The organism is Pseudomonas sp. GW823-FHT03E05 (assembly GCF_058796855.1).
Genome location: NZ_JBXAJB010000009.1, coordinates 140,704 through 256,046, shown reverse-complemented (window position 1 = coordinate 256,046; position 115,343 = coordinate 140,704). Strand labels below are relative to the sequence as shown.

Annotated in this window: 82 protein-coding genes, 1 tRNA gene and 4 pseudogenes (2 of these 87 only partly in view); 50 read left to right on the top strand and 37 right to left on the bottom strand. The window is 65.5% G+C overall.

Translation table 11 applies throughout. The annotated features are described in order from the left end of the window. A protein-coding gene (rbsD, locus tag AC1RCO_RS29335) for a D-ribose pyranase (protein WP_445496287.1) crosses the window boundary here: on the top strand, positions 1–275 show its 3' portion. 130 nt of this gene lie to the left of the window's left edge; 275 of the gene's 405 nt are visible here — the last part of the coding sequence; the start codon falls outside the window, past its left edge; the stop codon is at positions 273–275. 41 nt (positions 276–316) lie between these two features. Then, positions 317–1,345 (top strand): nucleoside hydrolase, encoded by a 1,029-nt coding sequence (locus AC1RCO_RS29330; RefSeq protein ID WP_011060412.1) that lies wholly within the window; start codon positions 317–319, stop codon positions 1,343–1,345. Between the two features lie 33 nt (positions 1,346–1,378). On the opposite strand, the gene AC1RCO_RS29325 is transcribed toward AC1RCO_RS29330, so the two are convergent. Further along, positions 1,379–1,591 (bottom strand): hypothetical protein, encoded by a 213-nt coding sequence (locus AC1RCO_RS29325; RefSeq protein ID WP_011060413.1) that lies wholly within the window; start codon positions 1,589–1,591, stop codon positions 1,379–1,381. Positions 1,592–1,756: 165 nt separating this feature from the next. Between AC1RCO_RS29325 and AC1RCO_RS29320 the strand changes: the two genes are divergently transcribed. Further along, on the top strand, positions 1,757–2,062 hold the full coding sequence (locus tag AC1RCO_RS29320; RefSeq protein WP_011060414.1) for a hypothetical protein: 306 nt from the start codon (positions 1,757–1,759) through the stop codon (positions 2,060–2,062). A 161-nt stretch (positions 2,063–2,223) separates the two neighbouring features. After that, a complete protein-coding gene (locus AC1RCO_RS29315) occupies positions 2,224–2,535 on the top strand; it encodes an I78 family peptidase inhibitor (RefSeq protein WP_015634923.1) in 312 nt (103 codons plus the stop codon). A gap of 71 nt (positions 2,536–2,606) precedes the next feature. Here AC1RCO_RS29315 and AC1RCO_RS29310 read toward each other — a convergent pair whose 3' ends face one another. Together AC1RCO_RS29310 and AC1RCO_RS29305 are read right to left on the bottom strand one after the other, a co-directional pair. Beyond that, complete coding sequence (locus AC1RCO_RS29310; RefSeq protein WP_003179963.1) at positions 2,607–2,819, bottom strand: cold-shock protein; 213 nt, start codon at positions 2,817–2,819, stop codon at positions 2,607–2,609. A 292-nt stretch (positions 2,820–3,111) separates the two neighbouring features. Then, positions 3,112–3,411 (bottom strand): hypothetical protein, encoded by a 300-nt coding sequence (locus AC1RCO_RS29305; RefSeq protein WP_011060416.1) that lies wholly within the window; start codon positions 3,409–3,411, stop codon positions 3,112–3,114. 384 nt (positions 3,412–3,795) lie between these two features. On the opposite strand from AC1RCO_RS29305, the gene thrS reads away from it, so the two are divergent. The 9 genes from thrS to AC1RCO_RS29260 all read left to right on the top strand — a co-directional run bounded on the left by thrS (position 3,796) and on the right by AC1RCO_RS29260 (position 11,260). Next, positions 3,796–5,718, top strand: a complete 1,923-nt coding sequence (gene thrS, locus AC1RCO_RS29300; protein WP_011060417.1) for a threonine--tRNA ligase — start codon at positions 3,796–3,798, stop codon at positions 5,716–5,718. After that, the gene (gene infC / locus AC1RCO_RS29295; protein WP_169893379.1) at positions 5,718–6,269 is read left to right on the top strand and encodes a translation initiation factor IF-3; all 552 of its coding nucleotides are present in this window, start codon (positions 5,718–5,720) and stop codon (positions 6,267–6,269) included. Before thrS ends, infC begins: the two co-directional genes overlap by 1 nt. A 60-nt stretch (positions 6,270–6,329) precedes the next feature. Then, positions 6,330–6,524, top strand: coding sequence for a 50S ribosomal protein L35 (gene rpmI / locus AC1RCO_RS29290; protein ID WP_002553160.1), 195 nt, complete (start codon positions 6,330–6,332; stop codon positions 6,522–6,524). A gap of 30 nt (positions 6,525–6,554) precedes the next feature. Continuing rightward, positions 6,555–6,911 (top strand): 50S ribosomal protein L20, encoded by a 357-nt coding sequence (gene rplT, locus AC1RCO_RS29285; RefSeq protein WP_011060418.1) that lies wholly within the window; start codon positions 6,555–6,557, stop codon positions 6,909–6,911. 110 nt (positions 6,912–7,021) lie between these two features. Next, positions 7,022–8,038: a phenylalanine--tRNA ligase subunit alpha gene (gene pheS / locus AC1RCO_RS29280; protein ID WP_011060419.1), complete on the top strand. Its 1,017-nt coding sequence runs from the start codon at positions 7,022–7,024 to the stop codon at positions 8,036–8,038. A 35-nt stretch (positions 8,039–8,073) separates the two neighbouring features. Next, entirely contained in the window at positions 8,074–10,452 is a 2,379-nt protein-coding gene (pheT, locus tag AC1RCO_RS29275) for a phenylalanine--tRNA ligase subunit beta (RefSeq protein ID WP_015634924.1), read from the top strand. A gap of 3 nt (positions 10,453–10,455) precedes the next feature. Then, entirely contained in the window at positions 10,456–10,758 is a 303-nt protein-coding gene (ihfA, locus tag AC1RCO_RS29270; RefSeq protein WP_002553164.1) for an integration host factor subunit alpha, read from the top strand. Then, positions 10,739–11,095, top strand: coding sequence for a MerR family transcriptional regulator (locus AC1RCO_RS29265; RefSeq protein WP_492618318.1), 357 nt, complete (start codon positions 10,739–10,741; stop codon positions 11,093–11,095). Before ihfA ends, AC1RCO_RS29265 begins: the two co-directional genes overlap by 20 nt. Positions 11,096–11,183: 88 nt before the next feature. Further along, positions 11,184–11,260: transfer RNA gene (locus AC1RCO_RS29260), tRNA-Pro, on the top strand. 89 nt (positions 11,261–11,349) lie between these two features. Here AC1RCO_RS29260 and AC1RCO_RS29255 read toward each other — a convergent pair. Beyond that, positions 11,350–11,631 (bottom strand): annotated as a pseudogene (locus AC1RCO_RS29255) (site-specific integrase); the annotation flags it as partial. Positions 11,632–11,949: 318 nt separating this feature from the next. Here AC1RCO_RS29255 and AC1RCO_RS29250 point away from each other — a divergent pair. Beyond that, complete coding sequence (locus AC1RCO_RS29250) at positions 11,950–12,282, top strand: hypothetical protein (protein ID WP_141679899.1); 333 nt, start codon at positions 11,950–11,952, stop codon at positions 12,280–12,282. Between the two features lie 418 nt (positions 12,283–12,700). Continuing rightward, positions 12,701–13,009 (top strand): DUF2513 domain-containing protein, encoded by a 309-nt coding sequence (locus tag AC1RCO_RS29245; RefSeq protein WP_065363492.1) that lies wholly within the window; start codon positions 12,701–12,703, stop codon positions 13,007–13,009. 114 nt (positions 13,010–13,123) lie between these two features. Here AC1RCO_RS29245 and AC1RCO_RS29240 read toward each other — a convergent pair. The 3 genes and pseudogenes from AC1RCO_RS29240 to AC1RCO_RS29230 form a co-directional block, all read right to left on the bottom strand. Beyond that, positions 13,124–13,887: pseudogene (locus AC1RCO_RS29240) on the bottom strand (IS3 family transposase). A 132-nt stretch (positions 13,888–14,019) separates the two neighbouring features. Further along, positions 14,020–14,580 carry an acyltransferase gene (locus tag AC1RCO_RS29235; RefSeq protein WP_174395071.1) on the bottom strand — a complete coding sequence of 187 codons (561 nt, stop codon included), beginning with the start codon at positions 14,578–14,580 and terminating at the stop codon, positions 14,020–14,022. 1,013 nt (positions 14,581–15,593) lie between these two features. Further along, positions 15,594–16,145 carry a GNAT family N-acetyltransferase gene (locus AC1RCO_RS29230; RefSeq protein WP_492618317.1) on the bottom strand — a complete coding sequence of 184 codons (552 nt, stop codon included), beginning with the start codon at positions 16,143–16,145 and terminating at the stop codon, positions 15,594–15,596. 254 nt (positions 16,146–16,399) lie between these two features. Here AC1RCO_RS29230 and AC1RCO_RS29225 point away from each other — a divergent pair, with 254 nt between their 5' ends. Beyond that, positions 16,400–17,320 (top strand): hypothetical protein, encoded by a 921-nt coding sequence (locus AC1RCO_RS29225; RefSeq protein WP_401019216.1) that lies wholly within the window; start codon positions 16,400–16,402, stop codon positions 17,318–17,320. Positions 17,321–17,420: 100 nt separating this feature from the next. Beyond that, positions 17,421–18,119 carry a pentapeptide repeat-containing protein gene (locus tag AC1RCO_RS29220; protein ID WP_072444810.1) on the top strand — a complete coding sequence of 233 codons (699 nt, stop codon included), beginning with the start codon at positions 17,421–17,423 and terminating at the stop codon, positions 18,117–18,119. On the opposite strand, the gene AC1RCO_RS29215 is transcribed toward AC1RCO_RS29220, so the two are convergent. Beyond that, positions 18,120–19,037: a LysR family transcriptional regulator gene (locus tag AC1RCO_RS29215; RefSeq protein ID WP_011060434.1), complete on the bottom strand. Its 918-nt coding sequence runs from the start codon at positions 19,035–19,037 to the stop codon at positions 18,120–18,122. It abuts the gene before it with no gap. 95 nt (positions 19,038–19,132) lie between these two features. Here AC1RCO_RS29215 and AC1RCO_RS29210 point away from each other — a divergent pair, with 95 nt between their 5' ends. The 3 genes from AC1RCO_RS29210 (at position 19,133) to AC1RCO_RS29200 (ending at position 22,524) form a co-directional block, all read left to right on the top strand. Beyond that, positions 19,133–20,359, top strand: coding sequence for an MFS transporter (locus AC1RCO_RS29210; RefSeq protein WP_011060435.1), 1,227 nt, complete (start codon positions 19,133–19,135; stop codon positions 20,357–20,359). 2 nt (positions 20,360–20,361) lie between these two features. Further along, the gene (locus tag AC1RCO_RS29205; RefSeq protein ID WP_011060436.1) at positions 20,362–21,186 is read left to right on the top strand and encodes a hypothetical protein; all 825 of its coding nucleotides are present in this window, start codon (positions 20,362–20,364) and stop codon (positions 21,184–21,186) included. Positions 21,187–21,288: 102 nt separating this feature from the next. Beyond that, positions 21,289–22,524, top strand: a complete 1,236-nt coding sequence (locus AC1RCO_RS29200; protein ID WP_011060437.1) for an MFS transporter — start codon at positions 21,289–21,291, stop codon at positions 22,522–22,524. Between the two features lie 71 nt (positions 22,525–22,595). Here AC1RCO_RS29200 and AC1RCO_RS29195 read toward each other — a convergent pair whose 3' ends face one another. Then, positions 22,596–23,531: a LysR substrate-binding domain-containing protein gene (locus AC1RCO_RS29195; protein WP_065363497.1), complete on the bottom strand. Its 936-nt coding sequence runs from the start codon at positions 23,529–23,531 to the stop codon at positions 22,596–22,598. Positions 23,532–23,697: 166 nt separating this feature from the next. Here AC1RCO_RS29195 and AC1RCO_RS29190 point away from each other — a divergent pair, with 166 nt between their 5' ends. The 4 genes from AC1RCO_RS29190 to aepX all read left to right on the top strand — a co-directional run bounded on the left by AC1RCO_RS29190 (position 23,698) and on the right by aepX (position 28,278). Then, positions 23,698–24,927 (top strand): pyridoxal phosphate-dependent aminotransferase, encoded by a 1,230-nt coding sequence (locus tag AC1RCO_RS29190; RefSeq protein ID WP_019094691.1) that lies wholly within the window; start codon positions 23,698–23,700, stop codon positions 24,925–24,927. A 120-nt stretch (positions 24,928–25,047) separates the two neighbouring features. After that, positions 25,048–25,878 carry a hypothetical protein gene (locus AC1RCO_RS29185; protein WP_015634930.1) on the top strand — a complete coding sequence of 277 codons (831 nt, stop codon included), beginning with the start codon at positions 25,048–25,050 and terminating at the stop codon, positions 25,876–25,878. A gap of 81 nt (positions 25,879–25,959) precedes the next feature. Then, on the top strand, positions 25,960–27,345 hold the full coding sequence (gene fumC, locus AC1RCO_RS29180) for a class II fumarate hydratase (protein WP_492618316.1): 1,386 nt from the start codon (positions 25,960–25,962) through the stop codon (positions 27,343–27,345). A 42-nt stretch (positions 27,346–27,387) separates the two neighbouring features. Continuing rightward, the gene (gene aepX / locus AC1RCO_RS29175; RefSeq protein WP_011060442.1) at positions 27,388–28,278 is read left to right on the top strand and encodes a phosphoenolpyruvate mutase; all 891 of its coding nucleotides are present in this window, start codon (positions 27,388–27,390) and stop codon (positions 28,276–28,278) included. A gap of 352 nt (positions 28,279–28,630) precedes the next feature. Here the strand turns inward: aepX and AC1RCO_RS29170 are convergent, their stop codons facing one another. Together AC1RCO_RS29170 and AC1RCO_RS29165 are read right to left on the bottom strand one after the other, a co-directional pair. Continuing rightward, positions 28,631–30,061 carry an efflux transporter outer membrane subunit gene (locus AC1RCO_RS29170; protein WP_015634931.1) on the bottom strand — a complete coding sequence of 477 codons (1,431 nt, stop codon included), beginning with the start codon at positions 30,059–30,061 and terminating at the stop codon, positions 28,631–28,633. A gap of 59 nt (positions 30,062–30,120) precedes the next feature. Next, positions 30,121–30,921 (bottom strand): helix-turn-helix transcriptional regulator, encoded by an 801-nt coding sequence (locus tag AC1RCO_RS29165; RefSeq protein WP_011060444.1) that lies wholly within the window; start codon positions 30,919–30,921, stop codon positions 30,121–30,123. Between the two features lie 594 nt (positions 30,922–31,515). Here AC1RCO_RS29165 and ofaA point away from each other — a divergent pair. From ofaA to AC1RCO_RS29140, 5 genes are all read left to right on the top strand, one after another. Next, on the top strand, positions 31,516–37,881 hold the full coding sequence (gene ofaA, locus AC1RCO_RS29160) for an orfamide A non-ribosomal peptide synthetase OfaA (protein ID WP_492618315.1): 6,366 nt from the start codon (positions 31,516–31,518) through the stop codon (positions 37,879–37,881). Between the two features lie 317 nt (positions 37,882–38,198). Further along, the gene (gene ofaB, locus AC1RCO_RS29155; protein ID WP_492618314.1) at positions 38,199–51,302 is read left to right on the top strand and encodes an orfamide A non-ribosomal peptide synthetase OfaB; all 13,104 of its coding nucleotides are present in this window, start codon (positions 38,199–38,201) and stop codon (positions 51,300–51,302) included. Next, positions 51,299–66,004, top strand: a complete 14,706-nt coding sequence (gene ofaC, locus AC1RCO_RS29150) for an orfamide A non-ribosomal peptide synthetase OfaC (RefSeq protein WP_492618313.1) — start codon at positions 51,299–51,301, stop codon at positions 66,002–66,004. Before ofaB ends, ofaC begins: the two co-directional genes overlap by 4 nt. 150 nt (positions 66,005–66,154) lie before the next feature. Further along, a complete protein-coding gene (macA, locus tag AC1RCO_RS29145) occupies positions 66,155–67,306 on the top strand; it encodes a macrolide transporter subunit MacA (protein ID WP_011060449.1) in 1,152 nt (383 codons plus the stop codon). Positions 67,307–67,308: 2 nt separating this feature from the next. Next, on the top strand, positions 67,309–69,267 hold the full coding sequence (locus tag AC1RCO_RS29140) for a MacB family efflux pump subunit (protein ID WP_492618312.1): 1,959 nt from the start codon (positions 67,309–67,311) through the stop codon (positions 69,265–69,267). 60 nt (positions 69,268–69,327) lie between these two features. Here the strand turns inward: AC1RCO_RS29140 and AC1RCO_RS29135 are convergent, their stop codons facing one another. The 7 genes from AC1RCO_RS29135 to AC1RCO_RS29105 form a co-directional block, all read right to left on the bottom strand. Next, on the bottom strand, positions 69,328–70,116 hold the full coding sequence (locus tag AC1RCO_RS29135) for a helix-turn-helix transcriptional regulator (RefSeq protein WP_041752100.1): 789 nt from the start codon (positions 70,114–70,116) through the stop codon (positions 69,328–69,330). A 227-nt stretch (positions 70,117–70,343) separates the two neighbouring features. Continuing rightward, positions 70,344–70,757, bottom strand: coding sequence for a VOC family protein (locus AC1RCO_RS29130; RefSeq protein ID WP_011060452.1), 414 nt, complete (start codon positions 70,755–70,757; stop codon positions 70,344–70,346). 175 nt (positions 70,758–70,932) lie between these two features. Then, positions 70,933–72,399: a GDL motif peptide-associated radical SAM/SPASM maturase gene (locus tag AC1RCO_RS29125; RefSeq protein WP_026020220.1), complete on the bottom strand. Its 1,467-nt coding sequence runs from the start codon at positions 72,397–72,399 to the stop codon at positions 70,933–70,935. A 132-nt stretch (positions 72,400–72,531) separates the two neighbouring features. Beyond that, on the bottom strand, positions 72,532–73,140 hold the full coding sequence (locus AC1RCO_RS29120; protein ID WP_011060454.1) for a DUF1842 domain-containing protein: 609 nt from the start codon (positions 73,138–73,140) through the stop codon (positions 72,532–72,534). Between the two features lie 51 nt (positions 73,141–73,191). Further along, positions 73,192–73,827 (bottom strand): DUF1842 domain-containing protein, encoded by a 636-nt coding sequence (locus AC1RCO_RS29115; protein ID WP_011060455.1) that lies wholly within the window; start codon positions 73,825–73,827, stop codon positions 73,192–73,194. A gap of 36 nt (positions 73,828–73,863) precedes the next feature. Beyond that, positions 73,864–74,052 carry a DUF1843 domain-containing protein gene (locus AC1RCO_RS29110; RefSeq protein ID WP_015634943.1) on the bottom strand — a complete coding sequence of 63 codons (189 nt, stop codon included), beginning with the start codon at positions 74,050–74,052 and terminating at the stop codon, positions 73,864–73,866. Between the two features lie 317 nt (positions 74,053–74,369). Beyond that, complete coding sequence (locus AC1RCO_RS29105; RefSeq protein WP_125062899.1) at positions 74,370–74,999, bottom strand: HAD family hydrolase; 630 nt, start codon at positions 74,997–74,999, stop codon at positions 74,370–74,372. A gap of 163 nt (positions 75,000–75,162) precedes the next feature. Between AC1RCO_RS29105 and AC1RCO_RS29100 the strand changes: the two genes are divergently transcribed. Both AC1RCO_RS29100 and AC1RCO_RS29095 read left to right on the top strand, forming a co-directional pair. Beyond that, positions 75,163–75,369, top strand: coding sequence for a DUF6021 family protein (locus AC1RCO_RS29100; protein WP_015634945.1), 207 nt, complete (start codon positions 75,163–75,165; stop codon positions 75,367–75,369). A gap of 95 nt (positions 75,370–75,464) precedes the next feature. Next, positions 75,465–75,650, top strand: coding sequence for a DUF2188 domain-containing protein (locus AC1RCO_RS29095; protein WP_011060459.1), 186 nt, complete (start codon positions 75,465–75,467; stop codon positions 75,648–75,650). A 94-nt stretch (positions 75,651–75,744) separates the two neighbouring features. Here the strand turns inward: AC1RCO_RS29095 and AC1RCO_RS29090 are convergent, their stop codons facing one another. The 5 genes from AC1RCO_RS29090 to AC1RCO_RS29070 all read right to left on the bottom strand — a co-directional run bounded on the left by AC1RCO_RS29090 (position 75,745) and on the right by AC1RCO_RS29070 (position 81,097). Beyond that, positions 75,745–76,269, bottom strand: coding sequence for a hypothetical protein (locus AC1RCO_RS29090; RefSeq protein ID WP_019095111.1), 525 nt, complete (start codon positions 76,267–76,269; stop codon positions 75,745–75,747). Between the two features lie 50 nt (positions 76,270–76,319). Next, a complete protein-coding gene (locus AC1RCO_RS29085; protein ID WP_125062900.1) occupies positions 76,320–76,922 on the bottom strand; it encodes a hypothetical protein in 603 nt (200 codons plus the stop codon). Between the two features lie 50 nt (positions 76,923–76,972). Then, positions 76,973–77,386, bottom strand: a complete 414-nt coding sequence (locus tag AC1RCO_RS29080; RefSeq protein WP_492618311.1) for an LIC_13387 family protein — start codon at positions 77,384–77,386, stop codon at positions 76,973–76,975. A gap of 120 nt (positions 77,387–77,506) precedes the next feature. Beyond that, positions 77,507–79,279, bottom strand: a complete 1,773-nt coding sequence (locus tag AC1RCO_RS29075; RefSeq protein WP_342403948.1) for an acyl-CoA dehydrogenase C-terminal domain-containing protein — start codon at positions 79,277–79,279, stop codon at positions 77,507–77,509. 195 nt (positions 79,280–79,474) lie between these two features. Next, entirely contained in the window at positions 79,475–81,097 is a 1,623-nt protein-coding gene (locus AC1RCO_RS29070) for an acyl-CoA synthetase (RefSeq protein WP_015634950.1), read from the bottom strand. Positions 81,098–81,455: 358 nt separating this feature from the next. Between AC1RCO_RS29070 and AC1RCO_RS29065 the strand changes: the two genes are divergently transcribed. Next, complete coding sequence (locus tag AC1RCO_RS29065) at positions 81,456–83,357, top strand: PAS domain-containing sensor histidine kinase (RefSeq protein WP_220224080.1); 1,902 nt, start codon at positions 81,456–81,458, stop codon at positions 83,355–83,357. Further along, the gene (locus tag AC1RCO_RS29060; RefSeq protein WP_123397592.1) at positions 83,354–83,989 is read left to right on the top strand and encodes a response regulator transcription factor; all 636 of its coding nucleotides are present in this window, start codon (positions 83,354–83,356) and stop codon (positions 83,987–83,989) included. The genes AC1RCO_RS29065 and AC1RCO_RS29060 overlap by 4 nt, the downstream gene beginning before the upstream one ends. A 3-nt stretch (positions 83,990–83,992) precedes the next feature. Here the strand turns inward: AC1RCO_RS29060 and AC1RCO_RS29055 are convergent, their stop codons facing one another. Together AC1RCO_RS29055 and AC1RCO_RS29050 are read right to left on the bottom strand one after the other, a co-directional pair. Continuing rightward, on the bottom strand, positions 83,993–84,589 hold the full coding sequence (locus AC1RCO_RS29055) for a TetR/AcrR family transcriptional regulator (RefSeq protein ID WP_011060465.1): 597 nt from the start codon (positions 84,587–84,589) through the stop codon (positions 83,993–83,995). Beyond that, on the bottom strand, positions 84,582–85,433 hold the full coding sequence (locus tag AC1RCO_RS29050) for a 3-hydroxybutyryl-CoA dehydrogenase (RefSeq protein WP_015634954.1): 852 nt from the start codon (positions 85,431–85,433) through the stop codon (positions 84,582–84,584). The genes AC1RCO_RS29055 and AC1RCO_RS29050 overlap by 8 nt, the downstream gene beginning before the upstream one ends. 171 nt (positions 85,434–85,604) lie before the next feature. Here AC1RCO_RS29050 and AC1RCO_RS29045 point away from each other — a divergent pair, with 171 nt between their 5' ends. Beyond that, positions 85,605–86,621, top strand: a complete 1,017-nt coding sequence (locus tag AC1RCO_RS29045; protein WP_077933758.1) for an AraC family transcriptional regulator — start codon at positions 85,605–85,607, stop codon at positions 86,619–86,621. A 253-nt stretch (positions 86,622–86,874) separates the two neighbouring features. Here the strand turns inward: AC1RCO_RS29045 and AC1RCO_RS29040 are convergent, their stop codons facing one another. Further along, positions 86,875–88,743, bottom strand: a complete 1,869-nt coding sequence (locus tag AC1RCO_RS29040; RefSeq protein ID WP_019094734.1) for a sigma-54-dependent Fis family transcriptional regulator — start codon at positions 88,741–88,743, stop codon at positions 86,875–86,877. Positions 88,744–89,098: 355 nt separating this feature from the next. Between AC1RCO_RS29040 and AC1RCO_RS29035 the strand changes: the two are divergent. The 6 genes and pseudogenes from AC1RCO_RS29035 (at position 89,099) to AC1RCO_RS29010 (ending at position 95,340) form a co-directional block, all read left to right on the top strand. Then, positions 89,099–90,174 (top strand): annotated as a pseudogene (locus tag AC1RCO_RS29035) (ATP-NAD kinase family protein). Between the two features lie 2 nt (positions 90,175–90,176). Next, entirely contained in the window at positions 90,177–91,154 is a 978-nt protein-coding gene (locus AC1RCO_RS29030) for a thiamine pyrophosphate-dependent dehydrogenase E1 component subunit alpha (RefSeq protein ID WP_019094732.1), read from the top strand. 30 nt (positions 91,155–91,184) lie between these two features. After that, a complete protein-coding gene (locus tag AC1RCO_RS29025; protein ID WP_011060471.1) occupies positions 91,185–92,198 on the top strand; it encodes an alpha-ketoacid dehydrogenase subunit beta in 1,014 nt (337 codons plus the stop codon). Then, positions 92,198–93,310: an acetoin dehydrogenase dihydrolipoyllysine-residue acetyltransferase subunit gene (locus tag AC1RCO_RS29020; protein ID WP_492618310.1), complete on the top strand. Its 1,113-nt coding sequence runs from the start codon at positions 92,198–92,200 to the stop codon at positions 93,308–93,310. Before AC1RCO_RS29025 ends, AC1RCO_RS29020 begins: the two co-directional genes overlap by 1 nt. A gap of 88 nt (positions 93,311–93,398) precedes the next feature. Beyond that, positions 93,399–94,472, top strand: coding sequence for a 2,3-butanediol dehydrogenase (locus AC1RCO_RS29015; protein ID WP_228102375.1), 1,074 nt, complete (start codon positions 93,399–93,401; stop codon positions 94,470–94,472). 142 nt (positions 94,473–94,614) lie between these two features. Further along, a complete protein-coding gene (locus tag AC1RCO_RS29010; RefSeq protein WP_026020167.1) occupies positions 94,615–95,340 on the top strand; it encodes a hypothetical protein in 726 nt (241 codons plus the stop codon). A gap of 114 nt (positions 95,341–95,454) precedes the next feature. Here the strand turns inward: AC1RCO_RS29010 and AC1RCO_RS29005 are convergent, their stop codons facing one another. After that, positions 95,455–96,741 (bottom strand): MFS transporter, encoded by a 1,287-nt coding sequence (locus tag AC1RCO_RS29005; RefSeq protein ID WP_492618309.1) that lies wholly within the window; start codon positions 96,739–96,741, stop codon positions 95,455–95,457. 74 nt (positions 96,742–96,815) lie between these two features. Then, positions 96,816–98,195 (bottom strand): M20 family metallopeptidase, encoded by a 1,380-nt coding sequence (locus tag AC1RCO_RS29000; RefSeq protein ID WP_492618308.1) that lies wholly within the window; start codon positions 98,193–98,195, stop codon positions 96,816–96,818. A 117-nt stretch (positions 98,196–98,312) separates the two neighbouring features. On the opposite strand from AC1RCO_RS29000, the gene AC1RCO_RS28995 reads away from it, so the two are divergent. Continuing rightward, positions 98,313–99,197: a LysR family transcriptional regulator gene (locus AC1RCO_RS28995; RefSeq protein WP_011060477.1), complete on the top strand. Its 885-nt coding sequence runs from the start codon at positions 98,313–98,315 to the stop codon at positions 99,195–99,197. A gap of 6 nt (positions 99,198–99,203) precedes the next feature. Then, entirely contained in the window at positions 99,204–99,389 is a 186-nt protein-coding gene (locus tag AC1RCO_RS28990; RefSeq protein WP_492618324.1) for an Imm32 family immunity protein, read from the top strand. Positions 99,390–99,412: 23 nt separating this feature from the next. Here AC1RCO_RS28990 and AC1RCO_RS28985 read toward each other — a convergent pair whose 3' ends face one another. Both AC1RCO_RS28985 and AC1RCO_RS28980 read right to left on the bottom strand, forming a co-directional pair. Further along, positions 99,413–99,769 (bottom strand): DUF6572 domain-containing protein, encoded by a 357-nt coding sequence (locus AC1RCO_RS28985; protein ID WP_026020166.1) that lies wholly within the window; start codon positions 99,767–99,769, stop codon positions 99,413–99,415. Positions 99,770–99,875: 106 nt separating this feature from the next. Beyond that, a complete protein-coding gene (locus AC1RCO_RS28980) occupies positions 99,876–100,787 on the bottom strand; it encodes a LysR family transcriptional regulator (RefSeq protein ID WP_072451480.1) in 912 nt (303 codons plus the stop codon). A gap of 194 nt (positions 100,788–100,981) precedes the next feature. On the opposite strand from AC1RCO_RS28980, the gene AC1RCO_RS28975 reads away from it, so the two are divergent. The 5 genes from AC1RCO_RS28975 (at position 100,982) to AC1RCO_RS28955 (ending at position 108,001) form a co-directional block, all read left to right on the top strand. Continuing rightward, positions 100,982–101,284: a peptidoglycan-binding domain-containing protein gene (locus AC1RCO_RS28975; protein WP_041117152.1), complete on the top strand. Its 303-nt coding sequence runs from the start codon at positions 100,982–100,984 to the stop codon at positions 101,282–101,284. Positions 101,285–101,438: 154 nt separating this feature from the next. Continuing rightward, entirely contained in the window at positions 101,439–103,064 is a 1,626-nt protein-coding gene (locus tag AC1RCO_RS28970; protein WP_275656355.1) for a peptidoglycan D,D-transpeptidase FtsI family protein, read from the top strand. Positions 103,065–103,087: 23 nt separating this feature from the next. Next, a complete protein-coding gene (mrdA, locus tag AC1RCO_RS28965; RefSeq protein WP_072444777.1) occupies positions 103,088–104,998 on the top strand; it encodes a penicillin-binding protein 2 in 1,911 nt (636 codons plus the stop codon). 73 nt (positions 104,999–105,071) lie between these two features. After that, on the top strand, positions 105,072–107,420 hold the full coding sequence (locus AC1RCO_RS28960) for a penicillin-binding protein 1A (RefSeq protein WP_404672825.1): 2,349 nt from the start codon (positions 105,072–105,074) through the stop codon (positions 107,418–107,420). A gap of 149 nt (positions 107,421–107,569) precedes the next feature. Continuing rightward, the gene (locus AC1RCO_RS28955; protein ID WP_072444774.1) at positions 107,570–108,001 is read left to right on the top strand and encodes a hypothetical protein; all 432 of its coding nucleotides are present in this window, start codon (positions 107,570–107,572) and stop codon (positions 107,999–108,001) included. A gap of 220 nt (positions 108,002–108,221) precedes the next feature. On the opposite strand, the gene AC1RCO_RS28950 is transcribed toward AC1RCO_RS28955, so the two are convergent. Beyond that, a complete protein-coding gene (locus AC1RCO_RS28950; protein WP_026020165.1) occupies positions 108,222–108,578 on the bottom strand; it encodes a DUF6572 domain-containing protein in 357 nt (118 codons plus the stop codon). Between the two features lie 518 nt (positions 108,579–109,096). On the opposite strand from AC1RCO_RS28950, the pseudogene AC1RCO_RS28945 reads away from it, so the two are divergent. Both AC1RCO_RS28945 and AC1RCO_RS28940 read left to right on the top strand, forming a co-directional pair. Beyond that, positions 109,097–109,867 (top strand): annotated as a pseudogene (locus AC1RCO_RS28945) (MCP four helix bundle domain-containing protein); the annotation flags it as partial. Continuing rightward, the gene (locus tag AC1RCO_RS28940; protein WP_370508343.1) at positions 109,859–110,722 is read left to right on the top strand and encodes a methyl-accepting chemotaxis protein; all 864 of its coding nucleotides are present in this window, start codon (positions 109,859–109,861) and stop codon (positions 110,720–110,722) included. The pseudogene AC1RCO_RS28945 and the gene AC1RCO_RS28940, both read left to right, overlap by 9 nt. A 211-nt stretch (positions 110,723–110,933) precedes the next feature. Here the strand turns inward: AC1RCO_RS28940 and arsH are convergent, their stop codons facing one another. From arsH to AC1RCO_RS28920, 4 genes are read right to left on the bottom strand one after another with little or no spacing between them, the layout of a single operon-like run. After that, on the bottom strand, positions 110,934–111,632 hold the full coding sequence (gene arsH, locus AC1RCO_RS28935; RefSeq protein ID WP_047336258.1) for an arsenical resistance protein ArsH: 699 nt from the start codon (positions 111,630–111,632) through the stop codon (positions 110,934–110,936). 9 nt (positions 111,633–111,641) lie between these two features. Beyond that, the gene (locus tag AC1RCO_RS28930; protein WP_011060484.1) at positions 111,642–112,112 is read right to left on the bottom strand and encodes an arsenate reductase ArsC; all 471 of its coding nucleotides are present in this window, start codon (positions 112,110–112,112) and stop codon (positions 111,642–111,644) included. Between the two features lie 28 nt (positions 112,113–112,140). After that, entirely contained in the window at positions 112,141–113,424 is a 1,284-nt protein-coding gene (locus AC1RCO_RS28925; protein ID WP_492618307.1) for an arsenic transporter, read from the bottom strand. A gap of 20 nt (positions 113,425–113,444) precedes the next feature. After that, entirely contained in the window at positions 113,445–113,792 is a 348-nt protein-coding gene (locus AC1RCO_RS28920) for a metalloregulator ArsR/SmtB family transcription factor (RefSeq protein WP_011060486.1), read from the bottom strand. A gap of 230 nt (positions 113,793–114,022) precedes the next feature. On the opposite strand from AC1RCO_RS28920, the gene AC1RCO_RS28915 reads away from it, so the two are divergent. After that, positions 114,023–114,577 carry a hypothetical protein gene (locus tag AC1RCO_RS28915; protein WP_492618306.1) on the top strand — a complete coding sequence of 185 codons (555 nt, stop codon included), beginning with the start codon at positions 114,023–114,025 and terminating at the stop codon, positions 114,575–114,577. Positions 114,578–114,821: 244 nt separating this feature from the next. On the opposite strand, the gene AC1RCO_RS28910 is transcribed toward AC1RCO_RS28915, so the two are convergent. Together AC1RCO_RS28910 and AC1RCO_RS28905 are read right to left on the bottom strand one after the other, a co-directional pair. Further along, positions 114,822–115,253, bottom strand: coding sequence for a carboxymuconolactone decarboxylase family protein (locus tag AC1RCO_RS28910; protein ID WP_011060488.1), 432 nt, complete (start codon positions 115,251–115,253; stop codon positions 114,822–114,824). A gap of 28 nt (positions 115,254–115,281) precedes the next feature. Continuing rightward, positions 115,282–115,343, bottom strand: the final stretch of a protein-coding gene (locus AC1RCO_RS28905) for an FMN-dependent NADH-azoreductase (protein ID WP_492618305.1). Its footprint extends 559 nt past the window's final position; the window shows 62 of its 621 coding nt (coding positions 560–621); its start codon lies beyond the right edge, outside the window; its stop codon occupies positions 115,282–115,284.

Genomic DNA, 115,343 nt, shown 5'->3' with positions numbered 1-115,343 from the left:
TGACCCACGGCGTTCCCGACTTTCTCACTACCTTGAAGATGTTGCTCAGCGAGATGCAGGTGGAGCGTCATGTGCTGGCCGAAGAAATTCTGCTCAAGCAGCCCCCGCCGCTGGCGGCGCTTGAAGGCATGACCGCCGGTGGTGAGCTGGGGCAGCGGCAGCTCATGAACCACGAGGATTTCAAGGTGCTCAGCCGCCAGGCCCGTGCGGTGATCCGCACCGGGGAGTGCCAGCCGTATTGCAATATCGCCCTGATTGCCGGGGTGACCTTCTAGGCCGCTGTCGGGCCTTTTCCATCTTGCACAAGGAGTGCGCCATGCGCCGCTATGCTCAGTTGTTTCACCACTGGTTCCGGAGTCTGCTGCTTTTGTCTCTGCTCACTGCTACCGGCGCTCAGGCGGCGGAAAAAATCGATCTGATCATCGACACCGATCCGGGGGCCGACGATGTGGTAGCCCTGCTGTTCGCCCTGGCTTCCCCCGAGGAGCTGCAGATCCGCGCCCTGACCACGGTGGCGGGCAACGTGCGGTTGGACAAGACCTCGCGCAATGCGCGTCTGGCCCGTGAGTGGGCGGGGCGCGAGGAGGTGCCGGTATACGCCGGAGCGCCCAAGCCGCTGCTGCGTACCCCCATCTATGCCGAGAATATCCATGGCAAGGAAGGCATTTCCGGGGTGACGGTGCACGAGCCCAAGGCGCCTCTGGCAAAGGGCAATGCGATCAACTACCTGATCGATACGCTGCGGGCGGCCAAGCCCCACAGCATCACCATCGCCATGCTCGGCCCGCAGACCAACCTGGCGCTGGCGCTGATCCAGGCACCGGACATCACCCAGGGCATCAAGGAAGTGGTGGTCATGGGCGGTGCGCACTTCAACGGTGGCAACATTACGCCGGTGGCCGAGTTCAACCTGTTCGCCGACCCCCAGGCGGCCGAAGTGGTGCTCAAGAGCGGCGTCAAACTGACCTATCTGCCGCTGGACGTGACCCACAAGGTGCTGACCAGCGATGCGCGGCTGCAGAAGATCGCGGCGTTAAACAACAACGCCAGCAAGGTGGTGGGGGACATTCTCAACGAGTACGTCAAGGGCGACATGGAGCACTACGGTATTCCCGGCGGCCCGGTGCATGACGCTACAGTGATTGCCTACCTGCTCAAGCCCGAGCTGTTCACCGGCCGTCAAGCCAATATGGTCATCGACAGCCGCGAGGGGCCGACCTTCGGCCAGACCATCGTCGATTGGTACGACGGCCTGAAGCAGGAAAAGAACGTGTTCTGGGTTGAGAACGGCGATGCCCAGGGCTTCTTCGACTTGCTCACCGAGCGCCTGGCGCGTCTCAAGTAAACCTTGCCCCCGCAGGTACCTGCCTGCGGGGTTCTATTCCCGTTCCGGGTCCTGTACGCCCAGGTGGTCGGCCGGGTATTTCTCGAAGACTTGTTCAATGAAGGCTCGGGCGGACTGGGTGCCCAGTTCCTTGACCAGCAGGTCTATGCCAATGATCGCCAGCTCCTCCGGGCTCCCCGGGCTGTAGGAGCATTGGCCCTGGGGCCATTTGGCTTTGATGTCGGCGTCGATACTCACGGTGGCCATGAAAGTCTCACGAATTCGGATAAGGCGGGTGCCAGGGCAGGGCTCTGGGCGGGTATTTGCTGCGTTGCAGAGTTAACCATGTTGCCGGGCGTTTGGCACTCCGACTTAGGCATCAGGCGAGTGCTGTGCGACACTGCGGCTTTTCCTGTGCTCAAGGAAGCCTCCGTGCAAATCGATTTGAACCAGCCTGATGCCCTGACCCTGGAGGCGGTGCGTCAGCTGCTGGCGTCTGCCAGCGACAACGTGCATACCCAGTTGCGCGTGAGCAAAACCGGAATTGCCTATATCTCTTCGGGGGTGGTGGGCGGTGCCGAGATAGAAGGTTTGCTGTTTCGCCTGGAAACCTGGGCGGCCGGCTCCGGGTATGTCGGCAAGGTGGCTGCCGCCGACGAGGTCTGGGTGATGCAGATCTTCAATGCGCTCAAACAGAACTGGCCCAAGCCGGCGTTCGACTACATCGACATCTATTGAGCGTCGTTCATATCCGGTGACGATTGTCCCGTGAAAGAGTGGCACCGGCTGAGGCAGACTTGCCCGCTGTTCACCTGATACGGCAAATGGCCATTTGTTTTGAAACCAAAAGCCAAATCGGCTGTCGCACGATCTCTGCTTAATTTTGAAAAGGAGGCTTCATGCCTTGGAAGCTCGCTTCATTCGGAACCTTGTTGGCCGCTGTCGTCCTTGGTGGGTGCAGCACTGGCGGGGCGACAAAGGAGCCTGTGGCCGCTGAGTCCGGGCACACTCGTTGTGAAGCATCAGCCGCCGAATTCGCCGTCGGCAAGAAGGCTTCTCCCGAGTTGCTCGAGCAGGCCCGTACACGCGCAGGCGCGCAGTACGCACGGTTCCTCAAGCCCAACGACATGATCACCCTGGAGTACCGCTCGGATCGCCTGAACCTGAACACTGATGCCGGCCTGGTGGTGACCCGGGTCAACTGTGGTTGAGGGCTGAGGCCTTTGGATCACGCATAAAAAACCCCGTCACATGGACGGGGTTTTTTTAGCTCGCTGAGAAATTACTCAGGGCGAACTTGTGCAGCTTGCATACCCTTTTGGCCTTTCTCAGCCACGAAGGAAACGGTCTGGCCTTCTTTCAGGCTTTTGAAACCGTCGCTTTCAATAGCTTTGAAGTGTACGAACAGGTCGTCACCGCCACCTTGAGGAGTGATGAAGCCGAAGCCTTTTTCATCGTTGAACCATTTTACGGTGCCGGTTTGGCGATTAGACATGGTGTATCTCCAAGAAACATATATTTTCAGTAGTGCTGTGCTGCTCAGGCCAACTGGGCACACCGAGCTATCATAGTCGAAATGTTCGGCTTGGGAGCCCCCCAGAGGCGCTCTTTGCCCGATGTACCTGTGTATTTTGCCATCTGAGTTGGCTGCAGGCCCCGGTTTAAGGGGCTTTGGCGTAAAACAGAGGGTAATAAAAAAACCCGTAAAAGCTGCGTAAATTGTGAAAAAGACCGCGTTTCAGGCTCTGTGGCGAGCACTGGCGCAGCCTGTTCCGGGCATCAGCAGCTTATTTGACCACCCGGCAAGCAGCGATGGCGTCCAGTGCTCGGGTTCGCAGATCTGCGCTGGGTTGCTTGGTTTTGCTCATCAGCTCCTTGATCTCCTCGGTGGTGAATTTTTCATTTAGCTTGTCGGCGCCGCAGGCACAGTGCTTTTCGGCGCTCTTGGCGTCGATGTTCTGGCTGGCCGCCGCGGTGCAGTCCTTCATGTAGTCGGCGCGTGCTCCGGCAGGCCACGCCGCCTGTGCACTCAAAGGCAGTAGCAGGGTGAGCGGTGCGGCAAGGGCGAGCAGTTTGATAAGGCGCATGAGTCGGGTTCTCCTGAAGTCGGTAGCAAGGACGACGATTCTCCGGTTATTTGAGGCTCGACGTACATCTCAAGTTCACTTTCAACAATAAAAGACTGTAAACCAGGCTCGCGATAATTTGCTGCACGGCGATTGCGATGTATCTGTGCTAGCATGCCCGGCTTCGGTGTTTTCAAGCTTTGGGCCTTTTCTAGCCCTTGCCGTCTATGCCTCATTAATCTTGATGTGAACCCCAGTCACTCTGGTTCGGTTTTTCGGTTGGCCGCAAGGCTCTTGCCACTGTGAGGCAGGCGTTCGTAGCAGAACGGCCGGACTGAATCGCGTACTGGCTCATCCCAACCCACGTGACCTTTGGTAGGGGTCACCACTAGGAGAGGAGGCGCCATGCCCACTATTACTCTTCCCGACGGCAGTCAACGTTCATTCGATCACGCAGTATCCGTAGCCGAGGTCGCCGCTTCCATTGGCGCGGGCCTGGCCAAGGCCACATTGGCTGGCAAGGTCAACGGCAAGCTGGTCGACGCCTGCGACGTGATCGACGGCGATGCAACCCTGCAAATCATCACGCCAAAGGACGAAGAGGGGCTGGAGATCATTCGCCACTCTTGCGCTCACTTGGTGGGGCATGCGGTCAAGCAGTTGTATCCGACCGCGAAAATGGTCATCGGTCCGGTCATCGATGAAGGCTTCTATTACGACATCGCCTATGAGCGTCCTTTCACACCTGAGGATATGGCCGCCATCGAGCAGCGCATGCAGCAGCTGATCGAGAAGGACTACGACGTGATCAAGAAGGTCACGCCGCGCGCCGAAGTGATCGAGGTGTTCAAGGCCCGCGGCGAGGACTACAAGCTGCGTTTGGTCGAAGACATGCCGAACGAGCAGGCGATGGGCCTGTACTACCACGAAGAATATGTCGACATGTGCCGCGGTCCGCACGTGCCGAACACGCGTTTCCTGAAGTCCTTCAAGCTGACCAAGTTGTCCGGTGCCTACTGGCGCGGTGATGCCAAGAACGAGCAGTTGCAGCGGATCTACGGTACTGCCTGGGCGGACAAGAAGCAGCTCGCTGCCTACATCCAGCGTATCGAAGAGGCCGAGAAGCGCGATCATCGCAAGATCGGCAAGCGCCTGGGCCTGTTCCATACCCAGGAAGAAGCGCCGGGCATGGTGTTCTGGCACCCTAATGGCTGGACCCTGTACCAGGTGCTCGAGCAGTACATGCGCAAGGTGCAGCGTGACAACGGTTACCTGGAGATCAAGACTCCGCAGGTGGTTGACCGCAGCCTCTGGGAAAAATCCGGGCACTGGGCCAACTACGCCGAGAATATGTTCACCACCGAGTCGGAAAGCCGCGACTACGCAATCAAGCCGATGAACTGCCCTTGCCACGTGCAGGTGTTCAATCAGGGCCTGAAGAGCTACCGCGAGCTGCCGATGCGCCTGGCCGAGTTCGGTGCCTGCCACCGTAATGAACCCTCGGGCGCTCTGCACGGCATCATGCGTGTGCGTGGCTTCACTCAGGATGATGCTCACATCTTCTGTACTGAAGACCAGATGCAGGCCGAGTCTGCGGCGTTCATCAAGCTGACCATGGATGTCTATGCCGACTTCGGCTTCAAGGACATCGAGATGAAGCTGTCCACTCGCCCTGAAAAGCGCGTGGGCTCCGATGATCTGTGGGACCGTGCGGAAAGCGCACTGGCAGCTGCGCTGGATAGCGCCGGCCTGCCATACGACCTGCAGCCGGGCGAGGGCGCATTCTACGGTCCGAAGATCGAGTTCTCGCTGAAGGACTGCCTGGGTCGTGTCTGGCAGTGCGGTACCTTGCAGTTGGACTTCAACCTGCCGATCCGTCTGGGCGCTGAGTACGTTTCCGAAGACAACAGCCGTAAGCATCCGGTGATGTTGCACCGTGCGATCCTCGGTTCCTTCGAGCGTTTTGTCGGGATTCTGATCGAGCATTACGAGGGCGCATTCCCTGCGTGGCTGGCTCCGACTCAGGCCGTGGTGATGAATATCACTGATAAACAGGCAGATTTTGCCCTCGAAGTGGAAAAAACACTCAATCAAAGCGGATTTCGTGCCAAGTCCGACTTGAGAAATGAAAAGATCGGCTTTAAAATCCGCGAGCATACTTTGCTCAAGGTTCCCTATCTCTTGGTTATTGGAGATCGGGAGGTCGAGATGCAGACTGTCGCTGTGCGTACCCGTGAAGGTGAAGACCTGGGCTCGATGCCTGTCGCCCAATTCTCGGCGTTCCTCGCACAAGCGGTTTCCCGGCGTGGTCGCCAAGATTCGGAGTAATTATTATTAAGCGTGATATGAGACAAGATAAACGAGCTGCACCGAAAGCCCCGATCAACGAGAATATCTCGGCACGCGAGGTTCGGTTAATTGGCGCTGACGGCGAGCAGATTGGCATCGTCTCGATTGATGAAGCGCTTCGTATAGCTGAAGAAGCCAAGCTGGATCTGGTGGAAATTTCCGCCGACGCAGTCCCACCTGTTTGCCGGGTGATGGATTACGGCAAGTCGATCTTCGAAAAGAAGAAGCAGATTGCTGCTGCGAAGAAGAACCAGAAGCAGATTCAGGTTAAAGAAATCAAGTTTCGTCCAGGGACGGAGGAAGGGGATTACCAGGTAAAACTGCGCAACCTGGTACGTTTCCTGAGTGACGGGGACAGGGCCAAGGTATCCTTGCGATTCCGCGGCCGTGAGATGGCCCACCAGGAGCTGGGGATGGAACTCCTCAAGCGGGTTGAAGCTGACCTGCAAGAGTACGGTTCGGTCGAACAGCATCCTAAGATGGAAGGACGCCAGCTGATCATGGTCATCGCCCCGAAAAAGAAGAAGTAATCAACAGGGCACGGCAGGCCTTCTGATTATGTTTATCAACTGAATGCGGAGTATCCGAACATGCCAAAGATGAAAACCAAAAGTGGTGCTGCTAAGCGGTTTCTGAAAACTGCTAACGGTATCAAGCACAAGCACGCTTTCAAGAGCCACATCCTGACCAAAATGTCGACCAAGCGTAAGCGTCAACTGCGCGGTAGCAGCTTGCTGCATCCGTCTGACGTGGCAAAAGTCGAGCGCATGCTGCGCCTTCGTTAATTTTTGGATCAAGAATAGAGGAAGTAACTCATGGCTCGTGTAAAGCGTGGCGTCATTGCCCGTAAACGTCACAAAAAAATTCTGAAACTTGCTAAAGGCTACTACGGCGCTCGCTCGCGCGTATTCCGTGTTGCCAAGCAAGCGGTAATCAAGGCAGGCCAATACGCCTACCGTGACCGTCGTCAGAAAAAACGTCAGTTCCGCGCTCTGTGGATTGCTCGTATCAACGCTGGTGCTCGTAATAACGGCCTGTCGTACAGCCGTCTGATCGCTGGCCTGAAAAAGGCGTCCATCGAGATCGACCGTAAGGTTCTGGCTGATCTGGCAGTGAACGAAAAAGCGGCGTTTGCTGCGATTGTCGAGAAAGCTAAAGCCACCTTGGCTTAAGTACCCCCGACAGTCATCCGGGCTCACCTTTCGTGAGCCCAGATGTTAAACGTCATAAATAGGGGAAGAGCCTTCAAGCTCTTCCCCTATTTTGTATCTGGAGTCTGTACATGGAAAACCTGGATGCGCTGGTTTCTCAAGCACTTGAGGCCGTGCAACACGCTGAAGACATCAATGCCCTGGAACAGATCCGGGTTCACTTCCTTGGCAAGAAGGGCGAGCTGACTCAGGTGATGAAGACCCTGGGCAACCTGCCTGCCGAAGAGCGTCCGCAAGTCGGTGCGCTGATCAACGTTGCCAAGGAGCGTGTAACAGAGGTTCTCAATGCTCGCAAAGCGGCTTTCGAGGAGGCGGAACTCAGCGCCAAGCTCGCCGCCGAGTGCATTGACGTCACTCTGCCGGGCCGTGGCCAGACCTCGGGCGGTCTGCACCCGATTACGCGGACCCTGGAGCGTATCGAACAGTTCTTCACTCATATTGGCTACGGCATCGCCGAAGGCCCTGAGGTTGAAGACGACTATCACAACTTTGAAGCGCTCAACATCCCAGGCCACCACCCGGCCCGGTCGATGCACGACACCTTCTATTTCAACGCGAACATGTTGTTGCGCACCCATACCTCACCGGTACAGGTCCGCACCATGGAGTCGCAGCAGCCGCCGATTCGTATTGTCTGCCCAGGCCGTGTGTACCGTAGCGACTCCGATATCACTCACTCGCCGATGTTTCACCAGGTCGAAGGCCTGCTGGTCGATCGTGACATCAATTTCGCCGACCTGAAGGGCACGATCGAAGAGTTCCTGCGGGTGTTCTTCGAGAAGGAACTGGCGGTGCGTTTCCGTCCTTCGTACTTCCCGTTCACCGAGCCTTCCGCCGAAGTCGATATGGAATGCGTGATGTGCAGCGGTAAAGGCTGCCGGGTCTGCAAGCAGACTGGCTGGCTGGAAGTCATGGGATGCGGCATGGTTCATCCGAACGTGCTGCGTATGTCCGGGATCGATCCGGAAGAGTTCCAGGGCTTTGCCTTCGGCATGGGCGCCGAGCGTCTGGCCATGCTGCGTTACGGTGTCAATGACTTGCGCCTGTTCTTCGACAACGACTTGCGGTTCCTTGCGCAATTTCGCTAGTCGCGCGTCCGTAACGAATCTATTAGGAGAGCAGGATGAAATTCAGTGAACAATGGCTGCGCGGCTGGGTTAGCCCGCAGGTAAGTCGTGACGAGCTGGTAGCCCGTCTATCGATGGCCGGTCTTGAGGTCGACAGCGTAACGCCGGCCGCCGGTGATTTCAGTGGCGTGGTAGTGGGCGAGGTGTTGAGCACCGAGCAGCACCCGGATGCCGACAAGCTGCGCGTTTGCCAGGTCAGCAATGGTTCGGAGACCTTCCAGGTTGTCTGCGGCGCGCCGAACGTGCGCCCGGGCCTGAAGGTCCCGTTCGCCATGATCGGTGCCCAGTTGCCGGGCGACTTCAAGATCAAGAAGGCCAAGCTGCGTGGTGTGGAATCCAACGGCATGCTGTGCTCTCAGGCTGAGCTGCAAATCGGTGAGGGCAATGACGGCCTCATGGAGTTGCCGGTCGATGCGCCGGTGGGTGAGGACGTTCGCACCTACCTGAGTCTGGACGATGCCAGCATCGAGGTCGACCTGACCCCTAACCGCGGGGACTGCCTGTCCCTGGCCGGCATGGCCCGTGAAGTGGGTGCCTTGTACGCGGCCAAGGTGCAGCGTCCGGAAGTACCGGCGATTCCTGCGGCGCATGACGAAGTGCGTCCAGTGGAAGTGCTGGCTCCGGCTGCCTGCCCACGTTACCTGGGGCGTGTCGTCCGCAATGTCGACCTGTCCAAGCCTACTCCGCTGTGGATGGTCGAGCGCCTGCGTCGCGCCGATGTGCGCAGTATCGATGCTGCAGTGGACATCACCAACTACGTGATGCTCGAACTGGGCCAGCCGCTGCATGCCTTCGATCTCGCCGAGATCAATGGCGGCATCCGTGTACGAATGGCTGAAGAGGGCGAGAAGCTGGTATTGCTCGACGGTCAGGAAGTGACCCTGCGCAGCGATACCCTGGTGATTGCCGACCATACCCGAGCCCTGGCGATTGCCGGCGTGATGGGGGGTGAGCACAGTGGCGTCACCGCCAATACCCGTGACGTATTCCTGGAAAGTGCCTTCTTCGACCAGATCGCGGTTGCTGGCAAGGCACGCTCCTATGGCCTGCATACCGATGCTTCCCATCGCTATGAGCGTGGTGTGGACTGGCAGCTTGCTCGCGAAGCCATGGAGCGGGCTACTGGCTTGCTGCTGGAAATCACGGGCGGCGATGCGGGGCCGATCATTGAAACGCTCAGCGAGCAGCATCTGCCATCCGTTGCGCCTGTCACCTTGCGCGCTGAACGCATCACTCAGATGCTGGGCATGGAAATCGACGGCCTCGAGGTAGAGCGTTTGCTCACCGCCCTGGGCCTGACTGTAACTGCCGATGGGGCAGGGCAGTGGCGTGTTGAGGTGCCGAGCCATCGCTTCGATATCAGTCTTGAGGTTGACCTGATCGAAGAGCTGGCACGTCTTTATGGTTACAACCGTCTTCCGGTTCGCTATCCGCAGGCTCGTCTGGCGCCTCAGGCCAAGGCCGAGGCCGAGGGTGACCTGCCTGCTCTGCGTCGTTTGCTGGTTGCTCGTGGCTATCAGGAAGCGATCACCTACAGCTTCATCGATCCGAAGCTGTTTGAACTGTTCAACCCAGGCGTCGAACCGCTGTTGCTGGCCAATCCGATTTCGGCCGACATGGCAGCCATGCGTTCCTCTCTGTGGCCGGGCCTGGTCAAGGCGCTTCAGCACAACCTGAACCGTCAGCAGGATCGTGTCCGCATGTTTGAAAGCGGCCTGCGTTTTGTTGGTCAGCTGGAAGGTTTGAAGCAGCAGCCGATGCTGGCAGGTGTTGTATGTGGCAGCCGCCTGCCTGAAGGCTGGGCGCAAGGTCGCGATGGCGTGGACTTCTTCGACGTCAAGGCGGATGTCGAAGCGGTACTGGGTTTTGCCGGTGCTCTTGATGCATTCACCTTTGTGCCGGGCAAGCATCCAGCGCTTCATCCTGGTCAGACGGCTCGCATCGAGCGTGATGGTCGTGAAGTCGGTTTCCTGGGGGCCATTCACCCAGAGTTGGCGAAGAATCTCGGCCTGGACCGCCCTGTCTATGTGTTTGAACTGGTCCTGAGTGAAGTGGCTCAAGGGCGTTTGCCGAAATTCCATGAGCTGTCGCGCTTCCCGGAAGTGCGTCGCGACCTGGCATTGCTGGCGGATCGTGACGTGGCGGCCAGCGCCGTTCTGGACGTAATCCGTGAAAATGCAGGTGAGTGGCTGACAGACCTCAGGCTGTTTGACGTCTATCAGGGTAAAGGTATTGATCCGCATAGAAAAAGCCTTGCCGTCGGCTTGACCTGGCAGCATCCATCGCGCACTCTTAACGACGATGAGGTGAACTCTACGACGCAAAATATCCTCACCTCGCTCGAACAAAGGTTGAACGCCACGTTAAGGAAGTGACGTATGGGGGCTCTGACGAAAGCTGAAATGGCCGAACGTCTCTACGAAGAGCTAGGCCTGAATAAACGCGAGGCCAAGGAATTGGTCGAGCTATTCTTTGAAGAAATCAGGCACGCTCTCGAAGATAACGAACAGGTCAAATTGTCCGGTTTCGGTAACTTCGACCTTCGGGATAAACGCCAGCGTCCTGGCCGCAACCCGAAAACGGGTGAAGAAATCCCGATCACGGCGCGCCGTGTGGTCACCTTTCGTCCAGGGCAGAAGTTGAAGGCCCGAGTTGAGGCTTATGCTGGAACCAAGTCATAACGACGAGCTCCCGGTCATTCCGGGCAAGCGCTACTTCACCATTGGTGAGGTCAGTGAGCTCTGTGCGGTCAAACCGCATGTGCTGCGTTATTGGGAGCAGGAGTTTCCTCAACTCAACCCCGTCAAGCGCCGCGGAAATCGCCGGTATTATCAGCGCCAGGATGTGCTGATGATCCGGCAGATCCGCGCGTTGCTTTATGACCAGGGGTTCACCATCGGCGGGGCGCGCCTGCGTCTTTCCGGCGATGAGGCCAAAGACGATATCACCCAGTACAAGCAACTGATCCGTCAGATGATCTCTGAGCTGGAAGATGTGCTTGTGGTGCTAAAAAAGTAATTCTCTGTTTTAAATACTTCCACTTTTCAAAAGCTTGCGGTATATTCCTCAACGTTTCCTGAGAAGTGAAACAGGTTTCACGCCTAGTCGGGGCGTAGCGCAGTCCGGTAGCGCACTAGCATGGGGTGCTAGGGGTCGAGTGTTCGAATCACTCCGTCCCGACCATATTTTCTGATTTAAATCAGTCACTTAAGCCGATCATCTAGATCGGCTTTTTTGTGCCTGCGCAAAACCCGCGCAATAATCGCGCAAAACTATTCGGTAATTTCGCTGATATTTAGGTTTGGAATTGCTTCTGACCAAACAATTTCGGCGTGGTCTTCCTGGTAGTTTTGGGTCATCGTCTCGCTGGAGTGGCCGGCGATCTTCTGACCATCTTTTCCGGCTTTCTGATACAGGTGCACCGACAGCGCCCGCACTTCATGGAAGCCCGGCATTTCCTCCTCTTTCCATCCCTTGTAGCAACCCGCCGCTTCCCGGGCCTCTTTGAAGGCCCGCGTCAAATATCGTTCTTCGACCTGCGTCCAGTGTTCCTTCAACGTCGTCAGCCCGTGCACTCTGACCTCACATGCTTGTGGAGAGGTGCGATCGATGCGATAGGGCGTCGGCGCCGAGAACGTTATCGGTAGAGTGAGATTTGTAGGGATGGGAATAGCATGCGAAATACTGGTTGCATGTACAGTATTTTGTTGAGATAGTGATCCTATTCCTCGTGTTCCAAAGTAGTGAAAGCCAGCTTGCTGCTGGTACTGAGCTCTTGGATCGAGTGAAAGCCCTGAGCTTCGAGCCATCGCCTTTGAGCGACATGAATGCGGAATTTCCCGCAACCAATCATTCCATTCAAAGGTAACAAAATGAACGCAGTAACTATGGGTAAGCACTTCACTACACTGCTCCCGAACGGGATTGTGGAGATTGTATCGGCAGCACAAAACACTGGTGGTCTGATCATCCAGACCGGTCTGATCGCCCCCTCGAGCGGTACCGTTGATCTATATGTAGGGCCGACCGGTTCTTCCCTTGCCGATTCAGCAATCATCTTCTCCGGCAACGGTTCTCATATCACGAATAGCAACTCGGAGGTTGTTATGCCATACCCGATTCGCATCCCTGCGGGCAAAGCGCTGTGGACATACTCGTCTACTCCGGGTGGCGCAATCGCATTGACATGGGATTTGCTGGCTTAACGGTGCCACCTGATCCATAAGCCTGGATGAAATAGAAAAGCCCGGACCTGTACCGGGCTTTTTTGTGCCTCTGAGGAAAGCCGCTACCGAAGTGGACGTTTTCCCGGATGTCTTTCGGATTCCCTGCGGCGAGCGCAGCCTCACGGAAGGCCTGGCTACTGATAAGCCGGCAAGTGCAGTACAACGGAAAAACACCGGCAGCCCGCGCACCCTACCTCACCATGCTGTCGGGGTGGCGCGAGACTGGTCCTGGCGAGGTCGATGCAACGGGGCGTCGGCGCTGAGAAGGTCTTTGGCCGACAGCGCAGGAAGACGCGCGCACCTATTCAGGCCCTGGCATCCGCCGGGGCGTTTTCGTTTATGCGCAAGTGCGATAACCTCGGCGTGGCCATTTGGCATTATCTGCAGAGGGATATGAATGCGCAGGAATAAAGATATCGCGTTGCAGTTGCTGAACATCTTGGCTGAAGAACCTGGCGGGTTCGCCATCCAGCGCTACGAACTGCGCCAGGAGTTTGTCAACAGCGCTTTGAGTTCAGGCCTCGGCATTTCAGACCTGCGGAGAGTGGCCGACTATCATCTTCACATTCTCGAAACGGCAGGCTTCGTAAAATTAACCAAAGATGAAGAGATAAAAGGGTGGTCCCAATCCGATTACTTTCAAATGACTTGGGCAGGACATGACTATCTAGAGTGCAACTCTCCTGGGTACATCCCCGAAAAGTGACCATCTGTTGAAGTTTTCAAGTTTGCCCTCCGACATTGCGCGGCGCTTTATGTTTTGTGAAGTGAACACAGCTAGGGTGGGCCTGGACGCGGTATTTGAATCGCCCCGGATTCTCTAGACACCTTGCAAGCTCATTGCGTAACGCTTTTCAAACTCTACTGGTGACAGCTGATTGTTGAAACCATGGTGGCGTTTTGCGTTGTAGAACATCTCGATGTAATCGAACACATCACTACGAGCATCTTCCCGTGTGGTGTAGATTTTCCGCTTGATCCGTTCCCGTTTCAGAAGCTGGAAAAAGCTCTCCGCCACGGCGTTGTCATGACATTTGCCTCGGCGGCTCATACGGGCAACTAAATTGTTCTCCTTAAAAAACTGCGCCAATCGGAGCTGCTGTACTGGCTGCCCTGATCGGAGTGAGCCATCACCTCTTGCGTCGGTTTACGCCTCCAAACCGCCATCAATAACGCATCGATGGCCAAATCACTGGTCATCTGCGACTTCATTGACCAGCCAACGACCTGACGAGAAAACAGATCCAGCACCCCCGCCAAATATAGCCAGCCTTCATACGTACGAATGTAGGTGATAAAGGCGTACCTCAGCCGCACTCCTTGGCAAAGTACGCGGCAGCCTTTTTTAATATGTCTCGCTCTTCAGTGACATGCTTGAGTTCCGCTCGCAGACGACGTAGTTCAGCGTGCTGATCATCGTCCTGCTGCCGTTCTTCTAGAGGTTTGTTGTAGCGCTTTCCAGGCATAGAGGCTATGCGTCGACACACCGGGACGAGCCGCTACATTTGCGACAGGCAGGTTCTTTTCGGTCACTTGATTGACCGCTTGGATTTTGAGTTCTTCCGTATACCGCGGGTTGCTCATGGCACCTCCTGATTGGCCGCATTCTAAGGCAAAGAGATGTCTACAAAACCCGGGGCGATTCATCGTGAGCGCGCGGTGCTTGAACTCTAGGTGACTAATTAGGTAAGCGCCGGTGTGCCCGGCGCGGCATCGTTACTGCTCCGAGGCCAGATAGGCCGCTTCAAGCTCCAGTAGTTTCTGACTTCTGTTCTTGATGCGTTTGGCAGGGATACCAAAGTAGATGCCCCATTGCTCTGTTGATTTGGTGACCATGGACATAGCACCCACAGCGCAGCCTTCGGCCAAGTCTACGCCCGGTAGCACCAGCGAAGAGGTGCCGACGATGACGTGGCGCCCGATGTTGATTGCAGCTTTAGCCTCATTCTTATAAGCGGCCGGTACGGTCGGATTGGTAAGTGTCTTGCCAGTGTAGTCGTCGGACTGGGCGAAAATCTGACAGCCATATGCCAGTCCGGAGAAGTCCTCCATCGTTACACCTGGTTCGCCACCGGCGACGTTGCAGAAGATAGCAATGTGTACGTTTCGGCCCAGGGTCACCGTGCCGGAGATGACGCAGAAGTCGTCGATCCGTGTGTTGTCCCCAATCGAAATTCTGTCGCAGTTGTAGATTGCCGCCTTGTCGCTGATCTTCACGTTTTTGCCGAGCTTCTTGAAGCCCATGTCAAGCAATTGTGTTTCAGTTAGGAATGCCATTCGCATTTATCCTTGTGATTAAGGTGTTTACGTCTTCCGCTGCGTAGCTGATTTTACAATCTAATGAATAGTGTGGGAGGGATAGCGCAGCGGTTTTACCCGCCGTCCTGCAGCATGGAAAAAAGACGGAACTTAGAAAGGGGCGATACGTTCTGGAGAGGGTCGAGCAATTGCTGGGATTTTCCCGGTAAATTGGGTCCCTGTCTTGGCCGCAAAATAGAGGGGCCCCTGGGGCATGTCTTGCTTTCTGCTGTTTTGATATACAGCAATCGTGCCGCGGAAGGTAGACAGGCGTGAGGCCACGAGCAGCGATTTCTGATCCTCTTCCCCTAATTATCAGACGTCCAGCGGCAGCTTGAAGATCTGACAACGATCAAACCCAAGCAAGGTTAGGGAGCTGGGCAGGAAGCTACCGCCCAAAAATACGCCCAAGAAGGATGTCTATTTGCTATCGCATGAATACAACACCGATCGGTATGCGTTCAGATCCGGAACCTATGAAAAACATGGAAGCGAGTTATGAGTCATTGGCTGGTCTCAGGGGGGATTTACCGTAGTTGCATCATTCGGGCTTCAGGGATGTTTGAGCGTTGTAGAAGGATTCGCAATATGCAGTTGCTGCAACTAGCGCACCCGCTGGTGCCTCTTTTGAAGTAAGAAACAAGAAGGGGTTGGTTGTCACTCTGGCATCACTCCAGGTACGGTGACTCTGAGTTCCGGTAATGGTTATTTCTCCGGGCAGGCTTATCTTTTGAAATTCAAGAAAGACGGCTATCCCGACACGCTGGTCAAGTTGGATACAAGCCTCAGTGGCTGGTACTGAGGCAATATATTGATCGGCAGGATGCAGGACATGTTGATATTCGATCCGCTATAGGGCACACCCATCGCCGATTAAGGCCCTGCCGTTTTGAATATCACATCGATCAACTCCTTGAGTGATATGCAACGTCAGAAATTGATCCACATCGGGCTCTTGGACATGGCAAGACCCGACTCGGCACTGGAAAGAGCTATGACAGGGTAGGTGACAGCCGATCTTCAAAGGTTGCTCGCCCAACCTTGAAAAACAGATTCTCCTGAGTACCTCCATTCACCTGCTTCAGAACGGTGTGCGACAACTGCCCGCCGATTTTCTCCATGGCTCGCTGTGAGCGGATATTCGAACCCGCAACATGGAACCAGACGGTGTCGACCCACTGAAAGGCGTGCCCGAGCATCAGGTACTTGAGTTCCTTGTTGGCACTGCCTCCCCATTTTTCGCGCGCCAGAAAGGTGTAGCCGATGGCAACTTCACGCTGGTCCTCGTTGAACTCGTAGTAGCGGGAGCTGCCTGCAACCTTGCCGCTGTCGCGGTCGATCACGATCAGGGTGCTCCTGGCCGCCAGTGCGTCGTCGAACCATTGGCGAAATACCGGCTCCTGATAGCGGGTCGAGCTTTGGTGCTGAGCCCAGATCAAGGGATCGCAGGCGACGCCATACAGCGCCGTGAAGTCCACGGCCTCAAGTGGGCGCAGTTCAAGTGATTCACCAACGAGCAGGGGCGAGAGGGGCAGCGATTGCATCAGTGGTCTCCAAAGGACGAATGCATCTGTTTCGTTGCGCGAGGCTTGCTGGATGAGCAATATGCTCCGGTTGCATCACGGCTACGCGGGAGCCGGAACCTTAACAAGGCTCTGGCAGGCCTGAATAGCGCGGCACGGCTGCTGTTGGCCGCGAGTATCCCTGATCGGTCTGTGGCGCATCACCTGGTCAACCCCGCGCAATACTCAACAAGCGCGCAAGCGCTCTGAGCACATCAATGGATGGCAACGCGACGATGAAATACCCCATTGGCCTGTTGGCATGCACGCTCTTACTGGCCTCGCCCGCGTGGGCGCAGGGCAAGCGGGTGATTCCGGGTAGCGAGCAGGTCGAGGCGGGTTATCTCTCGTCGCAATTGTTGCTGAAGCCCTGTACGGACGTGACGACGCTGGGCTTCAGCGCGGACGACAGCGCCCTGCACGATGCCGCCGCCGCGCGCCAGGCCTTGCCTGCGGGAACCTGCAACGACGCAGCGCTGGTGGAGAAACTGTTCAAGGCGCGCTTTGTGCAGTACGGCTCGATCACGCAGGTGTTCACCCCGTGGCAATTGGCACGGCAGGTCGACAGGCAGAACCGCGCCATCAGCCGTTGCCCGGATACCCAATGCCTGGGCCGCGAGCTGGATGCAGTGATTGCCGCGCTGGCGCCGGTGTATCTCGGCGCCCGCCGGGCCTGGCCCAGGGGCAAGGGGCTGTGCGCCAGCGAGCCGGTGGACAGCCCGGCGAACCAGGCCCTGGCGGTTCTGGGCGCCGACACCCGTCAGCAGATCAATGCTCAATGCGCGCAGGAGGGGGTGATTGCCACAACCTGCCACGGCCCCCATGGCCAATTGCTGTTCTTGAGCTGTGGCATGAGCGGCAATCAGGTCAATTCAAGCCAATGGCTTTATCGTGCCGGCAAGGCACACGCCGAGCCGCTGTTCGCCGTCGAGGATGGCCCCCTGGGCGTACTGGCGACTTCCTGCAACGGCATGCCCGACCTGATGACCAGTGCACGGGTCAGTGCCGGGGAGCACAACGACACCTTCTACCGGTACGACGGCAAGGCCTATCAGCAGGTGTATTCCTACATCAGCACCTTTGTCGGTATCGATGCCAACGGCAATGACCTGGCCATCGCCCAGGCCGGCGCACTGGCCAAGGTCGCGTGCCGCTAGGGGGCGCGCATTGCTCACAGCGCGCGGCAAAGATCAAGATTGACCTCCCTGGCCGACGCCCAGAAGATGCGGCCCTTCGTATCCAGTCTCGGGAGAGGGCATGCAGGCTCATGACGCTTACTTCACTATCGACGCCGAGGCGCTGCAGGACCGCTCCCTGGCCGAGCTGGCCGCCGGGCAGCCGCTGCCGCTGCGCTGCGCAGGGCTGGACCTGAGCGGCCAGGACCTGTCCCGCATCAGCCTGCCCGGGGCCTGGTTCGAACGCTGCCTGCTGACCGGCGCCGATCTCACCGCGGCCAACCTGATCAATACCCGCTGGACCAGCTGTCGCGGCGGCCAGGCCAACCTGCGTTCTGCAGTGCTTACCGATGCCCGTTTCGAACGCTGTGACCTGAACAACACGCAATGGCAGCGCAGCAAGGTGGCCCATGCAAGCTTCGATGGCTGCAAGCTCACCGGCGCCCACTTCGGCGACGTGTCGGCCCTGGGCCTGAGCTTTTCCGACTGCCTGCTCAACAGCGCCATGCTCTCGGGTATCTCGTTCTACAAGTCGCAGTTGCACAACATCGATTTCAGCGAAGCCGACCTGACCTACTGCGACTTTCGCAAGGCGGTGTTTGTCGACGGCGGCAGCCTGTCCATGGCCCGGGTCAACAATGCCCGCTTCGATGACGCCGACCTGCGCGAAGCCAGCCTGCATGGGCTGCGCCTGGTGGATGCCAAGCTGTTCAAGGGGGCGATCATTTCCCGCAGCCAGGCCGGCATGCTCCTGGCCGGGCTGGGCCTGACCGTGCTCTGACTAGAGCCCGGCCGCTGCGGGTTGGGCTTGCAGCAATTCGTCGAGCACCCCCATGAAGGCTTCCACCAACTGGCTGCGGCCCTGCTTGCGGGTCAGTACCAGCAACTGGGCGGTGGCGCTGGGGTCGGCGAGGGGGCGGTAAGTCACGCCTTTTTTCGCCAGGGTCTGGGTGCAGCGGGGCACCAGGGCAATGCCCTGGCCGGCGGCGACCAGGGCGATGATCGAGGTGATCTGCCGGCCGCTGGGGCCCGGGCGCAATGGCAGGCCGTTGCGTCGGTAGAGTTGTTCGATGGCTTCGTTGAGCCCCGAGCCGTAGTCGGCGGGAAACAGGATCAGCGGATGCTCGCTAAGCTCGGCCAGAGTCACTTGTGCCTGCGCGGCCAGGGGGCTGTCGCTGGAGATCGCCGCCACCAGCGGTTCGTCCCCCAGGGACAGGGACTGGATATCGCTCTGCTCGCTCGGCGGTTGCATGCGGCTCATGCCGATGTCGATGCGCCCGTCGACAATCTGCGACCACTGGCTGACCGAAGCACCTTCCACCAGGGTCAATTGCACGTCCGGGAAGCGCTGGGCGAAGGCCTGGATCGCCTGGCTGAACAGGTCCGAGAGGGCGATGGAACTGGCGTAGCCCAGGGCCAGTTGCCCGGCGCAACCTGCAGCCAGCTTGCCGGCCATGACCTGGGCCAGGTCCACCTGTTCCAGCACGGCCCGGGCGTACGGCAGGAAATGCCGGCCCTGGGCAGTGAGGGTCACGGTGCGGCTGGTGCGGTCGAACAGGCGAAACCCCAGTTCGGTTTCCAGGGCCGAAATCTGCCGGGTCAGCGGCGGTTGCGCCAGGTGCAGGCGCAGGGCGGCGCGACCAAAATGCAGCTCTTCGGCGACCGTCAGAAAATAACGCAACTTGCGTAGATCGAGCATCCTGTTCCCTGGGTATTGATCGGTCGGAATTCGGTATTGGTCTTGGCTTAGCGACGTATTTTATAAAGGCCTTTGGTCATAAAACGAGAGGTTTCATGAATTCGCGTCAGCATTGTGCGCGCATCGCCCTGTTTCTGTGTGGTTGTGCGGCATTTCTCAACCTGTATGCGACCCAGGGCATTCTCCAGGAATTTGCCCAGAGCTTTCAGGTGAGCATCCGGGAAGCCGGCTGGAGCATCACCGTCACCACCCTGGCGGTGGCCCTCACTGCGCCCTTTGTCAGCCGCTTTACCGGGCGTTTCGATCAGCGCCGGGTGATTGTGGTGGCCGCGCTGTTGCTGGCGGTGCCGGCGGGGCTGGCGGCCTATGCCGGCAGTTTTACCCAGCTGCTGGTCTGGCGCCTGGTGGAGGGCATGCTGATCCCGGTGGTGTTCGCCACCAGCGTGGCCTACATCGGCGACCGCTGGAGCGGCGGCACCGTGACCGAAGTCACCAGCCTGTATGTCGCCGGCACCGTGCTGGGCGGCTTTGCAGGGCGTTTTGTCACCGGTTTCATGACCGAATACGTGGGCTGGCGCGAAGCCTTTGCCTTGCTCGCGGGCCTGAGCCTGCTGATCGGGGTGGCCATTCATTTGCTGCTGCCGGCCAACCCGCCCCTGACCGCGCCCCGGGCATCCGGCGGCCTCAGTGCCCTGCGCGAGCTGTGCCGGCGGCCCTTGCTGGCAGCCTACGGCGTGGGCTTCTGCGTGCTGTTCTCGCAAGTGGCCACCTTTACCTACGCCGGGCTCTACCTGAGCCAGGCGCCGTTCGACCTGGGGGCCGCAGCCCTGGGCGCGATCTACAGCGTGTTCCTGCTGGCCCTGGTGGTGATCCCCATCGCCGGGCGCCTGAGCAAGTCGCGGCCCCAGGCCGAGCTGCTGGTGGCTGCGGCGTTGCTCGGGGTCTGCGGTTCGGCCCTGACCCTGCTGCCGTCGCTGTGGCTGATCGTGCTGGGCCTGGCCCTGAGTTCCACCGGAGTGTTCCTGGCCCAGGCCGCCGCCAACTCCTTTACCACCGCCACCGCCCGCCACAACAAGGCCGGCGCCGTGGGCCTGTACCTGACCTGCTACTACCTGGGCGGCAGTTTTGGCGCCGTGGTCCCGGCCCTGCTCTGGAGCCACTGGGGCTGGCAGGGCTGCGTGGCGCTGATCGTGCTGTTCCAACTGCTGTCGCTGCTGATTGCCTGGGGCGGCTGGAAGCCCCTCGAACCCCAAACCCCGGTCGCGGCTCGCGAACCGTCCAACCCGATAGATTCATCATCCAACAAGGAATACGTGAGGTGACCATGAATAACGTACTGACCCGGCAGAGCCAGTTGCTGAAGATTGTCGAACCTGTGTTGAACGACATGCCGGCCAGTGTCTTGAAGCATGCGCTGTTCGAGGCGTTCTGGAGCGAAGAGGGCGCCCTGGTGGACATCGAGCATGCCTTCGAGAAGCTCACCTCCCGTCGCCACGAGCCGGCGGTGCTGCGCAAGTTCTTCGCCAGCTGGTCGAAGACCAACAACTCCGCCACCAGTGTGTCCGGGCTGGCCAACCGCATCACCTTGCTGGCCCGCTCCGGGCAGGGCTCGGAAGCCGCCGACGGCCTGTACCGGGCCTGCGGCAGCCTGCAGCGGATCACCGATGAAGACCTGGGCGCCCTGGGCAATACCCTGCATTCGGACCTGTTCTACAACATGGCCACGCCGATCTGCGGCGATGACCAGTGGCTGCTCAAGGAAAACTGCCTGCCCTCGGCCCAGGGCTTCAAGGACTGGACGGATTTTCGCCGCCTGCGTGACCGCGACCTGCTGCAGGGGCTGCTGACCACCCTGATCCACGAGGTCTACACCCACGGTGAAGTGGAGTTCATCCACCCGCTGTACAAGCAGTGGTTCGTCCGCGACATGGGGGTGCCGGCAGAGAAGGCGCGCACCACCGTGGCCTGGGTCACGGTGCACACCGGCGGCACCGAGAGCAATCACTTCGCCCATGCGGTGGCGGCGGTCAACGAGTTCGTCGATGCCATGCAGGTGCGGGTCGACCCGCAGGCCGCGCGGGAAATCTTCGCCGAATACCTGCAGCGCAAGGCTCGGGTAATGCGCGACTGTGCCCAGCTGTTGCGTTGATGGCTCCGGCCCGGCCCCGGCAACGGGGCTTGTGGCTGACCCAGGCTCGCCTATCCTGTTGCTGATTGACCCTTCCTTTTCATTTTGCAGCCTGCCTCGACAATGAATGACCTGAAACATCACGCCTCCCCGGAGGCATTGCCGGCGTCCGATGTGTCGGTGCGCCGCCGTTCCCTGGTGGCCGGTTGCGGCGCCCACGCGGTGCATGACGGCCTGACTGACGTGATCTATGTACTGCTGCCGATCTGGCAGGCGCAGTTCGCCATGAGCTACGCCCAGATCGGCCTGCTGCGCGGCGCCTATTCCGGGATGATGGCCGGCTTCCAGTTGCTGGCCAGCCGTGGAGCCAAGCGCTGGGGACGCGAGCGCCTGCTGGTGGGGGGCACTGCCCTGGCCGGGCTGGCCTACCTGCTGGCGGGGCAGGCCGGGGGGCTGGGGGTGCTGCTCCTGGCGCTGCTGCTGGGCGGCCTGGGGGCCAGTACCCAGCACCCGCTGGCGTCCTCGATCATCACCGACACCCACGAGGCTGGCGGCGGGGTCAAGGAAGCGCTGTCCCAGTACAACTTCGCCGGGGACATCGGCAAGACCCTGATTCCCGGGTTGGTGGGGCTGCTGCTGACCGTGATCAGCTGGCGTGCCAGCGTGACCCTGATCGGCCTCCTGGGGCTGGCCGCTGCGCTGGCGCTGTGGTGGCTGATCCCGTCCCGGGCGGCGACCCTGGCCATGCAGGAAAAGGCGCCGAAGACGGTCAAGGGCCAGGGCTCGGTCGGCGGCCTGCGGGCACTGATCCTCACCGGCACCCTGGACAGTGCGGTACGCATGGGTTTCCTGACCTTCCTGCCGTTCCTGCTCAAGGCCAAGGGCGCCGGCACCGCCGGTATCGGCCTGGCCCTGACCCTGCTGTTCGTCGGTGGCGCTTTCGGCAAGCTGCTGTGCGGTTACCTCGGGGCGCGCATCGGCATGATGAAGACCGTGTGGATCACCGAGTTCACCACCGCCAGCCTGATCGTGCTGGCGGTGTTCCTGCCCTATGTGGGGTTGATGGTGATGCTACCGCTGCTGGGGCTGGCGCTGAACGGCACCTCGTCGGTGCTCTATGGCGCGGTGCCGGACCTGGCGGGGGCGGGCAAGCGCGAGCAGGCGTTCTCGCTGTTCTACACCGGCACCATCGGCGGCGGGGCACTGGCGCCGGTGCTGTTCGGCAGCCTCGGCGACGTCACCGGGATTCCCCTGGCGGTGATGGCCCTGGCCGCGACCCTGCTGCTGACCCTGCCGCTGTCCTGGTACGTGCAGCGTGGCCTGGACGCCGATGCCCGGTCCTTGCCCAGCCCCGGCTGAGGTCCCGCCAATGCATTGAAAGCGCAGGCCCGGAGCGGGATTGTCCGGGCCTGCTGCTTGCTGGTGGAGCGCTAGCCGCGCAGGCGCCATTCGGGCCCCGCGGCAGGGGCCGGCAGCGGCGCTGCCAGGGTCCTGGCCAGTTCGACGAAGCGCTCCAGGCAGCGCGACCCCAGGGGCGTGCGCCAACTGACCGTCTGTTCCAGCACATAGGGCTCGGCCAGCGGCACATAGACCACCCCGGGACGCTGCAGGGTCGCGGTGTAGTCGGGCACCACGGCCACCCCGCGCTCCGCCGCCACCAGGGACACCAGGGTGGTCATCTGTGACGCCGTGGGCCCCAGGCGCGGGATGATCCCGCTGTGGGCGCAGAGGTCCTCCAGGGCGGTGTTCAGGGCCGATCCGTAGGCGCTCGGAAAGGTCACGAAGGATTCCTCCGCCAGTTCGCAAAACCCCAGGCTGCTCCTGCCGGCGAAGGCGCTGCGCGACGGCACCGCCACCACCAGGGAATCGCGCGAACTCACCAGCGACTGCAAACCGTGGGCCGGCAAGTTGGGCGCCCCCCAGCCAAAGCCGATATCCAGGCTGCCATCGATCAACTGCTGGCGCTGGCTGGCGGTGGACACCTCGCGAAACGCCAGCTCCACCTCCGGCAGGCTGCGGCTGGTGTTGCGGATCATCTCGGAGAAAGCGTTGGACAGGGGAATCGAGCTGGCATAGCCGATGACGATACGGCCGATGGCGCCATGGGCGATCTTGCGCGCGGTGGCCTCGGCCTCGCCGACGGCACTGATCACCCCCCGGGCCTGCTGCAGGAACAGTTCGCCCTCCGGGGTCAGGCACACGGTGCGGGTCGAGCGTTCGAACAGGCGGATGCCCAGGCGCGCCTCCAGGGCGGCGATATGCCGGGTCAGCGGCGGTTGGGCGATCCGCAGGCGCAGGGCGGCGCGGCCGAAGTGCAATTCATCGGCAACGGTGACGAAATAACGCAGACGACGGAGCTCTAGCATTTCTTGTTTTTCCAGTATCAATCACGACGCAAACAGTATTGGCCGCTATTTGCGACTGTCATCAGAATGTAAGACGACCAGCCTAGACCAGCTTTCCAGGTTGCCGGGGGCACATGGGTACAGGCTCGGTTCACTCTGTTTTCCGATTGTTTTCGCAGGTACAAAAATGACAAGCAGCGAAGCCACGGCCGTCCGTTTTTCCTTGTCCCAGCGTGCGCTGGGCCTCAGTGCTCCAGGCACCTCGAGCATGCGCAGCAAAGCCAACGCCCTGAAGGAAAGCGGGATCAAGGTGATCAATTTCGCCGCCGGCGAATTGTCCTTCGATGCCTGCGAGGACATGCGCGCCGGGGCCATCGAAGCCATCGCCAATGCGCGCAACCGCTACACCCCGCCCATCGGCCTGCCGGCCCTGCGCGAGAAGCTCGCGCAACGGGTCAGCCAGCGCACCGGGGTGGAGTTCGCCGCCAATGAAGTGGCGGTCACCGCCGGGGCCAAGCAGGCGCTCTACAACGCCTGCATGGTGCTGCTCAACCCCGGGGACGAGGTGATAGTGCCCACCCCGTACTGGGAAACCTTTCCCACCCAGATCCGCCTGGCCGGCGCCACCCCGGTGTGCGTCCAGACCCGCGCCGACCACTACCGGCTGACGGTGGACGCGGTGCGTGGCGCGCTCACCGAGCGCACCCGGATGATCGTCATCAACACCCCCAACAACCCCACCGGCACCGTCTATGAACGCGAGCAACTGCTGGCCATCGCCCAGTTGGCCCAGGAGCGGCAACTGTGGGTGATGTTCGACGAGTGCTATCGCGGCCTGGTGCGCGAAGGCCACGAGCACCACAACATCCTGGCGCTGTGCCCGGCATTGAAAGGGCAGACGGTGCTGATCGATTCCTTCTCCAAGAGCCAGGCGGTGACCGGCTGGCGGGTCGGCTACGCCTGCGCCCCGGCGCCGGTGATCGCGGCCATGCACAACCTGCAGGGGCACACCACCTCAAACCCCAGCAGCCTGTCCCAGTACGCCGCGCTCAATACCCTGAACGCCGATTCGTCGCACTTTGCCGACCTGGTCAACCCGTTCCTGCAACGCCAGCTGCACGCCGCACGCACCTACCTCGACCGCCTGGAAGGGGTGAGCTATGCGCCGCCGGAAGGCGCCTTCTACCTGTATATCGATGTCTCTTCCCGGCTCGGCGGCTACTACCACGGCGAAGCGGTGCGCGATGTGGATCACCTGGCCGACCTGCTGCTGACCGAGGCGCACATCGCGGTGGTGCCCGGCTCCGGTTGTGGCGACCCCCACTGCATCCGCATTTCCTACGCCGTGGAATATGAGGAACTGATCGAGGGCCTGGGCCGTTTCGCCCAGTTCATCTCGGCGATCGTCATCGACTGAAGCGGCTCCCGGCAGCCCAGCCCCCAGCGGGATCAAGCCCGTTCCCGAGCCCGCCGTGGCCCGGGCCGGCGTCGTTCATCTTGTTGTCCGTGAAGTGAAGAACAATTACAGGAGAAAAACATGGAGAGTTCCCGCAAGGAGTTCATCGGCTACGTGCACCAGGCCCTGGTGGATGTCGAGGACCGCAACCTGGTGGAGGCCCTGCTGACGGGCTTTGAAAACCACCCCGACAAGCTGGACGGCTACTGCCTGACCTACCAGCGCATGACCTCGCGCAAGTGGTCCGAGGACTCGCTGTGCACCTTTTTCTGCGGCTGGCGCAGCCCGGATGGCGCGGCCCATGCGGTGTCCAGCATCATCGTGCGGCTGCTGCAGGAGTCCGAGGACCTGCCCGGTGATGACAACAAGCTCAAGCTGCTGGAGGCGGCCCGGCACTGCGGCGAGATCATCGTCGAGGACGTCGGCCTGGGCGAGATGCACGGCCATCCCCACCATTCCAAGCTCTACCACCGCATGGCCTCGGCCATCTGCGGCTCGGACAACTGGCGCCTGCAGGACAAGTACCTGAACCCCATCACCAAGGAGTTCTCCACCTGGGTCGGCGAGAAGCGCCCGCTGGCTCCGAACCTGGTGGAAGCCCTGGAGATGATGGCCCTGACCGAGCTGTTCAACACCGGCGAGTACAACCTGATGACACCGCTGTGGAAGAACTGGCTGCGCGAATCCTGCGGTTACCCCGCCGGGGAAGCCAACCGCATCGCCGGCTTCCTCAGCGTTCACTGCGGCGCCGTCGAGGCCCGGCATTTCCGCCACGCCACCGACGCCCTGAAGCTCTACACCCAGGCCACCGGCCAGCAGGTCAACTACCGGCGCATCGCAGCGCTGTCCGATGAGTACGTGCTGCGCGCCTGCCAGCACCTGGAGAAGATGGCCTCCGTACTCAAGGAATAAGCGCCTGCCAACCAGGCCGGGCAGGGCGCCTGCCCGGCACCGCAGGCCGGACCCTCATTCATTTATTGGAGAACTACCCACATGCGTCTTGAATCCGACTCGATGGGTTCCATTTCGGTACCGTCCAACAAGTACTGGGGAGCCCAGACCGAACGCTCCATCCACAACTTCCCCATCGGCCGTGCACGTTTCCAGTGGGGGGCGCCGATGATCCGCAGCATGGGCATCCTGAAGAAGGCCGCGGCCCTGGCCAACCTCAAGCTCGGCGAGCTGCCGGAAGCCATTGCGCTGCCCATCGTCAAGGCGGCGGATGAGGTGATCAGCGGGCAACTGGACGAGCATTTCCCGCTGGTGGTGTTCCAGACCGGTTCCGGCACCCAGTCCAACATGAACGCCAACGAAGTGATCGCCAACCGGGCCATCGAGATGCTCGGCGGCGAGCTGGGCAGCAAGAAGCCGATCCACCCCAACGACCACGTCAACCGTGGCCAGTCGTCCAACGACACCTTCCCCACGGCGATGTACATGGTGGTGGTGACGGAGATCTTCGAAACCCTGCTGCCGGGCGTCTCGGTGCTGCGCGACACGCTGTTCGAGAAGGCCGAGCAGTACCGCGATGTGGTCAAGGTCGGACGCACCCACTTGCAGGACGCCACCCCCATCACCCTGGGCCAGGAGATCGGTGGCTGGGTCGAGCAGATCGACTACGCCCTGGCGGCCATCCAGCACAACCTCACCGGCCTCTACGACCTGGCCATCGGCGGCACGGCGGTGGGCACCGGGCTCAACTCCCACCCGCAGTTCGGCGACGAGTGCGCACGAATCATCGCCGATCTCACCGGCTACCCGTTCAAGTCCTGCGCCAACAAGTTCTTCGCCCTGTCGGCCCACGATGCCCTGGTCAACACCTCGGCGGCGATCCGCACCCTGGCCATGGCCCTGATGAAGATCGCCAACGACGTGCGCTGGCTGGCCAGCGGGCCGCGCTGCGGCATCGGCGAGATCGACATTCCAGAGAACGAGCCGGGCTCCTCGATCATGCCGGGCAAGGTCAACCCGACCCAGTGCGAGGCGCTGACCATGGTCTGTACCCAGGTCTTCGGCAACGACGCCACCGTGGCCTTCGCTGGCAGCCAGGGCAATTTCCAGCTCAACGTCTACAAGCCGGTGATGGTGCACAACGTGCTGGAAAGCATCACCTTGCTGGCCGAGTCCTGCCGGGCCTTCAACGACCACTGCGCGGTGGGCATCGAGCCGAACCGGGCGCGCATCGAGGCCAATATCGAGAAGAACCTGATGCTGGTGACCGCCCTCAACCGCCACATCGGCTATGACAAGGCCGCGATCATCGCCAAGACCGCCCACCACGAGGGCAAGTCGCTGCGGGAAGTGGCCCAGCAGCTGGGCTATGTCTCGGCGGCGGATTTCGACCGCTACGTGGTGGCCCTGGACATGACCCACCCCTGAGCGAACCCGGTGTTCCCCAACCACAAGAGGCGTGTGAATCCCATGCAGGAAGCTGATATTCGCCGAACCAACCTGAGCCAGTTGCTGCGCCGCAAGCGCTGCCTTCGCGTGCTCGAAGCCCACAGCCCGATCTCCGCCCTGCTGGCGGAGCAATCCAGGCTGGAGCGGGGCAGCGGACCGAGCCTGGTCTACGACGCCATCTGGTCCAGCTCCCTTACCGACTCGACCCACAAGGGCCTGCCGGACATCGAGATCCTCTCGCCGAGCAACCGCTTGCACGGCATCCGCGAGATCTTCGATGTGTGTTCGTTGCCGATGATTTTCGACGGTGATACCGGGGGCAAGGCCGAGCACTTCGCCATCCACGTGAAGATGCTGGACCGGGCCGGGGTCTCGGCGGTGGTGATCGAGGACAAGTGCGGGCTGAAGAAGAACTCGCTGTTCGGCAACGCGGTGAGCCAGCTCCAGGACTCCATCGAGGAGTTCTGCGAAAAGATCCGCGTGGGCTGCGCCAACCGCAGCCACGAGGATCTGCTGATCATCGCCCGTTGTGAAAGCCTGATCCTCGACAAGGGCATGGACGATGCCATCGAGCGCTGCCTGGCCTATGTCGCGGCCGGCGCCGACGGGATCATGATCCACAGCCGCAAGAAGGACGGCCTGGAGATCCTCGAGTTCGCCCGGTTGTTCCGCCGCCACTGCCCGCGGGTGCCGCTGATCTGTGTGCCCACCAGCTACGCTCACTTGAGTTTCGACGAGCTGGAGGGGGCCGGCTTCAACGCGGTGATCTACGCCAACCACATGCTGCGCAGTGCCTACATGGCCATGCGTGATGTGGCGGTGGGGATTCTCGAGCATGGCCGGACCCTGGAGGTGGAGCCGCGGTGCCTGGGCATCGACGAGATCCTCGACCTGGTGCCGGGCACCCGTTAGGCACTCGCGGCCAACCCCCTTCGCAGGGCCGTGGAACGGGCGTGCTTTATCCGATTCCACTCCAAGATTCGGAACGTTCTGAATTCAGAATTTTCCTACAGACGCTGTGGGGGGCGCTGTCTAGACTCGCTCCCCGTTCGCCCGGCCAGCTACCACAGGCAACACGCTGAATGGCGGTGGTTGGTCAGGGCGGGCTGCAACACGGCTGTACCTGCCTGCCCGGTCCATGTTTCGCCTACTGCCCAGGCTGACCGGGTTGGTTCTACAGCGTGGGGCACTCATGGCCCCGGTCCCCGCATCCCCTCAACCTCTCATCGCTCCAGCCCCCTGATACCCGGCCATCGCCAGTGGCTCAGGGCAAGGTCTGGGCGCGGGCCAGGCTCGGTGCCTGCGCGCCATCCTCCCAGGCACCACCCAGGGCCCGGAACAGATTTACCTCGGCCAGCAACTGCGCCAGGCGGTCGTTGATCAGCCCTTGCTGGGCGCTGAACAGCGAGCGCTGGGCATCGAGGAACACCAGGTTGCTGTCGACGCCGATGCGGTAGCGGTGCTCGGCCAGGTTGTAGTAGTCCTGGCTGGCCTGCACCAGGCTGTGCTGGGCACTCAGTTGCTGCTGGAAGGTCTGGCGCGCGGCCAGGCCGTCGGCGACCTCCTGGAAGGCGGTCTGGATGGCCTTTTCATACTGGGCGACGCTGATGTCTTTCTGTAGCCGGGCGTAATCCAGGCTGGCCCGCAGGCTGCCGGCATTGAAGATCGGCAGGTTGATCTGCGGCTGGAAGGTCCAGGCCCCGGCACCGCCCTTGAACAGCCCGGACAGCTCCTTGCTGGCGCTGCCGGCGTTGGCGGTCAGGCTGACGCTGGGGAAGAACGCTGCACGGGCCGCGCCTATATTGGCGTTGGCGGCCTGCAACTGGTACTCGGCCTGGAGAATGTCCGGGCGCCGCTGCAGCAGGTCCGAGGGCAGGCCTGCGGGCACCTGGGCCAGCATGCCCTCGGCCAGCCCGCGCCGGGGCAGGGCGTCGGGCAGCGGCGCCCCCACCAGCAGCGTCAGGTTGTTCAGGTCCTGGGCCACCTGGCGCTGGTAGCGGGCCAGGCTGGCGCGGGCACTGTCGACGCTGGTGCGGGCCTGGGCCACATCCAGGGCCGAGATCTTGCCGGCGCTGCCATTGCGGGCGGTCAGGCGCAGGCTCTGTTCGTCCGCGGCCAGGGTCTTGCGGGTCAGCTCCAGCAACTCCTGGTCGGCACACCAGCTCAGGTAGGCCGTGGCGACATTGGCCACCAGGCTCAACTGCGCGCTGCGCCGTGCCTCTTCGCTGGACAGGTAGGTCATCAGCGCCTGCTGGCTGAGGCTGCGGATGCGCCCGAAGAAGTCCAGCTCATAGGCACTGATGCCCAGGTTGGCGGAGTAGCTGGAGCTGATCAGTGCCTTGCTGCCGGTCATCTGTTCCGGCAGGCGCTGGCGCTTGCCCGAGGCGCCGGCGCTCACCGCCGGGAACAGGTCGGCACGCTGGATGCGGTACTGGGCCTGGTAGGCCGCGACATTCAGCGCCGCCACCCGCAGGTCGCGGTTGTTCTGCAGGGCGCTGTGAATCAGTTGCTGCAGCAACGGGTCCTGGAACAGTCCCTGCCAGTCGGCCCCCGGGTTGCCGGCAGCGGGGGCGAAGGCTGCGCCCTGTGGGTACTGGGGCGCCACGGGAGCGGTCGGGCGCTGGTAGTCCGGGGCCAGGGAGCAGCCGCCGAGGGCCAGGGCCAGGGCCGCCAGGGTCAGTGGGGAGTTACGCATTGATCAGCCTCGTGACAAGGACATCCTGATGGCGGACAGCCAGGGGCGTGCGGGCGGTTTCAGGCGCCGACCATCCACTTGGCCAGCCCGTGACGGCCGCTGACCCCGAGCTTGGCGGCGGCGCGCTTGAGGTAGGTTTCCACCGAGCTGTTCTTGACGCTCAGGCGCTGGGCCATTTCCGGCACGGTGCCGCCGGTCAGCAACCCCAGGCAGACTTCCTTTTCCCGCGCCGAGAGGGTGATGTCGCCCAGGGACAGGCGCTCATCGAACTCCCGTTGCAGCGGTGTCTGCTGCAAGGCATCGGCGGGCTTGGCACTCCAGCTGCGCAAGTTCTTCAGGGCCTGTTGCCGGTGCAGTTGGGCGTGGCGTTCCAGCAACGGCAGCAGGGTCTGCGACAGGCTCTTGAGAAACGACAGTTCGGACAGGGAAAAGCCGCCCTGGTCGGGAGCCCGGTAGAGGGCGATGACACAGCGGCGATTGGCTTTGCGCGAGACCAGGTGGCATTGGTGCGCGGTGGTGCGGGAAGGGCCGCTGCGGGCCTGGGCATTCATTTGAATCAGCAGCGAGTCGTCCATTTCCAGCATCTGCTGCAGCAGCGGGTCATGGCGTCGCGGCGGCTCCGGCAGTGGCAGGTCCTTGTGCAGCCCGGCGCGCCCCAGCAGGGTAATGGCCAGGGGGCTGGCCTGGCGTTCGTCCAGGGTCCATTCGCTGAGCACCAGTTGGGTCAGAGGCACCAGCTTGTCCACCAGTTGCAGCATTTCGCTGGCGAACTGCGGGTGGCCGGAGCTGGAAATCAACTGCCCCAGTTCGAAGTAGAAGTGCGGGGTTTCCAGGTTCGCAATACTGCTGGTCAGACTCATATCCTTATCATCCTTGATCGAGACAAATCGCTGATCGACGCGCGCTTGCCGCGGCATGCCGTGGCAGATTCCCGATGAACCTGATCCAGTTCCCGGGCGTTGATTTAAGCCTATGGCTTTGCCTGGCGTCTGTAGGGGGAAACCGGGACATCATGGCCCTGCCAGGGCCTCGCCAAGGCTCTGGGTCAAGCCCTTGCGACGGCCCCGTCGCGCCCGCCGGCGGGGTGTTTCCCGGCGTCAAGGTTGCCCGAGGGGCAAGCCTGCGGTGGAACGCAAAAGCCCTCCGCAGGCCATGAGCGTCGTTCACGCGTAGCCAATTTCCTACAGCCGATTCAGCTGATCAGCAGAGCTGCTGCAACAGCCCGGCGCGGTGCTGCCCGAGGTGGCCGACCGGGGCCGGAACTGTCCGGGTTTCGGGTGACATACAGGCCCTGGGGCCGATGCTTAAATCCGCGGACGCCGGTGCCCGGGCCCATCACATGAGAAGGATCTTATGACGCATTTTTCCGCCGCAGCCGTGGGCGCTTTCGTCGCGCCAGTCACCCCAGCCAGCCACTGCCCGCCATGGGCCGGGCACCCCGCCCGGGGGCGCGCATGAACGCCGGTCCGGTACAGGCCCGGGGCCTGCCGCTGACCGCCGGGCAGCGCGATATCTGGCTCGACCAACTGAGCCGGGGCGACTCGCCGCTGTACAACATCGGCGGCTATGCCGTGCTCAAGGGGCCGTTCCGGCCCGAGCTGATGCAGCGCACCGTGGAGCTGCTGGTGGACAAGCACGACGTGCTGCGCACGGTGCTGTCCCTGGAGGGCAGCGTCGACGGTCTGCCCTTGCAGCACTTCGACCGGCAGTGGCCGGTGGAGCTGGTGTTCCATGACCTGTCCGCGGCGGCCGATCCGCTGGCGGCGGCCCAGGCGCAGATCCGCCGGCAGATGCAGCAGGCGTTCAAGCTCGACGGCGAACGGCTGTGCCGCTTCTCGCTGTTCCGAGTGGGCCCCGAGCATCACCTGATGGAAGTCGAGGCCCATCACCTGATCCTCGACGGCTGGGGGTTCGCCCAGCTGTCCCAGTCCCTGGGCGGGCTCTACAGCGCCCTGGCCAGCGGCGAGGAGCCCCAGGCCACGGCGCCGTCCTTTGTCGACTTCATCGAGGACGACGCCCGCTACCACCAGTCCAGCCGCTATGCCCGGGACCGCGACTACTGGCTGGACAAGTACCAGAGCCTGCCGGAGCCGGTGCTGCGCCCGCGCCACCGGCCCGCCGCCGACGCCGCGACCCCGGGGGCGACCCTGGTCCAGGCGTTCCCCGCGGCCTTGCACGAACGCATGAAGGCCCTGGGCAAGAGCACCGGGGCCTCGGCCTTTCATGTGCTGCTGGCGGCGCTGCATGTGTACTTCACCCGCACCCTGCAACGGGACGAATGGGTCCTGGGCATGCCGGTGCTGAACCGCCCCAATGCGGCCTTCAAGGTGACCCTGGGTTCCTTCACCCAGGTCAGCGCGGTGCGCATGGACTTCGGCCGCGAACTGAGCTTCGAGGCCCTGGTGGGGGCGGTGCGCGATGTACTGAAACAGGACTTCCGCCACCAGCGCTTTCCCCTGAGCGAACTCAACCGCGCCCTCGGCCTGCTGCGCGAAGACCGCGCGCAGCTGTTCGAGCTGTCGCTGTCCTACGAACTGGAAGACCTGGACTACCGCTACGGCGAGGCGGCGGCCTCGTCGGTGAAAGTCTCCAACCGCCACGAGCCCACGCCCCTGGCCATCCACCTGCGCAGCAACAGCTTCGATGACAGCGCCTGGATGCACTACGTCTACGACTCGGCGTATTTCCAGCCCGAGGAAATCGAGGCCCTGGCCGCGCGCCTGCTGCATGTGCTGGAGCAGGGGCTGGACAATGTGCAACTGCCGGTGGCCCGCTTCTCCCTGTTGCCTGCCGCCGAGCTGCGCCGCTTGCAGGCCTGGAACGCCAACGAACAGCCAGCCGCCGCCGAACAGCGGATTCACGCCCGGGTCGCAGCCTGGGCCCGGCGCACGCCCCAGGCCATTGCCCTGGTCGCCCAGGGCCAGGCCCTCAGCTATGAACAGCTCGACCGCCGGGCCAACGCCCTGGCCCTGCACCTGCGCGAGCTGGGAGTGGGGCCGGATGCGCGGGTGGCCATTGTCGCCCGGCGCAGCCCGGAAACCCTGGTGGGGCTGCTGGCGATTCTCAAGGCCGGCGCGGGCTATGTGCCCCTGGACCCGGCCCATCCGGCTGAGCGCCTGGCCTTCCTGCTGCACGACAGCGCACCGCGGGCGGTGTTGACCCAGGGCGCCCTGCGCCAGTGCCTGCCGACGCTGAACGTGCCGCTGATCGACCTCGACAACGGCCAGTGGCTGGATGGCCCGGGCGAGATTGCCGAGGCCGCCGGGCTGACCGCCGAGCACCTGGCCTACGTGATCTACACCTCCGGCTCCACCGGCCAGCCCAAGGGCGTGATGGTGGAGCACCAGAGCCTGTCGAACCTGGTGGACTGGCATGGCCGGGCTTTCGACCTCCAGGCTGGCAGTCACACCTCATGCCTTGCCGGTTTCGGCTTCGATGCCATGGCCTGGGAAGTCTGGCCGGCCCTGTGCACCGGGGCGACCCTGCACCTGGCGCCGGTCAGCGACGGCCCCGAGGAGCTGGACCGCCTGCTGGCCTGGTGGCGCGCCCAGCCGCTGGAGGTGAGCTTTCTGCCGACCCCGGTGGCCGAGTACGCCCTCAGCCAGCAACTGGGCCACCCGACCCTGCGCACCTTGCTGATCGGCGGCGACCGCCTGCGCCAGTTGCCTGCTGACCCCGGGTTTGCCGTGATCAACAACTACGGCCCCACCGAGGCCACGGTGGTCGCCACTTCCGGTGCCATCGAGGCCGGGCAGGCCCTGCATATCGGCCGGCCCATCGCCAATACCCGGATCTACCTGCTGGATGAACAGCAGCAACTGCTGCCCATCGGCGTGCCCGGCGAGCTCTATGTGGGCGGTGGCGGGGTGGCCCGGGGTTACCTCAACCGCGATGGGATGAATGCCGGACGCTTCCTTGCGGACCCCTTCAGCGACCGTCCCGGCGCGCGCATGTACCGCAGCGGCGACCTGGCTCGCTGGCGGGAGGACGGCAGCCTGGAATACCTGGGGCGCAACGACGATCAGGTGAAGATCCGCGGCCTGCGCATCGAGCTGGGGGAAATCGAGACCCGCCTGGGGGATCACCCGGCAGTGCGCGAGGCGCTGGTCCAGGCCCGGGACGGCCAGTTGCTGGCCTGGTTCATTCCGCGCCAGGCGGTCACGGCCCTGCAACTGCGGGAATTTCTGCGCCAGCAGTTGCCGGAGTACATGTTGCCCATGGCCTACGTACCACTCGACGCCTGGCCGCTGACCGGCAACGGCAAGCTGGACCGCCGGGCGCTGCCGGCGCCGGGGCCCGAGGACCTGATCAGCCGCGCCTACGAGGCGCCCCGGGGCCCGCTGGAAATCACCCTGGCCGGGCTCTGGAGCGAGCTGCTGCAGGTGGAGCAGGTGGGCCGCCACGATCACTTCTTCGAACTGGGCGGGCATTCGCTGCTGGCCCTGCAACTGATCCAGCGCATGGCCCAGGCCGGCCTGCAGGCCGATGTGCGGGTGCTGTTCGGCCAGCCGACCCTGGCCAGCCTCGCTGCGGCGGTGAGCACCGGGCAGGTCGTCGAGGTCCCGGCCAACCGCGTTCCGCCCGACTGCCAGCGCATCACCCCGGCGATGCTGCCCTTGGTGGAGCTGGACCAGGACAGCATCGACCGCGTGGTGGCCTGCATCCCCGGCGGCGCTGCCAATGTGCAGGACATCTACCCCCTGGCGCCGTTGCAGGAGGGCCTGCTCTATCACCACATGACCGCCGCCCGCGATCCCTACCAGCAGCACGCGCTGTTCGCCTTCGCCCGGCGCGAGGACCTGGACGCCTTCGCCCTGGCGCTGCAGGCAGTGATCGAGCGCCACGACATCCTGCGCACCAGCCTGGTCTGGGACGTGCTGGAGCAGCCGCTGCAGGTGGTCTGGCGCCAGGCCCGGCTGACGGTGCAAGAGTGGCAGGCCGGGCCCGGCGGCCATGTAGCGGAGCGACTGCGCGAGCACTTCGACCCGCAGCACAACCCGCTGGATATCCGCCAGGCGCCGATGCTGGCCCTGGCCTGGGCCGAGGACCGGGCCAATGGGCGCTGGATCGGCCTGCTGCGCTTCCATCACCTGGTCAACGACGCCACCAGTACCGCGGTGCTGCTGGCGGAAATCGCCGCCCATGTGCAAGGCCGGCAAGCCAGCCTGGCGCCGGCCTATGCCTACCGTGACTACGTGGCCCGCACGCGCCTGGGGCAGGCCGCCCACAAGGCGTTCTTCGAGGCCGGCCTGGGCACGGTGGACGAGCCGACCCTGGCCTTCGAACTGCAGGAACGGCCCGGGGAACAACTGGACCTGCAGCACGCCAGCGGCCTGCTGGAAGCCGAGCTTGGCCAGCGCCTGCGAACCCAGGTGCGCCAGCTCGGGGTCAGCGCCGCCAGCCTGTTTCACCTGGCCTGGGCCCTGGTACTGGGGCGTACCAGCGGCCGTGAGGACGTGCTCTTCGGCAGCGTATTGCTGGGCCGCCTGCAAGCCGGGGCGGGGGCCGACCGGGCCCTGGGCATGTTCATCAACACCTTGCCACTGCGCCTGGAGCTGGCGGGGCTGACGGTGGCCGAGGGGCTGGGCCAGGCCCAGCAGCGCCTCAGTGCCTTGCTCGCCCACGAGCAGGCGCCGCTGTCCCTGGCCCAGCGCTGCAGCGCGGTGGCGGCGCCGACCCCGCTGTTCAATGCCTTGCTCAACTATCGCCACAACCTCGGCGGCGACCTGTTGCAGGGTTTGCCTGGGGTCGAGTTGCTGAGCAGCGAAGAGGTGCTCAGCTACCCGCTGATGCTGGCGGTGGACGACCTGGAACCGGGGTTCCGCCTGGGCTGCCGGGCCCCGCGGCGGATCGGCGCGCAACGCCTGCTGGGCTACCTGAGCACCGCTCTCGAAGCGCTGGTGCTGGCCCTGGAACAGGCGCCGCAGACGCCGTTGCACAGCCTGTCGATCCTGCCGCCGGTGGAGTCGCGCTACCTGCTGCAAACGCTCAATGCCACCCGTTCGCAATACCCGCGGGAGCTGACCCTGCATGCCCTGTTCGAAGCCCAGGTGCGGCGCACGCCCGAGGCCATTGCACTGCAGGCCGGCGCGCGGCAACTGAGCTACCGGCAGCTCAACCAGCGCGCCAACCAGCTGGCCCATTACCTGCGCGAGCAGGGTGTGGGGCCGGATGTGCGAGTCGGGCTCTGCGTGCAGCGCAGCCCGGAACTGCTGATCGGCCTGTTGGGCATCCTCAAGGCCGGCGGTGCCTATGTGCCCCTGGACCCGGACTACCCGCTGGAGCGCCTGCGCTACCTGGTGCAGGACAGCCAGCCACTGGCGGTGCTGGTGCACCAGCCGACCCGCGAGCTGCTGGGTCCGCTGCCCCTGTCGCTGATCGACTTCGACCGCAGTACCTGGGAGCAGGCGCCGCAGCATGATCCCGTGGTGGCAGGGCTGACGGTTTCGCACCTGGCCTACGTGATCTACACCTCGGGTTCCACCGGTACACCCAAGGGGGTGATGGTGGAGCACCGCGGCCTGGGCAACCTGATGCACTGGAGTTCGCAGCTGTGTGGCGAGCGGGCCCGGGGCACCCTGCTGCAAAAGGCGCCGTTCAGCTTCGACGGCTCGGTCTGGGAGCTGTTCTGGCCCCTGGTCACCGGCATGCGCCTGTTGCTGGCGCGGCCCGACGGCCAGCGCGATCCGCTGTATCTGGCGCAATTGGTGCGCGAGGAGCAGGTGAGCATGATCAAGTTCGTGCCGGCCATGCTCCTGCAATTTCTGCAGCTGGAAGAGGCCGGCCAGTGCCACAGCCTGACCGATGTGTTCTGCGGCGGCGGCGAACTGACCGAGGCGATTGCCCGGCTGTTCCGCCAGCGCCTGCCCGGAGCCCGTTTGCACAACGTCTACGGCCCCACCGAGGCCACCGTGGACAGCAGCGCCTGGACCCTGGAGCCCGGGGCAGCGGTGCCGCCGGTGCAACTGCCCATCGGCAAGGCCATCACCAACACCCGGCTGTATGTGCTGGATGCCCATGACCAGCCGGTGCCCCAGGGCGTCAGCGGCCAGCTGCACATTGGCGGGGTCGGGGTTGCCCGGGGTTACCTGGGCTTGCCGCAGTTGCAGGCCGAGCGCTTTATCGACAGCCCCTTCGTCGCCGGCGACCGGCTGTACCGCAGCGGTGACCGGGTGCGCTACAACGCTGACGGCGACCTGGAGTTCCTCGGGCGCAACGACTTCCAGGTCAAGCTGCGGGGCCTGCGCCTGGAGCTGGGGGAAATCGAGGCGCGGCTGGCCAGCCACCCGGCCCTGCGCGAGGTGGCGGTGCTGATGCGTGGCGAGCGCCTGGTGGCCTATTTCAGCCTGCACCCCGGGGTGGCGGCGCCGGGGATCGAGGCGCTGCGGGCCCATGTCCTGGAGCGTCTGCCGGAGTACATGGTGCCGGCAGCCTATGTGCAACTGGCGGCGCTGCCCCTGAGCGCCAACGGCAAGCTGGCGCGCGATGCACTGCCGGAGCCGGGCCTGGAAGCGGTGCTGAGCCGCGATTTCGAGCCGCCCCAGGGGCCGCTTGAAACCACCCTGGCGCGGCTCTGGGCCGAGGTGCTGCAAGTGGAGCGGGTAGGGCGCCACGACCACTTCTTCGAACTGGGCGGGCATTCCCTGCTGGCGGTCAGCCTGGTGGCGCGGATGCGCCAGGAAGGCCTGCACGCCGATGCCCGCCTGTTGTTCAGCCAGCCGACCCTGGCGGCGCTGGCGGCCCATACCCTGGGCCAGTTGCAGCGCCTGGAGATTCCCGCCACCACCATCCCCCAGCTCAAGCGCCAGCGGCGTCTCTGAGGCCGCTGCAAGTGCTTTTCCCCGCGCCGGCCCCAGGGCCGGCGCGGGCCGTGGTGCCTCAGCGGGACAGGCCCCGCGCCATGTCCCGGCTTCCCATGTCAGCCCCGCTGCGGCGGATGTTTTAGCGTCTGCGAGCTGCCAGCAAGCCTGGCGGGCTCACTGTCCCTGGTGCTTTTTGCGCAACGGCGCGACAGCCCCGCGCGGTGCCTGGCAGCGGCGCTTGTCGCCCGTCCGGGCAGCGGGGCGCCGGTGAAAGGTTGCATCTGAAACAAGGACGTTCTCTTCAACCGTTTCCGAATTCTCAGGCAGGTTACAAGATGCAGTTCAGCGAATTGATGGCAGTGCTTTCGACCCTGGCGATCCGTCTTCAACGGGAACAGGAAGACCTGCTCGTCCAGGGCGATGACGAGGCGCTGGACGACGGGCTCTGGGACAGTCTGGTGCAGCACAAGGCCCGGCTCCTGGAACTGCTCGACGGCCAGGGCGGCAGCTGGCTGAGCCCGGCCTTCAGGATCACCCCGGACATGCTGCCCCTGGTGCAGCTGGACCCGCCCGCCATCGAGCGCATCGTCGCCGCAGTGCCCGGTGGCGCCGCCAACGTGCAGGACATCTACCCCCTGGCGCCGCTGCAGGAGGGCATGCTCTATCACCATTTGTCCGCCGCCCAGGGCGACCCCTATGTGCTGCAGGCGCGCTTCGCCTTTGCCAGTGCCGAGCGACGGCAAGCCTTCGCCGAAGCCTTGCAATGGGTCATCGACCGCCACGACATCCTGCGTACCGCCATCGCCTGGGAAAGCCTGGATGAGCCGTTGCAGGTGGTCTGGCGCCAGGCGCCGCTGGTGATCGAGGCCGTGGCGCTGGACCCGGCCGACGGCGATGTGCTCGGCCAGTTGCAGGCCCGCTACGACTCCCGGCACTTTCGCCTGGACCTGCGTCAGGCGCCGCTGCTGCGCCTGGTGCACGCCGAGGACCCGGCCAACCAGCGCCAGGTGGCGCTGCTGCTGTTCCATCACCTGGCCCTGGATCACTCCGCGCTGGACCTGGTACGCCAGGAAATCCACGCCCGCCTGCAAGGGCACAGCGAGCGCCTGCCGGCCCCGGTACCGTTTCGCAACCATCTGGCCCAGGCCCTGGCAAGCCGCAGCGAGGCGGCCCACGAACGCTTCTTTCGCGAGATGCTCGGCGATATCGACGAGCCGACCCTGCCGTGCGGCCTGGGGGATGTGCAGGGCGCCGGGCGGGTGATCGAAGAGGCCCGGCTGACCCTGGACCGCGAGCTCAGCCAGCGCCTGCGGGCCCAGGCCCGGCAGCTGGGGGTGAGCAGCGCCAGCCTGATGCACCTGGCCCTGGCCCGGGTGCTGGGCCAGCTGTCGGGGCGCGAAGCGGTGGTGTTCGGCACCGTGCTGCTGGGCCGCATGGAGGCCGGCGAAGGCGGCGAGCGGGCCCTGGGCATGTTCATCAACACCTTGCCGCTGCGGGTGGATGTCGGCGCCCAGGGCGTGCGCGCCGGGGTCCTGGCCACCCATCAGCGGCTCAGTGCCTTGCTCGCCCATGAGCATGCGTCCCTGGCCCTGGCCCAGCGCTGCAGCGGGGTCAGTGCGCCGACGCCGCTGTTCAGCGCCATGCTCAACTACCGCCACAGCCACGCCGCCGATGGCGCCCAGGTGCAGGAGGTGGCCCCGGGCATCCAGGTGCTGGGCGCCGAAGAACGCACCAACTACCCGCTGACCATCAACATCGATGACCTGGGAGAGGATTTTTGCATCACCGCCCTGGTGGATCGGCAACTGGGCGCCGAGCGCATCGCCGGCTACCTGCTGACCGCCCTGGAGAGCCTGGCCCTGGCCTTGCAGAGCACTCCGCAGGCACCGCTGTACAGCCTGGAGATGCTCCCGGCCAGCGAGCGCCGCTACCTGTTGCAGGGCCTGAACACGCCGCTGGGGCACTACCCGGACAGCCCGCTGATCCACCAGCAGGTGGAAGCCCAGGCCCGGGTCCAGCCCGAGGCCCCGGCGCTGCTGTTCGGCGAGCTGCGGCTGAGCTACGGCGAGCTCAACCGGCGCGCCAACCAGGTGGCCCACCGTTTGCTGGCGCTGGGCGTACGCCCGGACCAGCGGGTGGCGATCTGTGTCGAGCGCGGCGTGGAAATGATCGTTGGCCTGCTGGGCATCCTCAAGGCCGGCGGCGCCTACGTGCCCATCGACCCGGCCTACCCCCGCGAGCGCATCGCCTACACCCTGCAGGACAGCGACCCGGTGGCGCTGCTGGTGCAGGCCGGCACCCAGTCCCTGGTGGCCGACCTGCGGGTGCCGCTGATCGACCTCGACAGCCGCACCCTGGCCCATGAAGCCCAGGACGACCCCGAAGTGCCGGGGCTGACCCCGGCCCACCTGGCCTATGTGATCTACACCTCGGGCTCCACCGGCCTGCCCAAGGGGGTGATGGTGGAGCACCGCAACGTGGCCCGGCTGTTCAGCGCCACCCGTGACTGGTTCGACTTCAACTGGCGGGACGTGTGGGCGCTGTTCCATTCCTTCGCCTTCGATTTCTCGGTGTGGGAGATCTGGGGGGCGCTGGTGCATGGCGGCCAGTTGCTGGTGGTGCCCCAGGCCGTCAGCCGTTCGCCGGATGACTGCTACCGGCTGCTCTGCGAAGCCCGGGTGAGCATCCTCAACCAGACCCCCAGCGCCTTCCGTTCGCTGATCGCGGCCCAGGACCAGAGCCCCCTCAAGCACTCCCTGCGCCAGGTGATCTTCGGCGGCGAGGCCCTGGAACCGGGGATGCTCAAGCCCTGGTATGCCCACCTGGAAAACGTCGGCACCCAGCTGGTGAACATGTACGGCATCACCGAAACCACGGTGCACGTGACCTATCGCCCGTTGCAGGCGGCGGACGCCCAGCTGGTGGGCAGCAGCCCCATCGGCCGGCGCATTCCCGACCTGCAACTGTATGTGCTCGATGCCCACCGCGAGCCGCTGCCCAGTGGCGTGGTGGGTGAGTTGTATGTGGGCGGCGCCGGGGTTGCCCGGGGCTACCTCAACCGCGATCAGCTGACCGCCGAGCGCTTTATCGCCGACCCCTTCAGCCACGAGCCGGGGGCGCGGCTGTACAAGACCGGCGACCTGGCGCGCTGGCGCAGCGACGGCAGCCTGGAGTACCTGGGGCGCAACGATGACCAGGTGAAGATCCGCGGCTTTCGCATCGAGCTGGGGGAGATCGAGGCCCGCCTGGCGGCCTGCGACGGCGTGCGCGAAGCGGTAGTGATCGCCCGGGAAGACACCCCGGGGGACAAGCGCCTGGTGGCCTATGTGATCCCCCGGCCGGGGGCCGCTGCCAGCGCTGCGCAACTGCGCGAGCAACTGCAACAGAGCCTGGCCGAGCACATGCTGCCCAGCGCCTTTGTGACGTTGCAGGCCTGGCCCCTGACCCCCAATGGCAAGCTCGACCGCAAGGCCCTGCCGGCGCCGGACAGCCAGGCCCTGGCGCGGCGTGAATATGCAGCGCCCCAGGGCGAGGTGGAACAGGCCATCGCGACGATCTGGCAAGAGCTGCTGGGCTTGCCGCAGGTCGGGCGCCAGGACAACTTCTTCGAGCTGGGCGGGCACTCGCTGCTGGCGGTCAAGCTGATGGAGCGCATGCGCCAGGTGGACCTGTGCGCCGATGTGCGGGTGCTGTTCGGCCAGCCGACCCTGGCCGCGCTGGCGGCGACCGTGGGCGGGCAGCGCGAGGTGCAGGTGCCAGCCAACCGCATCGCCGCCGATTGCCGCCACATCACCCCGGACCTGCTGCCCCTGGCGGACCTCGATCAGGCCGCCATCGACCGGCTGCTGGCGCGGGTGCCCGGCGGCGCCGCCAACGTCCAGGACATCTATGCCCTGGCGCCCTTGCAGGCGGGGATCCTCTATCACCACCTGAGCAGCGCCGAGGGCGATCCCTATGTGCTCCAGGTGCAGTTCGAATTTGCCGGCGAAGACGCCCTGCAAACCTTCACCCTGGCCTTGCAGCAGGTCATCGCGCGCCACGACATCCTGCGCAGCAGCATGGCCTGGGAAGGCCTGGAACAGCCGGTGCAGGTGGTCTGGCGCCAGGCGCCCCTGGACATTCAGGTGGTCGAGACGGACCCGGCCCAGGGCCCGGTGCTGGAGCAGCTGCAGGCGCGTTTCGACCCCCGTCGCTACCGCCTGGACCTGAGCCGGGCGCCGCTGCTGCAACTGGCCTGCGCCGCGGACCCGGGGCAGCAGCGCTGGCTGGGCCTGCTGTTGTTCCACCACCTGGCCCTGGACCACAGCTCCCTGGAGGTGTTGGTGGAGGAGATCAGCGCGGTGCTGCAGGGCGCCGCCGCGCAGTTGCCGGCGCCGGCACCGTACCGCAACTATGTGGCCCAGGCGCGCCTGGGCCATGGCGAGGAGCAGCACCAGGCGTTCTTCCGCGAGATGCTGGCGGACATCGACGAGCCGACCCTGGCCTTCGGCCTGCAGGACGTGCAGCGCGACGGCAGCGGCATCCGGGAGCGTCAACTGCGCCTCGACCCGGCGCTGTGCCGGCGCCTGCGGGAGCAGGCGCGGCACCTGGGAGTGAGCCTGGCCAGCCTGCTGCACCTGGCCTGGGGCCGGGTGCTGGGGCAACTGGCGGGCCGCGATGACGTGGTGTTCGGCACCGTGCTGCTGGGAAGGATGCAGGGCGGCGCCGGTGCCGACCGGGCCCTAGGCATGTTCATCAACACCTTGCCGTTGCGGGTCAGTGTCGGGGAGCAGGGTGTGGCCGAGGCCTTGCGCGCCACCCATGCCCGGCTGGCCCGATTGCTGGGCCACGAGCACGCCTCCCTGGCCCTGGCCCAGCGCTGCAGCGGCGTGCCGGCATCGCTGCCCCTGTTCAACAGCCTGCTCAACTACCGCCACAGCGCTGCCGACACCGCGCAGCAGGGGCCGGCGAGCTGGGAGGGGATCCGCGTGCTCGACTCCCGGGAGCGCAGCAATTACCCCCTGGCGCTGAATATCGACGATGACGCCCACGGCCTGCGCCTGACCGTGCAGGCCGTGGCGCAGGTGGACGGCGATCGGGTCTGTGGCTACCTGCAGTGCGTGCTGGAACACCTCGCCCAGGCCTTGGAGCAGACCCCGGCCCTGGCCCTGGAGAACATCCCGGTACTGCCGGCGGCCGAGCGCCGCCAGGTATTGCTGGAGTTCAATGCCAGCACCCGCGACTACCCGCGCCAGCACACCGTGCACCGGCTGTTCGAGGCCCAGGCCCAGGCCCACCCGCAGCGGGTGGCGGCGGTTGAAGGCCAGGCGCAGCTCAGCTACGGCGAGCTCAATACCCGGGCCAACCAGTTGGCCCGGCACCTGCTGGAGCTCGGGCTGCAGCCCGGCGACCGGGTGGCGATCCTGTTGCCCCGGTCCCTGGACCTGCTGGTGAGCCAACTGGCCGTCTGCAAATGCGCCGCGGCCTATGTGCCCCTGGATATCAACGCCCCGGCCCAGCGCCAGGCCTTCATGGTGGAAGACAGCGCCAGCGTGCTGCTGCTCAGCCGCAGCGACCAGGTGCTTGCGTGCCCGGCCAGAAGGGTCGACCTGGACCGCCTGCAACTGGCGCCATTGCCCGGGCACAACCCGGACCTGGCGCAGTCGTCCGAGACCGTGGCCTACATCATGTACACCTCCGGCTCCACCGGCGTGCCCAAGGGCGTGCAGGTGCCGCACCGGGCCATCAGCCGCCTGGTGCTCAACAACGGCTATGCCGACTTCAACCCCGAGGACCGGGTGGCCTTCGCCTCCAACCCGGCCTTCGACGCCAGCACCATGGATGTCTGGGGCGCCTTGCTCAATGGCGGCCGGGTGCTGGTGATCGATCACTACACCCTGCTGGAACCTGCGCGTTTCGGCCGGGCCCTGAGCACGGCCGGGGCCACGGTGCTGTTTGTCACCACGGCGCTGTTCAACCAGTACGTGCAACTGATTCCCGAGGCCCTCAAGGGCCTGCGGATTCTCCTCTGCGGCGGCGAGCGTGCCGACCCGGCGGCCTTTCGCCGCCTGCTGGCGCTGGCGCCGCGGCTGCGCCTGGTGCACTGCTACGGCCCCACCGAAACCACCACCTACGCCACCACCCATGAAGTCACCGCCCTGGCCGATGACGCCGAGCACGTGCCCATCGGCCGGCCGATCGGCAACACCCGGGTGTATGTCCTGGACGCCCAGCAGCGGCCGCTGCCCATCGGTGCCCCGGGGGAGATCGTGATCGGCGGCGACGGCGTGGCCCTGGGTTATCTCAACCGCCCCGAACTCAACGCCGAGAAATTTATCCGCGACCCTTTCAGCGAACAGCCCGGGGCCTTGCTGTACCGCACCGGGGACATTGGCCGCTGGCTGGGCAACGGCCTGCTCGAATGCCTGGGACGCAACGACGATCAGGTGAAGATCCGTGGCCTACGCATCGAACTGGGGGAAATCGAGGCGCGCCTCACTGCCTGCGCCGGGGTCAAGGAGGCCGTGGTCCTGGCCCGGGAAGACGAGCCCGGGGACAAGCGCCTGGTGGCCTACTACACCCTGCAGGCGGACGCCGCGCCGCTGCCGGCCGAAGCCCTGCGCGCGGCCCTGCAGCAGCAACTGCCGGACTACATGGTGCCCCTGGCCTACGTGCAGTTGCAGGCCTTGCCCCTGACCAACAACGGCAAGCTGGACCGCAAGGCGCTGCCGGCGCCGGCCCCGTCGGCCCTGCTCAGCCGTGAATTCGTCGCCCCCCGGGGCGAGGTGGAAATCGCCCTGGCGCGGATCTGGAGCGAGCTGCTCAAGGTGGAGCAGGTGGGGCGCCACGACCACTTCTTCGAACTGGGCGGGCACTCGCTGCTGGCGGTGAGCCTGATCGAGCGCATGCGCCAGATCGGCCTGAGCGCCGATGTGCGGGTGCTGTTCAGCCAGCCGACCCTGGCCGCCCTGGCCGATGCCGTGGGCAGCGGTCGGGAAGTGCAGGTGCCGGCCAACCTCATCAGCGCTGATTGCCCGCGCATCACCCCGGACCTGCTGCCCCTGGTGGAACTGGACCAGGAGGCCATCGACCGGGTGCTGGCCAGCGTGCCGGGCGGTGTGGCCAATGTGCAGGACATCTACCCCCTGGCGCCGTTGCAGGAGGGCATTCTCTATCACCACCTGAGCGCCGGGCAGGGCGACCCCTACCTGCTGCAATCGCGCCTGGCCTTCGACAGCCTGGAGCGCCTGCAGCGTTTCGCCGGGGCCCTGCAGCAGGTCATCACGCGCCATGACATCCTGCGCACCGCGGTGCTCTGGGAAGGCCTGCCACAACCGCTGCAAGTGGTCTGGCGCCATGCCGAGCTCCGGGTCGAGGAACAGCACCTGGACCCGGCCGAGGGTGACCTGCTGGCGCAGTTGCAGCAGCGCTTCGACGCCCGTCACTGGCGCCTGGACCTGGCCCAGGCGCCGCTGATCCGCCTGGTCTATGCGCGAGAGCCCGGGCAGCAGCGGGTGCCGGCGATCCTGCTGTTCCACCACCTGGCCCTGGATCACACCGCCATGGAGGTGATCGGCGAGGAAATGCGCGACCTGCTGTTCGACCGCGCGCAGCACCTGGGCACACCGGTGCCGTACCGCAACTATGTGGCCCAGGCACGCCTGGGTGCCGGGCAGGCGGAACACGAGGCGTTCTTTCGCGACATGCTCGGGGACATCGACGAGCCGACCCTGGCCTTCGGCGTAGAGGATGTACAGGGTGACGGCCTGGGTATCGAAGAGGCCGAGCTGGTGCTGCCCGAGGCCCTGAGCCAGCGCCTGCGGCAACAGGCGCGGCACCTGGGGGTGAGCGCCGCGGCCCTGATGCACCTGGCCTGGGGCCTGGTGCTGGGGCAGTTGGCCAACCGTCGCCAGGTGGTGTTCGGCACCGTGCTGATGGGCCGCATGCAGGGCGGCGCGGGCGCCGACCGCGCCCTGGGGGTGTTCATCAATACCCTGCCGCTGCGGGTCGATGTGCAGGGCAGCGTGCGTGCCGCGGTCAAGGCCACCCACGCCCGGCTCAGCGCCTTGCTCGGCCATGAGCACGCCTCCCTGGCCCTGGCCCAGCGCTGCAGCGCGGTGGCGGCCGGCGCGCCGCTGTTCAACACCTTGCTCAACTACCGCCACAGCGTGCCGAACACGGCGGCGCCGGACGGCCTGGATATCTGGCAGGGCGTCGAACTGCTGGGGGGCGAGGAGCGCAGCAACTACCCGCTGAGCCTCAGCGTCGATGACCTGGGCGAAGGCTTCAGCCTGGCGCTGCTGGCCCAGGCCGGAATCGGTGCGCAGCGTGTCGGCGCTTATATGCAAAGTGCCCTGGAGCAACTGGCCCAGGCCCTGGAACACAACCCGCAGGCGGCCCTCGAACAGTGCTCGGTGCTGCCGCCACAAGAGCGCGAGCAACTGCTGGAGGGCTGCAATGCCAGCACCGCCGACTACCCCCGCGGGCAGACCCTGCACGGGTTGTTCGAGGCGCGAGCGGCACAGGCTCCCGACGCTGTGGCGCTGGTGCAGGGGCCGTTGCGCCTGAGCTACCGCCAGCTCAACCAGCAGGCCAATCAGCTGGCCCGGCAACTGCTGGAGTTGGGCGTGCACCCAGACGATCGCGTGGCCCTGTGCCTGCAACGCGGGCCGCACTTGTTGCGGGGCATGCTGGCGGTCCTCAAGGCCGGGGCGGCCTATGTGCCCATCGACCCGAGCCTGCCGGCCGAACGCATCACCTACCTGCTGCAGGACAGCGCGCCGCTGGCGGTGCTGGTGCAAAGCGCCACCCGCGAGCTGCCGGGCAGCCTTGCGGTGGTGTCGATCGATCTCGATGGGGTTGCCTGGCAGGAGGCCGAGCTGGGCAACCCGCTGCTGCCGCACCTGACCCCGGCGCACCTGGCCTATGTGATCTACACCTCCGGTTCCACTGGCCTGCCCAAGGGCGTGATGGTGGAACACCAGAGCCTGGAAAACCTGGTGCACTGGCACTGCGCGAGTTTCGACCTGGGCCCGGGGCGGCACAGCTCCAGCGTCGCCGGCCTGGGCTTCGACGCCATGGCCTGGGAGGTCTGGCCGACCCTGTGCAGCGGCGCGACCCTGCACCTGCCGCCCGCCGATGTGGGCAGCCAGGATATCGAAGCGCTGCTGCACTGGTGGCGCGCCCAGCCCCTGGATGTCAGCTTCCTGCCGACCCCGGTGGCCGAATACGCCTTCAGCCAGGGGCTCGGCCACCCCACACTGGACACCTTGCTGATCGGTGGCGACCGCCTGCGCCAGTTCGCCGCCGACCCGGGTTTTGCAGTGATCAACAACTACGGCCCCACCGAAGCCACGGTGGTGGCCAGCTCCGGGCGGATCGAGGCCGGTAGCGCCCTGCATATCGGCCGGCCCGTGGCCAATGCGCGGCTCTACCTGCTGGACGAACTGCAGCGCCCGGTGCCCCAGGGGGTCAGTGGCGAGCTGTATGTGGCGGGGGCCGGGGTGGCCCGGGGTTACCTCAACCGCCCGCAAATGACCGCTGAACGCTTTCTCAACGACCCCTTCAGCGCCGAGCCCGAGGCACGCATGTACCGCACCGGTGACCTGGCCCGCTGGCGCGCCGACGGCAACCTCGACTACCTGGGGCGCAACGACGACCAGGTGAAGGTGCGCGGCATGCGCATCGAACCTGGGGAAATCGAGGCGGCGCTGCTCACCCATCCGGCCCTCAAGGAAGCCCTGGTGCTGGTCCGCGAGGGGCGCCTGCTGGCCTATTTCACTTCCCGTACCGAGGGCGTGCAAGCCGCCGCCGAAGACCTGCGCGACCACCTGCAAGGCCGGCTGCCGGACTACATGCTGCCGGTGGCCTATGTGCGCCTGCCGGCCATGCCCCTGACCGCCAACGGCAAGCTCGACCGCAAGGCCCTGCCACCGCCGGGGGAAGAGGCCTGGCTGAACCGGGAATTCGTGGCCCCCGAAGGCGAGGTGGAACAGGCCCTGGCGCGGATCTGGAGCGAGGTGCTGCAGGTGGAGGCGGTGGGGCGCCATGATCACTTCTTCGAACTGGGCGGGCATTCGCTGCTGGCGGTGAGCCTGATCGAACGCATGCGCCAGATCGGCCTGGACGCCGACGTGCGGGTGCTGTTCGGCCAGCCGACCCTGGCTGCGCTGGCGGCTGCGGTGGGCAGTGGCCGCGAGGTCGCGGTCCCGGCCAACCGGATCACCGCGGATTGCCCGCGCATCACCCCGGATCTGCTGCCGCTGGTGGAACTGGAGCAGGAAGCCATCGACCGAGTGGTGGCCAGCGTGCCCGGCGGCGTGGCCAACGTGCAGGACATCTACCCCCTGGCGCCGTTGCAGGAGGGCATCCTCTATCACCACCTGAGTGCCCGGCAGGGCGACCCCTACCTGCTGCAATCGCAGCTGGCCTTCGCCAGCCGGCAGCGCCTGGATGATTTCGCCGCAGCCCTGCAGCGGGTGGTCGAGCGCCACGACATCCTGCGCACCGCGGTGCTCTGGGAAGGCCTGAAGCAGCCGCTGCAAGTGGTCTGGCGCCAGGCAGGGGTGCAGGTGCAAGAGGTGCAAGCGAACCCCGCCCAGGGCGAGGTCCTGGAGCAACTGCAGGCGCGCTTCGATGCCCGGCACCTGCGCCTGGACCTGACCCGGGCGCCGCTGATGCGCCTGGTGTATGCCCAGGACCCGGCCCGCCAGCGCATCGTCGCCATCCTGCTGTTCCATCACATGGCCCTGGACCACACCGCCCTGGAGGTGGTGCGCGAGGAAATCCAGGCCTGCCTGCTGGGGCAGTCGCCCGCGGGCACGGCGATTCCCTATCGCAACTACGTGGCCCAGGCGCGCCTGGGTGTGAGCCGTGAAGAGCACGAGGCATTCTTTCGCGAGATGCTCGGCGATATCGATGAGCCGACCCTTCCGTTCGGCCTGCAGGACGTGCAGGGCGATGGCGATGCCATCGAAGAGCGCCAGCAGGCCCTGGAGCCGTCACTGAGTGCGCGCCTGCGAACCCAGGCCCGGTTGCTGGGGGTGAGTGCGGCGAGCCTGTTCCACCTGGCCTGGGCCCGGGTCCTGAGCGTCACCTCGGGCCAGGACCGGGTGGTGTTCGGCACCGTGCTGCTGGGGCGCCTGAGCGCCGGGCAGGGCGCCGACCGGGCCCTGGGCATGTTCATCAACACCTTGCCGCTGCGGGTCGACCTGGATGCGCGTGGCAGCCGTGCCGCGGTCAAGGACACCCACGCCCGGCTCAGTGCCTTGCTGGGTCATGAACACGCCTCCCTGGCCCTGGCCCAGCGTTGCAGCGGGGTGGCCGCGCCGCTGCCGCTGTTCAGTGCCATGCTCAACTACCGCCACGGCAGCGACGGGGTGCCGAGCCAGGCCGTGCAACAGGCCTGGCAGGGCATCGAGACCCTGCATAGCGAGGAGCGCACCAACTACCCCCTGAGCCTCAACGTCGACGACCTGGGCCAGGGGTTCCGTCTCACCGCCATGACCCTGGCGCGGATCGGTGCCGAGCGGATCTGCGGCTACATGCAGCAGGCCCTGCTGGCCCTGGTGGAGAACCTGGAGACGGCGCCGCAGCGGCCCCTGCGCGAGGTGCCGATCCTGCCGCCGCAGGAGCGTCAGCACCTGCTGCAAGGGTTCAACGCCACGGCCGTGGATTACCCCCTGGAGCAGACCCTGCACGGGCTGTTCGAGGCCCAGGTACGGCGCAGCCCCGAGGCCACTGCGGTACAGGCCGGCGAGCAGCAGCTGAGCTACGGCGAACTCAACCGGCGCGCCAACCAGCTGGCCGGGCACCTGCTGCACCTGGGCGTCGGCCCCGACAGCCGGGTGGCGATCTGTGTCGAGCGCGGGCTGGAAATGGTGGTCGGCCTGCTGGCGATCCTCAAGGCCGGCGGCGCCTATGTGCCCATCGACCCGGGCTACCCCGCCGAACGCATCGCCTACATGCTCGACGACAGCGCGCCCCTGGCGGTGCTGGCCCAGGGCGCGACCCGGGCATTGCTCGGCGAACTGGCGCGGCCCCTGGTGGACCTCGACCAGCTGGCCTGGAGCGGGCCGGCGCCGGGCAACCCGCAAGTAGAGGGGCTGACCCCGGGGCACCTGGCCTATGTGATCTACACCTCCGGTTCCACCGGCCAGCCCAAGGGCGCGATGAACGAGCACCGGGCCGTGGTCAACCGCCTGTTGTGGATGCAGGCGCAGTACCGCCTTGGCACCGAGGACGCGGTGTTGCAGAAGACCCCGTTCAGTTTCGACGTCTCGGTCTGGGAGTTCTTCTGGCCGTTGTTCACCGGCGCACGGCTGGTGATGGCGCGCCCCGATGGGCACAAGGACCCGGCCTACCTGCGCCAGGTGGTCCGTGATGAACGCATCAGCACCTTGCACTTCGTGCCCTCGATGCTCGATGTATTCCTGGCCTATGGCGACACCCACGAATGCGCCGGCCTGCGCCAGGTGATGTGCAGCGGCGAGGCGCTGCCGGGCAGCCTGGTGCGGCGCTTCAAGCAGCAGTTGCCGCAGGTGGCGCTGCACAACCTCTACGGCCCCACGGAAGCGGCGGTGGACGTCACCGCCTGGGATTGCGCCGGCCCGCTGGCACAGACCCCGGACAACACCCCCATCGGCAAGCCCATCGCCAATACCCGCATCTACCTGCTGGACGCGCAGATGCAGCCGGTGCCCCTGGGGGTGGTGGGCGAGCTGTACATCGGCGGGGTGCAGGTGGCCCGGGGTTACCTGAACCGCGAGCAGTTGAGCGCCGAACGTTTCCTCAAGGACCCGTTCAGCCAGGAACCGGGGGCGCGCCTGTACCGCACCGGCGACCTCGGGCGCTATCAGGCCGACGGCACTATCGAGTACCTGGGGCGCAACGACGACCAGGTGAAGATCCGCGGACTGCGCATCGAACTGGGGGAGATCCAGGCGCGCCTGACCCAGCTGGAGGAGGTCAAGGAGGCGGTGGTACTGGCCCGCGAGGATGTGCCCGGCGACCAGCGCCTGGTGGCCTACTACACCACCCACGACAGCGCCCGGCGCCTGCCCGTCGAGCACCTGCGCACGCAACTGCTGCAGCACCTGCCGGAGTTCATGGTGCCGGCGCTGTTCGTGCACCTGGCGGCGCTGCCCCTGAGCGCCAACGGCAAGCTGGCGCGCAAGGAACTGCCTGCCCCGGGGCTGGAGGCGGTCCAGGTGCGCGAGTATGAGGCCCCGGTGGGCGAAACCGAAATCGCCCTGGCGCGGCTGTGGGCCGAACTGCTCAATGTCGAGCGGGTGGGGCGTCACGATCATTTCTTTGAACTGGGTGGGCACTCACTGCTGGCGGTCAGCCTGATCAGCCGCATGCGTGAGCTAGGCATGGAAGCCGATGTCCGGGCGTTGTTCGAACAGCCGACCCTGGCGGCCTACGCGGCCATGACCGAACGAATGGAGATCGTCCTGTGAGCGTGATCGAACTGTTGGCGACACTGAAGGAAAAGGATGTGCAACTGGTGCTCAAGGACGACCAGTTGGTGGTCCAGGGCAACAAGCAGGCCCTGAGCGAACCGCAGCTGCTGGCCCGCTTGCGCGAGCACAAGCCGGAGCTGATCGAGCTGATCCGCGCCGGCCAGTATTCGCCGAGCAAGGCCGGGCAGGTGCAGGTGCCGGCCAATGGCATCACCCCGGGCATCAGCCGCATCACCCCGGCGATGCTGCCCCTGGCCAACCTCGACCAGGAGGCCATCGAGCGCATTGTCGCCAGCGTCCCGGGCGGGGTCGCCAACGTGCAGGACATCTACCCCCTGGCGCCCCTGCAGGAGGGCATTCTCTACCACCACGTCAGTGCGCAGCAGGGCGACCCCTATGTGATGCAGGCGCAGTTCGCCTTCGCCAGCGAGGAACGCCTGGAAGCCTTTGCCGAGGCCCTGCGCGGGGTCATTGCGCGGCACGACATCCTGCGCACCGCGGTGCTCTGGGATGGTCTGGAGCAGCCGATGCAGGTGGTCTGGCGCGAGGCCGGGCTGGAGCTGCAAGAGGTCGAGACCGACCCTGCGGCCGGTGAGGTTCTGGCCCAGTTGCATGCGCGTTTCGACGCCCGCCACTATCGCCTGGACGTCAGCCAGGCGCCGCTGCTGCGCCTGGTGCATGCCCGGGATGAAGCCGGGCAGCGCATCGTCGCCATGCTGCTGTTCCACCACATGGCCCTGGACCACAGCGCCCTGGATGTGGTGCGCCACGAGATGCAGGCCTTCCTCACCGGGCAGGCCGAGCTCCTGGGGCCGGCCATGCCGTTTCGCAACTACGTGGCCCAGGCGCGGCTGGGCATCAGCGAGCAGGAGCACGAAGCGTTCTTCCGCCAGATGCTCGGCGATATCGACGAGCCGACCCTGCCTTACGGCCTGCAGGATGTGCAGGGCGATGGCCGGGCCATCGAGGAATGCACCCAGGCCCTGGCAACCGAGTTGAGCCAGCGCCTGCGGACCCGGGCCCGGCTGGCCGGGGTCAGCGCGGCCAGCCTGTTCCACCTGGCCTGGGGCCGGGTGCTGGGCACCCTGGCGGGCAAGCACAAGGTGGTGTTCGGCACTGTGCTGATGGGCCGCCTGCAAGGCGCCGAAGCCACCGAGCGGGCCCTGGGGATCTTCATCAACACCTTGCCGTTTCGCCTGGATGTGGACAGCCAGGGCCTGGGTGAGGCCCTCAAGGCCACCCATGCCCGGCTCACCACCTTGCTGCGCCACGAACACGCGGCCCTGGCCCTGGCCCAGCGTTGCAGCGGCGTGAGCGCACCGACCCCGCTGTTCAGCGCCTTGCTCAACTACCGGCACAGTGCTGCCGGGGCCAGTGCCGCGGCCCAGGCCGCCTGGGCCGGGATCAGCACCCTGAGCTCCGAGGAGCGCACCAACTACCCCCTGACCCTGAGCGTCGACGACCTCGGGCAGGATTTCAGCCTGACTCTGCTGGCCAGCACCCAGGTCGACCCGCGGCGCATCCTCGGCTACCTGCTGTGCACCCTGGAGAACCTGGCCCAGGCCCTGGAGCAGACGCCGCAACTGGCCCTGGAGCAGTTGCCGATCCTGCCGGTGGCGGAGCGCGAGCAGGTGCTGGAAGGCTTCAACCGCAGCGCGGTGGACTACCCCCCGGGGCAGGCTATCCATGGCCGCATCGAGGCCCAGGCGCAGCGCACCCCAGACGCCCTGGCGGCCTGCTACCAGGGCCGCTCGCTGAGCTATGCCGAGCTCAACCGACAGGCCAATGTCCTGGCCCGGCAACTGCGCGGGCTGGGGGTGCAGCCCGATGACCGGGTGGCCATCGTTGCCCGGCGCAGCCTGGAAACGGTGGTGGGCCTATTGGCGATTCTCAAGGCCGGGGCCTGCTATGTGCCCATCGACCCGGCCCACCCGGCCGAGCGTCTGAACTACCTGCTCCAGGACTGCGGCCCGCGGGCGGTGCTGACCCAGGCCGAGCTGCTGGGGCGCCTGCCGGCCCTGGCGGTGCCGGTGATCGAACTCAACCAGCGGTTGTGGTTCGATCAGACGGCGGACAATGCCCAGGTACCGGGGCTGAGCGCGGCCAACCTGGCCTATGTGATCTACACCTCCGGCTCCACCGGCCTGCCCAAGGGGGTGATGGTGGAGCACCGGACCCTGGGCAACCTGGTGGACTGGCACTGCCAGGCCTTCGACCTGCGTCCCGGCAGCCAGGCCTCGTGCCTGGCCGGCTTCGGTTTCGATGCCATGGCCTGGGAGGTCTGGCCGGCGCTGTGTGTGGGCGCGACCCTGCACCTGGCACCGGCCCAGGACGGCAGCGAGGACCTGGATGCCTTGCTCGCCTGGTGGCGTGCCCAGCCCCTGGACGTGAGCTTCCTGCCGACCCCGGTGGCCGAGTACGCCTTCAGCCAGGAGCAGGGCCACCCGAGCCTGCGCACCCTGCTGATCGGCGGTGACCGCCTGCGCCAGTTCAGCCACGACCAGGGCTTTGCCCTGATCAACAACTACGGCCCCACCGAAGCCACGGTGGTGGCCAGTTCCGGGCCGATCCACGCCGGTGGCGAGCTGGACATCGGCCGGCCGGTGGCCAACGCACGCATTTACCTGCTGGATTCCCAGCAGCGTCCGGTGCCCATCGGCGTCGCCGGTGAGCTGTATGTGGGCGGCGCCGGGGTGGCCCGGGGGTACCTCAACCGCCCGCAATTGACCGCCGAACGCTTTCTCGACGATCCCTTCAGCGACCAGCCTGGGGCGCGCATGTACCGCAGCGGCGACCTGGCGCGCTGGATGGCGGACGGGCGCATCGACTACCTGGGGCGCAACGACGATCAGGTGAAGATCCGCGGCGTGCGCATCGAGCTGGGGGAAATCGAGACCCGCCTCTGCCAGTTCCCCGGTATCCAGGAAGCCGTGCTGCTGGCCCGCGAGGATCAGCCGGGCAACCCGCGGCTGGTGGCCTATTTCACCCAGCAGCAGGACGTCGCCCTGGACGTGGCGCAGTTGCGCGCCCACCTGCTGGCGCAGTTGCCTGACTACATGGTGCCGGTGGCTTATGTACGGCTCGACGCCTTGCCCCTGACCGCCAACGGCAAGCTCGACCGCAAGGCCCTGCCGGCGCCGGATCAGGCGGCGCTGTTTGGCCGTGAATACCAGGCCCCGCAAGGCGCCACCGAAACCACCCTGGCCGCGATCTGGCAGGAGGTGCTGCACCTGCCGCGGGTCGGGCGCCAGGATCACTTTTTCGAGCTGGGCGGCCATTCGCTGCTGGCCATGCGCATGGTGTCCCAGGTACGCCAGCGCCTGGGGGTGGAACTGGCCCTGGGCGAGCTGTTCGCCAATGCCGAGCTGAGCGCGGTGGCCGCGGTGCTGGAGCGTGCCGGGCGCAGCCATCTGCCGGAGATCTTCCCGGCGGTGCAGGATCACGACCTGCCGCTGTCCTTCGCCCAGCAGCGCCTGTGGTTCCTGGCGCAGATGGACGGTGCCGCCAGCGCCTACAACATTCCCATCGGCCTGGGCCTGCGCGGGCAGCTCGATCGCTCGGCGCTGCGCCAGGCGCTGCAGGCCATCGTCAACCGCCACGCCACCTTGCGCAGCCGTTTCGTGCGCGTCGAGGATCAGCCCCAGGTGCTGATCGGGCCCCTGGACAGCGCTCTGGAACTGCACGAGGAAGACCTGCGCCAGGCGCCGCTGACCCTGGCCGGGCGGGTGCGTGCCGAAGCCGCCCAGGCCTTCGACCTGGAGCAGGGGCCGGTGATCCGCGCGCGCCTGCTGGCCCTGGCGGACGATCACCATGTGCTGCTCCTGACCCTGCACCACATCGTTGCCGATGGTTGGTCCATGGGCGTGCTGACCCGGGAGCTGGTGGCCCTGTACCAGGCCTTCAGCCAGGGCCGGCCCGATCCCTTGGCGCCGCTGGCGGTGCAGTACAGCGACTTTGCCCTGTGGCAACGGCGCTGGCTCAGCGGTGAGGTGCTGCAGCAGCAGAGCGACTACTGGCGCCAGGCCCTGGCCGGCGCGCCCAGCCTGCTGATGCTGCCCACCGACCGGCCGCGGCCGCAGCAGCAGGATTTCAGCGGTGGCAGCATCGAGCTGCTGCTGGACCGGGCCCTGAGCGACCAGCTCAAGGCCCTGAGCCAGCGCCATGGCTGCACCCTCTACATGACCCTGCTGGCCGGCTGGGGGCTGCTGCTGAGCCGCCTTTCGGGGCAGGACGATCTGCTGATCGGCAGCCCGGTGGCCAACCGCATGCGCGCCGAGGTGGAAGGGCTGATCGGGCTCTTCGTCAACACCCTGGCCCTGCGCCTGGACCTGGACCCGGGGCAGAGCGTGAGCGAGCTGCTGGCCCAGGTCCGCGCCCGCAGCCTGGAGGCCCAGGGGCACCAGGACCTGCCGTTCGAGCAGGTGGTGGAAATCGTCCGGCCCCAGCGCAGCCTGTCCCACAGCCCGCTGTTCCAGGTGGTGCTGACCTGGGTCGACAACTTCGCCCAGGACCTGCAACTGGGGGACCTGAAACTCGAAGGTGTGGCCGGGGCCAGCGCGGTGGCCAAGTTCGACCTGACCCTGAGCCTGGGAGAAAGCCAGGGGCAGATCCGCGGAACCCTGGACTACGCCACCGCGCTGTTCGATGAGGCCACGGTGCAGCGCTATGCCGCCTACCTGGTGCAGGTGCTGCGGGCCATGGTGGCCGACGATCAGCAATGCCTGGCCCAGGTGCAGTGGCTGGATGAGACCGAGCGCCGGCAACTGCTGGAGGATTTCAACGCCAGCGCCGTGGACTACCCACGGGGCCGGACCCTGGCCCAGCGCTTCGAGGCCTTTGCCGCTCGGCAGCCCGAGGCCACGGCCCTGCAGGTGGGCGCGCAGCGCCTGAGCTATGGCCAGTTGAATGCCCGGGCCAACCAACTGGCCTGGCACTTGCGGGAGCTGGGGGTGGGCCCGGATCAGCGGGTGGCGATCTGTGTCGAGCGCGGGCCGGGGATGGTGATCGGCCTGCTGGGGATTCTCAAGGCCGGTGGCGCCTATGTGCCCATCGACCCGGGTCACCCCGCGGAACGCATCGCCTACCTGCTGCAGGACAGCGCGCCGCTGGCGCTGCTGGTGCAGGGCAGCACCCGGGCCCTGGTGGGCCAACCGGCCATGGCCCGGGTGGACCTCGACCAGCCCGAGTGGCAGGCCCGCCCCGAGGGCAACCTGCAGGTGCCGGGCATGAGCTGCGCGCACCTGGCCTATGTGATCTACACCTCCGGTTCCACCGGCCTGCCCAAGGGCGTGATGGTGGAGCATGCCAGCCTGGAAAACCTGCTGGACTGGCATTGCCAGGCCTTCGACCTGGGGCCGGGGCGACATGCCTCCAGCGTCGCCGGTTTCGGCTTCGACGCCATGGCCTGGGAGCTCTGGCCGACGCTGTGCGGCGGCGCCACCCTGCACCTGCCGCCGGCCGGTATCGGCCACCAGGACCTCGACCAACTGCTGCACTGGTGGCAGGCCCAGCCCCTGGACCTGAGCTTTTTGCCGACCCCGGTGGCCGAATACGCCTTCAACCAGGGCCTGGGCCACCCGACCTTGCGCACCCTGCTGATCGGCGGCGACCGCCTGCGCCAGTTCAGCCAGGAGCCGAGCTTTGCCGTGGTCAACAACTACGGCCCCACCGAAACCACGGTGGTGGCCAGCTCCGGGCGGCTGCTGGCCGGCGGGCCCCTGGACATCGGCCGGCCCATCGCCAATGCACGGATCTACCTGCTGGACCCGCAGCAGCGGCCGGTGCCCATCGGCGTCGCCGGTGAGCTGTATGTGGGCGGCGCCGGGGTGGCCCGGGGTTACCTCAACCGCCCGGAGCTGACGGCCGAACGCTTTCTTGAAGACCCCTTCAGCACCGTGCCGGGCGCACGCATGTACCGCAGCGGCGACCTGGCGCGCTGGCGGGCGGACGGGCGCATCGACTACCTGGGGCGCAACGACGACCAGGTGAAGGTGCGTGGCGTGCGCATCGAGCTGGGGGAGATCGAGACCTGCCTCAACCGCCTTCCGGGCATCCGCGAGGCGGTGCTGCTGGCCCGGGAAGACCAGCCGGGGCAGACCCGGCTGGTGGCCTATTTCAGTGCAACCCCCGGCGCCGAGCCGAGCCCGGCCGAGCTGCGCAGGCGCCTGCTGGAGCAACTGCCGGAGTACATGGTGCCGGCGGCCTATGTGCACCTCGCTGCCTTGCCCCTGACCGCCAACGGCAAGCTCGACCGCCGGGCGTTGCCGCAACCGCCGCTGGAGGCGCTGCTAAGCCGGGACTATGTGGCCCCCGAGGGCGACAGCGAGATCGCCCTGGCGCAGATCTGGAGCGAGCTGCTGCAGGTCGAGCGGGTAGGGCGCCACGATCACTTCTTCGAACTGGGCGGCCATTCGCTGCTGGCCATGCGCATGCTGTCCCAGGTGCGGCAGCGCCTGGGGGTGGAGCTGGCCCTGGGCGAGCTGTTCGCCAATGCCGAACTGTGCGCCGTGGCCGCGGCCCTGGCCCGGGCCGAGCGCAGCAGCCTGCCGGACCTGCTGCCGGCGCCGCGCAACCAGCCGCTGGCGCTGTCCTTCGCCCAGCAGCGCCTGTGGTTCCTGGCACAGATGGAAGGGGCCAACACCGCCTACAACATTCCCATCGGCCTGCGCCTGCGCGGGCCACTGGACGGCGCGGCCCTGCAGCAGGCCCTGGAGCGCATCGTCGCGCGCCATGAAACCCTGCGCAGCCGCTTTGCCCAGTACGGTGACGAAGCCCAGGTGCTGATCGCCCCGGCCGAATCCGGGCTGGAGCTGCTGCTGGAAAACCTGCGGGGCCACCCCCAGGCCAGCGACGCCTTGCAGGCCCTGGTGCAGGGCGAGGCCTCGGCGCCGTTCGACCTGCAACGCGGGCCGCTGATCCGCGGGCGCCTGGTCAGCCTGGCGGACGACCACCATGTGCTGTTGCTGACCCTGCACCATATCGTCAGCGACGGCTGGTCCATGGGCGTGCTGACCCGGGAACTGGTGGCGCTGTACCAGGCCTTCAGTCGTGGCCTGCCCGACCCCCTGGCGCCGCTGGCGGTGCAGTACAGCGACTTTGCCCACTGGCAGCGGCACTGGCTCAGTGGCGCGGTGCTGGAGCAGCAGGCGCAGTACTGGCGCCAGGCCCTGGAGGGGGCGCCGCCGTTGCTCATGCTGCCCACCGACCGGCCACGGCCGGCCCAGCAGGACTACGCCGGCAGCAGCGTCGAGGTGCGTCTGGATGCGCAATTGACCGCCGGCCTGCGCGCCCTGAGCCAGCGCCATGGCACCACCTTGTACATGACCCTGATGGGCGCCTGGGCGCTGCTGCTGGGGCGGCTCTCGGGGCAGTCCGAGGTGGTGATCGGCACCCCGGTGGCCAACCGCATGCGCGCCGAGGTGGAAGGGTTGATCGGGTTGTTCGTCAACACCCTGGCCCTGCGCCTGGACCTGGAGGCGGCGCCCCGGGTCCAGGCGCTGCTGGCCCAGGTCCGCGCCCGCACCCTGGAGGCCCAGGCTCACCAGCACCTGCCGTTCGAGCAGGTGGTGGAGATCCTGCGGCCGTTGCGCAGCCTGTCCCACAGCCCGCTGTTCCAGACCCTGTTCACCTGGCAGAACGGCGACGGCCCGCAGCTGGAGCTGGGGGACCTGCAACTGGAGGGCATTCACGAGGCCAGCCACTTCGCCAAGTTCGACCTGTCCCTGAGCCTGGGGGAGGTGCAGGACCGCATCGAAGGCAGCCTGGAATACGCCACGGCGCTGTTCGATGAAACCACCATGCTGCGGTATGCCGGCTACCTGCAGCGGGTGCTGCAGGCCATGGTGGCCGATGAACAGATGCTGCTGGCACAGGTGCCGCTGCTGGATGCCGCCGAGCGCGAACAGCTGCTGCACGGCTTCAATGCCACCGCCCGCGACTACCCCCTGGAACAGACCCTGCACGGGCTGTTCGAGACCCAGGTGCTGCGCAGCCCCGAGGCCATCGCCGTGCAGGCCGGCGAGCAGCAGTTGAGCTACCGCGAGCTCAACCAGCAGGCCAACCAGCTGGCCGGGCACCTGCTGCACCTGGGCGTCGGCCCCGACAGCCGGGTGGCGATCTGCGTCGAGCGCGGGCTGCCCATGGTGGTGGGCCTGCTGGGCATCCTCAAGGCCGGCGGCGCCTACGTGCCCATCGACCCGGGCTACCCCGCCGAACGCATTGCCTACATGCTCGACGACAGCGCGCCCCAGGCGCTGCTGGCCGATAGCGCGACCCGGCCGCTGCTGGGCAACCTGGCGCTGCCCCTGGTGGATCTCGACCAGCCGCAATGGCACCGCCAGCCCCGGGTCAACCCGCGGCTCAACGGCCTGACCCCGAGCCACCTGGCCTATGTGATCTACACCTCCGGTTCCACCGGCCGGCCCAAGGGCGCGATGAACGAGCACCGGGCCGTGGTCAACCGCCTGCTGTGGATGCAGGAGCAGTACCGTCTCACTGCCGAGGACGCGGTATTGCAGAAGACCCCGTTCAGTTTCGACGTCTCGGTCTGGGAGTTCTTCTGGCCGTTGTTCACCGGCGCACGGCTGGTGATGGCGCGCCCCGATGGGCACAAGGACCCGGCCTACCTGCGCCAGGTGATCCGTGATGAACGCATCAGCACCTTGCACTTCGTGCCCTCGATGCTCGATGTATTCCTGGCCTATGGCGACACCCGCGAATGCGCCGGCCTGCGCCAGGTGATGTGCAGCGGCGAGGCGCTGCCGGGCAGCCTGGTGCGGCGCTTCAAGCAGCAGTTGCCGCAGGTGGCGCTGCACAACCTCTACGGCCCCACGGAAGCGGCGGTGGACGTCACCGCCTGGGATTGCGCCGGCCCGCTGGCACAGACCCCGGACAACACCCCCATCGGCAAGCCCATCGCCAATACCCGCATCTACCTGCTGGACGGGCAGATGCAACCGGTGCCCCTGGGGGTGGTGGGCGAGCTGTACATCGGCGGGGTGCAGGTGGCCCGGGGTTACCTGAACCGCGAACAACTGAGCGCCGAACGCTTCCTCAAGGACCCGTTCAGCCAGGAACCGGGCGCGCGCCTGTACCGCACCGGCGACCTGGCCCGCTACCTGGCCGACGGCACTATCGAGTACCTGGGGCGCAACGACGACCAGGTGAAGATCCGCGGCCTGCGCATCGAGCTGGGGGAAATCCAGGCGCGCCTGACCCAGCTCGAAGGGGTCAAGGAAGCGGTGGTGCTGGCCCGGGAAGATGTGCCGGGCGACCAGCGCCTGGTGGCCTACTACACCACCGTTGCCGGGCAGCCGGCCTTGGCGGTGGAACAACTGCGCCGGGCGCTGCTGGAACACCTGCCGGAGTTCATGGTGCCGGCGCTGTTCGTGCACCTGGCGGCGCTGCCCCTGAGCCCCAATGGCAAGCTGGAACGCAAGGCCCTGCCGGCCCCGGGGCTGGAGGCGGCCCAGGTGCGCGAGTACGAGGCCCCGGTGGGCGACACCGAGATCCTCCTGGCGCAACTCTGGGCCGAACTGCTCAAGGTCGAGCGGGTGGGGCGCCACGACCACTTCTTCGAACTGGGCGGCCATTCGCTGCTGGCGGTGAGCCTGATCGGCCGCATGCGCCGGGCCGGGCTCTCGGCGGATGTGCGGGTGCTGTTCGGCCAGCCGACCCTGGCGGCCCTGGCCGCTGCCGTGGGCCGCGGTCGCGAGGTGCAGGTACCGGCCAACCTGATCTACCGCGACTGCCCGCGCATCACCCCGGACCTGCTGCCGCTGCTGGCACTGGATCAGGCCGCCATCGACCGGGTGGTGGCCACGGTGCCGGGCGGTACCGCCAATGTGCAGGACATCTACCCGCTGGCGCCGTTGCAGGCCGGCATCCTGTTCCACCATCTGGCGGCTGGAGCGGGTGACCCCTACGTGTTGCAGGCGCAGTTCGCCTTTGCCAGCACCGAGCGCCTGCAGGCCTTCGCCCAGGCCTTGCAGGGGGTGATCGAACGCAATGACATCCTGCGCAGCGCGGTGCTCTGGGAAGGCCTGGAGCAGCCGCTGCAAGTGGTCTGGCGCCAGGCGCCGCTGTGCTGCGAAGAGATCGCCCTGGAGCCTGGCGACGGCGAGGTGCTGGGCCAGTTGCAGGCGCGCTTCGACAGCCGTCGCTACCGCCTGGACATCGCCCAGGCGCCGCTGCTGCGCCTGGTGCATGCCGCCGACCCGGTGAACCAGCGAGTGGTGGCCCTGCTGCTGTTCCATCACCTGGTGATGGACCACGTGGCCCTGGAGGTGCTGCAGCACGAACTGCAAGCCTTCCTCCTGGGCCAGCAGCAGCGCCTGGGGGAAGCGGTGCCGTACCGCAACTACGTGGCCCAGGCGCGCCTGGGCATCGGCGAGGCCGAGCATGAGGCGTTCTTCCGCCAGATGCTCGGCGATATCGACCAGCCGACCCTGCCGCTGGGCCTGCAGGAAGTACCGGGAGGCAGCGCCGAACTCAGCGAAGCGCGCCAGCCCCTGGACCGCCTGCTGAGCCGGCGCCTGCGCTTGCAGGCGCGGCAACTGGGGGTCAGTGCCGCAAGCCTGATGCACCTGGCCTGGGGCCGGGTGCTGGGCAGCCTGGCGGGGCAGCAGCAGGTGGTGTTCGGCACCGTGCTGCTGGGGCGGATGCAGGGCGGCGAGGGCGCCGAACGGGCCCTGGGAGTGTTCATCAACACCTTGCCGCTGCGGGTCGATCTGGGCGAGTTGCCGGTGCGCGAGGCCCTGCTGGCCACCCATGAGCGGCTGGCGCAGCTGCTTGGCCACGAACAGGCGCCGCTGGCCCTGGTCCAGCGTTGCAGTGGGGTGGAGCCGGGTACACCGTTGTTCAGCAGCCTGCTCAACTACCGCCACAGTGCCCCGGCGGCAAACCAGGCGGGGCAGGCCGACAGTGCCTGGGAGGGCATGCAGTTGCTCAATGCCCAGGAGCGCAGCAACTACCCGCTGACCCTGAGCATCGACGACCTGGGGGACGGCTTCATGCTCACCGCCGTGGCCGCCGGGATCGATGCCCGGCGCATTTGCGACTACCTGCACGGCACCCTGGAACAGCTGCTGCTGGCCCTGGAGCAGCAACCGGAACAGGCCATCGGCCAGGTGCCGGTGCTGCCGCAGGCCGAGCGCCGGCAGGTACTGGAGGGCTTCAACGACACGGTGCGCGACTACCCGCGCGAGCAGGTCCTGCACCAGTGTTTCGAGGAGCAGGTGCTGGCCCGGCCGCAGCAGGTGGCAGCGGTGCAGGGCGCCGAACAGCTCAGCTATATCCAGCTCAACACCCGGGCCAACCAACTGGCCCAGCATCTGCTGCAACTGGGGGTGCAGCCCGGGGATCATGTGGCGCTGCTGCTGCCGCGCTCCCTGGACCTGCTGGTGAGCCAACTGGCGGTGAGCAAGTGCGGCGCCGCCTATGTACCGCTGGACGTCAATGCCCCGGCCGAGCGCCTGGGGTTCATGCTGGCCGACAGCGGGGCGCCGGTGCTGCTCAGCCACAGCGAGCGGGTGCTGGAAGCTGCGGTGCAACGGGTCGACCTGGACCGTCTGCGCTTCGACCGGCTGGCCGGGCACAACCCGAACCTGGCGTTGTCGTCCGAGGCGGTGGCCTACGTCATGTACACCTCCGGTTCCACTGGAGCGCCCAAGGGCGTGCGGGTGCCGCACCGGGCCATCACCCGGCTGGTGATCAACAACGGCTATGCCGATTTCAACCCCGAGGACCGGGTGGCCTTCGCCTCCAACCCGGCCTTCGACGCCAGCACCCTGGAGGTCTGGGGGCCGCTGCTCAACGGTGGCCGGGTCGTGGTGGTGGACCACGCGACATTGCTGGACCCGCACGCCTTCGGCTCGCTGCTGGAACGCACCGGGGTCAGCCTGCTGTTCCTCACCACCAGCCTGTTCAACCAGTACGTGCAACTGGTTCCCCAGGCCTTCAAGGGGCTGCGCATGCTGCTCTGTGGCGGCGAACGGGCGGATGCCACGGCCTTCCGGCGGATCCAGGCCGAGCTGCCGCACTTGCGCCTGGTCAACGGCTACGGGCCCACCGAGACCACCACCTTTGCCGTGACCCATGAGCCCGGTGAGCTGGCGGCGGATGCCGACAGCGTGCCCATTGGCCGGCCGCTGTCCAACACCCGGGTGTACGTGCTCGATGCCCTGGGCCAGCCGCTGCCGGTGGGGGTGGTGGGGGAGCTGTACATCGGGGGTGATGGCGTGGCCCTGGGCTACCTCAACCGTCCGGACCTGTCGGCGCAGAAGTTCCTCATCGACCCGTTTCACCAGCAGACCCACGGCACCGCTGCGCCGGCCCTGATGTACCGCACCGGCGACCTGGGCCGCTGGCTGGAAAATGGTCTCCTGGAATGCATCGGGCGCAATGACGAGCAGGTGAAGATCCGCGGCCTGCGCATCGAACCCGGGGAAATCCAGGCGCAGTTGGCCCGCTTCCCCGGCCTGCGGGACGGCGTGGTCGTGGTGCGTGAAGACAGCCCCGGGGACAAGCGCCTGGTGGCCTACTACACCCTGCACGAGCACACCCCGGCGCCGGATGCCGAGCAACTGCGCAGCCACCTGCAACAGCAGTTGCCGGACTACATGGTGCCCCTGGCCTATGTGCACTTGCAGGCCTTGCCCCTGACCCGCAACGGTAAGCTGGACCGCCGTGCGCTGCCGGCGCCCGGCAGCGCGGCCCAGCTCGCCCAGGCCTATGCCGCGCCCCAGGGCGCGCTGGAGCAGGCCCTGGCCGGGCATTGGGCGGCGGTGCTGAAGCTCGAGCAAGTAGGGCGCCACGACCACTTCTTCGAACAGGGCGGGCATTCGCTCTCGGCCATCCAGTTGCTCAACCGCCTGCAACAGGCGGCGTTCGACGTGACCCTGGCGGAGCTGTTCCAGCACGCCACGGTGGCGGCCATGGCCCGCCTGTTGAGCGAGCGCACGGCCGCGCCGCGCTCCACCGAGCTGATCCCGGTGCGCACCGGCGGCAGTGGCCCGGCGCTGTTCCTGGTCCATGAGTTCACCGGGCTGGACGTGTATTTCCCGGCCCTGGGCCAGCACCTGGACGGTGATTTCCCGATCTACGGCCTGCCCGGCGTGGCGGTCGGCGAGCCGCAGTTGCGCACCCTGGAATGCCTGGCCACACGCTTGCTTGACGTGATGCGCAAGGCCCAGCCGCAGGGGCCATATCGCCTGGCCGGCTGGTCCTTCGGTGGGGTCCTGGCCTATGAGATCGCCCAGCAGTTGCTGGGCCTGGACCAGGAGGTGGAGTTCCTCGGCCTGATCGACAGCTACGTGCCGCGCCTGACCGACCAGGGCAAGGCTCGCTGGTCTGGCGAGCACGCGCACAAGCGCCACCTGCTGTTGCAGTGCCGCGCCTACTGGAGCGCCCAGGGCGCGGCCGGGGTGCAGCCCCTGGCGCACCTGGAACAACTGGAGGCGCTGCTGGAGCCACTGGACTTTGCCGACCTGCTGCAACGCTGCCGCGACCAGGGGCTGCTGTTCGAGCAACTGGCCACGGCGGCGCCGCAAGCGCTCGGCCATTACCTGGACCGCGAGGTCGCCCACGGCCATGCCCTGGCCCATTACCGGGTCCATCCCCTGGGCATGCCGGTGCATCTGTTCTGCGCCGCCGAACGGCCCACCGAGCTGTCCCGGCGCAGCCCGACCCTGGGCTGGGGCGAGATCCTGCCGGCGGGCGAACTGCACTGCACCAGCGTACCCGGGGACCACCTGAGCATGATGAAGGCGCCGCATATCCAGGCCCTGGGGCACGCCCTGGGCCAGGCCCTGGCGGCGGCCAGGGCCAAGGGCGCGGTGAGCGCTGTGCCGCACCAGCCCTTGCTGCGGATCCAGAGCGGGCGCCCCGGGCACACGCCGATCTTCTGCGTGCCCGGGGCCGGTGACAGCATCACCGGCTTTATCGGCCTGAGCGAGGCCCTGGGGGCCGAATGGCCGATCCTCGGCCTGCAGGCCCGGGGCCTGGACGGCTGCGGGGTGCCCCATGGCCAGGTCGAAGTGGCGGCCCGGCATTACCTGGAGGCCATCACCGCCGAGTACCCCGACGGGCCGCTGCACCTGATCGGCCATTCCTTCGGCGGCTGGGTGGCATTCGAGATGGCCGGGGCCCTGCAGGCCGCCGGTCGCGAAGTGGTGTCGCTGACCCTGATCGACAGTGAGGCTCCCGGAGGCAATGGCGCGCTAGGGCGGCCCTATACCACCACCGCGGCGCTGTGGCGCTTGATCGAATCCATGCAACTGGCTGCAGGCCAGGACATGGGCATCGACCCCGAGCGCTTCGCCGCCGAGGACGACGGCATGCAGATGCACCTGCTGCATGCCGGCATGGTACGGGTCGGGCTGTTGTCCCCGCGCGCCGACCCGCGGGCCATGCACGGCCCGGCGCGAACCTTCGCCAGCGCCCTGCGCACCCGCTACCAGCCTCTGCGCCCGTACCAGGGCAAGGTGCGCCTGGTGCTGGCGGATGACCCGAGCCTGGACGCCGCCGGCAACCGCCGGGAGCAGCAGGGGATGGTCCAGGGCTGGCGCCGGCAGGCTGCGCACCTGCAGGTGTGGTACGGCCCGGGCAACCACTTCAGCCTGCTCAAGGCGCCCAACGTCTACCACCTGGCGGCCTGGTGGCATGACGGCCTGGCGCTGCCCCAGGGGGAGGTCATGTCATAGGGCGCGGGGCAACACAGGCGCTGGCCCTGCCGGCGCCTGGACACCCGGTTTCATTCATCTGGAACACCGCTCACTACGGCAGCACGGTGTTCTGTAAGGGGGCTCGCCGCTGGCCGGTGCAGCCCGCCCTCAACGGACTTGTGGTCATCTATGGAAAAGTCGAAGTTTCGCAAAATCGGTATGGGGCTGTTGCTGGTGGTTGTGGCCGGGTTGATTTTCTATACGGTGCAGGCGCCGGCGGAGCCGCCGCAGTACCTGACCGCCAAGGTTGAACGGGGGGATATCGAGAACGCGGTCCTGGCCTCGGGCCTGCTCGAAGGCATCAAGCAGGTGGATGTCGGGGCCCAGGTCTCCGGGCAGTTGAAGTCGCTCAAGGTCAAGGTCGGGGACAAGGTGAAAAAGGGCCAGTGGCTGGCGGAAATCGACCCGCTGGTGCTGCAGAACACCCTGCGCCAGGCCCAGGTGGACGAGGAGAACCTGCAGGCCAAGCGCCGCGCCACCGCGGCCCAGCTCAAGGAAACCAAGGCCATCTACGAGCGCTACCGTGACTTGCAGTCCGACGCCTCGATTTCCCAGCAGGATTACGAGACCGCCGAATCCAACTACGAGGTGCAGCGGGCCAACCTGCTGTCCCTGGACGCGCAGATCAAGAGCGCGCACATCCAGATCGACACCGCCAAGGTCAACCTGGCCTACACCCGCATCGTCGCGCCGATCGATGGCGATGTGGTGGGGGTGGTGACCCAGGAAGGCCAGACGGTGATCGCCAACCAGCTGGCGCCGGTGCTGCTCAAACTGGCGGACCTGGACACCATGACCGTCAAGGCCCAGGTCTCGGAGGCCGATGTGATCCATATCGCCCCCGGCCAACAGGTGTACTTCACCATCCTCGGCGAGGCGGAAAAACGCTACTACGCCAAACTGCGGGGCACTGAGCCGGCGCCGCAGAACTTCCTCGAAACCCAGACCGCCGGCACCCCCAAGCAGAACACCGCGGTGTTCTACAACGCGCTGTTCGACGTGCCCAACCCGGACCATCGGCTGCGCATTTCCATGACTGCCCAGGTGCGCATCGTGCTGGATACCGCCAAGGACGTGCTGATGGTACCGGTGGCGGCCCTGGGCCCGCGCAATGCCGACGGCAGCTTCGCGGTGCGGGTGCTGGACGCCAAGGGCCATGCCCAGGCGCGCAACGTCAGCACCGGGATCAACAACAACGTCAAGGTGCAGATCAAGGACGGCCTGGCGGAGGGTGACCGGGTGGTGATCGGTGATCCGCTGCCCGGCACGGCAGGGGCCTGAGCATGAGCGAGCCCCTGCTGCACCTCACCGGCATCAGCCGCAGCTTCACCGCCGGGGATCGGGAGTTCCTGGCCCTCAAGCACATCGACCTGAGCATCCAGGCCGGGGAAATGGTGGCGATCACCGGGGCCTCGGGGTCGGGCAAGTCGACCCTGATGAACATCCTCGGCTGCCTGGACTACGCCACCGCCGGCAGCTACAAGGTCAACGGCCGGGAAACCCGCGACCTCGACGACCAGGCCCTGGCGGAACTGCGCCGCGACTACTTCGGCTTCATCTTCCAGCGCTACCACTTGCTGCCGCACCTGAGCGCCATGCACAACGTCGAGATGCCGGCGATCTACGCCGGTACCCCGCAAGTCAGGCGCCATGGCCGGGCCCGGGAACTGCTGGCGCGCCTGGGTTTGTCCGGGCACCTGGGCCACCGGCCCAGCCAGCTCTCCGGCGGCCAGCAGCAGCGAGTGAGCATCGCCCGGGCGCTGATGAACGGCGGCGAAGTGATACTCGCCGACGAACCCACCGGTGCCCTGGACACCGCCAGCGGCAAGGAGGTGATGAACATCCTCCAGGAACTGCACGGCCTGGGGCACACGGTGATCATCGTCACCCACGACCCCAAGGTGGCGGCCAACGCCCAGCGCATCATCGAAGTGCGCGACGGCGAGATCGTCAGCGACCGGGCCAACCCGCGCCCGGCGGACGAGGCGCCGAACGAGCCGCCGGTCAGCGTGCGGCCCGCCGGTGCGCGGCGCCTGGTGGCCAGCCTGGGGCTGTTCAAGGAGGCCTTCGTGATGGCCTGGGTGGCGCTGGTCTCGCACCGCATGCGCACCCTGCTGACCATGCTCGGGATCGTCATCGGCATCACCTCGGTGGTGTCCATCGTGGCCATCGGCGAGGGCGCCAAGCGCTACGTGCTCAAGGACATCCAGGCCATCGGCAGCAACACCATCGACATCTTCCCCGGGGCCAGTTTCGGCGACAGCCGGGCGGCGGCGATCCAGACCCTGATGCCCGCCGACGTGACGGCCCTGAACCAGCTGTACTACGTCGACAGTGCCACGCCCATGGTCGGCCGCAGCCTGTTGCTGCGCTACGGCAACATCGACCTCAACGCCACGGTCAACGGCGTCAGCCACCTGTATTTCCAGGTTCGCGACATCAAGCTGGCCAGCGGCATTTCCTTCAGCGAGAACGACGCGCGGCGCCAGGCCCAGGTGGTGGTGATCGACCACAACACCCGCAACCGCCTGTTCGGCCCGGATGTCGACCCGCTGGGGCAGGTGATCCTGGTGGGCAACCTGCCGTGCACGGTGATCGGCGTGACCCGGGAGAACAAGAACATGTTCGCCGCCAGCAACCTGCTGAACGTCTGGCTGCCCTACGAGACCGCCGCCGGGCGGGTGCTCGGCCAGCGCCACCTGGACAGCATCAGCGTGCGGATCAAGGACGGCCAGCCGAGCAAAGTGGTGGAGGAGCATGTGAAGAAGCTGATGGAGCAGCGCCACGGCACCAAGGATTTCTTCACCAACAACCTCGACAGCATCATGCAGACGGTGCAGCGCACCAGCCGCTCCCTGGCCCTGCTGCTGTCGCTGATCGCGGTGATTTCCCTGGTGGTGGGGGGAATCGGGGTGATGAACATCATGCTGGTGTCGGTCACCGAGCGGACCCGGGAGATCGGCATCCGCATGGCGGTGGGGGCCCGGCAGTCGGATATCCGCCAGCAGTTCCTGGTGGAGGCGGTGATGGTCTGCCTGATCGGCGGGGCCATCGGCATCAGCCTGTCGTTCGCCATCGGCTACCTGTTCACCCTGTTCATCAAGGAGTGGGAGATGGTGTTTTCCATGGGGTCGATCATTACCGCGTTCGCCTGTTCGACCCTGATCGGCATCGTCTTCGGCTTCGTTCCGGCGCGCAACGCCGCGCGCCTGGATCCCATCGAGGCCCTGGCCCGGGATTGACAGGCCGTAGACCGAACCGCCGGCGCTGGGGCCGGCGGGGGTTACAGGGCCAAGGCCGGATCAGGCCGTCGGGGTTTCGCTGCTGTGCGGCGCTTGTTCCTCGGGCGAGTACATCCAGCGCAGCAGCGAGTGCCGGCCACTGATGCCGAGCTTGATGGCGGCGCGCTTCAAGTAGCTTTCGACGGTATTGACCTTGAGCTTGAGCTGCTCGGCCAGCTGCGGCGCGGTGCGCCCGGCCAGCAGCCCGACACAGACCTCCAGCTCGCGGTTGGACAGGCGCAGCCCGGACTGTTCCAGGCGCGCGGCAAAGCGCAGGCGCAGGCTTGCCAGGCCCTCGATGGCGGCACTGTCCTGCTCGGCGGCATCGCCCCGGGGCTGCAGGGCGCTGATGTGTTTTTCCACCATGGGCAGCAGCAACGGCGAGATGTCCTCCAGCAGCAGGCGTTCCTGGGGGGAAAAGCTCTGGTCCTGGCTGCTGCGGTACACCGAGAGCACGTAGTGGTAGGAGTCCTTGCGCCCGGTCAGGTGCAGTTGTGCCGGGTCCGCGTGGCCGCGCTGGCGTTGCAGCGACGGGCCCGGGGCCGGTTCGCCGGGTTGTTCGGGAAAGCCGGTGAGCAGCAGCGGGTCATTGCTGGCATGGGCATCGCTGTACAGCGGGTGGCGGGTCTGCATCAGGGTGTTGCCGGTTCTGCCGACGGCCTGTTCCGGGTCGGCCCGCAGTTGGGTGATATGGGTGGCGTCCACAGCCAGCTGGGTGAGTATCAGGTCGTGCAGCATGCGCGGAAAGTTGCGGCTGCCGGTGCTGGCGATGACCTTACCAATGTGTGGAAACAGTATTTGTGAGTTCATCATTTCATCCATGAATGTGAAGGTGTGGAGGGGGGCTGCCTTATAGCAACGAGTTTGGGTCAGGGTTGATTTACCTCCTGTTTGCTCTGGGCGACAAAGGGTCGCCTCGTATCCTAGTACAGGGTTGCGGTGGCTGTTTGATGAAGTGCGCAAAATCTTTCCCGGCGGGCGCAGCGGTGCGGTGCTGCGTTGCACAGCACCGGGGCCGGGCTTGCAGGTGGGCCGGGTTACGGGCGCTTCTCGCAATTGACCATCCATGGCACACCAAAGCGGTCCACCAGCATGCCGAAGCGCTCGGCCCAGAAGGTGGCTTCCAGGGGCATCTGCACGTTGCCCTGTTCGGCCAGGGCGGCGAATACCCGTTCGGCTTCGGCGGCGTTGTCGATGTTCAGCGAGATCGAACAGCCGTGGATGCCCAGGTAGGGCAGCTCAGGGGTGGTGTCCGAGCCCATCAGCACCTGGTCGCCGACGCTCAGGCGGGTGTGCATGATGCGTTCGTGACAGTCGGCAGAGATGTGATCACGGGCCGGGCTTTCACCGAAGGTCATCATCATTTCCAGGGTGCCGTTCAGGCATTGGGCATAGAAGGTGAAGGCGGCCTTGCAGGTGCCGTTGAACACCAGGTAGGGGTTGATTTTCATGCTGTGCTCCGGTCGCAGGTAACGGGCAGGCACGCGGGCCTGTGGACGAACTTCCATAGCAAAGCCGCTATCGGCCCTGCGCGGAGGTTTTTTTATAGATGGTTTTTCCATGCTCGCCCGTGGCGATATAACCGTCGCCGCGCCATTGGGGGCGCGGCGGCGGTGCGGGCGGGGGTTACAGGCGCGGCTGCTCCTGGGGCGTGCCGAGCAACTGGTGCAGGGTGTTGATCAGCGCCTGCTGGCGCAGCCGGTCCTCCTGGTGCCGGGCTTCGGCGGCGGCGACATCGGCGTTGCAGTGCGGGCAGGTGCTTTCATGGGCGTGGATGTACTCCAGGCAACTGCGACACAGGGCCAGGCGCGGCGGGATGCGGCCTTCCTCGGGCGACGCCTGGCCCTGGTTGACCCAGGCCAGCTTGATCACCTGGCCGCTGTCGTTGACGCTCGATACCGCCTCGCCGGTGTCGATGCGTTCGGTGATCAGGTCGAAACGGCCCACCGAGAACGACGCCGGGCCGGCGTCTTCGAGCTTGACGATGCGTTCGCGCAGGCCCTTTTTCGCCAGGTCCAGGGTCCGGTAGTGGCAGTAGGGATTGTTCCCCGGCTTGCCCAGCAGCGAGTGCGAGGTCCAGGTGCAGCCGCCGCGGCAGACATCGTTGTAGTAACAGGTGCGGCAGTAGCCCCACAGGTCGTCCACCGAGCGCAGGCGGCCGAAGTGGATGCCTTCGCTGTAGTGCCAGATGTCGTGCAGGCTCATGCTGCGCACGTTGCCACCGGAGAAACCCACGGTGGCCAGGGACGGGCAGCCCTTGACCGTGCCGTCGGCCTCCAGGGCCAGGACCGTCTGCCCGGCGGCGCAGCCGCTCCAGTGCACGCGATCGTCGCCGAAGCCGCGCCACATGTGCTCGTAGGGGCCGTAGTAGCCGATGTTGTTGCCCACATTCATCAGCAGCCCGCGCTCGGCGCCTTCGCGGTACAGTCGCGCCAGCAGCGGCATCACCTCCAGCAACTGGTAGGGCTGCAGCAGCAGCTCGGGGTGATCCACCGCATTGCCCATGGCCACGGTCAGCTGGATCTGCCAGTGGCTGGCGCCGGCATCGATGATCAGTTCCATCAGGGCCGGCAGGTCGGGCAGGGTGGCGGCGCCGATCTGCGTGTTGACGCTGACCTTGAGCCCGGCCTGCTTGGCCCGGCGCAGGGTATCCAGGGCCTTGTCGAAGGAGCCGGGGACATTGCGCACCGCGTCATGCAGCGGCGCCAGGCCATCCAGGGAGACGCCGACGCCATTGAGCCCGGCATCCACCGCGGCCTGCATCTTGGCCGGGGTCAGGTTGCGCCCGCCGGTCTGGATCGCCACGTACATGCCGTGGTCGTGGATGGCCTGGATCAGCCGCGTCCAGTCCTTGCGCAGATAGGCTTCGCCACCGATCAGGGTGACTTCCCGGGTGCCCAGGGCGGCGATCGAATCGATCACCGACAGGCATTCCTGGGTGTTGAGTTCGCCCGGGCGCCGATGCCCGGCGCGGGAGCCGCAATGCAGGCACTTGAGGTCGCAGGCGAGGGTGATTTCCCAGACCACATGCACCGGGACAAAGCGCTTGAGGTCGGTTTCGCTGAGGTAGCGGGCGGGGAGACGGTCTGACATGAGAGTTCCTTGCGCACCCGGCGGTGCGCGGCACCAACCCATCGAAATAGGCGCGCCTTCCTTGTGTCGCAATGGCGCGGTCGTTTTGTGGCAGCCCCCGGGGCCGCGGCGGGCGGCCCCGGGGGCTGGTGGTCAGCGCTGTTCCAGGCGGCTGATTTCTGCCTGCAACTGCTGCACCGCCTGGGTCAGGTTGTCAGCGTTGGCCAGTTGCTGCTCGCCCTGGGCCACCAGTGCCTTGAGCCGCGCCAGGTCGCCGCTGGCCTGGGCCTGTTGCAGCGCCACGGCGTACAGCGGGTGGCGCACTTCGGCGGCCGGGCCGGCCTGGCTGGCGTAGTCCGCCGCCTGCGCCTGCTCCACCGGGGCCGGGCTCACGGCGGCGTGTTGCACCACGTGCCAGTGCCCCTGGAACTGGTACTTGTAGCTGGCGAAGCCGCTGGCCCAGTCCAGGCCGAGGATGCCCTGCAGGTGGAAGGTCTCGGCGATCTGGCTGGTGGGGCCGCTGGGGTTGCCGGCCAGGCTGAGGATGATGTGCCCCTCGCTGGAGGGGTCGAGCTTGACCTGCGAGTAGTCGCCCCACACGTCGGCATGGAACTGCACCGGTGGCGAGGTGCTCTGGGTCACGCGGGCAACGCCGCTGACGCGTTTCTTCGGGGTATCGACCAGCAGGTCGAGGGTCAGCACCGGCCCACCGATCACGGGGTTGGCGACGATGAGGCGGGTATGGAACAGTCCGATTGTCATGCTGCAACTCCTTATCTTCTTGAAGACATCAGGTTCGATGGACGGCCGGGCTCAGCGCCGCTCCTGCTGGCTGATCTCGGCCTTGGCGGCCACCAGTGCGGTGCGGATCAGCGGCAGCTGTTCCAGTTGCTGGGTGGCGACCTTGTGCAGGCTCTTCATCTGCGCCAGGTCACCGCTGGCGATGGCACCGTGGATCGGCGCCCCGTACAGCGCCGAGATCGGCGGCAGCGGATGGTTGGGCTGGCCGCGGTGCAGAGGGGCCGACAGGGTGCTGGACTGCACGGTTTCCTGCAGGTGGGCGGGCACCTGGTTGACCGTCACCCAGCTGTGGCCGTTGTAGTACTGATAGTTGGCCACGCCTTCCTTCCAGTCGTCGCTGACCACCAGGTGCAGCTTGAAGTTGATCACCGAGTTCGACCCCGGGCCGCCCTGGTTGCCCTGGGCCGTGATGAGGATCTTGCTGGTGCTGGGCGGCATGACGGTGAGGTAGGTGTACTGGCCCCAGACATCGCTGTGCAGGTCCAGGGGCGGGTTGACCGCCTGGGTGATGCTGGAAGTGCCGCGCACACTGTGTTCCGGGGTATAGGCCAGCAGGTTGAGGATCAGGGTGGGTGCGCCGGGTTGCGAGGTGCCGATGCGGTAGCTCAGGGGGAACAGGCCTTCGGCTTGCGAGTAGTTGCCGGACATTTGCTTTGCCTCCATTCAATGACAGGGGAACCGCGATCAGCGGCGTTCCAGGCGGGCGACTTCCTTGGCCAGCTGTTCGTAGGCGTTGTGCAGATCCTTGGGTTCGTTCCTGGCCGGATCGCGCTTGGCCAGCAGGGCTTTCATCTCCGGCAGCTTGCCTTCGCTGATGGCCGACTGGATGGCGACTCCGTAGGGGGGGATCACATGTTGGGATGCATTGCTCATGGCGTTTGCCTTCCGTGGGTGTGGATGGGGTGCTGCGCTACTCGGCAGCTTTTGCAGTTAAGCAGCGCGGGTAGAATTGGCAGGGTAATGGCACATTGATTTTGTGGGTTTCCGACCGGTGGATTCACGGTCGGTAAAGGGTTGATTTTGGAGACATTCCAAAGGGCGATATGCAGGCGGGAGGTGATTGCGGATGGCGATAGGAGGGGGTGAGAAAGGGGGGCGAGCGTAGGCACCGGCTGCCGGCGAAGAGGCCCTCGACAGCCATGCATCGCCCTGGCCGGCGCCTTCGCTGGCAAGCCAGCCCCTACGGGGTGTCAGTGCGCTCGGACCACCCCCAACTCCTCCAGCCGGCGCCGCGTCTCGGCCGCCGTCACATGATGAATCGCATGCCACCCCAGCGCCGTTGCGGCGACGATATTGGGCGCATGGTCGTCAATGAACACCAGTTCCTCGGGGGCCACCCCCGGCAAATGCGCACGAATGCGCCCCAGGGTCGTGTGATAGATCTCGGCATCCGGCTTGATCTGGCGCTCTTGCCCCGACACGACGATGTCGCGAAAGCGCTGCAGAAACGGGTAATTGTCCCAGGCATAGGGAAAGGTTTCCCGGGACCAGTTGGTCAGCCCGAACAGGGGCACCTGCGCCTGGTGCAGTTCTTCCAGCAGGGCCACGCCCTGATCCAGTGGCCCCTTGAGCATCTCCGGCCAGCGCCCGTAATAGGCCTCGATCAAGAGGGCATGGTCGGGGTGCTCGGCCACCAGGCTGCGGGTCGCCTCGGCCAGGCTGCGGCCGGCGTCCTGCCGGGTATTCCAGGCCTGGGTGCAGATGGTGTCGAGGAACCACTGGCGGCGCTCATCGTCGGGGATCAGCTGGCGGTACAGGTGGTGCGGGCTCCAGTCGAACAGCACGCCACCAAAATCGAAAACCACGGCACGAATCGTCATGAACACGTCCTTTTGAGCGGTTATGGGCCAGGCGCCATCCTGCGACGCCCGGCAGCACAATGCAATTTGCCGCTGGCCGCTGGTCCGCTCGGCGGCACCCTGGCCACGAATCGTGATCCAACCCCTGTATCCGGCCTTTTCCAGGCTGGCACAGGAGCTGCCCATGACTGCCAAGAACCCCACGGGGCCGCGCTCGTCCGAGCATGCCTCGAATCATCATGACCCGGGTTTCGACCCCGATTCGCCAGACCTGGCCGACCCCCAGGTAGACCCTGTAGGCCCGGCCAGGGCACCCCTGGACCGCCCTGAACCCGAGCACCGGCGCAAGCGCTCGCGGGCCTACGATCCCCTGGCCAACCTGAAGAAGTGACCCGGCGCGCCGACATGCGGCAGTCGCCGGGCGGTGTGGCGGGTGTAAGGTAAAACGCCCAAGCCCCAGGCTCGCCGAGGAAAAAGGAGGTGTCCATGAGCACGCCGCTGCTGAACAAACTGCAGATCAACGGCTATCAGGTCTTGAGCGTCAACCACGGGCCCTGGAAGGTCTGCACGCCGGGTGACCGGCTTGCTACCTTCGGCACCCGGGAAGAGGCCATGGCCTTTGCCGCCGCCCTGCCGGCGCGCAGGCAACGACCGGCCGCCACCGGTGGCTAGCGCCCAGGCAGGAAAAAAGCCCCGACCGGTTCGGGGCTTTTTTATGCCTGGCCGGGGGCATGGCCGGACGGGGCGAGGGCGCAGCGGGGCGCAATTACGGCTGCATGAAACTCAGCAGCGGGAGGATGAAGGCTGCTGCCAGGGCCAGTGCCCACAGGGTCTGCAGAAACAGCTCATCGGCGTTGTCGGCGGCGGGCCGCGGGGCGAGGCGGCGGCGCCAGTAGAAGTACAGGCCGCTGACCACGAACACACAGGTGATGCCCATCATGTACTCCAGCTCCCACTTCTGGGGGCTGATGGCCAGGCTGCCGTCCTGGTCATCCGGGTAGTCGAGCCGCCACCAGGCGCCCAGCAGCAGAGGCACCAGCCCGGCCAGGAGCCAGGCCAGGCGCGCACCGGGCATCCGGGTCAGCAGGGTCACGGCCAGGCCGATCAGGCACAGCACCCAGACAAAGAGGTACAGCTGAAAGCCCATGGCCCCACCGAACAGCGTGCTGCTGACATCCCGCGGCTGCATCATCTGCACGTCGCACAGCAGCATCAGCGACAAGGGCGCGGCAACGACGATCCAGCACAGAGGGCGGTAGAGCCACAACCACAGGGTAAACAGGCGAGACATGGGCACACTCATCGAGGTTTGGTGAAGCAAGAAAGAGGCGGGGTTGACGGTCAGTCGACAATGACCCGGGTGCCAGGGCCCAGGCACAGGCTCAACTGTTCGCCGGCCCGGTTGAAGGCGCAGTACGGCAGGGGCGCCTTGCTGGCATTGACCAAGGGGGGGATGAAGAAGCCCCCCAGCAATACCGCCCATGCAATCCGCAACGACAGCTCACGGAGGGTGGCGGGGGCTCTCGGCTTGAGCCGCTGCTGGTGCATCAGGTAGATGCCGCTGTAGACCAGGGCGAAACCGAAGACCATCACATAGTCCAGCTCCCGGGCCTGGATGCTGAAGATCAGGTTGCCGTCGAAATCATCCGGGTAGTTGATCCGCCACCACAGGCCCAGCAGCAACTGCACCAGCCCACCGATGATCCAGGCCAGGCGGGCGCCGGGCACCCGGGTCAGCACGGCCAGGCCCAGGCCGATGACGCTGAAGGCCCAGCCGCCCAGGTACAGCATGAAACCCATGGAGCCGCCGAACAGCGTGCCGCCGACTTCCCGGGGGACGATCAGGTGCAGGTTGCAACGGATCATGGTGGCCAATTGTGCGGCCACGGCGATCCAGCACAGGAGGTAGTAGAGCCGGGACCAGAAGGTGTGCAGGGGCGACATGCAGAGACTCGAAAAAAACAGGGCCGATGAGAGTGTGTGGTGGGCTGGGTTCAAACCAACAGCGAACCGCAGGCAACCGCGAACAGCACCAGGGCGATGCTGATGCCCGCCAGGGGAATGCGAAACCAGTAACGGATGGCCAGCACCCACAGGCTGGCGAGAAACCCCAGGCCGATCAGCAGCAAGCCACGGGCCTCCAGCAGCAGGGCCGGGTGCAGCCAGGCGAGGTAGCCATAGACCAGGCCGAACAGCATGGCGCCCAGGCTGTGGCTGGCGTTGAAGCCGACCCAGGCCCGCCACAGCCTGGTCTGGCGGGTGATCATCGGCGACACCTGGCGCATGCGTTCGGCCAGGGCCGGGTCACGGGGCTGGAATTTGTCGGTGGCGAAGGTGTAGATCAGGTGCAGGGTGCCGAGCAGCAGCACGATGGCTGAGCTGGCGATGATCAGGGCGGGGGCCAACACGTTTCTTCCTTGGGCGGTGCTCGGGTGCGCGGAGTATGCCGGGCCGCCCGGGGTTTTGCACCTGCGGGCGGCGGTTTTTTGCCAGCACTGGGCAGGGCGCCGGGCGCCCTGCCCAGGGGCTCAGAAGTGCTCGGCGTCGAGGCCGAACAAGGAGACGCTGCCGGCGCGGATGCTCTGCTCCAGGCTGAGGATGCGCGGCAGCATGCGGCTGAAGTAGAAGCGCGCGGTGGCCAGCTTGGCACCGTAGAAACCGTCGTCCTCGGAACGCTTGTGCTCGGCCACCTGGGCCATGCGCGCCCACAGGTAGGCGTAGGCCACGTAGCCGAACAGCTGCAGGTATTCGACGCAGGCGCTGCCCACCGCGTGGGGGTTCTGCGCCGCCTGTTCACGCAGCCAGTCGCTGAGGTCTTCCAGGCGCTGCACCGCGTCCAGCAGCTCGGCGGCGTAGGCGGCGCCGGGCAGGTAGGCGTAGTCGCGGATCTCGCCGGTGAACAGGCGCAGGGCCACGCCGCCGTTGCCCACCACCTTGCGCCCCAACAGGTCCAGGGCCTGGATGCCGTTGGTGCCTTCGTAGATCTGGGCGATGCGTACATCCCGCACCAGTTGCTCCTGGCCCCATTCGCGGATGTAGCCGTGGCCGCCGAAGATCTGCTGGCCCAGCACGCAGCTGTCCAGGCCGGTGTCGGTGAAGAACGCCTTGGCCACCGGGGTCAGCAGCGCCACCAGGGCCTCGGCGTTGTGCCGCTCATGGGGCTGGTCGGCGAACTTGGCCAGGTCCAGCTGCTGGCCGACGTAGCTGGCGAAGGCCCGGCCGCCTTCGGTCATGGCCTTCATGGTCAGCAGCATGCGCCGCACATCGGGGTGGACGATGATCGGGTCGGCGATCTTGTCCTTGGCCACCGGGCCGGCCGGGGAGCGGCTCTGGATGCGCTCGCGGGCGTAGGTGCGGGCGTTCTGGTAGGAGTTCTCGGCGCAGCCGATACCCTGGATGCCGATGGACAGGCGCTCGTAGTTCATCATGGTGAACATCGCCGCCAGGCCCTTGTTGGCCTCGCCGATCAGCCAGCCGGTGGCGCCGTCGAAGTTCAGCACGCAGGTGGCCGAGGCCTTGATGCCCATCTTGTGCTCGATGGAACCACAGCTCACCGCGTTGGCCGCGCCGAGATTGCCGTTGGCGTCCACATGGATCTTCGGCACCAGGAACAGCGAGATGCCCTTGGGCCCGGCCGGGGCGTCCGGCAGCTTGGCCAGCACCAGGTGGATGATGTTCTCGGTCAGGTCCTGCTCGCCGCCGGTGATGAAGATCTTGCTGCCGCTGATGCGGTAGCTGCCGTCGGCCTGGGGCTCGGCGCGGGTGCGGATGATCCCCAGGTCGGTGCCGGCGTGGGCCTCGGTGAGGCACATGGAACCGGCCCAGCGGCCTTCGTACATCGGCGGCAGGTACAGCTGTTTCAGCGCTTCGCTGGCGTGGGCGTCGATGGCCAGGCAGGCCCCGGAACTCAGGGCCGAGTACAGGGCGAAACTGGAGTTGGCGGCGTAGAGCATTTCCTCGAACTGCACCGCGAGCATCTTCGGCATGCCCATGCCGCCGTAGGCCGGGTTGCCGCTCAGGCCGACCCAGCCGCCCTGGATATAGGTGCTGTAGGCCTCCTTGAAACCGGCCGGGGTGCGCACCTGCCCGGCGTGCCAGCTGGCGCCTTCCTCGTCGCCGCTGCGGTTGAGCGGGGCGATCAGGTTGCCGGTGACCTTGGCCGCTTCTTCGAGAATGGCGTCGGCGGTGTCGCCGTCCACGGTATCGGCCAGGGCCGGCAGGCGCGCCCAGAGCTTGGGTGCGTTGAACACTTCATGCAGGACAAAGCGCATGTCGCGCAGCGGAGCGTTGAATTCGGGCATTGCAGGAACCTCGGGCAAAAGTGGAGGTTGAGCGGCCTCGGCCGCATGAATCGACAACGAAAACCCCGCCACCATGTAGGAGCCGGCTTGCCGGCGAAGAGGCCCGCAAGCCATGCATCGCCCTGGCCGACGCCTTCGCTGGCAAGCGAAGCGCCGCCCGGCCAGCTCCTACGGGGCTGGGTAGGTGTATTCAGGCTAGAGGTTTTTCGCCATGTCGCGCAGGACGAACTTCTGGATCTTGCCGGTGGAGGTCTTGGGCAACGGGCTGAAGACCACGGTACGCGGCACCTTGAAGCCTGCCAGGTGTTCGCGACAGAAGGCGATGATCTCGGCTTCGCGCACGTCCTGATGATCGGCCTTGAGGGTGATGAAGGCACAGGGCGTCTCACCCCACTTTTCATCGGGCCGGGCCACCACCGCGGCTTCCAGCACTGCCGGGTGGCGATAGAGCACGCCTTCCAGTTCGATGGTGGAAATGTTCTCGCCCCCGGAAATGATGATGTCCTTGAGCCGGTCGCGGATCTCCACGTAGCCGTCCGGGTGGGTCACCCCCAGGTCGCCGGTATGGAACCAGCCGCCCTCGAAGGCTTCGGCGGTGGCCGTGGGGTTCTTCAGGTAGCCCTTCATCACGGTGTTGCCGCGCATGAAGATCTCGCCGATGGTCTGGCCGTCCCGGGGTGTGGGTTCGAGGGTTTTCGGGTCGGCCACCATCACCCCTTCCAGGGTCGGGTAGCGCACGCCCTGGCGCGACTTGATCTGCGCCCGCTGTTCCAGGGGCAGTTCATCCCAGGCGGCGTGCCAGGCGCACAGGGTCACCGGGCCATAGACCTCGGTCAGGCCGTAGACGTGGGTCACCTTGATGCCCATTTCCTCCACCGCGCCGATCACCTTGGCCGGCGGCGCGGCCCCGGCCACCATGGCGTTGACCGGGTGGTCGATGGCCGCCTTGGCGGTGTCGGGCATGTTCACCAGGGCATTGAGCACGATGGGCGCGCCGCACAGGTGCGTGACCTGATGCTCGCGGATCAGGTCGAGGATCTTCTGCGGGTCGACCCGGCGCAAAAACACATGCACCCCGGCCAGGGCGGTGACGGTCCAGGGGTAGCACCAGCCGTTGCAGTGGAACATCGGCAGGGTCCACAGGTACACCGGGTGGTTGCCCATGGCCCAGGTCATCTGGTTGCCCAGGGCGTTGAGGTAGGCGCCGCGGTGGTGGTAGACCACGCCCTTGGGGTTGCCGGTGGTGCCCGAGGTGTAGTTCAGGGCGATGGCCTGCCACTCGTCATCGGGCCACTGCCAGGCAAACTCGGGATCGCCCTCGGCGAGGAACGCTTCGTAGTCCAGCTCGCTGACCGGCTGGCCCTCGCCGTACTCCGGGTCGTCGAGGTCGATCACCAGGGGCGGGTGATCGAGCATGGCCACGGCGGCGTGGATCACCTCATGGAACTCGCGGTCGGCGATCAGCACCTTGGCTTCGCCGTGGGCCAGCATGAAGGCGATGGCCTCGGCGTCCAGGCGCACATTGAGGGCATTGAGCACGGCGCCGATCATCGGCACGCCGAAGTGTGCTTCGAGCATTGCCGGGATGTTGGGCAGCATCACCGCCACCGTGTCGTTCTTGCCGATGCCGCGCCCGGCCAGGGCCGAGGCCAGGCGCCGGCAGCGGCTGTAGGTCTGGGCCCAGGTGCGGCGAATCGAACCGTGGATCACCGCCGGGTAATCGGGGTAAACCGCAGCGGTACGCTCGATGAAGCTCAAGGGGGAGAGGGCGATATGGTTGACGGCAGTCGGCGCCAGGCCTTGCTCGTAGATGGACATGGTTCGGGTACCCGGTGGCTGATTATTAGCTCTATTGGCCGAGGCTTGGGTGGCGTGTGCTGTGTACCTGGGGGCACCCACTGTAGGCGCCGGCTTGCCGGCGAAGGCGATCTCAAGAACACCTGCGCCCGTAGGAGCCGGCTTGCCGGCGAAAGCGATCCCACGGGCCTCTTCGCTGGCAAGCCAGCTCCTACGTTCGGCGTTGCTTACAGGTACGCAGCACACCCAGCGAAAGCTCGGTGACTTATCCGGGGTCTTTTATATACTGTTTGTTGATTGATATGGAAGTACTACCTGAGTTGTATAGTAGTTATACTATAAAAAGAACCTGCCCTTCCGGCCGCGAGACTGATCGACCATGCCCGACTCTACCCACCTGCGTCACTGGCTGCGCCTGCAGCGTGAAGGCCAGTTGCCGGACTCGCCCTGGCTCGGCCACGACCCGCAACCCAGCCTGCTGCTGGACGCCCAGGCGCAGCCGCTGGACCTCAACCCGGCGCTGAGCCAGTGGCTGGATGATGCGGCCACTGGCGATCTCGCGGCCCTGCTGCCGATCAACCACCCGGCCCTGGTGCGTGCCTGCCTGGAGCAGCAGCGGGCCATCGAGCAGGTGGAAGCCCAGTGGGGCGAGCGCATCCTGCTCTGGAGCTTTATCCCCGATCCGCATCGCCAGCGGGTACTGGCGCGCTGCCAGGAAGCCACGGCCCAGGTCCGGGCCGAGCGCGAGTCGGCCAAGGCCCGGCGCCTGTACCGCCTGATCACCGAAAACACCACTGACCTGATTTCCCGGCACACCCCGGACGGCAGCTTCCTCGACGCCTCACCGGCCTCCTGGACCCTGCTCGGCTACTGGCCCGAGCAACTGCGCGGGCGTCTGGCCCGCAGCCTGTTCCACAGCCAGGACCTGGCCGGGCTGATGCAGCGCACCCGCGATGCCCTGGAGCAGGACGGCTACCACACCATGACCTACCGCATCCGCCATCGCGACGGCCACTACCTGTGGTTCGAAACCGCCTGCCGCGGCATTCGCGACACCTACACCGGCACCGTGGTGGAAGTGGTGGCGGTGTCCCGGGACATCACCGCCCGGGTCCAGGCCGAAGAGAACAAGCGGCGCCTGGCGGAAGTGGTAGAGGCCAACCCCGACCCGGTGCTGTTCATCCAGCCCGGCGGCGCGGTGACCTACCTCAACCCGGCGGCGCGGCGCACCCTGGGGCTCGGCGACGGGCAGGCAATGCCGCCACTGGCGGCCATCCTCAGCGCTGCGGTACTCGACAGCCTGCAACGCGAAGGCTGGGACCGCGCTGAACACAGCGGCCGCTGGAGCATCGAGGCGCGCCTGCAACCGCCGGCCGGCGGCGCCTCGGTGCCGGTCTCGCTGATGCTCCTGGCCCACCGCGCGGCCAGTGGCGAGCGTTTCTATTCCCTGGTGGCCCACGACCAGAGCGAGCGCGAACTGCGCGAAGCCCAGCAGCGCCATCACCAGGACGAGCTGGCCCACACCGCGCGCCTGGTGACCCTGGGCGAACTGGCCTCGGGTATCGCCCACGAGATCAACCAGCCGCTGGCCGCAGTGGTCAACTACGCCAATGCCAGCCAGCGCTACTTGCAGGCCCTGGGCACCCAGCCCGAGGCCGCCCGCAAGGTGGCCCAGGGCCTGGAACGGATTGCCGAGCAGGCGACCCACGCCGCCGAAGTGATCAAGCGCCTGCGGGCCTTTTTGCGCAAGGGCGGGCGCCGGGTGCAGGCCCTGGACATCGCCGAAGTGGCCCGGGAAACCGTGCGCCTGTGTGCCTGGGAAGCCCAGGCCAGCCAGGTGACGATCGACTTGCAGCTGGCGGATAATCTGCCGCCGGTGTACGCCGACCGGGTGCTGCTGGAGCAGGTGCTGCTGAACCTGCTGCGCAACGCCATCGAGGCCAACCGCGAAGTGCATGGGCAGCAGGGCTCGCACATTGTGCTGGCCGCCGAGGCGACGGCCGAAGGCGGGGTGCAGATCAGCGTCAGCGACCAGGGCCCCGGTGTCTGCGCCGAGCAACTGCCGCAGCTGTTCACGCCGTTCTACACCAGCAAGGCCAATGGCCTGGGGCTCGGGCTGTCCATGAGCCGCAGCATCGTCGAGGGCTTTGGCGGCGACTTGCAGGCCCAGCCCCAGGCCGTCGGCCTGCGCATGTGCTGCCGGCTGCCGGCCAGTGCCCCGGCCGACCCCTCGGCAACGTCCCAGGCAACTTCCCCCGCAACGACAGGAGCAAGGCAATGACGAGTGTGGCGCAGCAACTGGTGTATGTGGTCGACGACGACCCGGGCATGCTCGACTCCACCGTCTGGCTCCTGGAGTCGGTGGGGCTCAAGGCGCTGCCCTTCACCAGTGGCCGCGAGTTTCTCGAACACTGCGACCCGAGCCTCAATGCCTGCGTGCTGCTGGATGTGCGCATGCCCGGCATGGGCGGGCTGAACGTCCAGGAAGAGCTGCGCCAGCGCGATATCCGCCTGCCGCTGATCTTTGTCAGCGGCCACGCCGACGTGCCCATCGTGGTCCGCGCGTTCAAGGCCGGAGCGGTGGATTTCATTGAAAAGCCCTACAACGAACAGCTGTTGCTGGACAGCGTGCAGCAGGCCCTGAGCCGCGCCGACCGCCATCAGAACCAGAGTGCCGGGCAGGCCCGGGTGCAGGCGCTGCTGGAAAGCCTGACGCCACGGGAGAAAGACGTGTTGCTGCCGCTGGTGCAGGGCTACACCAACCGGGAAATTGCCGAGCAACTGGGGGTCAGCATCAAGACCATCGACCTGTATCGCTCACGGGTGATGAAGCGCATGCAGGCCGAACACCTGCCGGAACTGGTGGGTATGGCCATTGCCGCCGGGCTGGTAGACCCGCTGCACCTGCGCTGAGGCTCAGGCCACCGCGCTGCGCACGGGCACGCCGCCCAGCAGGCGCTCGATGGCGCCGCTCAGCAGGTTTTCCAACAGGGCTTCGCGTTCCCGCTCGGCCAGGGGTTGTTCGCTGAACCAGCTAGGGGCGCTGTTGAGCAGGTTGGCCAAAGCATGGGCCGCGGCGCGCTGCGCCTGTGGGCCAAGGCCGGTCGGGGTGCCCAGCAACTGCACCAGCTGTTGTTCGTAGCGTTCGCGCAATTGCCCGACCCGCAGTTGCTGGTCGGGATTGAGGCAGCCGCTGTCGCGCTCCACCAGGCGGAAATGCCGCGGCAATTCCCGATGCAGCTTCAGGTGGGCGCGGATCAGCGCCGGCAGGCAGTCGCCCTGCAACTTGCGCCGTTGCAGGCGCTTGAGGGTGCTGTGCAGCTCATCGAAGAACTCCTCGATCAGGTCCAGCAACAGGTGCTGCTTGCTCGGGTAATGGTGGTACAGCGAGCCCGGGGTCAGCCCCAGATGGCTCGCCAGCTCACGCATGCCGACCTGGCCGAAGCCCTTGCTGGCGAACAGCTCCAGGGCCTTGTCGCGGCTTTCGGCAAAGCGTGAGCAACGCTCAGCCATAGTGATGGAAACCCCGACCGGTCTTGCGCCCCAGGTAGCCGGCGGCAACCATTTCCTTGAGCAGCGGCGCGGGGCGGTACTTGCTGTCGTTGAAGCCGTCGTAGAAGGCTTCGAGGATCGCCAGCAGGGTGTCCAGGCCGATCAGGTCGGCCAGGGCCAGCGGGCCGATCGGCTGGTTGCAGCCCAGGCGCATGCCGGCGTCGATGTCCTCGGCGCTGGCCAGGCCTTCCTGGAACACCAGGATCGCCTCGTTGATCATCGGCACCAGGATGCGGTTGACCACAAAACCCGGGCGGTTGCCGGCGGTGATCGCGGTCTTGCCCAGGCGCTGGGCCATATTCATGGCCAGGGCGTGGGTCGCGTCGCTGGTCTGCAGGCCACGGATCACCTCGATCAGGCCCATCACCGGCACCGGGTTGAAGAAGTGCAGGCCGATGAACCGCTCGGGCGCGCTGACGCTGGCGGCCAGTTGGGTGATCGACAGCGACGAGGTGTTGGAGGCGATCACGCACTCGGCGCTGACCTGGGCGGCGATCTGCTGCAGCACCTTGAGCTTGAGGTCGAGGTTCTCGGTGGCGGCTTCGATCACCAGTTGCGCATCCTTGAGCACGCCGTAGTCGGTGCTGATGCGGATCCGGCCCAGGGCGGCGAGCTTGTCGTCTTCGCCGAGGGTGCCCTTGCTCACCTGGCGGTCGAGGTTCTTGCCGATGGTGGCCAGGGCCTTTTCCAGGGCGCCCTGGGCGATGTCCAGCAGGGTCACGTCAAAGCCCGCCTGGGCGCAGACCTGGGCGATGCCGTTGCCCATGGTGCCGGCGCCGATCACCCCGATATTCGCAAGATTCATCTTCAGCTCTTCCTTTGTTCATTGCCTTCGCGGAGCATGGCGCGGTTGCCTTGCACAGCGCGTTATCCAGCGCGAGTCTAGAGCCCGGCGCGGTGGCCGGCCTATGCCGAAAGCGGTCAAGCGTGCTGGCGTTTTTTGCCATAGGTCCAGCTACGGGAGCACAGCCTCTACATGCGTGAATCGGATTCGGTCGCGGTCTATTTTGTCCGGGTGATGACCCACGCCCTGCGCCAGCAGCCGGCGCGCCTGGCGGCCGTGCTGCGCGAGGCCGGTATCGATCCGGCGTTGCTCGACCAGCCCCGGGCGCGGGTGCCCGGCAGTGCCTTTGCCGCGCTGTGGCTGATCCAGATCCGCGAGTTGCAGGACGAATTCTTCCAGCTCGACTCCCGGGGGATGCCGCCGGGGGCCTTTGCCCTGATCTGTCGCGGACTGATCCAGGAGCCCAACCTGGAAAAAGCCCTGCGCCAGTGCCTGAACAACTTCGGCCTGTTCCTGCGGGACGTCCGCGCCAGCCTCAGCCTGCGGGGCAAGCGCGCGGTGATCAGCCTCGACAGCCGCTGCGCCGACCCGCTGCGCAGCCACTACGCCGAGGAAACCCTGCTGGTGCTGGTTATCAGCCTGTTGTGCTGGCTCGGCGGGCGACGGATTCCCATCGACCGCGCCGATTTTCGTCATTCACGCCTGAGCCTCAGCGACGATGCGCTGCTGTGGGGCAGCAACCTGAGCTGGAACGCCGGGCGCACCGAGATCGAATTCGCCAGCCGCTTCCTGCGCCTGCCGGTGGTCCAGGACCTGGCCTCGCTCAAGGTGTTCCTGCGCAGCGCACCGCAGTGGCTGGTGATCCGCTTTCGCAACCAGCACGGGCTGACCACCCAGGTGCACCAGCGCCTGCGGGGCAGCCACTACAGCCAGTGGCCGACCCTGGAAGCCTTCGCCCGCGAAGTGCAGATGAGCGCCAGCACCCTGCGCCGGCGCCTGGAGCGCGAGGGCGGCTCCTATCAAGAGATCAAGGACGAAGTACGCCGCGGCGTCGCCGTCGAGCTGCTACGCCGCTCGGCGGCCAGCATCAGCGAGATTGCCGAACTCACCGGCTTCCAGGAGCCCAGCGCCTTCCACCGCGCGTTCAAGAAATGGACCGGCGAAAGCCCCGGGCGCTACCGCGCCCGTTTCCAGCCAGCCCCCGCCTGATTCCACGACATCCCGGCTTCTACGGATTTCGCCACATCACACAGTCCGTTGTAGGAGCTGGCTTGCCAGCGAAGGCGCCCGCAAGATCACCGCCTGATCCGAGGGCCTGTTCGCCGGCAAGCCGGCGCCTACGGATTTCGTCCCATCACGCAGTCCCTTGTAGGAGCTGGCTTGCCAGCGAAGGCGCCCGCAAGATCACCGCCTGATCCGAGGGCCCATTCGCCGGCAAGCCGGCGCCTACGGTCGGTGTGGGTTAGGCCGGGCTGCGGCCGGGCATCTGGATGCCGTGCTGTTGCACGCGGCGGTACAGGGTGGCGCGGGAAATGCCCAGGGCCTTGGCTGCCGCCACGGGTTTCCAGCGGTGGCGCACCAGGGCGTCCAGCAGGGCCTGGCGCTCGGGGCTGGTGGCGGTTTCCAGGGCGGGCAGGGCGCCTTCGGCCTCGGCGCCGCGCAGTTGTTCGGGCAAGTCATGCAGTTGGATCAGCGGCCCTTCGCACACCGCGCAGGCATAGCGCAGCACATGGCGCAATTGCCGCACGTTGCCCGGCCAGCGGTAGCCCAACAGGCATTCCAGCGCCGCATTGCCCAGTTGCACCGGCGCACCGCAGCGCTTGGATTCCTCTTCGACAATCCGGGTGATCAGCGCCAGCCGGTCGCTGCGCTCGCGCAGCGGTGGCAACTGAAAACGCGCGCCCCCCAGGCGGAAATACAGGTCCTCGCGAAAGCTGCCTTCGGCCACCAGCGCCTCCAGATCGCGGTGGGTGGCGCAGATCACCTGGATATCCACCGCCTTGCGCTGCGCGGCCCCCAGCGGCGCCACTTCACCCTCGGCCAGCACCCGCAGCAGGCGGGTCTGCAAGGCCAGGGGCATGTCGCCGATCTCATCGAGGAACAGGGTGCCGCCATCGGCCTGTTGCAGCAGGCCCTGCATGCCCTTGTTCGAAGCGCCGGTAAAGGCCCCGGCGACGTAGCCGAACAGTTCGCTTTCGATCAGGTTCTCGGGAATCGCCGCGCAGTTCACCGCGACAAAGGGCCGGTCCCGACGCTGGCTGGCCTGGTGCAGCTGGCGGGCGAAGACTTCCTTGCCGGAACCGGTCTCGCCCTGGATCAGCACCGGCAGGTGGCGGTCCTTGACCCGCACCGCCAGGCGCAGGCTCTGTTCCACCCGCGGGTCCAGCGGTTCTCCGGCCAGGCTCAGGCGCGGGCGCTGTGCCGGGCGCCTTGGGGCTTGCAGGCGGCCGTGGAGGTTATCGGAAAGGGGGCACAGGGCTTCGTCGCGGGCGCGCTGCAACAGCTGCGGGTCGAACACCTGGGCGATGTGCTGCGGCAAGCGGCCATAGCGGCGCAGCAGGTAATGGCGCGCCGCCGGGTTGAGCGCGCGCAGGCAACCGTCGTCGTCCCAGGCCAGCAGGTAATCCGGCTGGCTGTCGACATAGCCGGGGCTGGCATGGGCCCGCAGCACCCAGTAGCCCTGGGCGCTGTTCATGAAGAATGCCTGTTCGATCTCCCGCGCGCTCTGCACCACCATCTGCCGGATCAGGTGCTGGGAACGGCGGTCGTCCGGGGAACGCACCGCCGACACATCCAGCACCCCCAGCAACTCGCCCTGGGGGTCGAACACCGGGGCGGCGGAACAGGTCAGGCCGATGAACGCGGCGCGAAAATGGTCGCGCTTGTGCACGGTGATCGGCGTGCGCGCGGTGAGCACCGCCGCCACGCCGCAGGTGCCTTCTTCACCCTCCGACCAGCAGGTGCCCAGGTACAGCCCGGCCTTGCGGCAGTCGTTGCGCAGGGTGGATTCCACCCGGTAGTCGATGGTCTGGCCCTGGGCGTCGGTGAGCAGCACGCAGTAGTCGGCGTCGCGCACCCGGCCATGCAGGCGGGCCACTTCTTCGCTGGCGATGCGCAGGAACAGCTCGGAACGCTCGCGGCATTCCTTGAGCACGTTTTCGGACAGGATGCGCGGCCCCTGCAGCGAGCCGGGGTCCAGTTGGTGCTGCTCCATGGAGCGGCGCCAGGAATCGAGGATCAGGCTCGGCACCGGCGCCTGGGGCAGGTGATCGGCGTTTTTCAGGACCCGGCTGACGCAGTCCACATGGGCTTTTGAATGTGCGGAAAGCATGAAGGCCTCCGGTTGCAGCTTCTTATCGTTGTGGGCGCATTAAGCGCCGATCCGCGGCTCCCGACAAGCACCGGGCGGCGCCGTGGGGGCGCTGAGACGCAACGTCTCAGGGTCTCGCCAAGGCCCCGTGCAGCCTGACATGCAACGTCTCAGGCGCAGGGCTTCCCGACACCTGCAGGCGAGTGCAACAGCCGCTCTGCCACGGGCCTTTGCAGCGGTTTTTCCATAACTGGCACCGGCCTTGCTCTGGCTCTTGGCAACCAGCCCTTGGCAACCCGCGCCGACTGGCCCATCGAAGAATAAGAACGAGGTGCCCGATGTTTTCTCCTGCCTGTGCTCCGCCCGCGGTGAGCCCATGAGCCGCCGCCCCCTCACTGTCGGCATCATCGCCAACCCGGCTTCGGGCCGTGATGTGCGCCGCCTCACCGCCAATGCCGGGTTGTTCTCCAGCACCGACAAGGTCTCGGTGATCCAGCGTCTGCTGGCGGCCTTTGGCGCCACCGGCATCACCCAGGTGCTGATGCCCACTGACATGACCGGCATCGCCGCCGCGGTGCAGAAAAACAGCCGCAGCCGCCAGGCCCGGGAGCAGCACTGGCCGGCCCTGGAGTTTCTCGACCTGACCCTGCGCCAGAGCGTCGAGGACACCCGCCAGGCAGCGCGCTGGATGGCCGAGCGCGGGGTGTCGCTGATCGCCGTGCTCGGTGGCGACGGCACCCACAAGGCGGTGGCCGCCGAGGTCGGCGACATTCCGCTGCTGACCCTGTCCACCGGCACCAACAACGCCTTTCCGGAGCTGCGCGAAGCCACCAGCGCCGGGCTGGCCGGCGGGCTCTACGCCAGCGGCCGGGTGCCCGCCGAGATCGCCCTGCGGCGCAACAAGCGCCTGCTGGTGCGCGAACCGTCCCGGGGCCTGTGCGAAGTGGCCCTGGTGGATGTGGCGGTGTCGCCCCTGGCCTTTGTCGGCGCCCGGGCCATCAGCCGCGCCAGCGATCTGGCCGAGGTCTTCGTGACCTTCGCCGAACCGCAGTCCATCGGCATTTCCGCGCTCTGCGGGCTGTGGCTGCCGGTCACCCGCCAGGAACCCCACGGCGCCTGGATGCGCCTGGACCCGCAATCCCCCGAGGCGCTGCTGGTGCCCCTGGCTCCCGGCCTGCTGCAGGGCTGCGGGGTGCTGGAGGCCGGCTACCTGCAACCCGATGTGCCCCAGCCCCTGTGCCTGAACGCCGGCACCCTGGCCCTGGATGGCGAGCGCGAGATCGAGTTCAACCCCCACGACCGGCCCACGGTCACCCTGGATGCCGGCGGCCCGCTGAGCATTGACGTCAACGCGGTCCTGGAACACGCGGCGCGCCAGCGCCTGCTGGCCATCGACCGTGATCACCGGCAACACCCCGTGAACCTTCAGTCCGAAGACACCCTGGAGAATAAAAATGTCGACACCCCTGACCACTGACCAGTTGCTCCACGCCTACCGGGTGATGCGCACCATCCGCGCATTCGAAGAACGCCTGCACGTGGAATTCGCCACCGGCGAGATCCCCGGTTTCGTCCACCTCTATGCCGGGGAAGAAGCCTCGGCCGCCGGAGTCATGGCCCACCTGCGGGACGACGACTGCATCGCCTCCAACCACCGTGGCCACGGCCATTGCATCGCCAAGGGCGTGGACGTCTACGGGATGATGGCGGAGATCTACGGCAAGAAGACCGGGGTCTGCCAGGGCAAGGGCGGCTCTATGCACATCGCCGATTTCGAGAAGGGCATGCTCGGCGCCAACGGCATCGTCGGTGCCGGTGCGCCGCTGGTGGTGGGCGCGGCCCTGGCCGCCCGGCTGCAAGGCACCGACGGTGTGTCGGTGGTGTTCTTCGGCGACGGCGGCTCCAACGAAGGCGCGGTGTTCGAGGCCATGAACATGGCCTCGGTGTGGAACCTGCCGTGCCTGTTCATCGCCGAGAACAACGGCTACGCCGAAGCCACGGCCTCCAACTGGTCGGTGGCGTGCGACCACATCGCCGACCGCGCCGCCGGTTTCGGCATGCCCGGGGTGACGGTGGACGGTTTTGATTTCTTCGCCGTGCACGAAGCTGCCGGCGCCGCCGTGGAGCGGGCCCGGGCCGGGGAGGGGCCGTCGCTGATCGAGGTCAAGCTGACCCGCTACTACGGCCACTTCGAGGGCGACGCCCAGACCTACCGCGCGCCGGATGAGGTCAAGCATTACCGCGAGCACAACGACTGCCTGATGCAGTTCCGCGAGCGCACCACCCGTTCGGGCCTGGTGCAGGCCAGCCAGCTGGACCAGATCGATGCCGACGTGGAAGCGCTGATCGAAGACGCGGTGCGCAAGGCCAAGACCGACCCCAAGCCGAGCCCCGCCGACCTGCTCAGCGACGTGTACGTCGCCTACCCCTAACGCCCCACAGAACAACAAGAGACCACCATCATGGCGAGAAAAATCAGTTACCAGCAGGCCATCAACGAAGCCCTGGCCCAGGAAATGCGGCGCGACCCCAGCGTGTTCATCATGGGCGAAGACGTGGCGGGCGGCGCCGGCGCCCCCGGCGACAACGACGCCTGGGGCGGCGTGCTCGGGGTGACCAAGGGCCTCTACCATCAATTCCCCGGGCGGGTGCTGGACACCCCGCTGTCGGAGATCGGCTACGTCGGCGCCGCAGTCGGCGCCGCCACCCGTGGCGTGCGCCCGGTGTGCGAGCTGATGTTCGTCGACTTCGCCGGCTGCTGCCTGGACCAGATCCTCAATCAGGCGGCGAAGTTTCGCTACATGTTCGGCGGCAAGGCCCAGACCCCGCTGGTGATCCGCACCATGGTCGGCGCCGGCCTGCGCGCCGCGGCCCAGCACTCGCAAATGCTGACCTCGCTGTGGACCCACATCCCCGGGCTGAAAGTGGTCTGCCCCTCGTCGCCCTACGACGCCAAGGGCCTGCTGATCCAGGCCATCCGCGACAACGACCCGGTGATCTTCTGCGAGCACAAGCTGCTCTACAGCCTGCAGGGCGAAGTGCCGGAGGAGTCCTACGCGATTCCCTTCGGCGAGGCCAACTTCCTGCGCGACGGCAAGGACGTGACCCTGGTGTCCTACGGGCGCACGGTGAATACCGCCCTGGACGCGGCCCGCAGCTTGGCCGGGCGCGGTATCGACTGCGAGGTGATCGACCTGCGCACCACCAGCCCGCTGGATGAAGACAGCATCCTGGAAAGCGTGGAGAAGACCGGGCGCCTGGTGGTGATCGACGAAGCCAACCCGCGCTGCTCCATGGCCACCGACATCTCGGCCCTGGTGGCGCAGAAAGCCTTCGCCTCCCTCAAGGCGCCGATCGAAATGGTCACCGCGCCCCACACCCCAGTGCCGTTCTCCGACGCCCTGGAAGACCTGTACATCCCCGACGCGGCGAAGATCGAGAAAGCCGTGCTCACCGTGATCGAGTGGAGCCGCTGATGAGCCAGATTCATACCCTGACCATGCCCAAGTGGGGCCTGTCGATGACCGAGGGCCGGGTCGATGCCTGGCTCAAGGAAGAAGGCCAGAGCATCAGCAAGGGCGATGAAGTGCTGGACGTGGAGACCGACAAGATCTCCAGCAGCGTCGAGGCGCCGTTCTCCGGCATCCTGCGTCGGCAGATCGCCCGCCAGGACGAGACCCTGGCGGTGGGCGCGCTGCTGGGCATCGTGGTCGAAGGCGAAGCCAGCGACGCCGAGATCGACGCGGTGATCGAGCAGTTCCAGGCCAGCTTCGTGCCCGGCGACAGCGCCGATGAAGACAGCGGCCCGGCGCCGCAGAAGGTCGAACTGGGCGGCCGCCTGATCCGCTATTTCGAGCGCGGTGAAGGCGGCACGCCGCTGTTGCTGGTGCACGGCTTTGGCGGCGATCTCAACAACTGGCTGTTCAACCACGAAGCCCTGGCCGCCGGGCGCCGGGTGATCGCCCTCGACCTGCCGGGCCATGGTGAGTCGGCCAAGGCCCTGCAACGGGGCGACCTGGATGAATTGAGCGAAGTGCTGCTGGCGCTGCTGGATCACCTGGAGATTCCCCTGGCCCATCTGGTGGGCCACTCCATGGGCGGCGCGGTGTCCCTCAACACCGCGCGGCTGGCGCCGGACCGCGTGCGTTCCCTGACCCTGATCGGCAGCGCCGGGCTGGGCCGCGAGATCAACGGCGACTACCTGCAAGGTTTTGTCGAGGCCAGCAACCGCAATGCGCTGAAGCCGCAGCTGGTGCAGTTGTTCTCCAACGCCGAGCTGGTGAACCGGCAGATGCTCGACGACATGCTCAAGTACAAGCGCCTGGAAGGGGTGCAGGCGGCCCTCGGGCAGCTTGCGCAACAGCTGTTCGCCGACGGCCGCCAGCACGCCGACCTGCGCCCGGTGGTGCAGGACGGCCCGCAGCCGGTGCTGGTGATCTGGGGCAGCGACGACCGGATCATTCCGGTGAGCCACAGCGCCGATCTCAAGGCGCAGATCGAGGTGCTGCCGGGGCAGGGGCACATGCTGCAGATGGAAGCGGCGGAGCAGGTCAACCGCCTGATCCTCGATTTTATCCAGCAGCACTGAGGTGTTCTGCGGCGGCCAGGGGGCCGTCGCAGCTCTACAAGAATAAGGAGAAGCCAAGATGAGTGTTTCCCTCAAGCCTGTTCCCAGCATGCGTGCCGCGGTCTGGCACGGCCGCCACGATATCCGCGTCGAAGACGTACCGCTGCCCGACGCGCCGCCTGCCGGCTGGGTGCAGATCCGCGTCGATTGGTGCGGGATCTGCGGTTCCGACCTGCACGAATATGTGGCCGGGCCGGTGTTCATTCCGGTGGACGCACCGCACCCGCTGACCGGGATCAAGGGCCAGTGCATCCTCGGCCACGAGTTCTGCGGCGAAATCGTCGCCCTGGGCGAAGGGGTCCAGGGTTTCAGTGTTGGTCAGCCAGTGGCCGCCGACGCCTGCCAGCACTGCGGCACCTGCTACTACTGCACCCACGGGCTGTACAACATCTGCGAAAACCTGGCCTTTACCGGGCTGATGAACAACGGCGCCTTCGCCGAATTGGTCAACGTGCCGGCCAACCTGCTGTACGCCTTGCCGGCCAACTTTCCCGCCGAGGCCGGAGCGCTGATCGAGCCGCTGGCGGTGGGCATGCACGCGGTGAAAAAAGCCGGCAGTTTGTTGGGGCAGAACGTGGTGGTGGTCGGCGCCGGCACCATCGGCCTGTGCACCATCATGTGCGCCAAGGCCGCCGGCGCGGCCCAGGTGATCGCCCTGGAAATGTCCGGCGCGCGCAAGGCCAAGGCCCTGGAGGTGGGCGCGACCCACGTGCTCGACCCCAAGGAGTGCGATGCCCTGGCCGAGGTCAAGCGCCTGACCGGCGGGCTGGGGGCCGATGTCAGCTTTGAATGCATCGGCAACAAGCACACCGCCAAGCTGGCCATCGACCTGATCCGCAAGGCCGGCAAGTGCGTGATGGTGGGGATATTCGAAGAGCCCAGCGAGTTCAACTTCTTCGAGCTGGTGGCCACCGAGAAAACGGTGCTGGGGGCCCTGGCCTACAACGGTGAGTTCGCCGATGTGATCGCCTTCATCGCCGATGGCCGGCTGGATATTTCGCCCCTGGTGACCGGGCGCATCCAGCTGGAAGAGATTGTCGGCCAGGGCTTCGAGGAACTGGTCAACAACAAGGAGCACAACGTCAAGATCATCGTGTCCCCCGGTCAGTTGCGACGCTCGTAAACGAGCGATTTGGCGATGGCCGGCCGCGGCCATCGCACTTTTTTACAGTTTTGCGTTCTATCACCTGGCCTGGCCGCGCCGATCCCCGCCGCAGCCCGTGAATTCCGACCCGGTGCCGATGGCCTACGCTCCCTCTTCTTGCATGATGCAAACCCGCTTTCAGCGCCTGTTCCTGGTGGCGCTGCTGATGCTTGGCGCCACGGCCTGTACCCAACAGCAAGGGCGCGATTTTGCCAAACAGTTTCGTGAAGGCAAGCCTGACGAATTCTTCCAGACCAGCGTCGATCGCATGGCCACCATCGGCATGCGCGACAACCTGCAGAGCCTGTACCTGCTGATGGGCAAGCTCTACCTGCGCAACCCCAGCCAGTGGCGCAAGTCGGGTTTCCCCGATGGCACCACGGCCCAGCGCGAGATCCGCAATGCCATCGAAAAGCGCCAGCCGCTGCCGGCCCTGGGGGATCGTCGCGACCTGGCGGCCCTGAGCTATTCCCTGAGCCCGGAGTTCCAGGGCGATCGGGTGGGGGCGTTCATCTATGCCATTGGCAGCATGCTGGTGACCGCCCATGGCGGGCGCACCGAGTTCTACATGACCGATACCATCGACCCGCAGTTCATCAGCAACGCCGCGCGCAATATCGAGAAGGCCACCTGGCTGCTGAGCCAGCGCCAGGATGCCAATGGGGTGCTGTTGCTGTTCTCCAACGAGATTTCCGAGGAGGGCAGCAACCTGAGTTTTGCCGTGGAGTTCGGCAAGATCGTCGCGCGCCTGGATTTGCTGACGCAGATTCTGGATGAGCGCTATCGGCGGGTGGGGTTCAATTACGCGCAGAGCCTGCTGCTGATGAATTTCTTGCCGGTGCAGTAGGAGCTGGCTTGCCAGCGAAGGCGCCCGTCCAGACGCTGCAAGGCCCAAGGGCCGTTTCGCCGGCAAGCCGGCTCCTACGCGGCGCTTTTGCCCCGCGCAAAAAACGGTCGCATTTCAGGTCATGCCGAGTTTTTTGCGCGCCATCAACAGAGCTACGACGCTCAACGCTGCCGCCAGCATCAAGTAGAAACTCGGTGCCAGCTGTGAGCCGGTCAGGGCAATCAATCCGGTAGCGATCACCGGTGCAAAACCGCCGAAGATCGTGACCCCCAGGTTGTAGCTCAGGGACATGCCGGTGACCCGGGTGCGCACCGGGAAGATGTCCGCCATCAGCGACGGCAGCGGGGCGAAGTACACCGCCTTGATCAGGGCCATCAGCGCCACCACCAGCAGCAGCGAGCTGGCACTGGGGCGGCTGTTGAGCCAGAAGAACGCCGGCAGGATCGCCACGGCATAGACCACCGCCGCTGCCAGCATGATTTTCAGGCGACCGATATGGCCGGACAGGTAGCCGACGATGGGCGTGATGATGGTCAGGATCAGGCCGCCGGTAAGGGTCGCCAAAAAGCCCGAGGACTGGGCGATGTTCAGGCTGGTGGCGGCGTAGGACGGCATGTACTGGATCATGTAGTTCGAGGCGGTCGACACCACCAGGGTGCCCATGGCGATCAGCAGCAGGGTCTTCTGGGTCACCAGCACTTCGCGCAAAGGGCGTTCCCCCGGTTCGCTGGCCTTGAAGTCCGGCGACTCGTCCACCGTACGGCGGATGTACAGGCCCACCGGGCCCAGCAGCAGGCCGAAGAAGAACGGCACGCGCCAGCCCCAGTCGAGCATTTGCTGGGCATCGAGGTGCTTGGTCAGGAAGTAGCCGAAGGTCGAGGCGATGACCACGCCAAAGCCCTGGCTGGCGAATTGCAGGCTGGCGACAAAGTGCCGGGTGCGCGCTGGCGCGTGTTCCAGCATGAAGGCGGTGGAGGTGCCGAATTCGCCGCCGGCGGAGAAGCCTTGCAGCAGTCGGGCCAGGAGGATGCCGATCGGCGCGGCGAGGCCCAGGGTGGCGTAGCTGGGCATGATGGCGATCAGCAGGGTGCCCGTCAGCATGATCAGGATCGACAGGGTCAGGGCCTTCTTGCGGCCCTTGCGGTCGGCGTAGGAGCCCAGTACCGCCGCGCCCAGGGGGCGGATCAGGAACGAGATGCCGAAGGTGGCGAAGGCCAGCAGCAGGGAGAAGGTCGGGTCCGCGGTGGGAAAGAACACCTGGCTGATGGTCAGGGCGAAGTAGGCGTAGATCGACAGGTCGAACCACTCCAGGGTGTTGCCGATCAGGGCGGCGCCTATGGGTTTCCACAGGGCCTTGGGTTCGACCCGGGTCGCGGTCGAGGTGGTGGCTAACGCTGTCATACAGGACGCTCCTGCTTATTGTTGGATTTTGAGCGACAGGTGCCCGGCCAGGGCCGGGCCGGGTAAGCGATGCCTCAGGTCCGGGGCAGGTCCCCCAGGTCCCAGAACAGGGCCGTCATGATCTCCAGGCCTTCACGAATCACCGGCAGCAGCAGGTGTTCGTCCGGGGCGTGCTGCGAGCAGCCGGGGTAGGAGTGGGGAATCCACAGGGTCGGCAGCCCCAGCACTTCGGCGAAGATGTCGTTGGGCAGGGTGCCCGCCAGGTTCGGCAACAGCGCCAGGCGCTGCGCACTGCTACCTGCAATCGAGGTCTTGGCGAACCTGACCCAGGGGTTGTCCGGGTCCAGGCGGGTGGCCGGGGAGCAGCGCTCCATGACGATCTCCACCTGGCTGAAACCTTCGCGGTCCAGGTGCGCCCGCAGCAGGCTTTCCAGCTGCTGCCAGGGCGTGCCGAGGACAAAGCGCAATTGGCAGAAGGCCACGGCCCGGGGCGGAATCGCGTTCACCGGCTTTTGCGGGTTGCCGGTGCTGAAGGCGAGGATTTCCAGGGTGTTCCAGGCGAACAGGCGCTCGCCCAGGGTCAGCCCCGGTTCGCCCCAGTGTTCGTCCAGGGGGCGGCCCAGGGACTCGCGCTGGATCTCCAGATCTGCGATGGCGGCGCGCACGTTGTCGGGAATGTTCGCCGGTAGCAGTTCGCGGCAGCGGATGCGGCCGTTCTGGTCCACCAGGCTGGCCAGGGCGTTGGCCAGTACCACGCCGGGGTTGCTCATCACCCCGCCCCAGTTGCCCGAGTGCAGGCCCTTGTCCCGGGTGTTGACCTCCAGGCGGAACTGCGCTGAACCGCGGGAGCCGAGGAACAGCGTCGGCCGTACCTGATTCAGCCGTGGGCCGTCGGAGGCGATGAACACATCGGCCCGCAACAGTTCGCGCTGCTCCTGGCACAGCTGGCGCAGCCCCGGGGAACCGGCTTCCTCACCCATCTCGAACAGCAGCTTGAGGTTGAAGCCCAGGCGCCCGTCGCGGGCCTTTAGCACTTGCTCCAGGGCGGTCAGGTTGATGCTGTGCTGGCCCTTGTTGTCGGCGGTGCCACGGCCGTACCAGCGTTCGCCCTCCAGGGTCAGCTGCCAGGGATTCAGGCCCGTGCGCCACTGTTCGGCGTAACCCGGCACCACGTCGCCGTGGCCGTAGCTGAGCACTGTGTGCAGGGCTGGGTCTTCCAGGCGCGTGGCAATCAGGAACGGCCCACCGGCCTGTGGGTTGGCCAGCATGTGGCAGTCGAAGCCCAGGCGTTGCAGCAGCGGCTGGATTTCCTCCAGCAGGTAGCGCGGCAGTTCATCGGCATGGGCCGGGTCCTGGCTGTCACTGCGAAACGCCACCCGGCGTCGCAGGTCCTGTTCAAAATGGCCGGCGTCCAGGTACTGGCGAACGCCGGCGAGGGCAGCTTGCTTGGTCATTGCAACTCCGGTCGGGCAAGGGGAACGGGCCCATGGTGGAGTTGGCAAAGGCATCTGTATATTGCTGTTTTTTGAAGGCATGATTCTAAAAATTGGATGCCTGGCAAGGGGATGCAGATGGACTATCGGTATTTTCTGGCGGTGATCGATGCGGGCTCCCTGGCCGCGGCGGGGGAGCGTTTGCACATCGCCCCCAGCGCGGTGAGCCGGCAGATCGCCCTGCTGGAAGAGAGCGTTGGCGTGGCGCTGTTCGAGCGGCGCCCGCGGGGCATGCAACTCACCGCCGCTGGCGAAGCCCTGGCCGAACACGCCCGGCGCACCTGGCTGGAACAGGAGAACATCCTCGCCGAACTGCGGGGCGAGGGTTACCCGGGGGCCAAGGTGATCCGCCTGGTATCCACCGAGGGCCTGTCGCGGTATTTCCTGCCCCGGGTGCTGCTGGAGCATTACCGCCTGCGGCCCGGAGCCGAGTACCGCCTGGACGTGATCTCGCCCCACGAGTGCGTGCAGCGCATTCGCCGGGGAGAGGCGGACGTGGGGCTGACCTTCAGCACCGAGCCGGTGGAGGGGGTCAACGTGTGCTACTCGATCCGCTCGCCGATTCGCGCCCTGATGCGCGCCGGGCATCCGCTGGCCAGCGCCGGGGTGCTGTCACTGGAGCAGGTGCAGGCGTTTCCCGTGGCCTTGACGCCCAAGGGCACCACCCAGCGGCAACTGCTGGACCTGGTGTGCCAGATGGACGGCCTGAGCTTCGATCAGGTGATGACCTGCAACTTTTCCGGGGCCCTGCATGAGTTTGTGCGCCAGTCCGACACGGTGGCCTTTGCCAGCGCCATCAGCGGCGAAGGGCAGGGGATGGATGGGCTGGTATCGGTGCCCCTGTCCAACCCGCGCTTGGGCGATCGGGACATTCAGGTGCTGACCATGCCCAAGCGGGTGTTGCCGGAAAGCCTCGCGTTCTTTATCGACACCTTGATTGCGCGGTTGCAGAAAGAGGGCTGAGGGAGGCTGCTGACCGTTCTCGCCGAGCCGGACACGCTCAGGGCGCTGGGTGAGTTCCTGATCAACGCTTCAGCCGACATGGCGGCCAATGGCCTGGAGCATGTGCACCTGCAAGACGTGATCGAGCACTTCTCGCACCAGCAGCATGTGGATGTGATTGCCCTCAACCGGGCTGTGATCAAGCCTGCCTGAGGCAGCGCCGTGCCCGGCCCGGCTTACATGTTGCGAATCCTCTCGTCGACCCTGAGCTCGAACTCGAAGCCAATGCCCACGTCATTCAGGGTTTCGGTCACGCGGGCCATGAAGTACTCGGCCTGCGCGGGCAATTCATACAAGCCAATGACCCGGATGATCGGGTACTTGCCATAGGCGCCGGGGATCTCGGTGTAGATCTCGCCACTTTCGATGAAGGCGATGTAGCTGTTGATTTTCTCTTGCAGCACGAGCAAGTGCTCGCCTTGTTCCGCCTTGTCGCCCCATTCGAGGTGGTCGGTCATCACCAGTAGCAGGTCGTTGGGAGCCTCCTTGGAGATCCCCCAGAAATCGATGACTTTGGGATTGGTGACGGACATGGCTGATCCTTCAGGCGGCGGGGGCGGGGATTGTATTACGTGCCCCGGGGTTAGTGGCGGTGCTGTAGCAAGTGTCCGTTCTGAGACGTTCATAAGCCTTCGCCCTTCATTGCAGAAAGAAATGCTCCTTGATCGAATCCAGCAGCAGTGACTTGACGATCTGCAACGCGTTGTCGTGTTTGCTGCCCACGCGCATGCCGATCTCAAGTTCGTAGGAAGGCATGGGCACGGGGCAGGGGAAGGTTTGCAGCGAACTGATCCGTTCCATTGCGCGTGCGGCATGGGTGGGCACGGTGGTGATCAGTTTGGAGCCCACCAGCAGAAAGGGAACGGCGGCGAAGTGCGAGGTCGAGGCCTTGATCGTGCGGGTCAGGCCGACGTTGTTCAGGCCTTCATCGACAATGCCGACATAACCTGCGGACGACACCAGCAGGTGCGGACGCTGAGCGTAATCCTCCGCGGTCACCGGGACGGTGTTGTGGGCATCGGCGATGCCCAGGTAGTTGCCGCGGCCCAGCCTGATGCGGGTGATCAAGTGCGAGGACAAGCCTCCGGCGGAGATGGCGAGATCGATCTTGTGGCCCATCAGCATGTCTTGTACGACGCCGCTGTGGGTTTGCCGGAAGAGGATGCGCAGCCCGGGCAGGCGCTCTTCCACCACCGAGAGAATTTTCTGCCCCAGGGCGATTTCACTGTCATCGGAGAGCCCGATGGTGAGGGTGCGGCCCTGCACTTGCTGGCCGTCGGAGGCCATGGCCAGGGCCAGCCTGCAGCGGTTGATGGCTTCTTCGACCAGGGGGTACAACTCGTTTGCGCGCATGGTCGGGCGCAGGCCGCGCCCTGTGCGCTCAAACAACGGGTCGCTATAGATCTCTCGCAAACGTGCAAGGGAAGCGCTGACCGCCGGCTGGGTGACGCCCAGCCGGATAGCCGCGCGGCTGGCACCGCCTTCTTCGACCAGGGCGGCAAAAACCCGGAGCAGGTTCAGGTCGGTGTTTTCGATATCAATGGGTTTCATATCAGATAGCTTGAATAGAGCATTGATCTATATTGTACCAGCCATAAAATGACCCGCCAAAACAATCAACGGCTTGAATTACAGAGCCGGTGTTGATGTTTCCAATACTGGGTTAGTGCCCGTTAGTTCGGTTTTTTTATAGGCGGGCATAAGCCTTGGCTGTTGGGTAAGAGGTTTTAACCAGAGGTTGAAGTATGGCGCGCCACTGTAAGTATCTTGCGGCCATGGTGCTCTTTGCCTGGGCCTTTGCGGCTTCTGCTTGCCTGTTTGAAACCGCCATCGGCTCACCTTTGGGAGAAGAGGTTGTGGGTAGATTGCAGCAGGCCCTGGCGGCGCGAAATTATTATCAGGGAACAATAGATGGCGTGGTGGGGGAGAAAACCGAAGAAGCCATCTTTCTGTTCCAGATGGACTGTGAACTTCCGTTAACCGGCAGTATCAACTCGCAGATCCTGCAAAGGCTGGATATAAGGCCGCCCTTGTGGTTATCGGAATAAGTGTGTGGCTTGAAGGTCCGGTACAGGGAAACGTAATTGTTTCGCTATCAAAGGTCAGTGGCTGGAAAGTGGTTTTATTCTTATGGCTTTAACCCATAGCCCAGCGTCTGGTTATCCGTGGCGATTCAGGCTGGCTGTTGTTCTGGTGGGGGTGATGGCCGCAATTGTGTGCGGCCGGATCATTCAACTGCAGATCGCCGACAAGGCGTTTCTGATCAAGCAGGGCGATGCCCGAAGCCTGCGCTCTGTGGCTATCCCGGCCTACCGAGGCTTGATCACCGATCGCCATGGGCAGCCTCTATCCGTCAGCACGCCGGTGACCACGGTCTGGCTCAACCCCCGGGAGCTGATGGGCGAGCAGGGCCACTGGGCTGCGCTGGCCCAGGCGCTTGACGTGCCACAGAGCCGGTTGAGCTCGATCATCCTGCGCAACCGGCAGAAAGAGTTTGCCTACCTGCATCGGCGCGTTGCTCCCCAGGTGGCGGAACAGATGATGCAGGCGGTGCAGGCACTCAAGGTCACGGGGGTTCATACGCTGCAAGAGTCCCGCAGGTTTTATCCGGCGGGCGCCTCCATCGCGCACGTCATCGGCTTTACCGATATCGACAACCGCGGTAGCGAAGGGCTCGAACTGGCTTATGAGAGTGTGCTGCGCGGGCGCGATGGCAAGCAGTTGGTGCTCAAGGATCGCCGTGGCCACTTGATCGAGGACCTGGGGGTTTCGCGCCTGGCCAGGCCCGGGCAGGCACTCGCGCTGTCTGTGGATCTGCGCCTGCAATACGTGGCCGATCGAGAGCTGCGCGAGGGCATTGCCAGCAATGGTGCGGATGCCGGCAGCGTGGTGATCATGGATGTGCGCACCGGCGAGATCCTGGCCTTGGCCAATCAGCCCAGCTACAACCCGAACAATCGCTCTCGGGTGACGCCGTCGATGATGCGCAATCGCGCAGTGGTTGATGTATTCGAGCCGGCTTCAACCCTGAAGCCGTTCTCGGTGGCCGCCGCGCTGGAAAGCGGGCGCTGGAAGCCGGGGGACAGGGTGCACGTGGCAACCGGCACCTTGCAGATCGGCCGATACACCATTCGCGATGCTTCCAGGACCGCGGGCGAAACCCTGGACCTGACCGGCATCCTGGTGCGTTCGAGCAACGTTGCCATCAGCCAGGTGGCCTTCGATATCGGCGCACCGCGGATTCATGACCTGCTGCACCGGGTGGGGCTGGGCCAGGAGACGGGCGTAGGGTTCCCCGGTGAACAGACCGGGGTGCTGCCCCTGCGCCGGGAGTGGCGGCCCACCGAAACCGCGACGCTGGCTTACGGCTATGGGGTGTCCGTTACCGCGGTACAGCTGGCCAGGGCTTACGCCACCCTGGTCAACGGCGGTGTCCGGGTGCCCGCTTCACTGCTGCGGGTTTCTGCCGTGCCCAAGGGCGTCCAGGTGATGCCGGCCAGCGTGGCCAACACCGTGAAAGACATGCTGGTGCAGGTGGTTGAAGGCCCCAGGGGCATCTATCGGGCCAAGGTGCCTGGCTATCAGGTGGGCGGAAAAAGCGGCACCGCGAAAAAAACCAGCCAGGGTGCCAAGGGCTATCTGGCCAGCTCCTATCGCGCCATGTTTGCCGGCTTCGCCCCGGCGGCAAACCCCAGGTTCGTGATTGTGGTCGTGGTGGACAACCCCAGGCACCACGGTTTTTTTGGCGGGCTGGTATCCGCCCCGTTGTTCAGCAAGATCATGTCGCAGACTCTGCGCCTCAATAACGTGGCTCCCGATGATATTTGAAGCCTATGCAGCAAGAGTTGCCCATGCCGCAAATCAGTAACTTCAATCACCAGCAAACAGAAGATGCGATCGTCACCAAACGAATAATGGCAAGTGCCGTGCTGGTGGTTCTGCTGACCGCGGCGCTGGTGGTCAGGCTTTATTTTCTGCAAGTGACGCAACATGAGTACCAGGTTGCCGTTGCGGAAAAGAACCGCGTGCACATCAGGCTCATCCCGCCAGAACGGGGGCTTATCTATGACCGCAATAACGTGGTTCTGGCCGATAACGTAGCCAGTTTCAACTTGACCCTGACCCGTGAACGCGCCGGGGATGTCGGTGTCGTCCTTGGCCATCTGGCGCGGATTCTGCAATTGCCCGAAGCCGAACGCAGCCGGGTCGAGAAGGAACTGCGCCGCGCAAGAAGAGCCTTCGAGCCCGTGACGCTGATGCTGGACCTGACGGAAAAACAGATCGCGCAGGTAGCGGTCAATCAGTTCCTGTTGCCCGGTGTCGAGGTCCAGGCGCAGTTTCTCAGGCAGTACCCCCATGGCGAGCATTTTGCCCACTCGGTGGGGTATGTCGGGCGGATCAACGAGCAGGAGTACAAGCGCCTCGATCCGGCCCGATACCTGCGCAGCCAGTTGATCGGCAAGACCGGGATCGAGCGTTTCTACGAAGACGCCCTGCATGGCCAGATGGGGTTTGAAGAAGTGGAGACCAATGCCCAGGGCCGGGTGATGCGGGTGCTGCGCCGGCACAACCCGATTGCCGGGCAGGACATCGTCCTGACCCTCGACGCCGGGCTGCAGGGTGCCGCCGAGGAAGCGCTGGGGGACCGGCGGGGCGCGGTGGTGGCCCTGGACCCGGCCACGGGGCAGGTGCTGGCAATGGTTAGCCGGCCGAGCTTCGACCCCAACCCCTTCGTCAAGGGCATCTCTGCGCCAGGCTACGCCGCCTTGCGCGATTCCGATGACATGCCGCTGTTCAACCGGGTGTTGCGCGGGCTCTATCCCCCGGGCTCGACCATCAAGCCCATGGTGGTGGTGGCGGGCCTGGACAGCGGCGTGATCACCCCCACCAGCCAGGTGTTTGACCGGGGTTATTTCGAGCTGCCCAACTACAAGCACAAGTACCGCAACTGGAACCGGGGCGGCGAAGGCTGGGTGGACATGTACGACGCGATCATGCGCTCCAATGACACCTACTTCTATGACCTGGCCCACAGGCTGGGGGTCAGAAGGCTGCACAGCTACCTCAGCGAATTCGGCCTGGGGCAAAAGGTTTCGATCGACATGTTCGAAGAGGCAGCGGGATTGATGCCGTCCCCTGAATGGAAGCGCGCCACCCGCCGGCAACCCTGGTTCCCCGGGGAAACCCTGATTCTGGGCATCGGCCAGGGCTATATGCAGGTCACGCCCCTGCAACTGGCCCAGGCCACCAGCCTGATCGCCAATCGGGGGATCTGGCACCGGCCGCACCTGGCGCTGGCGGTCGGCGGCCAGGCGCCGGTCGACCCCAGGCCCATGCCGAACATCGTGCTCAAGGATGCCCATTCCTGGGATCAGGTCATCCAGGGCATGCAGATGGTCATGCACAACCCCCGTGGCGTAGGCCGCGCAGCAGCCCGGGGCGCGCAGTACCGCATTGCCGGGAAAAGCGGCACGGCGCAGGTGGTGGCGATCAAGCAGGGCGAACGCTACAACCGCAACAAGACCCATGAGCGCCACCGGGACAACGCGCTCTTTGTCGGCTTCGCCCCGGCCGAACAGCCGGCCATCGTGGTGGCGGTGATGATCGAGAACGGCGAGGCCGGGGCCCGGGTGGCCGGCCCTGTGGTGAGGAAAGTCATGGACGCCTGGCTGCTCGATGCCAGTGGGCATCTGCAGCCGCAGTTCGCCGTACCGGTATCCAGCGACAAGCGCGCAAACACCCTGACGGTAAACGCCAGCTAGGCGCGCAGGAAATCAGCCAGGGCTCCAGGGCCCGTCAGGTTCACATTCAAAACGGTAAGCGAGGAAACAGCGGGTGCGAGTCATTGAATATCTGGGTTGGAGTGTGCTCGCTCTGGTCAGCGTGGGGCTGCTGGCCGCAAGCGGCACCTACCTGTATCTGCAACCCCGGCTTCCCGATGTCGCTGCCCTCAGGGACGTGCATCTGCAAGAGCCCCTGCAGGTCTTCACCCGGGATGGGAAACTCATTGCCGAGTTCGGTGAAGTGCGGCGCATACCCCTCGCCAGCGCGGACATCCCCCCCGACTTTCGAGCAGCCTTCATGGCCGCCGAGGACGGCAACTTCTATCAGCACCCCGGGGTCGACCCGGCCGGGTTGCTGCGGGCGGCGTTCGAGTTGCTCAAGAGCGGCCACGTTCGCTCCGGCGGCAGCACCATCACCATGCAAGTGGCGAAGAACTTCTTCCTGAGCCGCGAGCAGACCTTTTCACGCAAGCTCAGCGAAATTCTCCTGGCCCTGCAGATCGAGCGCAGCCTGAGCAAGGAGGAAATCTTCAACCTGTATGTCAACAAGATCTACCTGGGCAAGCGCGCCTATGGCATCGCGGCAGCCGCCAGAATCTATTACGGCAAGCCGGTGGCGCAGCTGAGCCTGGCTCAGGTGGCGATGATTGCCGGGCTGCCCAAGGCGCCATCGCGCTACAACCCGATCAACAACCCCGCCAGGGCCAAGCAGCGCCGCGACTGGATTCTGGGGCGCATGCACGCGTTGGGCAGCATCGATACAGCCAGGTATCAAGCAGCCCTGGCGCAAGGGGTAGACGCCAGCTACCACGCTCCGGAACCCGAGATCGATGCTCCCTACATCGCAGAAATGGTCAGGGCGGAAATGTTCCGGCGTTTTGGCGATGAGGCCTACACCCTGGGCCTGCGGGTAGTGACCACGGTTCCCGGTTCATTGCAGGCGTCGGCCACTTCCGCGCTGCGCAAGGGCTTGAAGGTCTATGACAAGCGCCATGGTTACCGCGGCCCTGAAGGGCATTTCGCAGGCCGGGCCGGCAGCCAGTGGCCCGAGCGACTGAAGGCTTTTCCAGCGTATGGCGGCTTGCGGGCGGTGGCGGTGACCCAGGTTTTCGAGCAAAGCATCAGCGTGGTGGATGACCGTGGCCAGGAGCACTCCGTGCCCTGGAGCAGCATGAAATGGGCGCGCCCCTATCTGGGCCACAGCGCCTTGGGGCGCCAGCCGGTGCGCCCGGCCGAGGTGGTCAAGGTCGGGGATGTGATCCGTGTCGACCCCGAGCACGATCCGCTGCTGAGCTTCAGCCAGGTGCCCAGGGCCCAGGGCGCGCTGGTGTCGATCGCCCCGGAGGACGGGGCGATCCAGGCGCTGGTGGGCGGTTTTGATTTTCAACAAAGCAGCTTCAACCGTGTGCTGCAGGCCAGGCGCCAGCCGGGTTCGAGCTTCAAGCCCTTCATCTACTGCGCGGCGCTGGACAGCGGCTACACCCCGGCGACCCTGGTCAACGACGCCCCCATCGTCCTGGGGGGCGACTACTCCGGCCCGGTGTGGCGCCCGCAGAATGAGAACCGGACCTTCCTGGGGCCGATTCGCCTGCGCGAAGCCCTCAACCGCTCAAGGAACATGGTCTCCATACGCTTGCTGCAAGCCATGGGGGTGGACAAGACCATCGACTACATCGCCCGTTTCGGGTTCGACCCCCAGGACCTGCCCCACAACCTTTCCCTGGCCCTGGGCACCGCGTCGGTCACGCCCATGGAGGTGGTCGCGGGCTGGAGCGCCTTTGCCAACGGCGGCTACAAGATCAGCCCGTACTTCATAGAGCGCATTGAAGACCCCAAGGGCCAGATCGTGTTCCAGGCCAGCCCGCGTTCGGCCCCCACTGCACAGCGGCCAGCCCCCGAGGCGGTGGCCGAGCAGATAGTCGACAGCCGCACCACCTACCTGCTCACCAGCCTGCTGCAGGACGTGGTCAAGCGCGGCACTGGCCGCGCCGCAGCCGCCATGCAGCGCCCGGACATCGCGGGCAAGACCGGCACCACCAACGAGGCCAAGGACTCCTGGTTCACCGGTTACAACGGCCACTACGTCACCAGCGTCTGGGCCGGTTTCGACCAGCCGCAGAGCCTGGGGCGGCGCGAATGGGGCGTGACCATCGCGCTGCCGATCTGGATGGACTTCATGACGGCGGCGCTTGAGGGCACGGCGCCTTACTCCCAGCCGGAGCCGGATGGCATCGTGACCCGCCGGATCAACCTGGAAGATGGCAGCGCCGCCAGCGCGCAGGCGCCGGGCACGGCGATGGAGGTGTTCAGGAGTGACAACGTGCCGCCGGTGGGCGCGGGAGAGGGGGCAGCTGTCGACGGCGCTGCGGACATGCAGCGCACGATGCAGGAACTGTTCTAGTGACCGGGCCGGGCCCTGAAGGCGAGAACCGCCCCGGCGATTTTCCAACAACCGTTGCGTAATGGATAGTTGGCCATAGGATGTGCGCGTTCCCGATGATGATCGGGCCCCCATCGTCGTGATCCTTTACTCAGTTTCAAGGTTGCTGCATGAATCCGGATGACTTCAAGAAATTCAATATCGGCTCCATTGTTCGGGCCACTCAAAGCTCTGCTGCGCTCAAACACCAGCTCGGATTCCTGATCAGGGTTCTGGAGGAACTGGATATCCAGTTCTCCGACTGCGAGCAGGATCCTCTGCGCCTGGCGAAAGCCTATGTTGCCGGGGAAATTCCTGCTGAACGCTGCAAGGCGCAGGCTGCACTCTGGTGGGCAAAAATCGATGAGCAAGGGGCAATACGAGGGTTCAAGGATCGGGAGGTATTGAAGGCACGACTGGCCATTTGTCTGCTGTCGAATGATGAGGACGATATTTCCGTGTTGGGAGATAACCTCTCGTGGTTTCTTGAGGTGTTGGGTTTCTTGAATGTGGAACCGATGAAGCCAATTGAAATGATGAGAGAGTATTTCGAGTTCAAATAGAAGTTCATTCGCGCCCGGCTCGCTCTCGGTGCCCTGGCCGGCAGCCTGACGGCAGGCAAGCCCCCATGCGTTTTGCTGGCTCCCCCCGTCACGCTGGCGGTGTGCTCGACGCGTTTTTCATGAGCAGCATGTGGATTTCATTGCGCTTGATCGGGCGCTGATCCTGCCTGCACAAGGTGTTCCTGCGCGCGGCTCAATCGGCGAGCGCGCAGGGGGCGAGCTACAGGCTGGGAGCCTCTTCCTTCACTTTCAGCTCGAAATCGAAGCCGATGCTCCGTTCATGGAGGATCTCGGTAATGCGTTTGAAAAACCAATCGACTTGCTCGGGCAGTTCGTGCAAACCCAGTACCCGGATAATCAGGTGCTTGCCGCAGGCATCGGGAATTTCGCTGTAGATCTCTTCACTTTCGATGAAGGTGATGTAGGTGTTGATCTTCTCTTGCAGCAGGAGCAGGTGTTCGCTGTGTGCCGCTTCGTCACCCCATTCGAGGGGGTCGACCATGATCAACAGCAGGCTGTCGGGCGCCGATTTGGGGATGGCCCAGATATCGATGACTTTTGGATTGGTGATGGACATTGCTGATCCTTCAGAACGTGGGGGCGGCGGCATTATAGGCCGTAGCGATGGGTTTCTTCAGTGGGCAATCGGTGGTCGCGGTTCCGGCCCGTGGGCGAGGCCAGGGTGGGCTGCCGGGGCTTGCCCCGTTCAGGCGCAACCTGATCGAGCGGCGGCGTGCTCTTTTCAACAGCGGTCTGATCGACGGTAGTGACAAAACGCCATCATCTGCTATGGCTTGTTAGGCCCCCCGTGGATAGATGCCGGGCTCCAGGTGCCATTGCCCGGAAGAATCGAGACGGCGCGGGCCGCGTTATTCGACTTAACTGATGCTCACCCGCCAAGGGGGACATGGGCGCAGGAGGACCGAGTGGGGCCTGCGTCCCGACAGGCCTGGATTGACCCGAGTGAGTATCGACGTTGCCGTGCCGGGTGGGCCGCTAACCCAGTCGTCGGCTTGTTTGCAGCTCTCTGACACTCAGTCGATAGCGTGGAATGACAGCAGGGAAGTACCGACCATTCTATTAGAGAGATAAATAATGAACGTCAGGACAATGAATCTTGCTCCAAGGTCTGCCGCCTTTTTCTCGCTCATTGTCCTGGTGGTGTTCGCCCTGGGCATTGTCGCCGTGCTGCAAATGGGCAAGCTGCGAGACGCGGAGCAGGATGTCGAGACCAACTGGATGACCAGCATCCGCGAGATCGGCAAGATGAAGACCAGCGTCTTGCGCCTGCGCCTGGAAAGCATCCGCATCACTGTGACCACCGACGAACAGCAGCGCCAGACCCGCATCGCCTCGTTGAGCGGTTATCGATCCAACCTGCAGAACACCATCAACCAGTACGAACCCCTGATCACCGGGCCGGCGGAGCGTGAGCTGTACCAGGCTGTAGCGACCGATGTGCAGGCCTACTTCAAGCTGGTGGACGAGCTGGAGCCGCTGTTGCGCAGTGGCGACAACGCCGCGGCCATCACCCTGATCAACACCCGCATCAGCCCCATGACCAACGCCATGCAGGAGAAGATGGACAAACTCTCGGACTTCAACGACGAGGGCGCCAGGCAGGCGGGGATCACTGCCGAGTCGGTTTACAGCAGTGGCCTGACGCTGGTGTTGGTGTTGATGGGGGTGACGGTGGTGCTCACCGTGGTGTTGGCGGCGGTGCTGACCCGCAGCATCACCGCGCCCATCAGCGACGCCCTGGCCGTGGCCGAACGCATTGCCGGCAGCGACCTGTCCCGGGAGATCGGCGTCAGTGGCCGCGATGAAGCCGGCCGCCTGCTGGCCGCCCTGGCGCAGATGCAGACCAACCTGCGGGAAACCATCGCCCACATCGCCGATTCCTCCACCCAACTGGCCTCGGCCTCGGAAGAAATGACCGCAGTGACCGAAGACGCCAGCCGCGGGCTGGTGCGCCAGAACGACGAAGTCAGCCAGGCGGCCACCGCAGTGACCGAAATGAGCGCCGCGGTGGACGAGGTGGCCCGCAACGCCGAAGCCGCCGCCCAGTCGTCCCGCGAGTCCATGGAGTTCACCCGCTCCGGCATCGAGAACGTGGCCCAGACCCTCAAGGCCATCGAAGGCCTGGCCGGCAACGTGGCCAGCACTGGCGAGCAGGTCAAGGCGCTGTCCAGCCGCGCCCAGGACATCAGCAAAGTGGTGGAAGTGATTCGCGCCATTGCCGAACAGACCAACCTGCTGGCCCTCAATGCCGCCATCGAAGCCGCCCGCGCCGGCGAGCAGGGCCGCGGCTTTGCGGTGGTGGCCGATGAAGTGCGGGCCCTGGCCCACCGCACCCAGCAGTCGACCCAGGAAATCGAACAGATGATCAGCGCGATCCAGGCCGACTCGACTCACGCGGTGAGCGCCATGAACGTCAGCGCCGAGATGGCCAGCAGCTCGATCTCCGTGGCGCAGAACGCCGACCTGTCCCTCAAGCAGATCGCCCAGGCGATTACCCAGATCAACGAACGCAACCTGCTGATTGCCACCGCCTCGGAAGAACAGGCCCAGGTGGCGCGTGAGGCGGACCAGAACCTGACCAGCATTCGCGAGCTGTCGATCCAGAGCTCGGCGGGGGCCAGCCAGACGGCCAGCGCCTGCGGGGAGATGGCCAATCTGGCGATCGAATTGAACCGGCTGGTGGCACGGTTCAAGGTTTGAGCGAGGTTTTTTGCCCTACGGTGGTCTGGTTCCTCCGTAGGCGCTGGCTTGCCAGCGAAGCTCGCCAACGATGATGCGCAATCAGCGAATCAATGCGGCGCCAGCGAGTGTTTTGCACGCCAGGGTGCGCCTGCCCAAACCCATTCTTGAAATCCGGGTTCACAGGCTTTTGTCGGCGCAGGCGCAGGCTGCAAATAGGCTGTTGCCCCCCTCAGATTGAACGCTGGTTGACCCGGGCCATCAATTGCTCGGCGCTTTCCTTGCGCTCGGAATAACGGTCCACCAGAAAAGCCTGTCGGTCGCGCAGCAGCACGGTGAACTTCACCAGCTCTTCCATCACATCCACCACCCGGTCGTAGAACGGCGAAGGCTTCATCCGCCCGGCGTCGTCGAACTCCATGTAGGCCTTGGGCACCGAGGATTGGTTGGGGATGGTGAACATGCGCATCCAGCGCCCGAGCACGCGCAACTGATTTACCACGTTGAACGACTGGGAGCCGCCGCAGACCTGCATCACTGCCAGGGTTTTGCCCTGGGTCGGACGCACCGCGCCGAGCTCCAGCGGAACCCAGTCGATCTGCGCCTTGAACACCGCCGACATCGCCCCGTGGCGTTCTGGCGAACACCAGACCTGGCCTTCTGACCACAGCACCAGCTTCCGCAGTTCCTGGACCTTGGGATGGTCCACCGGGGCATCGTCGGGCAAGGGCAAGCCGGAGGGGTTGAAGATCCGCGTCTGGGCACCGAAATGCTCCAGCAGGCGCGCGGCTTCTTCGACCAGCAGCCGGCTGAAGGAGCGCTCGCGGGTGGAACCGTAGAGCAACAGGATGCGCGGCTTGTGCTCGTCTGGCGTCGAAGTGGGTGCGCCATCGAACAGGCGCAAATCCAGGTTAGGCAGGTGCTCGGACATGGGGCCTCCTTAAAGCGTGCCGATGCGATCGAGCTCGGTCTTGAGCTGATCGCGGCTGAGGTGGTTGAAGGGCAGTGCGAAGAAGGCTGCGCAGCGCTGTTCGATCTGCGCCAGGGTGGCGCGGAACGCGGCGTCGATCGCTGCCTCTTCACCGCGCACATCGGACGGGTCCGCCAGCCCCCAATGGGCCTTGAGCGCCGGGCCGAAATACACCGGGCAGCTTTCACCGGCCGCCTTGTCGCAGACGGTGATGACAATATCCGGCGGGTTGTCGGCGAAGGCGTCATTGCCCTTGCTGTACAGGCCGTCGGTGGCGATGCCGGCCTGCTGCAAGGTCGACAGGCTACGTGGCAGCACCTGGCCCTTGGGGAAGCTGCCGGCGCTGACCGCCGCAAACCCCTCGGGCGCCAGATGGTTGAACAGGGCTTCGGAAAGAATGCTGCGGCAACTGTTGGCCGTGCACATGAACAGGACTCGCATGGGGGGCTCCTGCCGCTTTGGGCGGCTGTCAGAGGCTCAGGCGCAGGGCCAGGGCCGAAAGGGTGACCAGCAGAACCGGGAGGGTCAGCAGCACGCCGACCTTGAAGTAATACCCCCAGGTGATGCGCAGGCCCTTGCGCTCCAGCACGTGCAGCCAGAGCAACGTGGCGAGGCTGCCGATGGGGGTGATTTTCGGGCCCAGGTCGCAGCCGATGACGTTGGCGTAGATCATCGCCTCGCGCACCAGCCCCTGTGCCTCGCTGGCCTGTATCGACAGCGCGCCGATCAGCACGCTGGGCATGTTGTTCATCACCGAGGACAGCAGCGCCGACAACAGGCCCGTGCCCAGGGTGGCGCTCCACAGCCCCTGTTCGGCCAGGCGGTTCAGCACCTGGGCCAGCAGGTCCGTCAGGCCGGCATTCTTCAGGCCGTACACCACCAGGTACATGCCCTGCGAGAACATCACGATCTGCCACGGCGCCTCGCGCAGCACCCGGCGCGTGGAGATCCGGTGGCCCTTGGCGGCGACGGCAAACAGCAGCGCGGCACAGGCCGCCGCCACGGCGCTGATGGGAATACCCAGGGGCTCCAGGGCGAACAGCCCGACCAGCAGCATCAGCAGGGTCCAGCCCCCGACCCTGAAGGTGGCCCGGTCACGGATCGCCGTGCAAGGTTGCGGCAGCGCATCCAGGGCGTAGCGGTGCGGCAGGTCCTTGCGGAAATAGAGGAACAGCACCAGCAAGGTCATGGCGACACTGGCCAGGCTCACCGGCAGCATCACCGCCGCGTACTCGGCGAACCCCAGCCGGAAGTAGTCGGCGGACACGATATTCACCAGGTTGGACACCACCAGCGGCAGGCTCGCGGTGTCGGCAATGAAGCCCGCGGCCATGACGAAGGCCAGGGTCGCCCCGGGGCTGAAACGCAGCGCCAGCAGCATCGACATGACGATGGGCGTGAGGATCAGCGCTGCGCCGTCATTGGCAAACAGCGCCGACACCGCCGCCCCCAGCAGCACGCAGAAGGCGAACAGCCGATGGCCGCTGCCCCTGGCCCAGCGCGCCACATGCAGGGCGGCCCATTCGAAGAACCCGGCCTCGTCCAGAAGCAGACTGATGATGATCACCGCGATGAAAGTCGCGGTGGCGTTCCAGACAATGGCCCACACCGTGGGAATGTCCTGCAGCGATACCGCGCCCACCGCCAGCGCAATGATTGCGCCTAGCGTGGCGCTCCAACCGACACCGAGGCCCTTGGGCTGCCAGATGACGAGAATCAGGGTGAAGAGAAAAACAGCCACAGCGACAAACATGCAGATTCACTCGATAGGGGTCAGCAGCAAGCGGCTTCGCGAACGGGGCGGCCATCCATGTTCTGCAGGCGCGCGGCGTTGTCCTTGAGCCAAGCGGCGTTGGCCTTGGCCGTCACATGCAGAATCTCCCGGACCCAGCCCGGCAACTCGGGGTTGAGGCGGTAATACACCCATTGGCCCTGGCGGCGATCGAGCAGCAAGCCACTGCTGCGCAGTTGCGCCAGGTGGCGGCTGATTTTTGGCTGGCTGTCGTCGAGTGCACACATCAGCTCGCAGACACACAGCTCACCCTGATCGGCGATCAGCAGAGTGGCGCGCACACGGGTTTCGTCGGCCAGGCTTTTGAAGACTTCGGGAGGCGTGATCATGCTCGCTCCTTATATATGGAAAATCGAATATACGAATATCCATATGTATTGGGCAAGCCAAAATTTTTCGAGACGCAGGCCTATGGCGGGGAGCGGCCAGAGGAGCGTGGCTTTTCATGGACGTTGCACGGCCGCCCATTGCACTATTGCGCCGGCCTTTCAGCCACCCATCACCCTCCCGTCGAAGACAGAACCCTCGACGGCCCCTTGCCAAGGAAGTCATCAGACCCATGACCGTCAGCGAACTGCTTGCCGCCATTCGTAAACCCTATGTCGAAACCCTGGCGCGTATCGCCGCAGAAGGGGCGGCGCATGTCGAGCCCGCTTACCGCAACAGCGATGGTTCGCTGGCGGTTGAAGGGGCCATGGCCACGCCTTGCCGGGTGGATGTGATTGCGGCCGAGGGCGCTTCGACTGGCGAGCCGGTGCAGGTCGATTCCGAAACCGAGCTGGGCTTTGAGCCTGTGCGCTTTGCGATCGAGCAGATGGCGGTGGTGATCTCGCCCTTTGGCTGGGACTGGTTGCCCCTGGAGGTGCGGGGCTTGAGCCTGGAACAGGCCTCTGAGGTTATTCGGGTGTGGTTCTTTGAGTGGTTCGATGGCGAAGACGAGAATTCGCCAACCGAAGAAGGGCTGCAAGGGGTGCTGCACTTTGTGTCGGACCCGGAGGCCACGGAGGAGGGGTACAGGGTCAAGATTGACCTCGGCTCGGCGTCCGAAGAAGCGCTGGAAGCACTGCTGTTTGCATTGGCCGATGCCGGCGCCAGCGGAGCTTTTCTCGCATAGAGCAGGGGGGGGCAAAACGGCGACCCCGAGCCGACCTGATATCGCTTCCCCTGTAGGAGCTGGCTTGCCAGCGAAGCTCGCCGACGAAGACGCGGAGCCACCTTCTTACCGCGTGCACCTGGGGGCGGGTGGCGGCCAACCCGGCATCCTGCCGGGTTGGCCACGGCTCAATGCCTGCCTTCGACCCTCCTGTCCGCAGGGGCAGGAAGATCCACAGCCAACACCGCCAACAATGGCTTCGCTCTCAGAGCTTCATGCCCACCGCCAGCCGGTTGAAGGCATTCATCAAGGACACGGCCAAGGTCAGGTCGGAAATTTCAACGTCGCTAAAGTGCGCTTTCAGCGGTTCGTACAGCTCGTCCGGCGCGCCCTTGTCGTGGACGTAGGTGAGGGTTTCGGTCCAGGCCAGCGCGGCGCGCTCGCGTTCGCTGAACAGTTCGCTGACGCGCCAGCCGGCCAGGCAATCCAGCTTGTCTTGCGCCACCCCACACTCGCGCAGGGTCTGTGAGTGCTTGCCCAGGCAGAACGAGCAGCCGTTGATCTGCGACACGCGCAAAAACACCAGTTCCACCAGGGGCAAGCCCAGGGGGCTGGCGACCAGCGCGGTGTTGGTGGCGAGCAGGCCTTGATAGGCGGCTGGCGACAGGGTGGCAAAGGGCAGTCTGAGTTGGCTCATGGTGAAACTCCGATAGGGAAAAAAGTGATCAGGCACAAACGAGAGGGTTGAACAGGGGCTGCAAGGACAGTGCGCTGCGGGCCTCGTCGA

Excerpts from the sequence above, each read along its gene's own strand:
- ihfA (WP_002553164.1), top strand. The coding sequence starts at position 10,456 with ATGGGGGCTCTGACGAAAGCTGAAATGGCCGAACGTCTCTACGAAGAG.
- AC1RCO_RS29110 (WP_015634943.1), bottom strand. The coding sequence starts at position 74,052 with ATGAGCAATGCATCCCAACATGTGATCCCCCCCTACGGAGTCGCCATC.
- thrS (WP_011060417.1), top strand. The coding sequence starts at position 3,796 with ATGCCCACTATTACTCTTCCCGACGGCAGTCAACGTTCATTCGATCAC.
- AC1RCO_RS29195 (WP_065363497.1), bottom strand. The coding sequence starts at position 23,531 with ATGCTAGAGCTCCGTCGTCTGCGTTATTTCGTCACCGTTGCCGATGAA.
- AC1RCO_RS29210 (WP_011060435.1), top strand. The coding sequence starts at position 19,133 with ATGAATTCGCGTCAGCATTGTGCGCGCATCGCCCTGTTTCTGTGTGGT.
- AC1RCO_RS29245 (WP_065363492.1), top strand. The coding sequence starts at position 12,701 with ATGCGCAGGAATAAAGATATCGCGTTGCAGTTGCTGAACATCTTGGCT.
- AC1RCO_RS29020 (WP_492618310.1), top strand. The coding sequence starts at position 92,198 with ATGAGCCAGATTCATACCCTGACCATGCCCAAGTGGGGCCTGTCGATG.
- AC1RCO_RS29220 (WP_072444810.1), top strand. The coding sequence starts at position 17,421 with ATGCAGGCTCATGACGCTTACTTCACTATCGACGCCGAGGCGCTGCAG.
- AC1RCO_RS29090 (WP_019095111.1), bottom strand. The coding sequence starts at position 76,269 with ATGTCTCGCCTGTTTACCCTGTGGTTGTGGCTCTACCGCCCTCTGTGC.
- AC1RCO_RS29000 (WP_492618308.1), bottom strand. The coding sequence starts at position 98,195 with ATGACCAAGCAAGCTGCCCTCGCCGGCGTTCGCCAGTACCTGGACGCC.
- pheT (WP_015634924.1), top strand. The coding sequence starts at position 8,074 with ATGAAATTCAGTGAACAATGGCTGCGCGGCTGGGTTAGCCCGCAGGTA.
- AC1RCO_RS28985 (WP_026020166.1), bottom strand. The coding sequence starts at position 99,769 with ATGTCCGTCACCAATCCCAAAGTCATCGATTTCTGGGGGATCTCCAAG.
- AC1RCO_RS28950 (WP_026020165.1), bottom strand. The coding sequence starts at position 108,578 with ATGTCCATCACCAATCCAAAAGTCATCGATATCTGGGCCATCCCCAAA.
- AC1RCO_RS29205 (WP_011060436.1), top strand. The coding sequence starts at position 20,362 with ATGAATAACGTACTGACCCGGCAGAGCCAGTTGCTGAAGATTGTCGAA.
- AC1RCO_RS29130 (WP_011060452.1), bottom strand. The coding sequence starts at position 70,757 with ATGAAAATCAACCCCTACCTGGTGTTCAACGGCACCTGCAAGGCCGCC.
- AC1RCO_RS29060 (WP_123397592.1), top strand. The coding sequence starts at position 83,354 with ATGACGAGTGTGGCGCAGCAACTGGTGTATGTGGTCGACGACGACCCG.
- AC1RCO_RS28980 (WP_072451480.1), bottom strand. The coding sequence starts at position 100,787 with ATGAAACCCATTGATATCGAAAACACCGACCTGAACCTGCTCCGGGTT.
- AC1RCO_RS29140 (WP_492618312.1), top strand. The coding sequence starts at position 67,309 with ATGAGCGAGCCCCTGCTGCACCTCACCGGCATCAGCCGCAGCTTCACC.
- AC1RCO_RS29050 (WP_015634954.1), bottom strand. The coding sequence starts at position 85,433 with ATGAATCTTGCGAATATCGGGGTGATCGGCGCCGGCACCATGGGCAAC.
- AC1RCO_RS28930 (WP_011060484.1), bottom strand. The coding sequence starts at position 112,112 with ATGCGAGTCCTGTTCATGTGCACGGCCAACAGTTGCCGCAGCATTCTT.
- AC1RCO_RS29190 (WP_019094691.1), top strand. The coding sequence starts at position 23,698 with ATGACAAGCAGCGAAGCCACGGCCGTCCGTTTTTCCTTGTCCCAGCGT.
- mrdA (WP_072444777.1), top strand. The coding sequence starts at position 103,088 with ATGCCGCAAATCAGTAACTTCAATCACCAGCAAACAGAAGATGCGATC.
- AC1RCO_RS29170 (WP_015634931.1), bottom strand. The coding sequence starts at position 30,061 with ATGCGTAACTCCCCACTGACCCTGGCGGCCCTGGCCCTGGCCCTCGGC.
- AC1RCO_RS29305 (WP_011060416.1), bottom strand. The coding sequence starts at position 3,411 with ATGCGCCTTATCAAACTGCTCGCCCTTGCCGCACCGCTCACCCTGCTA.
- ofaB (WP_492618314.1), top strand. The coding sequence starts at position 38,199 with ATGCAGTTCAGCGAATTGATGGCAGTGCTTTCGACCCTGGCGATCCGT.
- ofaA (WP_492618315.1), top strand. The coding sequence starts at position 31,516 with ATGAACGCCGGTCCGGTACAGGCCCGGGGCCTGCCGCTGACCGCCGGG.
- rplT (WP_011060418.1), top strand. The coding sequence starts at position 6,555 with ATGGCTCGTGTAAAGCGTGGCGTCATTGCCCGTAAACGTCACAAAAAA.
- AC1RCO_RS29165 (WP_011060444.1), bottom strand. The coding sequence starts at position 30,921 with ATGAGTCTGACCAGCAGTATTGCGAACCTGGAAACCCCGCACTTCTAC.
- AC1RCO_RS29015 (WP_228102375.1), top strand. The coding sequence starts at position 93,399 with ATGCGTGCCGCGGTCTGGCACGGCCGCCACGATATCCGCGTCGAAGAC.
- AC1RCO_RS29315 (WP_015634923.1), top strand. The coding sequence starts at position 2,224 with ATGCCTTGGAAGCTCGCTTCATTCGGAACCTTGTTGGCCGCTGTCGTC.
- macA (WP_011060449.1), top strand. The coding sequence starts at position 66,155 with ATGGAAAAGTCGAAGTTTCGCAAAATCGGTATGGGGCTGTTGCTGGTG.
- AC1RCO_RS29040 (WP_019094734.1), bottom strand. The coding sequence starts at position 88,743 with ATGCTTTCCGCACATTCAAAAGCCCATGTGGACTGCGTCAGCCGGGTC.
- AC1RCO_RS28940 (WP_370508343.1), top strand. The coding sequence starts at position 109,859 with ATGCAGACCAACCTGCGGGAAACCATCGCCCACATCGCCGATTCCTCC.
- aepX (WP_011060442.1), top strand. The coding sequence starts at position 27,388 with ATGCAGGAAGCTGATATTCGCCGAACCAACCTGAGCCAGTTGCTGCGC.
- AC1RCO_RS28995 (WP_011060477.1), top strand. The coding sequence starts at position 98,313 with ATGGACTATCGGTATTTTCTGGCGGTGATCGATGCGGGCTCCCTGGCC.
- AC1RCO_RS29200 (WP_011060437.1), top strand. The coding sequence starts at position 21,289 with ATGAATGACCTGAAACATCACGCCTCCCCGGAGGCATTGCCGGCGTCC.
- AC1RCO_RS29125 (WP_026020220.1), bottom strand. The coding sequence starts at position 72,399 with ATGTCAGACCGTCTCCCCGCCCGCTACCTCAGCGAAACCGACCTCAAG.
- AC1RCO_RS29005 (WP_492618309.1), bottom strand. The coding sequence starts at position 96,741 with ATGACAGCGTTAGCCACCACCTCGACCGCGACCCGGGTCGAACCCAAG.
- AC1RCO_RS29045 (WP_077933758.1), top strand. The coding sequence starts at position 85,605 with ATGCGTGAATCGGATTCGGTCGCGGTCTATTTTGTCCGGGTGATGACC.
- AC1RCO_RS29105 (WP_125062899.1), bottom strand. The coding sequence starts at position 74,999 with ATGACGATTCGTGCCGTGGTTTTCGATTTTGGTGGCGTGCTGTTCGAC.
- AC1RCO_RS28925 (WP_492618307.1), bottom strand. The coding sequence starts at position 113,424 with ATGTTTGTCGCTGTGGCTGTTTTTCTCTTCACCCTGATTCTCGTCATC.
- pheS (WP_011060419.1), top strand. The coding sequence starts at position 7,022 with ATGGAAAACCTGGATGCGCTGGTTTCTCAAGCACTTGAGGCCGTGCAA.
- AC1RCO_RS29010 (WP_026020167.1), top strand. The coding sequence starts at position 94,615 with ATGATGCAAACCCGCTTTCAGCGCCTGTTCCTGGTGGCGCTGCTGATG.
- AC1RCO_RS29085 (WP_125062900.1), bottom strand. The coding sequence starts at position 76,922 with ATGTCGCCCCTGCACACCTTCTGGTCCCGGCTCTACTACCTCCTGTGC.
- AC1RCO_RS28910 (WP_011060488.1), bottom strand. The coding sequence starts at position 115,253 with ATGAGCCAACTCAGACTGCCCTTTGCCACCCTGTCGCCAGCCGCCTAT.
- AC1RCO_RS29075 (WP_342403948.1), bottom strand. The coding sequence starts at position 79,279 with ATGCCCGAATTCAACGCTCCGCTGCGCGACATGCGCTTTGTCCTGCAT.
- AC1RCO_RS28920 (WP_011060486.1), bottom strand. The coding sequence starts at position 113,792 with ATGATCACGCCTCCCGAAGTCTTCAAAAGCCTGGCCGACGAAACCCGT.
- AC1RCO_RS29235 (WP_174395071.1), bottom strand. The coding sequence starts at position 14,580 with ATGGCATTCCTAACTGAAACACAATTGCTTGACATGGGCTTCAAGAAG.
- AC1RCO_RS28975 (WP_041117152.1), top strand. The coding sequence starts at position 100,982 with ATGGCGCGCCACTGTAAGTATCTTGCGGCCATGGTGCTCTTTGCCTGG.
- AC1RCO_RS29025 (WP_011060471.1), top strand. The coding sequence starts at position 91,185 with ATGGCGAGAAAAATCAGTTACCAGCAGGCCATCAACGAAGCCCTGGCC.
- AC1RCO_RS28970 (WP_275656355.1), top strand. The coding sequence starts at position 101,439 with ATGGCCGCAATTGTGTGCGGCCGGATCATTCAACTGCAGATCGCCGAC.
- AC1RCO_RS29185 (WP_015634930.1), top strand. The coding sequence starts at position 25,048 with ATGGAGAGTTCCCGCAAGGAGTTCATCGGCTACGTGCACCAGGCCCTG.
- AC1RCO_RS29135 (WP_041752100.1), bottom strand. The coding sequence starts at position 70,116 with ATGAACTCACAAATACTGTTTCCACACATTGGTAAGGTCATCGCCAGC.
- AC1RCO_RS29230 (WP_492618317.1), bottom strand. The coding sequence starts at position 16,145 with ATGCAATCGCTGCCCCTCTCGCCCCTGCTCGTTGGTGAATCACTTGAA.
- AC1RCO_RS29120 (WP_011060454.1), bottom strand. The coding sequence starts at position 73,140 with ATGACAATCGGACTGTTCCATACCCGCCTCATCGTCGCCAACCCCGTG.
- AC1RCO_RS29070 (WP_015634950.1), bottom strand. The coding sequence starts at position 81,097 with ATGTCCATCTACGAGCAAGGCCTGGCGCCGACTGCCGTCAACCATATC.
- rpmI (WP_002553160.1), top strand. The coding sequence starts at position 6,330 with ATGCCAAAGATGAAAACCAAAAGTGGTGCTGCTAAGCGGTTTCTGAAA.
- AC1RCO_RS29265 (WP_492618318.1), top strand. The coding sequence starts at position 10,739 with ATGCTGGAACCAAGTCATAACGACGAGCTCCCGGTCATTCCGGGCAAG.
- AC1RCO_RS29065 (WP_220224080.1), top strand. The coding sequence starts at position 81,456 with ATGCCCGACTCTACCCACCTGCGTCACTGGCTGCGCCTGCAGCGTGAA.
- AC1RCO_RS29250 (WP_141679899.1), top strand. The coding sequence starts at position 11,950 with ATGAACGCAGTAACTATGGGTAAGCACTTCACTACACTGCTCCCGAAC.
- AC1RCO_RS28955 (WP_072444774.1), top strand. The coding sequence starts at position 107,570 with ATGAATCCGGATGACTTCAAGAAATTCAATATCGGCTCCATTGTTCGG.
- AC1RCO_RS28915 (WP_492618306.1), top strand. The coding sequence starts at position 114,023 with ATGACCGTCAGCGAACTGCTTGCCGCCATTCGTAAACCCTATGTCGAA.
- AC1RCO_RS29115 (WP_011060455.1), bottom strand. The coding sequence starts at position 73,827 with ATGTCCGGCAACTACTCGCAAGCCGAAGGCCTGTTCCCCCTGAGCTAC.
- AC1RCO_RS29310 (WP_003179963.1), bottom strand. The coding sequence starts at position 2,819 with ATGTCTAATCGCCAAACCGGCACCGTAAAATGGTTCAACGATGAAAAA.
- AC1RCO_RS29095 (WP_011060459.1), top strand. The coding sequence starts at position 75,465 with ATGAGCACGCCGCTGCTGAACAAACTGCAGATCAACGGCTATCAGGTC.
- fumC (WP_492618316.1), top strand. The coding sequence starts at position 25,960 with ATGCGTCTTGAATCCGACTCGATGGGTTCCATTTCGGTACCGTCCAAC.
- AC1RCO_RS29225 (WP_401019216.1), top strand. The coding sequence starts at position 16,400 with ATGAAATACCCCATTGGCCTGTTGGCATGCACGCTCTTACTGGCCTCG.
- AC1RCO_RS29030 (WP_019094732.1), top strand. The coding sequence starts at position 90,177 with ATGTCGACACCCCTGACCACTGACCAGTTGCTCCACGCCTACCGGGTG.
- arsH (WP_047336258.1), bottom strand. The coding sequence starts at position 111,632 with ATGTCCGAGCACCTGCCTAACCTGGATTTGCGCCTGTTCGATGGCGCA.
- AC1RCO_RS29215 (WP_011060434.1), bottom strand. The coding sequence starts at position 19,037 with ATGCTCGATCTACGCAAGTTGCGTTATTTTCTGACGGTCGCCGAAGAG.
- AC1RCO_RS29330 (WP_011060412.1), top strand. The coding sequence starts at position 317 with ATGCGCCGCTATGCTCAGTTGTTTCACCACTGGTTCCGGAGTCTGCTG.
- AC1RCO_RS29325 (WP_011060413.1), bottom strand. The coding sequence starts at position 1,591 with ATGGCCACCGTGAGTATCGACGCCGACATCAAAGCCAAATGGCCCCAG.
- AC1RCO_RS29055 (WP_011060465.1), bottom strand. The coding sequence starts at position 84,589 with ATGGCTGAGCGTTGCTCACGCTTTGCCGAAAGCCGCGACAAGGCCCTG.
- AC1RCO_RS29100 (WP_015634945.1), top strand. The coding sequence starts at position 75,163 with ATGACTGCCAAGAACCCCACGGGGCCGCGCTCGTCCGAGCATGCCTCG.